Here is a 115,343-nt window from a genome sequence, read left to right on the forward strand (position 1 = left end):
TCGCTTGCCCGTGGAAAGCGCGCATGCGGATTGGGGACAACCGCGATATAGCGCACCCGTTGATCGTCGAGCTGTGTATCTGCCGTCAGCACGGACGCGTTGGGGCTGTCCTTGCCAGCATGCCCTGCCAATGCCTGAAACCACGTTCTCCCCCTGCTGTTTACAACATCGCCAGCTACAGCTGTACGAGTTGCCTGCGGTTTGGTTGCCAGCTCGCCTTCCAGCGCTTTTGCCCACAGCTCGCGGAAACCATCCGGATTGAGCGACGTTTGCGGATCGATGGACCGCAACAGCGCCGTATATCGCTCAACCTCTTGGGTGCGGTGCGTCACCGGGATGCCTTTCTCAAAAGCTGCTTGCACCCTTGCCCGGATCACTGCCTCGCTGTCTTCCACCATCTCATCGACAAAGCCAGTCGCTTGACGCTGGGCGCCACCGATCGTCTGCCAGATGAGCATCCGGTCGCTCGCATCAAATTCTTCAATCCCCGCCTCCTGCTCAATCACCTCCGGCCCGTTCAGGCCAAAGCGCCCTTCTTTGGTCATCAGCAGGTGGCTGAACAGCGCCGCCGTGATGCCCATTCCGCCAAAGCAGCCAATTTTGCCCGGGATCACTCCTACAACAGGCGTATGCTGGCGCAGCGCGACGACTGCAGCACCGATCTCGGCAATCGATAATAGACCATAGTTCGCCTCTTGCAAACGCACGCCTCCCGTATCAAACAAGACGACAGGTCGGGTCGGGATGCCTTTTTTCCAGTCAACCAGCGCGAGCTCAAGCGCTCCGGCGATCTTGGCTCCGGACACCTCACCGATCCCGCCGCCTTGAAACGCTCCCTCAATCGAGATGACAACGGCCGGAACACCTGCGATCAAGCCGCGTCCGACCACTACGCCATCATCGCTCTGCGGCACGATGCCCTGCGGTGCCAAATGGGGCGACTCCATCCTGTCAAATGGCCCGAGCAGCTCGCGAAACGTACCTGCATCCAAAATAGCTTTGGCCCGATCCCGCGCATTCAGCTCGACAAAGCTCATGTCTCTAGTTTCCCTCATACCAGCCCACCTCCAACGCTTGTGCCAGGCGCATCGAGACAACGCCCGGCGTCGCGCCAAAATCATTGATCGTCACCTTCGCCGCCACATCGTTCACGGTGAAAAAACGATCCAGCACCGCCTTCCACGTCTCGCCGAAGCCAATGGCTCCCGTCCGCACCACAACATGCGCCTGCTGTTCTTCAGAAGGCTCGAACAAAACCTCCAGGTCCCCTGATCCGACCACACCTACGTGTGCGCACCGCGTCATCGGTTTGGTCGCTTTATACAAAAAGGTCAATGTCTCCACCTCAAACCCCTCCAGTCAAATTATGCAAGCGATCGAGAAATAAAGTGGCTGCAAGCAAATCAGCGCTCCCCCCCGGGGATGCGTTGCGGCTTGTCAGCAGTCCATCCAAGCGTACGAGGGCACGCCGCCCTGCTTCTGTTGAAGTGCCGCCAGCCTGCATCACCGCGTCGGCGCCTTTTTTCGCCTCACGCAGCGCCTCCTCGCCGCCCCGATGCAAAATGCACGTGTCGTCGACAGATGCGATCAAGGCGACCAGCGCATCAAGTCTCGCCTCCACCTCCGATGCCCCTCGCGCGCGAGCTTCCTGCAATGCCGGTAAGCCGAGCGAAATCACGTGCGGAAACCCTTGCTTCGCTTCTTCTGCGGCTCCCCGCACTCCGTAACGCTGCCGGACCCGCGCTCCGTTTGTCATGCCGACTGGGGCCCAACGATCGGGAAAGCATGCGATCTCTCCCGCTGTTTTGGCAATCAGTGCGGGAGCGGCATCCTCTCCTTCAATTGCGGCGCCAGCCGTCAGTAAGCCGAGCGCCCAGATCGCCCCTTTGTGCGTATTGACGCCGCCTGTCGCCTGCAACATCATGCTCTCCCCAGCTCGCCCGATTGCCGCGAGCCGCTCACGAAGCCACTGGCTCGGCGCTTGCGAAAAGGCGACCTCCGCCATCTCTCGAAAGGTCTGGGTCAATGACTGGGCGGAACGCCGCATCAATTCGATGTCCATGTCCGCATGAGAGCCGTTGCTCGCCAGATCGACGAGGCCGGGCTTCGGCGTCAGCTCCGCTTCTTCGATCAAGGCGCATATCGCCGCTTGCGATAACCTTTCACCACTGCGCTCTGCTGGTAGCGATACGTTTATCCGACTCATCCTGCTCACCAGCTGCGGAATTTGGCTGGGGGCTGGTACAAGCCTCCCGACCATTCCACTAAATCATCCACACTCTTGGCCGCAAGCAAGGAACGCCTGGCTTCCGTCCGGCGAATGCCCAAATCTTCCGGCAGCGCGACCAGCCCATCTCGTCGCAGCGATTCGGTCAGACGCGGATCATGCTGCAAGCCGATCGGGGTTACCCCGGCGATCGCCGCAATCGCCTGTCTGCGCTCCTCCAGGCTTTGCGCTTTATAGAGATACGCGATCCCTTCTTCCGTCACCACGTGTGTCACATCGTCTCCATAGATCATCACGGGCGTCGTCGCCAGCTTGGCATCGCGGCCTACCTGGATCGCGTCGAGCGACTCCACGAACACGGGCGCATTGCCAGCTTGGAACGTTTCCACCATCTGCACCACCAGCTTTTTGCCGCGTGCGAGCGGATCGTCCGCCGTCATCATGTCAAGCCATGCCGGCGTGGAATGGCGGCGGCCGCGCGGATCATGTCCCATATTCGGCGCCCCGCCAAAACCGGATAGACGCCCTGCCGTTACGGTGGACGAATTGCCGTCTCCATCCATTTGCAGCGTCGAGCCGATGAACAGGTCCACCGCATATTGGCCAGCTACCTGTGATAGAGCCCGATTGGAACGAAGGCTCCCATCCCTCCCCGTGAAGAAAACATCCGGCCGGGCTGCCACATACTGCTCCATGCCAACCTCGCCGCCAAAGCAGTGCACGCTTTCCACCCACCCGCTTTCAATCGCAGGAATTAAGGTCGGATGCGGATTGAGCGCCCAATACTTACAAATTTTCCCTCTGAGACCAAGCTGCTCTCCGTATGTCGGCAGCAAAAGCTCGATTGCGGACGTGTTGTAGCCGATCCCGTGGTTCAGCGATTGGACGTTATGTCGCTCGTAAATGCCCCGGATCGTCATCATCGCCATCAAAATCTGCAGCTCGGTGATGTGACGCGGGTCTCTTGTAAAGAGAGCTTCGAGCTGATAGGGCTTGTCGGCAACCACGACGAAATCGATCCAAGAACCCGGAATGTCAACGCGCGGCAGCTCATCCGTCAGTTCATTAACCTGCGCGATGACGATTCCGTCTTTAAACGCCGTCGCCTCGACGATTGCAGGCGTCTCCTCCGTATTGGGACCGGTGTACAGATTGCCTGCGTCATCGGCCTTATCCGCCGCGATCAGCGCCACATTGGGGATCAGGTCGATAAACAGCCGACCGAACAATTCCAGATACGTGTGGATTTCTCCCATTTTCAAGATGCCGTCCTCTAGCATTTGCGCCACCCGTAAGCTTTGCGTTCCCGCATAGGAGAAATCGATTTTCTCGGCGATCCCTTTTTCAAAAATGTCGAGATGCTCCCGTCGGGAAATGCTGGACATGATCATGTGCAGCTTATTTACTTTTCCTGCATCAACTTGCGAAAGCGCCATCGATAAAAAAGAGGCTTGCTTTTGATTATTACCTTCCAAAACGACCCGATCGCCGGGTGCCAGCAGCACCTCGAGCGCCTCCACAATTCGGTTAGTCGGGATGCGATTCCCCACCGTGAAGCGCTGTGCGTTCTGTAACCTCCGCGCCTTCTCATCACGGCGGCGCGTCCAGCTTCGCCCGGCTGACATGCTTTCCTTGCTACTCTGCATCATGCGGATTTCTCCCTTCCAATCGTTGTAGCGTTTCTATCCGTTTTCACTCATTTTCCTTGTTAACAAGACGGCTGCCTTGACACCGCGCTCCGCGATGGCGACACAGCGAGCATCTTGGAACGCATGCGCGGCCAAATCCGTCAATACGTGCCCTGGCGGCATCTCCACAAAAAGCCGGGCGCCCAACTCGTACAATAAGGAAGTGGCGTCATGCCAACGGACTGTTGCTGCCACGCTCGCCGCCAAATCCTCGCGAATCGCTTCCGCTGTGCGTAAAAGCCTCGCCGTACGGTTGCCTGCATAAGGAATACGTGGCATATGTAAGTGAACCCGTTCCAAAGCCGATTCCAGCTGTCGGGCGACACCTTCCATCAGAACGCAGTGAGAAGGCACGCTCACATGCAAAAGCTGCGCCTTGCGTGCTCCTGCCACCCGCGTATGCGCAAGCACGCTTTTCAATCCTGCAAGCGCACCGGAAACCGTAATTTGGTCAGGTGCGTTGAGGTTGGCAACATAGACCGGCGACTCGGCTGTATAAAAGCGTTCGAGCTGTGCGCGTACACGCCGCTCGCTCATTCCCAAAATGACACCCATTCCATACCCATTCGGATAAGCCTGCTCCATCAGCTCCCCACGCAGCTTGACCAGCGAGATCGCATCCTGAAATGACAATGATCCGGCCGCAACCGCAGCCCCAAATGCCCCCACAGAATGTCCGGCGACCATGTCGGGGATCGTCCCCTCCGCTTGCATGGCATGGAAGACTGCGACACCGGCTACGAGCAGGCTGAGCTGAACAAACCGGGTGGATTGTAACTTCTCTGCCGTATCATAGGTGAGAATATCCTCGCCCAACACCTCGCTCGCTTCTTGAATCGTCCGAAAAACATCTGAATGTTCGGGCAAATCATGGAGCATGTTGGGACGCTGTGAACCTTGTCCGGGAAAAAGGAATGCCGTGTTCATCGGATTCTCCTTTGGTTTTCATCGTTTACCCTCGTCCGAAATGTCGATTGTCGACAATTTTACATTACAATATGTTTGGGTAATTTTCAAGGGGATCCTCTCTTTTTGGAGGACGTTGATTTTGGTGGAGGCGAGGGGGTTTTTGAAAGAAAGTTCCGCGCAAGCGGTGACAATGCCCACTGGGGGTTGGGGAGACCGGCGCGACAGAAAAAATGGAAACAGGGCCCCAAAGCCACACGCTGCGCGGCGGGTGCCTCTCAAGGAAGTAGATGTGGCCCAAAGCGTTTCCATTTTTTCTGCCGCACCTGGCAGGCATCGTCAATGCTTCTGCTCCACTTTCTTTCAAAAACCCCTTGCTGCGGATGAATGATCATAAAAGAAATCTGATAGATAGGTTTGAGGGTTCATTCAATGGAGAAAAACCCCAGTCGATCGAGAGACTGGGGTTTCTTCGTTACGTACTTATATTTTTTTGCTCCTTCTCACCCCGCCTTGGCCTCTTCTCCGGCATCTTCATCGAATACCATTTCCGGCGGGCGTTTTTTGAAGCCTTTCGTCAAGTAAAGCAGGTAGATGATGCCGAGTGCTCCCCAGATAAGGCCGAGCATGAGCGAGTGTTTGTCCAAGCCGGTAATGAGCCAGATGTTGAAGGCTGCCCCGATCAACGGCAGAAGCAAGTAACGGACGGTTCCTCCGAAGGAGCGCTTCCGTTCTTTTACGAAATAGTGGGCGATTACCGAGACATTGACCAGACAGAATGCCAACAAGGCCCCGAAATTGATAAAGGATGCGACCGTCCCCAAGTCCATAAACAGCGCGAGTAGGGAGAATGCGCTGACCAGAAGAATATTGATGGTCGGCGTTTTGTACGTCGGGTGCAGGTAGCCAAACACCTTTTTCGGCAAAACGCGATCTCGGCCCATCGCATACAGCAAGCGGGAGGCGCCCATATGCGCGGCGGAGCCGGAGCCCAACGTGCCCATGACCGTTTTCCCCAGGACAAATGCGACGAACAAGTCGCCCCCGACGCTAGCGGCGATTTCCAAAGCAGCCGAATCCGGATTTTTAAACGATAGATAGTCAGGATGAGCGATCTGCATCGCGTAGGAGACAAGGACGAACAGCACGCCAACCAAAAGAACGACGATCATCATGGCTTTGGGAATCGTGTTTTTGGCATCGACGGTCTCCTCCGTCAGCGTGGCGATCGAATCGAAGCCGAGGAACGAAAAGCAAAGCAGGGATGCGCCTGCCACGACAATCGACAGCGAAACGTCAGGATTGAAAAATGGAAGCAACGTGATCGCCTGAACCGTTCCCACCCCGCTGAGCGCGCTTTTAAAAGAAAGAATCGTGAAGAAAATGACCGTGAGCACTCCATAGATGCTGGTGATCATATTCACACTGGTCGCCAGCTTAACGCCCCTGATGTTAATGAACGTCACCAGGATGATCAGGGCAAGTGTCCACACATAAAATGGGATCGATGGGAACCGCGCGGAAAGAAAGATGCCAAAAATCAGATAGTTCACCATCGGCATGAACAAATAATCGGATAAAAGTCCCCAGCCCACGATAAAGCCGAGATGAGGGCTGAGCGCCTTTTGCGTGTACGTGTAGGCTGAGCCTGCCGCCGGATACACCTTGACCATCCGGCCGTAGCTGTAAGCCGTAAACAATAGGCCCGCCAGCGCGATCAGATAGGATGCTGGAACCATGCCATGCGAAGTTTGTGCGGCTATGCCGAATGTGGTTAAAACCGTTCCCGGAGAAATCGCGGCAAGACCAAAGAAAATCAGAGGCCATAAGGTGAACCGTCGCTGCAAAGTCGTGTTTTCGCTGTTCATGAAATCCTCCTCGCAAATCGAAAAAGTGAAGTGTGGACATGCTGGTTTCTTTGGTAGGTGCAAAACAATAGAAGAAAGGGCTTTCATAAAGGAACGTTGTATCTGTCTTTATTACTATAATATGTCGATTGTCGACATTAATTGGAAAAAGAAAGGTTACAGCACTTACCGGAACAGATAGGCAAGAGACGTTTGTCTCTTTGCCTATCATCCTCATGTTGCACAAGTATGTTGACATCGGGTTACTTCGCGCCGCTCCCCTTTTTCTCCAGGTACTTTTCAATTCGGGGAAACACGGCTTTGTTATGCGTATCAAGCAGTTGCTTTGCCTCCGCGAAATTTTTCTCCCGCAGCAAATGGACAATCTGCTTATGCTCAGCCAAAGACTGCTCCATGTTTTGTCCCTCCATGAACGCGATCGTTTGCACGGAGAGCAAGGGCACGCCTAGCTTGGCATACATATTTTCCAGCACGTCACTGCGGCTTGCTGTCACCAGCTGGGAATGGAAATCGTAGTTCAGCTTGGCATATTCCTTCTCGCTGCCCTTCGCCTCCATTGCGGTAAGAAGCTGCTCCATTTTGACCAAGTCTTGCGAAATGTCCTGATGCTCCAGCTTCTCGATCGCTAGGTTTTCCAAATAGCAGCGGATCATCAGCAAGTCCTTGATCTCTTCAGCGGAGTATCCTCTGACCACCGTTCCTTTGCGCGGGATCTTCTCCACGAAGCCTTCCAGCGACAGCAGGTAAAACGCTTCGCGAATCGGCGCCCTGCTCGTACCGAACTCTTCCGCATACTTGGTTTCTATGAGCTTCTCGCCGGGCAAGATTTTGCCCATGATGATATCTTCCGTGATGTTGTTTTTAATGAGGTTCGACAACGCATTATTATCAATCAAAGCTCTATTCATTTGCTCTATTCTCCTGCATAAAAATAGGTATCGTTTAGTAGAAACAACCCTATTATATCATTTGCCGGTTCCACGCACGACGCGCGCAGATCAGATGAACGAAAGATCCTTCTCCCCGTTCGCCGTAACAATCGCCTTGACGATGCGCAATACTTGCGCGGCATCGTTTAGGTTGACCAGCTCCACCGGCGAATGCGAGTAGCGTCGCGGCGTGGCGATGATACCGACAGGAAGACCGCCGTTCGCCAAGGCAAAGCCAGCCGCATCTGTCGTGTAATAGTTTCCGACCAGCGTCAAATACTGCAAAGGGACGCCAGCTGCTTCCGACTGCTCTTCAATGATCTCCCTCACCTTCGGATGGATAAAGGTGAAAAAGCCTTCCGGCGTGCCGTCCGCGATCGGACAAGCCGGCCCCTTGCCCAAGTAGACAGGCAGCATCCGCTCCGTATCGATGTCAGGGACATCTCCCGCCGGAATCGTATCGAGTACGATCGCATAGTCCGGATCAATGGCATTGCGCAGTATCGCGGCACCATGCAGCCCCACTTCCTCGCGAACCGTTACGACGCCATATAACGTGCCGGCGAAATCCGCGTCTTTAAGCTGATGGAACAGCTCAATAAGAATCGCGCAGCTGATCCGGTTGTCTACCGATTTGGTCGAGATCAGGTCTGGATTGAACATCTCGGTGAAATCGCTTTGGAACACGATCGTATCACCGATGCGAATGCCCATCTCCTCCGCTTCCTGTCTCGACGATGCACCTACATCAAGGTAAGCATCGCGGATCGTCAGCGTCTTTTGCGCTTCTTCTGCCGTCTGCATATGCCCTGCCTTGACGCCGATGATACCGGTGATTTTGCGACCGTTTCGAGTACTGATCCATACCTTGCGACCCGGAAGCAGCGCGTCCGACCCGTCGCCGATCCGGTCAAACGCCAAAAAACCGTTCGTCAGGATGTTTTTTACGCAAAAACCGACCTCATCCGCATGAGCAGCTACCATCAGCTTCGGGCCCGGCTTCGTCCCGCGCTTGATCGCCGTCACATTGCCGTTGCGGTCGACCTTCACCTCATCCGCAACCGCTGCGAGCTGATCGCGCAAATACTTCACGACTTCCTGCTCAGAACCCGACACGCCGATCAGTCCGGTCAACTCTCGAAAAAACGACTTGATCCGCTCTTTTGCGTATGTAAGCTCTTTCAATAAATTGTCAGTTGTCATGATTTTCCCTCCTTGTTAGACTGTTCGAAAGCTATTCGGACTTGCTCTTTTCACCAATCGATTTTTGTCGATTGTCGACATTTTGTATTATACTGATTATTTCAATTATCGTAAACATTTATTTTTTGCTTCCCTCTCCCCGAGACTTATGTACGGATCAGCCCTTAGACGGATCATCTCTTGCCATTCATGTGGTAGATTTATACAGAAATGATGAATTGGATTGAAGGGAGAACCATTCAATGCGACAACTTTTGGGCTATATTCTCACCGGAATCGGCATACTCTTCGTGCTCGCCACTTACAGCGGGATGGAGTTTGGCATCGACAAGCTCTGGCCTGCCTTCCTCTTGATTCCGGCCATCGGTTTCCATTTGTTTTATTTTTTGAAACCAAGCCCTGCACGCTCCGGTGTCCTTGTTCCCGGCGGCATTTTGCTTGTATACGCCCTGCTCTTCTTCTTCAGCGAGATCGTCCTTGACGGCGACATGAGCAAAACGTGGCCGATTTTCCTGCTCGGCCCAGCGTTCGGATTGTGGGAGCTGTACTTTTTCGGTTTCCGCAAAATCGGGCTTTTGATCCCAATCATGCTGCTCACCGCCATCGCTTTCATTTTCCTCGCTTGCTCCTTTTTATCCACGCAGATCGGTGGCATTTTCGGAGTTGTCCTGGTTGCAATCGGCGGCTCGATCCTGTCGCGGAAGAAAAAACACGATTATACGTTTTGAAAAAAGTGGCAGTCTTGGATGAGAACCTATCGTCCTCGACTGCCACTTCACTTATTCGCCTCATTGAATAGAATTCATTAACTCATAAAAATGCTCAGGTTCACGCGTCCGATAAAGATTGTACCAGGCATCTACTGTTTTGGAAGAAAACACATCCAAAGCTCTCAAGACATGCATGGAGAATTCCAATGGCGCTATGCCGGAAGCAGTTATCAGTTTTCCATCCGTTACGGCTGGCTCCTTCTTATAATATTCTTCTCCCGCATAGGTAGGGCAGATCATTTTAAGAAATTCCAAGTCATTGCTTGTATGCGGCCTCGAATCCAGCCATCCTTTTTGAGCAAGGGCGATTGTCGCACCACAAATCGCTGCTACAAGAATTCCTTCCGCTAAACACTGCTCTACTTTTGTTAAAATCGATTCATGAATGATTTCTGTCCACGTGTCCCCGCCGGGTAGAATCAAAGCATCTGCGTTTATCATGTTGCACTCAGCCAATTCCATATCCGGAACTATTTTTAGGCCTCCTTTCGTCGTGATCGGAGTCTTATCGATTCCCACAGTAACGATTTTTGATGCGGGTACTCCTTTCTTATAATATCTCCCGGAGTTTAGTTCAGCGGTTACATAACCTACTTCCCAATCCGCCATCGTATCAAATACATAAAGATATACCGTATGATTCATTTGCAAGTCCTCCAATGGTTACTCAATGTGTATCTCCATAATAAAACGACTTCACTGACAACTGCTGTCAGTGAGGATAACGTACCTAATGAAAAAGGAACAAGCAAAGATAAATGATGATAATCACCGCTCTCGGTACTTTCACATAAATTAGTTCAGAAGTATGGGCTAGGCGGAACCAATAACAATGGGTCCACCCTCTGCCTTTACGCAATGGAGGTATATGTATGATTAATTTCTATGCTTTTCAGGGGACCGTTACGATGATAAGCGATTTTGATACCGGGCAAAGTGGTGAAGGGGAAGGCTGCTATAAATTATTTTCTGTAGAAAACGGTTTAGGAGCAGTAGTTAATTTCGTCGTATCGCCTACAACTTACTTTGTAGACCATGTCATGGTGGAAATAGGCGATCGCGTAACTGGTTATTATGATGGGAATGCGCCTGTTCCTTTTATTTACCCTCCACAATATCAAGCGATTGTCATGGTAAAGGATAACCCAGTCCAGAATGTAAAAGTAAGTTATTTTAATAATCAGCTGGTGAGTAGCGACGGGCAATTACAAGTAAACATTTCTCCCTTTACCCAAATTGTGTTAACAAATGGACAATTCTTTTCCAATAGCCCCGCGAACCGAGATCTGATTGTTATTTATGGACCTTCCACAAGAAGCATCCCCGCCCAAACCACACCCTATCGAATCATCGTTTTGTGTTAGCGGTTATTCTCATTTGCCTTTAATGGGCTAGTAACAAAGGCTGCCGTATTCGTATCGGCAGCCTTGCTTTGTGTTTGTTCATTTTTTTCTCTTTTTTTATGTCCTACATTTTGCACACAACAATTGTAACTTTTTGTAAATTCCTCCGTCTATAATATGTCTCCTGTTTCTGCAGCCTGGTTCATGACTCACGCACCGATCATTTACGCACTCGAGGAGGGTTTCGTTTTATGTCCAGCATTGGGATTCCCGGTCTTATTTTATTACTTCTTACGGCTACACCGATCTTGCTCGTGTTTTACTTTTTGCTGAACCGAAAAATGGATTAACTGTCGGCAGCACAGTACACATCGAACGGCTAACTATCCCGCTGCCTCTCCCACGCTTTTTCGGCGGCTTGCTTGATCACGTGATTGCGCTGGACGAGGAATTTTTTCATATATGCCTCCAAAAACAGCCAGTCCGCCAGTTTGCCCAGCCAGCCGAGCGGTGACGTGTAGCGAAACGTGTCCTTCATCCAGGTGCCATCTGCAGTGGCCGTGAAATCGTGGGTGTGATGAAAGCTTTGGAAAGCCCCTTGGACCATCTCATCCACGAATCGCGCCGGTCGGTCAAACTCTGTGATTTTTGCCGTCAATCGCTGCTTGATCCCGAAATGGACCGCTTCCCAGGTGACGGTTTCACCAAGCTCGATCAGACCGGACGTGCGCCCTGCGATCGCCCGCTCCCCCGTTTGCGCCGTCGATTCCATATGCAGCTCAATGCTGCGAGAACAGTCAAAACAGATTTCGGGCGGCGCTTGAATAAACAGGTCGGTTTCAATCATCGGCATGTTCTCTCCTCCTTTCTCCCAAAGCCGGAAATCCCGCCCGGCTCCATAGCCACAGCGGGGTATGAATGTCAATCGGCGCCCATCCGCTGCCAGAAAGCGCCTGCTCCCATGCATCCGCAGCCGCCTGCCTGTCCTCCGCAGCGCCGCGCAAAATGTCCGGGGAACACAGCCCCAGTTGGACGGTCGCCTTTAAAATATGCGTATCGGGCGCGACCGTGATCAATTCCCGTGACTTCCAGCAAACGCCGGCATATGTCTCCAACACATATAGCCAATAATTGAAAATTTTCGGTCCCGACAAATACGGAAAGTCACGCTTTCGCTCTTTTTGCATAATCGTTTTCAACCGATCAATATCGCAGCCTGCGAATTCAATCAGCCCCGCCACGTTCCCCTGTGCAGATGACTGTACGATTCCTTGCGCCACACGCTGCCAAATCTCCGGGTGGCGGTTGGGCTGCAGTGCTACCCGATTGCGGAGCAGCGCTTTGCACAATACATCCCACTCGGCTTTCGCAGCTTTTTTCGGGACAAACACCCAGCGCGAGCCCTCGTCGCGATACGTATCCGCAATCGACTGCCACAGCGCATAGGCGTTTCTTTGGTAGTTCAATGACATGCCCAACGTCAATACATCAGGTAGCTCGTCTTGGGAAACCAAGCCGCAAAGCACATCCTCAGGCATGACCTCACCGCCGAGCGCCCCGTCTTCATGCGCCTGGATGAGCGCCTTAATCCGATGCAAAAATATATCCTGCTCCATGCGTTCCTCCCGACATGTTTTGGTAGTAACATACCGAATTTTTCTTGAAGTTTCAATTCTTCCATACAGAAATGCATACAATATGCACCAATTCATACATGCTGGCAAAATGCGGCGGCATATTTCATCTGACTCGCTTACATGCGGAAATGGCATACATTTTGCTTCCAATGAATGACTGGGAAAAAGGCTGCTGCTGCAAACCTATTCCCCTACCGGTCAGACCGGTCTTATCGGTTAAACCCAACTGTTTTTCGAATCCGGCAAAACGACGCCATCGGAGGAAACAATCATGAAATTTCGTTCAGTCAAAATGCGTATCATCGGCCTTATTCTGCCTCTTATCGTCCTTACGCTTCTGGCTGTGCTTATCTCGTCCTACCAGTACGCCCAATCGCTCCTGATCGCGCAGATCAATGAAAAAATGGACAACCAGCTACGGGCATCGCTGCACAAAATGGAAAAAGAGATGACGGCACATGCCAAAATACCGGAGGTGCTTGCCCGCACCGTCGAGCAATACAGCGGGAACGTGACACCTGCCCAATACGGTGCTATTACCTCCGGCTTGCTTGCGACCAATCCGTCGACATACGGGACAGGCATCTACTTTGAAGCTGGACGCTATCGGCCCGAGCTTCGTCTGTTCGGCGTCTACAGCTATCGCACGAACGGCAGCATCACCACGCTGATCAATGACAAGCAGGATTTGGACTACCTTGCCCTAGACTGGTACGAGACGGCAGCCGAATCAAACGCGAAAGCCATTTACACCGCTCCTTACTATGATCCGACGGTCAAAGCCTCGATGGTCACGGTCTCGGTCCCGATGCATGACGCACAGAAAAAGCTACTTGGTGTGGCGCTTGCCGATATTGATTTATCCTCGATCCAGCAGTTCGTCTTGCAAGAAAAGGTCGGCAAGACGGGATGGGCCTTCCTCATCGATCCGAAAGGCACTTATATTTTTCATCCGGATGCGAACAAAATGATGAAAACCGCGATCACAGGTGAAACAAATCCTGCCCTCGCCCGATTGGGCACCGCCATGCTAGCAGCCGACAGCGGCAGCGGCGTGTTTGCCGATGAGCATGGGGATGAGCGGGTGTTTTATCGCAAAATGGCCGATACCGGCTGGGTCATGGGCATGGTGATCCCACAAAGCGAGCTGTCAGCTCCGCTTACCTCCCTGCTCTCGATCCAAAGCGTTATCAGCTTGGCGGGAATCGCCGTGATTTTGGCCGCGATGTTGTTGTTTAGCCGCAGCCTGGTCCGCCAGCTTGCTTTAATGGGCCAACAGGTACAACGGTTGGCGATCGGCGATTTCACTCAACTAGTGGCTGTGAAGACTCGGGATGAATTCGGGCAAATGACCGAACGATTCCATGAAATGATCGAACGGCTGCGTGGCATGCTGGGCAAAGTGTCCGAAAGTGCCGTGCAGGTGGCCGCCACATCGGAGCAGCTAACCGCAAGCGCAGAGCAGACCACGCACGCGACTGACCAGATCGCCGCATCGATCCACGAGGTGGCGTCTGAAGTCGACAGGCAGCTCACAAGCATTCGCGATACACGCAAGCAAGTCGTCAGCGCCGCCCACCGCATGGAGAACATGGAGATCGTCATGAAACAGACAGCGCAATCATCGTTGGAGGCAAGCCGGAAAGCGAAAGACGGCGCCTTAGTCGTGGAACAGACGACCGGTCAGATGGACCGGATTGATGAAAAAGTCCAAGCAGTAGCTGGCCTGATCCACTCCCTCGGCATCAAGTCGGATGAAATCGGCAGCATCAGCGCGATGATTACGACCATTTCCGAACAAACCAATCTGCTCGCGCTCAATGCCGCGATTGAGGCGGCCCGTGCAGGCGAGCAAGGAAAAGGCTTCGCGGTGGTTGCCAATGAGGTGCGCAAATTGGCGGAACAATCGAGCAGAGCTGCCGGACACATCGCCCAAATCCTGGAGCTTGTTCAGCAGGAGACAGCGCAAGCGGTTGCTGCTGCCGAGGACGGAACCGCCGCTTTACAGGAAGGACGGCTGCTGATTCACCAGACCGGAACCGCATTTGGCGCGATTCGCGTCGCCATCGAGTCGTTTCACCAGCAGACGGGTGAAATCAGCTCCGATATCCACGCGATGAACAGCAGCATTCGCCTGATCGCCCAGGCGGTAGAAGGCATCTCTGGAGCGGCGGAAGTCTCCGCCGAAAATGCGCAGCAGGTGGCAGCTGCCGCCGAAGAGCAAAACGCCTCCATGCAGGAGGTCGCTTCGGCATCGCGGATGCTCGCCCAAATGGCAGAACAGCTTCAAGGCTCGATCGGCATGTTTCGGATTTGAATGGTCATTCAAAGCATTGACACGTTTCCAGCCTCTGGGTAAGGTAAAGCTATCTTGGGAAATGGGCGGTGGAAAAATGGGAGAAACATCCGGAACGGTCGTGGCGGTTAGCGTGAGCGAAACGCATACGTTCAGCAAGCACAATCAGGAAAGCATCCGGCTTGTGTCGGGACTTGGGGTCGAAGGCGATGCGCATGCCGGCGCAACGGTCAAGCATCGCTCGCGGGTCGCTCAGGACCCGACGCAGCCGAACTTGCGACAGGTTCATCTGATCCATGCCGAGCTGCTGGATGGATTGCAAGCGGCAGGCTTTCACGTCTATGCAGGCCAATTGGGGGAAAATGTGACGACCCGTGGTATCGATCTACTCGGACTGCCGGCCGGAGCACGGCTGTATTTGGGCGATGAAGCTGTCGTGGAAATCACCGGCCTGCGCAATCCTTGTCCGCAGATCGACAACTTCCAGCCGGGCCTCTTGGCTGAGGTCTTGAGTCGCAAAGAAGATGGCACCCTCAACCGCAAAGCCGGAATCATGGGAATCGTTCTGGCCAGCGGCGACATCCGCCCAGGTGATTCCATCCGCGTCGAGCTTCCCCCATTGCCGCACAAACCGCTGGAACGGGTTTAACATCACATCGTTTTATTACATAGCCGAGTTCCTTGCTTCGCGGGGAATTCGGCTTTTTTCAGATCCGAAACCATTGCCTTTTTCGCTCGTATATGTGGAAAGGAACCATTTTTTCTACGAGATACTTACTGTGCTCACATTTTGTTCTGCATGAAGGAGCTTTGCAATGAATTGGTACGAGCTGCAAAAGAGAAATGCCAAAGTCACCGGTTGGGTGGCAGTCTTCATCCTATTGCTCGGCTTCGGGACAGCTGGCTATGAGCTGTGGAAAAACCAGGCCGACCTGACACGCTCCATTCTATTGGCCACAGAATTCCTGGTGCTTTCGCTCATCTTGTTTGCAACAGCATGGCGCTTCAACCAAAAAGCGAAATGGAAGGAAAACGCGCGCACTCGGCAGGAAAGAGTCTCTTTCTTCTGCGACGATCAGGAGCTGATGCTGAAAAAGGCAGCCGGCATCGACCTGTGCTATCAGTACTATACCGTGGATGGAATACCGCTACTCACCTTTGCCGAAGAGAGAAAGCCGCTCAACAAAACCTTTGACCTCCTTTTGAACCTTGGCCCTTTTCTGAATCGGTCTTTTTCGGTGAAGGATAGTGACGGCAATGTGCGTTTGATACTCAGGCAGCGCTATGGGCTCAACTCGCCCGTCGATGTCTTTATGCCTGATGGCGAAAGGCTCGCACGCTATCACATGAGCCTGAAAAAATTTCAACTTGTTGTCGAGAATGAAGGCGGCGCCACGATCGCTGTGGCCCAAAGTGAATTCATGTCCCCTACGTTCACCACGTGTACGTCCGACGGGGCGCCACTATTTGCGGTCTTCAAGCGGGGAATGCCCGCGAGAAATCAAGAATATTTTTCATCAAGCGATGATTTGATTCACTTCACCTGGCAAAACCAGCCGGATAAGCGGCTCTACCTACAAATCATCATGGTGCCTGCCTTGTTGAAAATGATGTATTGGGATCATGCCTGATGCCATTGGAAGCCGAGAAGCTGTTTGCACAAAAAAGTAAAGGCGGAGAGCTGCGCTCATGCAGCCTCCGCCTTTTCTCATCCCTGCTACAAAAACCGCCGGTGCACTTTTTTTCCATCAAACGTAAACAGCACCGCCCGATCCTCGATCATCGTTTCCAGATGGACCGACTTGCCCCACAGCTGCTGCAGGTAAGGCATCGTCTTTTCGATGTATTTCACGTCCAGCTCCATGCCGTCGTACCAATGCTTGATATACAGCTCGCCGGTGCGCAAATAATCGCCGTCCATGACCGTCATGTAGGGGAATCCACCGTTCACCCGCGTGTTGGCCAAACCGTCCCGCACCTGCTCCCAAGCCTTTTCCTGTACGACCCAATCGTTCCCCTGCTTGCCGAACATGTACATGTCGAGATCATTGACCAAATCCTTGGTCAAATAGTTGCGGATAAACGAAATATCGGATTCGATCTCCCGTACCTCAAATAGTTTCTCGCGACCTTTTCCCGGCTTGCGTCCAAAGCGCTCTTGCTCTTCTTTTGTCGGCTTGTCATAGCGTCGCTCAATATCTTCAAAAATTTTCAACCCCAAATGGTACGGGTTGATGCTGGTCGGAGATGGCTGGATGACGGACGCGTGCAGCTTGGCGAAATCGATCGTTTCATCCTCCGTCAAATCCATCTCGCGCAAGATGCGGCTGTGCCAGTAGGAAGCCCAGCCTTCGTTCATGATCTTGGTCTCAATCTGCGGCCAAAAATACAGCATCTCCTCGCGCAAGATCGTCATGATGTCACGCTGCCACTCTTCGAGCTGCGGGCTGAACTGCTGAATGAACAGCATAATGTCCTTCTCCGGCTGCGGCGGGAATTTGCGGGCCTGCTGTTTGGGCTCCTCGGCGTTCCCCGTTTCATCCAGCTTCCACAAATCGTCGTACCGGCCCGGTTTCTTCGACGTTCCTTGGGTAGAGTCGCCCTGCTCATCCACGGCCTTCTTCCAGCTCAGCTTAGGACGCATCAGGCTCGGATCAATGTGCTCCTGAATCGCCAGGCACGCATCCAGCAGGTTTTCCACCGCCTCCTTACCGTGGGCGATTTCATACTGGCGGATGCGTTCCGAGCTGGCCGCCATGCTCTCCACCATGTCCCGCTTCGTATTGGAAAAGCGGACGTTGTTTTTGAAAAAGTCGCAGTGCCCGAGCACGTGCGCGACGATTAGCTTGTTTTGGATCAGGCTGTTGCCGTCCAGCAAAAAGGCATAGCACGGGTCGGAGTTGATGACCAGCTCATAGATTTTGCTCAGGCCCAGCTCATATTGCAGCCGCATCCGGTAAAAGCTTTTGCCGAAGCTCCAGTGCGAAAACCGCGTCGGCATCCCGTAAGCACCAAACGTATAAATGATGTCTGAGGGACAAATCTCATAGCGCATTGGATAAAAATCAAGGCCGAACCCTTTCGCGATCTCCGTTATTTCGTCAATGGCATATTCCAGCGCCTTCTGCTCGTCGATTCTCATGTCTTCCCCCTCGCTTTCCCACTCGCTTACTTTATGTATATGGAAGTCAGAGCCCGATTGAGCACTATTTCTTGCAGTTCGGTAATCCTCACTTGACAAGTCGGAATAATCCGCCGGAAAATGGAAGAAATCAAGAAAAGGGCTGGTGAACGCAGAATGGCGAAAAAACGGCTTGACCACGTTGGGCTTGCAGTCAAAGATTTCGATAAAGCGATTGAATTTTACCAAAAGATCGTCGGCTTCGAGCTGAAAGGCACGCTGACGCACACGAATGGCGTCATTCGCTTGGCATTCCTCGGATTCAACAATTCGGACGAGACGGAGCTGGAGATCATCCACGGCTACAACGATCACCTGCCGACTGAAGGCAAGGTGCACCATTTTGCAATCAATGTGGACAATCTGGAGGAAGAATACGAGCGGGTTAAGCAGCTGGGCGCGCAGTTCGTCGATCCCGAGATCGTCACGCTGCCCAATGGCTTCCGCTACTTTTTCATCTATGGGCCAGAAGGCGAATGGGTGGAATTTTTCCAGCGGTAACCTTTTTGCCGCCTGGACAACAAGAAAAAACGGCGTCCTACCTTCGTCAGGTACGGTGCCGTTTTCTTCTATCTACAAAGTATAAGTGCGAATCATTCAAACTCCAGCAAACCCTTTTTGGCTGCATAGCGAACCAGCTCCGGCCGCGTTTTGAGATGCAGCTTCTCCATGATCTTCGTTTTGTGCGTTTCGATCGTTTTCACCGACAGAATCAGCTGCTCGGCGATTTCTTTGTTGGAATAGCCCCGCGCGATCAGCGACAGGATCTCCCGCTCTCGATCGGTCAACACATCGAATTTGCCTTGGTCTTCCCCGTTTTGCACGCGTTGCAAAAATTCCTGAATCAATGATTTGGTTGCCGACGGATACAGGTATGCGGCTCCGCTGTGCACCTGGCGAATCGCGGTGATCAGGTCGAAATCAGGAGCGCTTTTCAAAATATAGCCGGAAGCCCCTGCTTGCAGCACACGGAACAAATACTCCTCGTCATCATGCATCGTGAGGATCAGGATGTGGACATCCGGCGCGGCATCCTTGATGCGGGCGGTAGCGGACAGCCCGCTTTCTCCAGGCGGCATGCTGATGTCCATCACAACGATATCCGGTTTGATGGCGAGGGTCTTGTCGAACGCCTCCCTACCGTCTGCCGCCGACTCGACGACCTCCATGTCCGGCTGCGCGTTAATCAGCATGGAGAGGCCGGAGCGAACCACGGCGTGGTCATCAGCGATTAGTACGCGGATCGACATGAATGTGCTCTCCTTTCTCATCCAGCGGAATGCTGACCAGTATCGTGGTTCCTTTTGCCAGCTCGGATGTGATTGTGAGCTGACCGCCCAAGAGGCTAGCCCGCTCCTGCATACCGTACAACCCGAGGCCGGTGCCGGCAGCCTCCACTTGATCGAGGCGGAATCCTTTGCCTTGGTCGGCGATGCACATCTCGATCTTGTCGCCTGAATCATGGATGGATACCGTCAGCTTATCGGTATCAGCATATTTGGCAGCATTGGTCATCGCTTCCTGACAGATCCGATACAGCGTCGTCTCCACCACCGGTGCATAGCGGCGGCGCGTTCCTTTGCTGTCCAGTTGAAGCTCGATGCCGAAAATCTGCTCGAACCGCTTCATGTACGAACGGATCGCCGGAACGAGGCCAAGGTCATCCAATGCAGACGGCCGCAGCTCGACGGCAAGGCTTTTCACTTCCTCCAACGCGCGTGCCGTCATTTGCTGCACAGTCGCGAGATGGTTCGTCATTTGCTCATCCATCTTAACTTGGTTGATTACGTTCAATCCAACGAGGATGCTGTACAGCGCCTGCCCCACACCATCGTGCAGCTCGCGCGATAGGCGTTTGCGCTCTTCCTCCTGCGCCTGAATCACATAGTTGGTCATCAAAAGCAGATTGCGCTCGCGCTCCGCTTTCTGCTGTTCTGACATATCGCGCAGCACGACTACCAACGCCGCGGATGAGCGGTGCGGCAGCTGCGTCGAGCTCGCTGCAACGGGAAATTCTTTTCCGGATTTGGTCAACACCTTCATTTCGAACGAAGGCGCCATCATTTTTTTCGTAAAGCAATCCATGCAGGTAGCTTCTGCCGTGCAAGTCGCAACTCCCCTGCAAATCTGGCAAAAGTGAATTTTGCCCACCATTTCTTGGCTGCTCCATTCTGTTAGCTGTTCGGCTGCGGGATTGGCCCCGATCACGAATCCATCTTGATCCAACACCAGAATCGCATCGGTGAGATGCTGGAAAATAGACCGGAGAAGCGAGGAAGTCTCCTTGTCCGCATCAATGTTCTCCAACCATGTCATCAGCCCGTTCCCTCCTCTACACACTGTTCCTTCTATGATAACCCATCCACTGGAAGGAAAACAGCGTAACCGGCAACAGGATTATGAACGAAGCGTGTCACCTAACCACTCTGCAGCGCTAACAATTTTGGATAATTCTTCTGTGAAAACCCTGATTTGGCGACACCCGACCAACAGCACGCCGCAAATCGACTCTTCATGCATGACAGGCACCGCTACGGCTGACTTCAACCCTTCTGCCAAGAGTATCGCGTATTCGCTCGGATCATCGCCACTTTTTGGAAAAAACGACGGGATCATCATCAGGCGACCGGAGCGCAGGACGTTGCCGATCATACCTTTGCGACTGAAGATGATTTTTTTGTAGCGCTCATTCCGATTGCCTGACGCATATTGCCAGCGCATCCGCTGTTCATGCTCTTCCATCAAAGCGATTGCAGCAAAATCCGCATTCGTTTCATCCCGCAGCCAGCTGAGCATTCCGCTGATAGACCATGCACCGTTCTCCATGCTTTCCCCTCCCCTGCAACGAATCTGATACGTCAGAAAAGAGAGGACATCTCCTCTCTTTTCTCTCGCGCTAGCGTATGTCAACCATCCAAACCGATACCGATCCTGCTTTTACCAAGTACGAATCGGCGGCGAACCTGGAGGTGCATTCACCAGCAGCTCATAAATCGGATACCCGTAAGCGAGCACGAGCAAGAGGACAGTCAGCGTCAACCAGATGCTCCAACGCTCCAAAATCGCAGGCGCAACCTCCTTCGGATCAGCCGTTTCGGCGATCGGATATGCAGTTTCGCCTTTTGGCGCAAAGAATACCAGATTGATCACGATGCCGATCATCAGGACTGCCGCAAAGAACAGCAGGTAGCCACCGACTGCGGCGATTTTGTTATACGACAGCCATTCCAGCGGCACTTGGCTCGTGCCGTACTCGGCGAATGCCGTTCGGCGCGGAGCGCCTAGCAGCCCGACATGGTGCATCGCGCCGGACATCAGGAGCATCCCCACCGTCCACAGTCCGGTTTGGAACATACCGATGCGATTGACCTTCGGCGTCAGTACGCGTCCGGTCAGCTGCGGAATCAACCAGTAGCTCACCCCGAAAAACGTAAGTGCAACGGTCGTCGCAACGGTCAAGTGGAAGTGACCGGTAACCCAGATGGTGTTATGCACGATGGCATTGAGTTGGTTACTAGCGTTAATGATCCCGCCCGCACCACCAGGTATGAAAGCAGCCATCCCGATAAACGGAGCCACAAAGCGGACATCTTTCCACGGCAGCTTGGTAAACCACCCAAACAGCGCTTTGCCGCCAAGTTCGCGGCCGCGGCGCTCAAACACGGCAAACATCGAAAACGCGGTCATCATCGATGGCAATGCAACCGTCAAGGTCAAGATGACATGGATAAATTTCCAGTGTGCCGAAATCCCTGGCTCCATCAGCTGATGGTGGAAGCCGACCGGCGTGGAGAACAGCAGGAACAAGATAAAGGAGAGACGTGCCAGCGTATCGCTGAATACCTTGCCCCCGATGATTTTCGGAATGCACACGTACCAAACGACATAAGCAGGCATCAGCCAGAAGTACACCAGCGGATGGCCGAAATACCAGAACAGCGTGCGGCTCAGGACGACGTCGATCGTCGGCACCCAGCCAAGCGACCAAGGGATCAGCTGGAACAGAACTTCAGCCGCTACGCCAAGCGTCGCGATTTGCCAAAGCGCCATCGTGGTGACCGCCATGAATGCGAGCAGCGGGGAACGCTGTCCTTTGTTCGCTTTGCACCATCTCGCATACGCGGCGAACATCGCATAGCCGCCAAACCAGGAGCCGACCACGATCAACGCAGCCGCGATGTAGAAGAACGGAGATGCTTTCAACGGTGCATAAAAGGTATAGAGTACGGTTGCATTGTTTTGCAAAATGGTGATCGTTCCCATTACGGTCCCGATCGTCATCAAAATCCAGCAAATCCAGGCCAGCTTCCGTTCAAGTGCAGTCAAGCCGCCTGTCGTTTTCGCCACGCCGGAAAGCAGGAATCCGACGATGAAATAAGTGGTGAACACCAACCCCATCAGCACGCCATGTGCCGTCAGGATTTGGTAATAGTTAATCCCGCTGGGCAGCGTCAGCATGCCGGCGCGCACCAGCCCTTGTATCACACCAGCCAGGGCAGCGATTCCAAAGGCGACGAACGCCACCAGAATGTGGTACAGGCTGACGCGGGCAGTCGCCGGGTCCAAACGCCCTTCTTGCTGCAAGCCGGGGAAGAACTGAGTCATCATGGTATGTCACATCCTTTCACTACTTCACGATAATCTGCGTACCCATCTTTTCATGCGCGATCCCACAATACTCGTTGCAAAGGATCAGGTACTCGCCCGGTTTGTCAAAGGTGTGTGTCACCGTACTGATATGCCCCGGCAAAATCATCATGTTGACCGCCGTTCCCGGAATCTCGAATCCGTGCACAACATCCTTGCTGGTCACGTGAAAGTTAATCTTGGCGCCCGCCGGTATTTCCACATTGGCGGGTGCATAACCGAAGGCAAACGAGGTCATGTTCAAGTCGTACTCGTTGTCGCCTACTTTCACCAAACCTGGTTTATCAAAAGGTGGCGTCTGATCCACCTTTGTTGGATCAATCGTATTCAGATCACTCGGTGGCATCATTCCGGAGTGATATGCGTTGATACCTAGCAAAACAATGAACAGAATAAGGACACCGCCGCCGAAGAGCAGCCAAATCTTTTCAAAACGATGCAAATGCATTCCTAACCCTCCAATCGCACTCTACCTGCCAAATCTTTCGCGCTATGACCTCTCCAGGAAGAGATAAAAAACCGCCAGCCAGGTTACCACGATAAAAGCTCCCAATAAAAGAACCGACACCAGCGTTCCTTTGAGAGAGTCCGTTTCGTTCTCATTGCGCTTCGGCGCCCCTGGTCTTCCCATCCCGATCCCCTCCTTTTTCCTTCGATGACGACTTAGGTTACGTGTGTCGTAACCAGGCAGCAAATTTACAGTTTCATTGTAAGGCGGGCTGAGTAGCTGCGTATGTAGGGGAACTCCCTGAACCTCAGGCAGGAAATCCCTGAATTTCGCTCCTCCATCCCCTGACAGATCTGCCAGACGCGCAAAAACCGCATGGAATAGGCTGGATGGGAAATGCTAGGAAACAGGAAAAACTGACGAAGCCCGCTTGCGGGGACCTGGGGGATATGGAATGGAGCACCTTTCAACCAAACGAAAAGTAACGATTATGATCGCGGTGATGGCCGCCATGCTGTTTGCCTCCATCAACCAGACGATCGTCGGAACGGCGCTGCCGCGCATCATTGCCAAGCTAGGAGGGATGGAGTACTACAGCTGGGTGTTCACGATTTACATGCTGACCTCCAGCGTGACGACCATTCTGGCGGGACGCCTCTCTGATTTGTACGGCCGCAAGCCCTTTCTGCTCTTCGGCGTAGGGATTTTCCTGATCGGGGCCTTCCTGTCGGGCACCTCAACCACCATCATTCAGCTGATTTTATACCGGGGCATTCAGGGGATCGGAAGCGGTCTCATCATGTCTGCCGCCTTTTCAGCGGTCGGTGACCTTTTCTCGCCACGCGAACGCGGGCGCTGGACAGGCTACATGAGCGCGATCTTCGGCTTTTCGAGCGTGCTCGGCCCGGTCATGGGCGGTTATATCGTAGACAGACTCGACTGGCATTGGATCTTCTGGATTTTCCTGCCGCTCGGCATCGTGGCATTAGTGATGATCTGGATGATGTTTCCGTCAGTTCCGCACAGCGAATCCGAGCACGTCGATTATTGGGGCTCGCTCCTGCTGACTGTCACCGTCGTGCCGCTTTTGCTCGTACTCAGCTGGGGCGGTTCACAGTATGCGTGGAGCTCCCCGCCGATCCTCGGCTTGATCGCCATCGCGCTGATCGCGCTGATTTTGTTTCTGTTCGTCGAAAAACGGGCCGAAAATCCCGTCATCCCTTTGCAGCTGTTCAAAAGCAGCGTATTCACCATATCCAACCTGTCTGCCTTCACCATGAGCGTCGGGATGTTCGGTGCGATCATGTACATGCCGTTTTTCGTGCAAGGGGTGCTGGGACAGACGGCAACCCACTCCAGCTTTATCATGATTCCGCTCACGCTGTCGCTGGTCATCGGCAGCATGGTGAGCGGCCAGCTCATCACCCGCACCGGCTCGTACAAATGGCTCGCTTTGACCGGGTTGTTTTTGACCGTCGCCGGCATCTGGCTGATGTCACGGATGACGCCGGAAACACCGACAGCGCACATCGTCTGGAACAACATCATCACCGGCGTTGGGTTGGGGCTTGGGATTCCGGTGTTTTCCCTCACCGTCCAAAATGCGGTCAAGCAAAACCTGCTTGGTGTTGCCACCGCTTCCACACAGTTTTTCCGCTCGCTAGGCGGTACCGTCGGCGTGTCGGTAATGGGCACCGTGATGGCCCACCGGATGTCTTCGAAGGCGATGGAGCTGTTTGCCGGGCTGGGTGACTTACGGACGTCCCAAGTGATGCACACGGCGCAGGTACGCTTGATGGGTGTCAATCCCGAGCTGGACAAATACATGAAGCAGCTGGAAAATCCGCAGGTGCTGCTCGACGCCGCCAAGCTGGAGCAGCTGCGCAGCTCGCTGCCGCCTGAGCTACAAGGCATGTTTTCCGATTTGATTGCGATCTTGCGCGAATCGCTCAGTTACTCACTTTCCGGCGTCTTTTTGACCGGAGCGCTGGTTGTTTTCTTTGCCTTCCTGCTGACGTTTTTCTTGAAAGAAGTGCCGCTCAGGGGGAGCGCGACGAAATAGCGGTGAACGCAAAAAAGAGGCAAACAGGGCTGGACGTGTTTGCCTCTTTTTTTGTGACATCATTTTCGTGGTAATATTCAAAAAATTACATTTTACACTTGATCCTTACGTAACGTAATGATTTATGATGTAGATACCGGTAAAAACCTCGCGCGAAAAAAAGGGGATGATCATGAAACGGGAGTGGAAAGTTGGAGAACTTCGTTACTTTATTTACTATGAATCGCATGGATTAAGCCAGTTAAGATAAACGCGGAAAACGTACGCTAAGCTTAAAAATGAGAGGGAGTGGAAGAGAATGACGAAACAAACACGAATTGGTAAAACAGATTTAGTTGTCAATCCAATCGGACTTGGAACAAGCGCTGTAGGTGGGCACAATATTTTCCCTGATTTAAATGAAGAAGTAGGAAAAGATTTGGTGCGGGCTGCGATCAACCATGGAGTGAATTTTTTTGATACAGCGTTTTTTTATGGAACAGGACGTTCAGAGGAGCTAGTAGGTGAAGTGATAAAAGAAGCAGGAAAGCGTCATGAACTCATCCTTGCAACAAAAGCCGGCCTTACACTTGTCGGCAATGATATTGCCATGGATAATTCGCCTGCTTTTTTAAAACAAGCCGTTGAAGATAGTTTGAAAAAGCTACAAACAGATTACATAGATTTATTTTATATTCATGTTCCAGATCAGGATACACCAAAAGATGAGGCGGTTGGAGTCCTAAAACAGCTAAAGGACGAAGGTAAAATTAGAGCAATTGGCGTTTCTAACTTCTCACTTGAACAATTGAAAGAAGCGAATAAGGATGGTTATGTCGATGTATTACAGGGAAACTACAATTTGCTGCAGCGTGAAGCGGAACAAGAATTCTTTCCATATACGACAGAGAATACTATCTCGTTTATTCCATACTTTCCACTAGCATCTGGCTTGCTGGCCGGTACATACAATAAGGATATGACATTCAATGATCTACGCAAAGATATGCCTCACTTCCAGGGCGATACATTTAAAAAAAATCTAGAAAAGGTAGAGCAGCTCCGTAAAATTGCAAATGAAAAAAATGCCGAAGTTGCTCATGTAGTCCTTGCTTGGTATTTAGCGCATGATTCAATTGATGTTGTCATTCCCGGAGCAAAAAGAGCAGAGCAAGTGCTGGATAATTTAAAAACATTTGACGTCCACCTGACAGAAGAAGAAATCGATGAAATTGATCGTATTTTTAAATAGGTTCTCTGTGGCGAACCTTCGTACTACTGCCCTCCCCTCACTATCTGTAACGGCAAGTTTTTGAAATTTTACGTCCCCACTTATAGTGTGAAATTCGCAAACAAAAAGCTCCCATCTCCACTTTAGCAGTGGTTCTGGAAGCTTATTTGTTTACATTTGGGACAGCCCCCCCGGGCTAAAACCAACTGTTTTCAGCTTTGTTGACCGATCGCTTCGAGACTAATATCGATACTTTCTCCATATGCAGCTATTTTCATGGCTTAAGAACGTAGGAATTGCGTTACGATTTTTTTATGATGTAATATCATCGAAATTCTGCAAAAGGCGCAGCTCCAGCCCTTTTTCATTTGTTGTTAGTTCTTGCATGATCGGAATAGTCATATCGGTATTGGGATTGTATTTCAGGCCCCAGTGCATAATGGCAAAAACGACCGGAAACAGGTCAAGTGCCTTTTGTGTTGGTCGGTACATAGTTTGTGCGCGGTTTGATTCTCCTTCTATCTTGACGAGCAGGCCTGCTTCAACGAGTGATTGGAGCCGTGCGCTCAAAATATTAGTTGAGATGTGCTCGCGTGAAGCAAGAAACTCGCGGTAATACCGCTTGTTATGGATAAGGACGTCACGAAGTATGACTAGGCTCCAGGGATCGCCCCATATGTCGAGCGCATATACAATTGGACAAACTGTGGAAGATCGCTTTTTCATGAGAATGATTATACAATTCGTGCTTGCATTTTGCAAGTTCGTACTTGCGTTTTGCAAGTACAGGATTTATACTCGGTGTGTAGTCAACAATTAACGAGGGGAGATAACTTGCATGAATCAAAGTTACAGTACTTTTTTTAAGGTAGACCAAAGCCCCGAAGAAGTCTTCGCCGCCATCAATAACGTCCGCGGATGGTGGTCAGAGGAAATTGAGGGCACTACCGACGAACTCGGTGAATTTAAGCACCACTACCAAGATATTCACCGCTGCACCATCCAAATCACCGAGCTTGTTCCAGGTAAAAAGGTTGTTTGGCACATTACAGATAACTACTTTAACTTCGTAAAGGACAAGAGCGAGTGGAAGGATACCGACATTGTTTTTGAAATCGCCAGGAAGGACGGCAAAACAGAAGTTCGATTTACACACGTAGGCCTCGTTCCCGCGTATGAGTGCTACACCGTCTGTACGGACTCCTGGGGCATCTACATAAACGGCAGCCTTCGCGACTTGATCACCAAGGGCAAGGGCCAGCCCAACCAAAGCGAGCAAATTGCAAACAAACACGGCATAGAGAACTCTTAGAAACCCCATGCCATAGACCGAAGCTCGGCGCTTAGCAACCGAGGCTTTGCCAAGAGATTGCGCTGCCTCTTCTGAAAGCGTCGAGCAAAGTATTAGCAATAGTCAATGCAGACTCCTGCGGGTTTCTCCCCCCAAAAAACGTTACCGTTACTTATGGTACGGTTCACAGTACATCATCTTAACCTATCGAACCCGTCAGCGTAATCGTTCCTCACAGCTTCATCCAGAGTAATTAACGAACACCTGTGTCTTTCTCCCAATTTCTATTCGCTCCGTAAATTTGCCTCCGGTGTATTCATCTATTGTTTTTTTCCAAAAATGTTGCGCAGGCTTGTTATTATCTATTTGGTATACTTCCCATTGCCCCTTATGCATTTGAAATATTTCTTTTGCTACTTGTTTACCTAACCCTGTTCTCCGATATCTTTTCAGAATAAAAAACTCAGCAATCGAAAAGTAGGAGTCATCTTCTTCTCTACTTATCGATTTGACTAGGACGAATCCAGCAATTTTCCCATCAAGCCATATTAAATATGGAAACCTAGCGTCATCTGTCCAGTATTCGTTTATTGGATATTCACCATATCTCCCGTTATCTTCAATTTGTAGCTCCATAAACTCAGAGAAATCATAAATATAGAATTGCATAAGGTTGCTGAGTGTTTCCTTTTCATCCACGGTCGCTCTCTTAATTTCATAGTTCTTCAAAAAAACACCCCTTTACCGCATATAGGTTAACTGCAAAGAAAAAACAACGCTGCAGGTCTCATCATAGCTGCCACAGCGTTGTTTTCGTCTTATTCCTCTACGATTGCCACGGGACGAGCCCAACCTGCACTCGCTTTTTCCACTTTGACCGGAAAGCAGCAGACCTTGAAGCCGAACGGTTTCGGAATAAGCTCCAAATTGGCCAGCTTCTCGATCTGGCAATATTCCCGGTCCTTGCCAATATAGTGTGCCGCCCAAAGGACGCCGTCCTTCGGCTGCTGCTTGTAGGCTTCTGCCTGTAGGTTGAGCGGGATGTCCCAGCCCCAGCCGTCGGTGCCAACTACCTTGATGCCTTGATCCAGCAGCCACAATGTGGCTTCTGCTGATACGCCGGCGTGAAGGAACGCATAATGCTCGTGATACAGACGCTTATCCGCATCGCATCGGATGAGCACGATATCAAGCGGCTTGAGCCTATATCCGATGCGGTTCAACTCCGCGGCAAGATCGTCCGATGTTATCTCATAGCCGGGTGGCTTCGAACTGAAGTCGAGCAGTATGCCGTCGGAATAAAACCAATCTAACGGTAGCTCGTCAATCGTTCTAGCAGGTTTCCCTTCCGAGGTCGGCCAGTAGTGCCAAGGTGCGTCAATATGTGTGCCCGAATGCGTGTTGAGCGTCACGGTTTCCGTTGCCCATGCCTTGCTTTCAGGAAAATCGTCCGGTTTCAGACCAAGCACCGCAGCCGCTTGTAGAGCACCATCGCTATGGCTCGAATACTCGATCTTCGCAGCTAGCGGCTCGCGGATGGATGGGCTTATCGGCACGCTCAAATCGATGAGTTTCATCGCTTACCCCCTTTCACCTACGTTTCTCGTTTTAAAATATTTTCTTTCGATCATTATACTATATTGCACCAACCGGATAGCGGTCGATTATCCTAACCTGGCACGTTCGATCGGGATGAATCTACCGAGCAAACTGGGTAAAACTCCTCGAACAGCAAGTCCTAGTCACCTAGAAAACCTGGCTACGTCATGCTTTTGGCGGAGCCGCGGTTGCACTAATACTGGATAAGAATTTTATAAATTCTTATCTGTACAAACAAAAAAACGGGCAACCGCCACTATGGCGGTCCACCCGTCTCTGCTTCTTTTTTCTGGTTTATGATCTTCCTGTTTGCTCTTCCACTTGCTCCTCAGTCGCCTGTTCCTCCTGCAGTGTATGGTGCACCAGACTGAGCAGCAGCTTACCTGCGATCAGCATCGCGCGTTCATCGAAATCGAACTTCGGATGATGGTGCGGGAAGTTGGCAGCAGGGTCCTCCATTCCTGCTCCGGTGAAGAAAAAGGCGCCGGGCACATGCTGCAAATAATACGCGAAATCTTCTCCACCCATCATCGGCGGTGATTCTAAAACCTTGTCAGCGCCGAGGTCACGTCGTGCAATATCCATAAACAGCTCGGTTTCGACAGCATGGTTGACGACGGACGGATAGCCACGCACATACGTAAACTCCGCTTCCGCATGGTGCGCTTTGCAGACACCTTCGATGACGGCGCGCATCTCGGCCTCCATCAAATCTCTGACTTCCGCATCCAAGGTGCGCACCGTACCGGTGAACACCGCCTTGTCGGCGATCACGTTGCCTGCCTGCCCGGCGTGGAAGGAGCCGACCGATAAGACGGCGGGCTGCAGCGGATCGACTCTGCGGCTGACCAGCAGCTGGAGCTGGTTAATCACCTGCGTGGCGACGATGATCGAGTCGACGGTCTCATGCGGTGATGCCCCGTGTCCGCCTTTTCCGTGAATCGTCACCTCGAATCCGTCTGCCGCCGCCATGAGCGCGCCTTTGCGGCTACTCACCAAGCCAAGCGGCAGCATCGAGCCGACATGCGTGCCATAAATAACGTCGACGCCATCGAGGCAGCCGTCCTCGATCATGCCGATCGCTCCGCCCGGGTCCACTTCTTCCGCATGCTGATGAATCAGTACGACCGTGCCAGCCAGCTGTTCGCGCACCTCGGCAAGCACTTTCGCGACGCCCAGCAATGTCGCCGTATGGCCGTCGTGCCCGCACGCATGCATGATGCCCGGCACCTTCGACGCATAGGGGGCTTCTTTTTCATCCTGGATCGGCAGCGCATCAAAGTCCGCACGCAAGGCGACCGTTTTGCCGGGCTTTCCACCGCGGATGATCCCGACGACACCGCGTCCGCCGACGCCCGTCCGCACCTCGATGCCAAGCTCGGTCAATGTCTCCGCAATTTTTTTCGGTGTCTCCACTTCTTCGAAAGAAAGCTCTGGATATTGATGAAAATGCCTTCTCCATGTCACCATCTGCCCGTACTGCTCCTCTAGCTTCTGATGCCAGCTTGTCACCATCTAACCTCATCCTCCTTCGTATTTTTTCAACCTTGCGTGCTTATTGCTCAATATCCCACTCGTGGATGTTATACAGCATGCCATGCAATTTCGGCACTGCCCCTTTCACCTTTTTCGAGATGGCAAGTAGCGGTCTCTCCCCGTACAAGGTGAAGATCGGCAAGTCCTGTTGCAAAATTTCGCTGAGCTGGTTGTAGATCACATGCCGTCTACCTGGGCTCGCTTCTTTTTTCCCGCTCTCGATCAAGGAGTCCACCGTCGGATTGCTGTAGTTGGAAAAGTTGTAAGGCCCGCCAGTCTTATAATAGTTACTGACGTCTGGGTCCAAATAGAATGGCAGCCCGAGCAAAAGCAAATCGAATTCATGCTTTATCCCCTTTTGGATCAGCGTAGGCAAATCGTATTTGTTGATTTTCACTTTGAACCCCACCGCTTGCAGGTTTTCGGAAATGATGACTGCAAATTGCTCACGCGCTTTATTTCCGACCGGTACCGCTAGGTCAATCGGTTTATTCGCGTCCCAACCTGATTCACTGAGGAGCTGCTTGGCTTTTTGCGTGTCGTACGGGTAGTGCTTCACATCTTTGTTGTAATAAGGATGGACGGTGGTGTACGGGCCGTCCAGAACTTCCCCTGCGCCCTTCAGCAAATTGTCCACGATCATCTGGCGATTGATAGCATACGCGATCGCTTGGCGAACCTTGCGATCCGTTAGCGTCGACGAGTTGATGAACATCATTTGGGAATCGAACGGTTCGGCTGAGACTGTAGTGACATTGGACATGTTTTTCACTTTTTCATAATCTTCAATCGGAATGAAGCTGGTCTCCGGTTCATTCATCTGGATTTCTCCCGTTTGCAGCTGTGCGACAATATTTGTCGCAGGCATGATTTTAAAGATCAGCTTGTTCACCTTGGGTGCGCCGCGGTAATACGACTTGTTGGCTGCGAACTCCACGTACTGGTCTTTGACGAACTGAACGAGCGTAAACGCACCATCTGTCACATTCGGTTTTTGCATAAACGGATGCTGATGCAATTTTTCCGGCTCGACGTCTTTTAGCACATGCTTCGGCAAAAATCGGACCTCGGTGCCCAGCTTCTCTTTCATATAGTTCAAGTCAACTGGTTCTTTCGTGTGAACGCTCAATGTATGGGGATCAACGATTTTGATCCCTTTGATCTCGGCTTGCCCTTCCGGTAACTGGCCTGCATCGTTCAACCCGTCGATGACCGAGAGCGTCTGAATGCCGGTGCTGATGACTTTTGGATTGGCCATCAGCTGCAGCGTGAAGACCACATCATCGGCGGTAAACGGCTGACCGTCCGTCCAATTTGCCTTTGGATTCAGCTTGATTACGAAATTTTGGTTGTCAGTGGTCTCCATGCTGTCCGCTAGCTTGGGCAAAAACTTCATGTCTTCGTCCAGGTCCAGCAGCGTTTCGAACAGGATGGAGGAGAGCCGCATGGACGCCAGCTCCTTGCCATTGATCGGGTTCAGCGTTGCGGGCGGATTGTTGATACCCACAAAGATGGTTTTGTCCCCTCCGGCTGGGCTTGGCGTATTTGCAGGCGCACTATCTGTCGGCTGGGCCGCGTTGCTGCAAGCTGAAAGGGCAAATAGAGAGAGCAGGCTAATCGTCAGGAATCGTTTCTTGAATCGTCCTTTCATTCAGTACCTCCGTTGGATGTTATGAGAGACTTTTCGGGTCCATCGCGTCGCGCAACCCGTCGCCGATGAAGTTGATCGACAAGACGGCCAGCACGATCATCACGCCGGGTGGAACCCAAAGCCACGGCTGTGATGTCAAAACGGTCAGTGATTGCGCGTCTGTTAGCATGTTCCCCCAACTTGCCGTCGGCGGCTGCACGCCCAATCCGAGGAAGCTGAGCGCTGCTTCCGTCACAATCGCTCCGGCCATACCGAAGGTGGCATGAACCAAAATGGGTGCGAGAGCATTCGGCAAGATATGGCCAAACAAGATGCGTGGCGTGCTGAGCCCCAACACGACGCTTGCTTTGACGTAATCCATCTGCTTGAGAGAAAGGACGCTGCCGCGGACGAGGCGCGCGACAGACGGCCAGCCGAGAAAACCGAGGATCAAAATAACATTGGTCAGACTCGGTCCCAGCACGCTAACGGTGACGAGCATCACCATCAAGCTAGGAAACGACATGAACACATCGGTGACCCGCATGAACAGCATGTCGATCCACCCTCCAAAATAAGCGGAAACCGCTCCGAGCACCGTGCCGATCGCCACATAAATCAATACGGTGCCGATCCCGACCATAAGCGATACCCGTGCCGCGTAAACCAGGCGGCTGAGCACATCACGCCCCACTTGGTCTGTCCCCAACAAATGATCAGACGAGGGCGGTGCCGAAAACGAATCCGTCACATCATACGGGCTTTGCGGCACAATCCACGGGGCGAAAATGGCCACAAGCGCCAGCAAAAATAGGACGACTAGACCGGCTACCGCCATTTTGTGCCTGACGAAGCGCTTGACGATCATGCGAAAGTAGCTTTGATCGTGTCCCTTTTCAGGCAAAGCCGCTTCTGCCGGCTCATCGATTGGCGCCGATGCTTTGGGTGCGTGTAACTCTGCCATCGACAAGGTGATTCCTCCTTTTCCTATTGATACTTAATCCGTGGGTCTGCAATCGAATAGAAAATATCCGTCAACAGATTGGTAACCAAAACCATTATGGCAGCGATGAGATTGATTGCCATGAGAATCGGATAGTCGCGGGACATGATCGACTGAATCGTCAGCTGCCCCATCCCCGGCCATTGAAAAATCTGTTCGGTAATCACCGCACCGCCTAGCAGCATCGGTACTTCCAGCCCAATCACCGTGATGATCGGAATCAGTGCGTTCCGCAGGGCATGCTTGTTGGTCACGACGAATTCGCGCAGCCCTTTTGCCCGCGCCGTCCGCAAATAATCTTGTCCCAAAATCTCCAGCATGCTGGCCCGAACATAACGAATCATCTTCCCCGCAATCCCGATGGCAAGCACCACCACAGGTAAAATCAAATGCTGCACCCGATCGAGAAAGCCGCCGTCACTGCCCAAGGTCTTCATTCCGCCTGTCGGCAAAAGGGGGAATTGCAGCGAAAATACATAAATGAGACCGAGCCCCAGAAAAAAATTCGGGATGGAAATGCCGAGAAAGGAGAAGCCAGTTGTCGCATAATCGAGCGTGCTGTATTGTTTGGTTGCGCTTACAATCCCGAGCGGAATCATGATGAGGATCCCGACCAAGAGGGATAGTCCCATCAACAGCAAGGTCGGTCCCAACCGTTCTGCCAATATTTGCGAGACAGGTTCGAAGGAATTGTATGAAAACCCAAGATTGCCTTGCAGCAGGTTGCCGAGCCAATGGAGGTATTGCAGCCACAGTGGATCATTCAGCCCAAGCTGCTCTTTTCTCAGCTCGATCTGGTCAGCGGAGGTGTTCGGATCAATGAACATCTCCACCGGATTGCCCGGGGCCAAATAGATAATGAGGAAATTAAAAATAGTCACGCCAAACAAGACAGGGATGGCGATCAGAAGCCTTCGCACAATGTATGAAAACACGCTTTCACCTTCCTTTTCCGAAAGCTAATCATGGGCAAAGCACGCGACCGAATGGCCCGCTCCTTTTAAGAGCGGCTCCTGCTCACGACAGATCGCTTTGGCAATCGGGCATCGCGTATGGAATCTGCATCCGTTTGGCGGATTCGCAGGGCTGGGCACATCCCCCTGGATCACTATCCGATCCGTAGATCGCAGGTGTGGATTCGGAATCGGGTACGCACCGAGCAGCGCTTTCGTATACGGATGCCGGGGATTGCGAAAAATCTCTTCCGCTTTGGCAATCTCGACGATTTTACCAAGGTACATCACAGCGATCCGGTCGCAAATGTACTTGATTGCGCCTAAGCCGTGCGCAATGAACAAATACGTGAGCTGGAACTCCTTTTGCAAGTCCTTCAACAGATTCAAAATCTGCGCCTGGATCGAAACATCCAGTGCCGATACCGGCTCGTCGCAGATCACCAGCTTCGGGTTGAGTGAGAGTGCCCGGGCAATGCCGATTCGCTGTCGCTGCCCACCGGAAAATTCATGTGGATAGCGGTTCTTGTAGAAGGACGGTAGCCCGACGATCTCCATCAGCTGGTCCACCCGCTTTTGCACTTCTTCTCCCGTAAAAATACCGTGGACGACGAGCGGTTCACCCAATATATCTCGAATGCGCTTCCGTGGATTTAGAGAGGAGTACGGATCTTGGAAAATGATTTGCAAATCCCGCCGCATCTTTTTCATGTCCCGGGAGGAGTATTGGGAGATTTCTTCCCCCTGGAAAAAAAACTGCCCTTCCGTCGGCGTTTCCAGGCCGATCAACGTTTTGCCGATCGTCGATTTCCCGCATCCCGATTCCCCGACAAGCCCCAGCGTTTCTCCCGGATAAATCGAAAAGCTGACGCCATCGACCGCCTTCACATGGCCGACCGTGCGCTGGATGATCCCTTTTTTGATCGGATAATACGTTTTCAGATGCTCTACCTGCAAAAGAGGACTAGGTGCCCGCATTTCGGAATTTCTCATTCGCGCCTCCATTTCCCATGCCGATTTCTTCCTTTGCTCCATCCATCAGCCAGCACCGCACCTGATGGCCTTCCCCACTTGCAAATAACGGCGGCTGTTCGCTCTTGCATCGCTCGCTCACATGCTCACATCGCGTGTGAAAACGGCACCCTTTTGGCATGCGGTGAAGAGATGGCACCGTGCCCGGTATCGAGGCCAGCCTCTGGTCCTCTTCATATTCCAAATGAGGAATCGATTCCATCAGCCCGATCGTGTACGGATGCTTCGGATGGTCGAATAGCGTAAAGACATCCGCTTCCTCGACGACCTGTCCGGCATACATCACGATCACTTTGTCCGCCATCTCCGCAATCACGCCCAAGTCATGTGTGATCAGCATGATGGCTGTTCCTGAGTCTTGCCGCATTTTTTTCATCAGCTCAAGGATTTGCGCCTGGATCGTCACATCCAAAGCGGTCGTTGGCTCATCGGCAATGAGCAGCTTCGGCTTGCACGAGAGCGCCATTGCGATCATGACGCGCTGTCTCATCCCTCCTGATAAAGCGTGGGGATACTCCTCCATGATCGATTCTGCACGCGGGATGCCTACTTTTTTCAGCATCTCGATCGCATATTGCTTGGCTTCCTTGTTCGTCAGCTTCAGGTGGAGCTTGATTCCTTCGATCAGCTGGTCGCCGATGGTGAACACGGGATTGAGCGAGGTCATCGGCTCCTGAAAAATCATTGAGATTTCATTCCCGCGAATCGCACGCAGCCGGTCATCCGGCAATTGAGTCAGGTCGAGACCGTTAAAGTGAATTTCGCCCCGTTTAATTCTGCCGTTTTTGCCGAGAAGGCGCATGATGGACAAGGACGTTACGCTTTTACCGCAGCCCGATTCGCCGACGATGCCGATCGTCTCTCCACTTTTCAGCTCGAAGCTGATATTGTCGACAGAGACAACCTCACCGTGATCGGTGCGAAAAGCGGTTTGCAGGTTAACGATTTCTAGCATAGTTACTTCCATCACCGCCATTTTGTTTTTTGGTAAATTCCCTATTTTCTGATATTACTTTCATGAATGCCCCCTTACATCTCTTTGGTTTCTTACATTTAACTATAAACAGGGGGATGCGGGTAGGCATGCCCCTTTACATTTGGTATCCTCCCTTGTGCTCTTTTGGGGCGCCTTCTGCCAAAAGGTATCATTTTTTAAGAAACAGGTCATTATTCGAGAAAAAACGGCTTTCGGCGCAGGTTTCAGCCTCAATTTGTAGACAGGTGAAAAACGCGGGTATTATAATGTGTAAAAAAATTCTCATAATTACACGCGAGGGAGACGGCACATGTATAAACTGTTAATCGCTGATGATGAGGATGAAATCAGAAACGGCCTTAGCCACTACTTCCCTTGGAATGAAGTTGGTTTCGAGGTTTTTGGACAAGCCGCCAATGGCCGCGACGCCCTCCAGTTCATGGCCCAGCACCCGGTCGATGTCCTTCTTTGCGACATCCGCATGCCAATCATGACCGGCATCGAGGTCGCCCGCGAGCTGAGCCAGCAAAAATCGCCGACCACCATCATTTTTTTGAGCGGGTTCAAAGAGTTCGACTATGCCCAGCAAGCGCTCATCTATGGCGTGAAAAATTATATCCTCAAGCCGACCAAATACAGCGAGCTGCTGAACGTTTTTACGACCGTAAAGGAGCAGCTGGATGAGCGGCAGGCAACATCCATGCGCTTCCCCCCGTCACCACCTGCCGCGGGGGCTGGCTTGGATGAGGATAGCGCCCTGCTTTCCGACAAAATCATCGCCCGGATCAAACGGTATGTAGCGGAGCATTACAAAGACGCGAGCTTGGAAGGCGCGTCCCAGCTGGTGCATATGAATCCGCACTACATCAGCAAATATTTCAAAGAAAAAACAGGGGAAAACTTCTCCGATTTTTTGCTCAAGGTGAAAATGAACAAGGCAGCCGAACTGCTGCAGGAGATGAATTACAAGTTTTATGAGATAAGCGAACTGGTAGGCTACAGCAACGCCAAAAACTTTACGAGAGCATTCCGGAAATTCTACGGCAAAAGCCCGCGCGAATACCGGAACACAGAATGAAGGAAACCGGATGAAATCAATTTACCGCGCGTTTTTTGTGAAAAACCTGATGACGTTCCTACTGCCCATGCTGATCCCCATTATCGTCCTGGGTGCGCTGTCCACCTATCTGATCCATCAGCACATCAAGGAAGAGATCAACCATAACCATATGGATCTCTTGAAGCAGACAGAAGAGAACATGGAGCTGATGCTCAACGAGCTGGATTCGCTGAACTTGCAAATCGTTGCGAGCGCCACCCAGTTTGTCCACCTGCGGACGATGATGACGAAGCGCTGGCTCGACCATAACGATTTTGTGGAGCTGGCCGCGCTGAAAAACTTCATCGATTCGCCCGCGATCGCACGCTCCTACATCGATTCCATCTACATTTATATCGAAAACGACCGCCACCGTTTTTTGACCTCCACCACCGGGGGACTGATGGAGCTAGGCGATTTTTACGACCGCTCCTGGTATGAAAGCTTTGTCAGCCATCCGGACAAGGAGCAGGTCTGGACGGAAGCGCGGACGATCGAGAAAGTATTCGACCGCTATTCGCCCAAGCCGACCCACCTGATTACGATGTACCGCAAAATCTCGGTAGCCGCTGACAATGACGGCGTCATCGTGCTCAACATCAACACCGACTACATCAAAAACTATTTGGCCAGCCTCTCCTCCATGAAAGGGCAGCAGGTGCTGATCGTGGACAAAAACAATGACGTCCTGTTCAGCGATGACAAAATCGATTTGGGCCGCGATGTCATCCAGCAAATCGTGTCGCAGCGCAGCTCGTTTTTTCCGCTAGACTTGGGCGATAAATCGTTCATCATCTCCAAGCTACCGTCCGACAAATACGGCTGGACCTTCATTTCCATTACGCCCAAGGATGCGTTATACGAAGTGCCGACCCGACTCAGCATGGTTGCGCTACAGCTTTTAGGTGTCTCCATCGTAATCGGCATGCTGCTTGCCTACTATTTGACGCAAAAAAACTATGCCGATGTGAAGGCGATCATCACGACCTTGCACTCTGCCGAAAATGGTAAGGCGCTACCGCCGCTGCCGTCCCGGGTAAAAAACGTGTACAGCTACATCATCCACCGGATTTTGCAAAATTTCATGGAGCACAATTATGTCAAAGTCCAGCTGTCCGAACGCAAATACAAGGCGCAGGCCATGGAGTTCGCAGCACTGCAGTCGCAGCTGAACCCGCACTTTTTGTTCAACACGCTAGAAACGATCAACTGGAAGGCGATCAGCATGACGGGACGCCCCAATGAGCTGAACCATATGGTCGAAAACCTTGCCGACATTTTGCGCTACTCGCTCGATGACCAGAACAAGATGGTGATTTTGCAAAAAGAATTGATTTACACCGAAAGCTATCTCAAAATCCAGAAGGTGCGGTATCGGGACAAATTCGACGTGATCTGGGCGTATGACGACGAGGTCAAGAAATACCACGTCATGAAGCTAATTTTGCAGCCGATCTTGGAAAATTGCTTGTATCACGGCATCAAAGAAAATGAAAGATGCCTGATCAAGATCAAAATCAGGACGACACCCGCCTTTTTGCACATCTCGGTCATCGACAACGGGATCGGGATCAAGCCTGAGAAACTGGCGGAGATTCGCGAGCGGCTGGAATCCAACGTCGATCAAACGCGCCACATCGGTCTGCACAACACGCACAAGCGACTGAAGCTGACTTACGGGGAGCCTTACAGGTTGGCGATGCGCAGCAAATACGGATGGGGGACGGCGGTTCATCTGTCGATCCCGATCGACTAAGCATTAACAACAAAAGCAGTCTGCGACGAGTTGATGTCGTCACGGACTGCTTTCTTTTTATTCAATGATACTGGCCGGAAATGTGTTCATCCGTATCTTTCAGCATTTTGGAGAAGATGACGATTTGCCCCGCATGATAAGCGTAATGAGCCGCGACTTGCACGAGCAGCTGGCTGATTTCCCGCACGTCATGCGTTTCACCCTCTGCCGCCGTCACCCTGTGCATCCTGTTCCAATCCTCAAGCGCGAAATGGATGCGCACTTCCCTTTGCAGATCCTCGGTGGACAGAGCGCTCAGCACCCGTTCCGACTCCGCTCGCGTGTCGGTTAAAAGCCCGATCAATTCATCTTTTGTCGTGCCGCCTACGGAAGCGAACTCTTGCGTGCGTTCCCGGATGAATGGATTGCCGCCGATCGCGCTGACGAAGTTCTGGTATTCATTTCCCGCCAGGTGCAAACAAAGATTGCCGATGCTATTCATGGAAGCTTTCGGTTTCGCCCAAACCAGCTCATCATCAAGTGGCTCGATGCTTTTGACGATGCGGGCGAGCGATTTATTCATGTCATCCAGCACATGCTTGATCAATTTTGCCACAGCGAACATCCCCTCTCATTTTTCCAAACGCTCGTAGACGCGGAACACATAGGCATACGGGTTCTCTTCGTCGGTGATCCCCTCTACAGCTGAAACCTCTTTCCACGCTTCCAGATCATACTCGGGAAAATGCGTATCGCCCTCGAACTCATGATCGATCGTCGTGATGTAGAGCTTGTCGGCAAGCGGCAAAAACAAGCGGTAAATCTCTTCCCCGCCGATCACGAAAGCCTCCTGCTCGCCCCACACGAGCGCCAGCGCTTCCTGCGCAGTATGTACGACGTCGCAACCAGTAGCTTCATAGCTTTCATCCCGGGTCAAGACGATATTTCGTCTGCCTGGCAGCGGCCTGCCGATCGACTCATAGTTTTTTCTACCCATGATAATGGGGTGCCCCATGGTGACCTCCCGAAAATACGCTTGGTCTCGCGGCAGCTTCCAGGGAATATCGTTGTCCTTGCCGATTACACGGTTCTTGTCGAATGCGACAATCATTGATAGTTTCATAGGCTATCCTCCTCTCACATGACGTACGTCCCGCTGCAGTTTCTTTTGATTTGATTGTACACGGTTTGGGGCTGGCAAGAAATGCAGAATTCGGATTATTGCTTGTCACGGCCGATAAACGCATAAGAGAGCAGTCCGCCCGCCAGCAGGATGAGGCTAGTAGCGAACAGCGCAGCATGGAATCCGGCAAGGAAAGAACCAGTTGCCTCAAGAAGCGCACCTGTTAGCGCAACGCCAAGCACAGCGCCCAGCTGCCTACTCGAATTGAGCGCACCGGAAGCGGTCCCGGCCAGTTCTTTAGACACGGCCGAAATAACGGCTGCCATCAGCGCCGGAATGGTGAATGAAACGCCGAACCCGATGAAGAGCAGCGCGGGAATCAAAACGGGATAGATCGTGTCAGTTCCGTGCCCTTTACGGCAAATTCGTCGGCGACGCCTGGTGGATGGCACTCATCGATGAATTGCATGAATGCAGCGCAGAATTCAGGGAATGGTGGCCGCGACACGATGTGTTGGATGGCCCCGAAGGCCGGAAGATCAATTACGATCCGACCGCCGGGATACTCGTATTTGAACAGCTTTCGTTTCACGTCGCAGGCTCAACCGATCTTACTGTCACGATCAATATGCCGACCAACGAATTCGATACCAAATCCAAGCTGGCCGTGCTTCTCGCGCAAACCTCGCCGTAAAACACGGGCTCGAATCATTCCGCTTTCTTTTTCACAACCGGAATCCAAATCTCGCTTTTGAACACGGGCGAGGTTACGTCTTTTCCCTCATTCCACAATAGTTCCGGTCCTTGTGCCACCTCATAGCCTGACGTAGGGAACCATTCGGCGTAGATGCGTCCCCACACGTTTTGCAGCGTCTCGGGAAACGGCCCGATCGATTCAAATACCGCCCAGGTGCCGGCAGCAACTTCCAGCTGGGCCAGATGCTCCGGGCACGCTTTGGTTGTGGCAGCACCGATATAATGGTCGAATTCACCCTTTTCCTCCATGCGGCCCTCCGCAAAATTCGTCGAGGCGCTGATCAGGCCCGATGGCTCGATGTCGGACAGCTGCTTCAGCTGCGCGATCGCTGCCTCGTCGAGCGATTGCCACATCGCGGCGATGTCCGGGTTGACCCCGTGGAAGATGATCGGCACTCTTTTTTTGATTCCAACGATACGAAATGCGTCTTTTTCAACAATCCGATAGTTCATTTCACTGCCTCCTTTGATTGCGAGCTGAAAGGTCATGGGCGGATACGCTTTGAGCGGGCGGCCACTTGCCCTTGCCATCGCTGGCGTCACGTTGTGCAGCTGTTGAAAGGCCCGGGCAAACGAATCAGCGGAGTTGTAGCCGTATTTAACGGCGATATCAATAACCCGCAGGTCGGTATGCTGCAGGTCGAACGCCGCCAGCGTCAACCGTCTGCGGCGGACGTACTCCCCGAGCGTGATGCCTGCCAAAAAGGAAAACATCCGGTTGAAATGATGCTCGGAGCACTGAGCGAGCCTCGCGAGCACTTTCCCCTCGATCTCCCCCGCAAAATTTTCTTCAATATAACGCATGGCCCGATTCATATTTGATAGCGAATCCATTTCCATCCCCCTTTCCTCATCCATAGCGTAGCAGAAGTGAAAAGAACCGATCTGACAGTTCCCGCACCATTTTTGCAGGGTCATCTATCAACGAAAAAAAAGCATCGGGAGGCGATTCTTCCGATGCTCTTTTCATTTGTTGCTATTCGGTCAGCTGCAGGAACTCTTCAACATCCTGAACCGTCAGCTTGACGGCTGCGCGCCAAAAATCTGGCTTGGTGATGTCGACATCCAGATGCTTCTGCGCCAGCTCTTCTACCGTCATGCGGGCTGTGTCGCGCAGCAGGTCGATGTATTTTTGCTCGAAGGAAGCCCCTTCGGACAGCGCGCGGGCATAAATACTCAGGCTGAACAAATAGCCGAACGTGTACGGGAAGTTGTAGAACGGGTACGTCGTAATGTAGAAATGCAGCTTGGAAGCCCAGAAATGCGGATGGTACTCGGACAGAGAGTCGTTGAACGCTTCCTTCTGCGCATCTTCCATCAGCTGGTTGAGCTTGGCTTTGCTGACGAGGCCTTTTTTGCGCTCGGCATAAAAGTTCTTTTCAAAAATCACCCGCGCCTGGATGTTCATGAAGAAAGCGACGGTTTGCTGAATTTTGTCCTCGAGGAGCGCGATCTTCTCTTCACGGCTTTCCGCACGCTTCACGGCCGCATCGGAGACGATCATTTCCGCGAAGGTCGAAGCGGTTTCCGCGACGTTCATCGCATAACCTTGCACCATTTGCGGCAAGTCGTTCATCACGTGCTGATGGTAGGCATGGCCGAGCTCGTGCGCCAATGTCGACACGTTGGAAGCGTTGCCTGCATAGGTCATGAAAATGCGCGATTGCTTGCTCACCGGGAAGCTGGTGCAGAATCCACCCGGGCGTTTGCCTGCGCGGTCCTCCGCTTCAATCCAGCGCTGCTCGAATGCTTTGCGGGCGAAATCCGCCATTTTCGGGCTGAATCGGCCGAACTGCTCGATGATGAAAGCGGCGCCTTCATCATAGGTGACCGTTTTGGTGACTTTGCCGACAGGCGCGGCGACGTCCACCCAGCCAAGCTTAGCCATGCCCAGCAGCTTCGCCTTGCGATTGAGGTATTGGACCAGCTTTTCCTTGCTTTCATTGATGGCGCTCCACATGGCATCCAGCGTCTGCTCGCTCATCCGATTGATGTCAAGCGGCTCCTTCATGATCGAATCCCAGCCGCGGTGACGGTACAGATTGAGGCGGAAGCCGCCGAGGTGGTTGAGCGCATGGGCGCACAGATCAGCTTCCTTGCCCCACGCCGCTTCCCATTTCGCGAACATCTCCTGGCGCACCGACATATCAGGCGAATGCATGACGTTGTCCGCTTGACCGACCGACAGCTGCTTCACTTTGCCGTCCGCTTCATGCGGGATGGCGATGCGTCCCACCACGGTGTTGTACAGATCCTGCCACGCATGATAGCCGTCGATAGCCAGATCGTTTGCCAAAATCTCCTGCTCAACCGGCAGCTTTTCCTTCGCGCGGCGGCGGCGTTCATTCAGCGGGAATGCGAGCGGCTTGATCGCTTCGTCTGCCACCAGCTTGTTCCATGCGTCTTCCGGCAATGCGAGCAGCTGCTCTTCCCAGATATTGATCACTGCGCCAAGCGCAGCCGACAGATTTTTGACCTGTCCAGAAAGCAGCTTGGCGGTCTCGTCATGCACGTTTTGCGCTGTCAGGCAGCTGACATACGCACCTGCCTCGCGCAATTGCGCCGAGGTGTTTTGGATCGAGGCCAACAGCTCACGCCAAACCGGCAACCGGTCTTGTTCCGTTGCTTCTTTTGCTTTATGTACTTGATCGCCCAACAGGCCGATGTTTTTTTCCAGCTGCGTTAAAAAAGCGGCGAATTCGGCTGATTCACTGCCCCCCGGGAAAATGGAATCCATGTTCCAGACGGGATTGTAGTGCGCTTGCATGAGCATTCCTCCTTTTGGTATCTCTTAGATTTTAAACCGATCGACCACCTCGCGTAAATCCAAAGCCATCTGGTTCAGCGATTCCGCCGATGCGGAGATCTCATCCATCGACAGACTCAGCATTTTTCCGGCATCGTCCACCTGTCCGGCATATGCGGAGGCGTTTTGGGCGATCCCCTCCATCTCTTGGATGCATGCCGCCACCTCCGACGAGCCATCCGATAAGCGGGCGGTTACGGCGGTCACTTCCTCGATCTGCCGTCTCACCTGCCGCGATGCCTGCACGATGCTGGAAAAAGCCCCACCTGCCTCATTCACAGCCAGCTTGCCCAAATGGATTTCCTGCGATACGAACTCCATTTCTTCGCTGGCACTGTAAGCGGTCTCATTCATTTCAAGCATCAAACGCGAGATTTGAGCGGAAAACAGCTTTGATTGCTCCGCCAGCTTTCGCACCTCATCCGCAACGACAGCAAAGCCCCGGCCGTGCTCGCCTGCCCGCACTGCTTCAATCGCCGCATTCAAGGCAAGCATGTTGGTTTGTGCCGCAATCCCGGCGATTCGCTCCAAAAACTGCGTGATCTCCTGCGAGCGCGCATGCAGCTGTGCAATGACCTGCGCGGTACGCGTTGCCGATTGGCCAATCGACTCCATCTGCTGCGCTGCTTTGTCGACAGACTCCGCCCCTCGCTCCGCTTCTTGCGCTGACTGCCGCGAGCTGGTCAGCACGAGTCTTGTCTGTGCATCGATAAGCGTGATTCCGTCCACCAGCTGCGTGATGAAGCGGCTGCTCTCTTCTGCCATCTGCACCTGCTGCTTGGCCCCTTCCGCCATCGATTCGATCATCATCGCGACTTCTGCGGACGCCTCTGCGGATTGTTCGACGGTCGTCTCCAGCTCCTGGGAAGCACCTGACACTTGCAGGGCGCTGTCGTTTACCTGGTGGACGATCTCGCGCAGGTTGGCGATCATATCACCATAATGGCGGGTCAACTCGCCGATCTCATCGTTCGATTTGGCGATGAGCTGCTCACGCAAATCGCCGGTTGCTACAGTTCGGGTGGACTGGCTCAATCGTTTTAGCGGATTGGTTACGGATCGGATGATCAAATAGAGGATAACGGTAAACAAGAGTAGCAGCAAGATGGCGAGTATGAGAATCGAAGGCATTTGCTCCTGTGTTACAGCCGACACGATCTCCTGAATCTTGTCCGCAGGCATATCGATACAGAAGACGCCAATCACTTTCCCTTCCTTATTGATGATTGGAGAGCCTGCTGTCAGGAAGTCGCCGTATTTTTCATCATGCATGATTTCCGTACTTTCGCTGTTTCCCTGGAGGATGGAATTGACGAAGGAAACGGGTGTGACTTCGGTTGTCTCCCCGATCGGCGAGGCGACATCCGAACCATTGGGCTGCCCATCGACGAGCAAAACCGGCTTTCCTTCCGTATTGAGCCCCATCGTATACACATAAAGTGCACCCGTTTGCTGGCGGAATTGGTTCAGCTGATTGCGTAGCTGCCAATAGTTTTGGCTTTCACTCATTTCCTGCAAAAACGTCGCATACGTGTCAGCATCGAACTGTTTGGCCAAATGTGCACTCAAATCCTTGCTGTAATTTTCCACGGTACGTTGTGCTGCATTGGCGTTGCTTTTCATGATGGCATACACGTTAACCGCCATCAGAATGGTCATCATCGTTAGAATGGATACGATCAATTTCATCGCCAAACTTTTTCTCTTCACGAACAAACCCCCGCCATATGATTTTTTGGTAGTAAGCAAACGCGGCCCCACCATACATGTAAATAGAAAAAAAGCCAAAGGGGAAGGGCAATCCCGCTTTGGTTCTCACAGTCACTGCTATTCTTTTCTAGCAATTCACATGCCAATCGAATATTTCGCAAAAAGATCCGAAATTCGCTTTTTTCCAAATTAACATTATGCAAAATTGGATAATTTGTGCATTCCTGCATACTCACATTCATTTTTTGCCAGCAAGAGTCCTCCACTCCATTTTGCAAATTTGCAGCTTGCAACTTTCGCACTAGTTGCGAGATTGCCTCGGACGAGTCAGTGCCCAATATACGAGTGCGATACCGCTGACCGCTGCGCCCAGCAACGAAACTCCACCCCAGCCGAAATGTTCATAGGCCATGGTGGACGCGATCGATCCGGTCGCGCTACCAATGGAATAAAAAATCATGTAGCAGGCGGTCAGGCGACTGCGGGCTTCCGGCCGCACTGCCAAAATCATGCTTTGGTTGGTAACATGGACGGCTTGCACCGCCAGATCGAGGAGGATGACACCAACAGTCAATGAAAAAAGAGATTGCACCGCAAAGCTGATCGGCAGCCATGATACCAGCAGAAGAGCAAGAGCGATGCCCGTCGTCCGCTGACCCAGCCCGCGATCGGCAAGCCATCCCGCACGCGCCGCTCCTAGCGCCCCTGCAACACCGGCAAGCCCGAAAGCGCCAATTGTGGTATGCGAAAGCGACAGCGGTGGTGTGGACAACGGCAGCACAAGCGATGTCCATAAAATGCTGAATGCCGTGAAAATCAGCAAGGCGAGCACTGCGCGGATGCGGAGCACCGGTTCCTGCAAAAACAGCGTCCCGACTGAGCGCAGCAGCTGTGGGTAAGAGACCGCTGCCCGTTTCAAGTCATGTCGCGGCAAAGCTCGAAACAAGGCGATCGCCATCATAAGCGTCAATCCCGCGGAAACGAGGTAAACCAAACGCCAGCCACCTAGATCGGTGAGCACGCCCGCAACGGTTCGCGCCAACAAGATCCCAATGACGACGCCGCTTGTGACCATCCCCACCACGCTGCCACGATCAGCTGGCGATGCAAGCGACGCTGCATACGCCACAAGCGTCTGTGTGACGACGGCAAGCAAACCGATCGCGCCCATCCCGATCAGCAGAACGGAGCTGTCGGGTGCCATACCGACACTGATCAACGCCCCCACGGACAGGAGAAGCTGGCTTGCGATCAGGTGACGGCGGTTCAGCAGGTCGCCGAGCGGAACCAATAGCAGCAGGCCTGTTGCATAGCAAATTTGCGTGACGGTAATGACGACGCCGATCGAGGAGCGGCTCATCCCGAACTCATGCGTCAGCGCGTCGAGCAGTGGCTGGGCATAATAAATGTTGGAGACGGCGAGGCCGCAAGCGATGGCGAACAGTAGAACGGTATAGCGAGACAGCGATGAGCTCGGTGCAGACTCCCTGTTTGCCAACGCCGCTCCTTGTGCCTGCGTCACTCTCCCGCACACTGTCCCATTTTCCACACTCTTTTCCATCCTTCGCACCCCTATCCTGTTTTTCCGATCTTAATAATTTACCGATCGGTATGAAATGATGTTTGTAAATGTACCGCACACAAAACGTACCTGTCAATATCATTTTTTTGCTTATGGTCAGGTGCTTTCGCTTGATATTTGACAACAGATCATCATGCACACTACAATCATATCATACTGATCGTTACAAAAAGGGGTGCAATCTCAAATGGCCCGACCACGTGAGTTCGATGAAGAAAGCGCATTGCGCGCTGCGATGCACTTGTTTTGGGAAAAAGGATACGAGGCTACCTCGCTCGGTGAGTTGACGGCGCGAATGGGCATCCAGAAGCCGAGCATTTACGCCGCATTCGGCGACAAAAAGGAACTGTTCGAAGCGGCCCTCCGCCATTATACGCAATCCCACGCCTCCTACGTCCGCGCCAAGCTGCAAGCTAGTGCATCGGTAAAAGAAGCGTTTCGCTCCTATTTTGCGGGCGTCGCTGCGGATGAATATGGGCAAGGCACAAATCTGGGCTGTTTTTGCATCAACACCATGGTGGAGCTCGCTCCCCACGACGTGAAGTTCGAGGTTTTGACGCGGGAGCACCAGCTGTATTTGGCCGCATTGTTTCAAGAAACGATCGAGCGGGGCATCCGAACCGGCGAGTTGAAGGGTACGCTGAATGCCAAATCATTGGCTCAGGCGCTGGTGGTTTCGCTGATCGGCCTGACCGTCATGCTGAAATCGCGACCCGACCGGGCTTTCATCGAGCATTCGATAGATGTCATCCTCACCTTGCTCGACTAAACGGAACGTTGGTACAAAAAGCTGCCATGGACGATTGCACTCCATAGCAGCTATATGAAATTATGCCCCCGGCAAAAACGCATGGACAACACCCGCGAATTTGGCCGACACCGTGGAGTAGCCGATCCAGCATCCGTACCCGATCAAGACGATGCCGGATGCCACGGAGATGAGCCTTAGTCCGGCTGGCTTCACGAATGATTTGCCCAGTGACGACAGACCGGCGACGAACAGGTTCGCAAGCGCGATCCCGATGAAAATGAAGACGAGTAACACGGAAGGCGTCATCGCGTGCGACTGACCACCGCTGGGCAGCGAGCTATAAATGCCGGCCCAGAACACAAGGTTCAGCGGATTGGCAATCGCCAGGAGAAAGCCTGTCACGAAGGATCGCTTCTCCTTCCGTTGACTCGCCCCACTTACCGCAGAGACCGTATCTATCCGCGGCGGTTTGGTGCGGGCATTTTGGATACCGATCATAATCAGCATCAGCGCGCCGATGACCCCAAACACAAGCTGGGCAAGATCGGCGGCGAGGTACGTGCCCACGCCCACGTAAACGATGCTGAGGATGAGGAAATCCGCTGTCATGCCGCCAATCCCGACCAGCCATGAAGACAAGAATCCTTTCGTCACGCCTCGCTTAATCAGCTCGATGTTCACCGGTCCGATCGAGATCGCTAGGGTGACCCCAAAAATCAAATATTGCAATAACAGCCCCATGACGTTACCCTTCCAGCAATTCCAGAATGCCTTTCGTATCGATAACAGTAGCGAATTCCTCATGCAGGCTGACCAGTGCTAAACGATGGATGTCTTCAGCCGTATACTGTTTTCCGTCAAAGCTGACTCGCTCAAAGGTGGCCGTCGCATCAGACACGATGTATGGGGTGAAGCCGAGATTTTTCGCCATCCGAGTTGTCGTAGAAACGCAATGGTCGGTCGTCAGCCCGACAATGACCAGTGTCTCGATCCCCGCTTCCCGCAGGTGGCGTTCAAGGTCGGTCCCGATAAAGGCGCTGTTCACATTTTTCACCATGACCGGCTCACCGGGGAGCGGCGCGACGATGTCTTTGATATCGCGACCGGGATGATGCGGCAAGGAAGGGTTGCTGATATGCTGAATGTGAATGATCGGACGATTCGTCTCTCTCCATCTGTGCAGCAATGCCGCCATATTTTCTTCCGCGTGCGGATTGTTTCTGTTACCCAACGAAGGATCGTCGAAATGGTTTTGCACATCGATCAGCAGCAATCCAGTATTGGCTGAGAGTTTCATATGTATTCCTCCTGTTTGTGGTGAAGGTGGCTTGCGTCGCGCTACCTCCTTGCTACGATCATATGGTAGAATAAAGCATTAGTAAAATTGAATTAACTAAAACTAACATTCAGTTTTTCTGAAGAACCTACCGAACGGGGTGAGTCCTATCGAAATCCGTCAATTTCAATCGTTCAAAGCGGTTGTCGACCTGAACAGCTTCACAAAGGCAGCCAATGCCCTTCAATACTCGCAGGCTTCAATCACCTCGCATATTCAGCAGCTAGAAGATGAGCTGGGCGTTCCCTTGTTTGATCGCTTGGGCAAACAGATTCAGCTGACGGCGGCCGGTCAAGAGCTGTACCAGTACGTCGTCGAGCTCTTGACGTCCTATGCTAAAATCAAGCATATTTCCGCCACAGACGAGACGCTGAAAGGCGAGATTCGCATCGGGGCGTCCGAAACGATGACCGTCTACAAGCTAGGGACCGTGCTCGCTACCTATAAAAAACGGTACCCTGATGTCACCTTTTCTTTGATCGACGACTACTGCCAACAGCTTCGTGAACGGCTTCATACCGGCGAGCTGGACTTTGCGATCACGCTGGAGCCGAAAGTAAGCGACCCTCAGCTCACGACAGAAGTGATCGCCGAGGTACCGCTGGTCTTCATTGGTGAAAAGAACCATTCGTTTCAATCGATCGATGACATCAAGGACGAGTGCATCATTTTCAGCGAAGGAAACTGTGCGCTGCGGCGATTTTTTCAAGGGTATTTGACGGAGAAAGGCATTCCAACCGGCAACTACCTGGAGTTCAGCAGCATGGAGGCGATGAAGCGATGCGTGGCCAGCGGCTTGGGGATCAGCCTAATGCCTTCCATCAGCGTGAATGCGCTTGTTCAAGATCAACAGCTGAAGGTCATCGAGCCCGCTGCTGCTGACGAGCTGTTGTTTTTTGGGCAAATTTCTTATCATAAAAACAAGTGGCTGTCGAAGGCTCATTTGAAGTTTTTGGAGATGGTGTTGGAAGGGGCATAATTTTTGAAAGCGCGTTGCCCGCTGCTGCTGGGGAGGATTTTTGCAAGAAAGTTCCACGAAAGGCATGACTATGCCTGCTGGGGGTCGGGGTGAACGGCTTTCGCCCAAAAATGAAAACTGCGCCCCAAAGCCACACGCTGCGCGGCGGGTGTATCTCAGGGAGGATATGTGGCGCAAGGGCGTTTTCATTTTTGGGCGAAAGCCTGGATGGCATTGTCAGAGCCTTTCGTTACACTTTCTTGCAAAAATCTGGCGTGGCTGCTTTGGCAAAGCGCTTTTCATTGTTTATTTGGGATGGGGATGGAAAAGATATTTGAAAGAAAAAGCAGGATGCCTTTTTGGGTAGCCTGCTTTTTCTTTCGCTTTTTACTCTTCTTGCTTAATCACTAGCTCGGCTTTCCGTTCATACGGAAAGCTGAGCGACCAGAGTAGGGTGTATTCGGTTGGTTCTGTTACATCTGGGAGGTCGTACTGGTATTCGGTCCAGTTGTCTGCCTGCTTCACTGAATCTATTTTTTCTCCGTCTTTTTGCAGTTGGATGCGCGGATAAATGTCGTTGAACTCGATTGTCTGATAAGCCCCTGCTTGCCGGTCATAGCGCAGGATGACGGTCTTGCCGTTCTCGTCTTTCACCATTCGCTGGCGCACGATTTGGCCCCGGCTTGTTTTTTCGCTTTTCTTGCTTTGACTGGCTTCTGGAGAGTTGAACATGTAAGTGATCTTGTTGCCGTGGTTGTCGGTCACATCGATGGACACATCGAGCGTATCTCCGTTATGGTACGTCTCTTTGTCTGCTGCCAGCGAAAGCGTTGGATCGGTTGTTTTGTCAAACTTGATCACATATCCGTCATCCGTCGGCGCCAACGCTGGACTCCATTGAATCGAGAGTCTGTGGCCATCGATTTGTTCAGAGCGCACAATGTCCATCGAAAGTGCCTTTCTCAGCTCATCGGACATGTACATCTCTGCGTCGCCTTTCATTAGAACGAGGATCGACCCCGTTCCGACACCGAACGTCTCTTTTATATTGTAGATAAGTCCAAGCGTGTATTCTTCTTTTTGGCTCGGCATGTCGATCTTGATTTTTTTCAGCTGGCTGTAGTCCGGCTCAGCATCGATCTGATACTCGTCGCCGTCCACCTCGATCGTATCCTCGAAAAAGTAGGGCTTGTCCACATCCAAATTGCCCAGTGACACCTGATAGGTTCCCGGCTGCAGCCAGAAGTAGCCGTTTGCTCCCGCTTCTTCCATGAACGGCAGCGCTTCCTCTCCCTGCTTGATGCCAAGGATAAAGTCCGAATCAGACCCGAGCGATACTTTGGTCATTGCCGCTTCTTTGCTCGATAGATCGATGCTGACAGCGGAATCCGTGACGCGAATCGTCTGCTCAGAATACAGCGGGATATGCTCCTTAGTCAGCGCGGCAAGTTGGAAACGGTACGTTTTGCCGGTTGCCACATCATCGAGCTTGAAATGAAGCGGCTCGCCTTCCTTTGTTCCATTCCCACCGAACAGATCGCCATAATAAGGCTCTTCCGCTACCAGGTTACCCGTCTTGTCGTCATACACGCGCAGCAGCGCTTGCGAAAAGCCGACGCCCTCGGGATCGGTGTAGCTCACGTCCACCATGCTGCTGACACGCTTCAGTAAAATGTCCCGCACATCGAGCGTTTGCGGCCTGACCGCAAACGGGAACCCGGCGAAATCGAGGCTAAGCTTGTAACGACCGCTGGTGAGCGCAGGATCGTCCGGCACGATGAACGGCCGCGATTGTGCCCCCGTCCAAACTTCCTTGCCCTCTTGATCCGTGATTTTCACCTGTGGCGTGACTGCCTGTGCGGCAGGCTGCTCGCCTGTCGCAGCAGCCCTTGGCAGCAAAAGCTGACCAGACACGCCGTTTGGCTTCACTGGGGCATTCGCTGCATTTTGCTCCGCGAGGCCGAGCACGCTTAGCATATGCTCGTCATTGTAGCGAAGCGTATAGTTGAGATCCAGCCAGTCACCGGGCTTCACGGTCTCGATATCAGCATCTTGATCATCCGTCTGTGCTTTTGCCCGGGCAAGCAGCGAAATGCTTTTCGTTTCCGTCCAGTCAAGCGGCTTGTCCGCTTTCAGCTCGTAAACGTAACGCTTCTTGCCTACGGTTTGCCCAAAGCTGACACTATAGTTCGCGAGCTCCTCGGCTGGCGTGACCAAAATCGGCTGCTTTGCCTTGAAGTACACGCCATATTGATCCAGCGTAAGCTTGCTCTCCGGCGTCCAGATCCCGCCGCTCACTCCTTTTGGAAGGGTAAAGCGGACAGGAACCGCCTTGTCCAGATCGAACGTCAGCTTCTGTGCCTCATCAGCAACGGTGACATCTTGCTCGACAAAGTAGTTTTGGCCAGAAGCGGCATGGCGCAATGCGTATGCCGTATACGTCCCATCCGGCAGATTGATATCGAACTGCCCTTTTTGATTGGGATCGAACAGCAATTCAATCGGTTCCGCCTCCATCCCAACCGCGTGCGGCACAAGCACGAGGGATGTATCTGCTAACGGCTGGGCCTTGCCGTTTGACAGTACGTTGACCGAAAGCGGGTGGGTTTCGCCGAATGCGAGCGTCACGTCATTTTGACTGCCCACATCAGACAACCGCTGGTAAAATGTAAACGGATTGCCAGTATCCCAATCAAAGTAATTGGCTACAACCACGTACTGCTCGTCTGGGTTGCGCACCGATTTGGGCAAATAGCAATATCCTTGTTCGTTTGCAAAATAGCGAGCGACCTCTTCATAGCCTTTGCCCGGTCCATCCGTGCTGTAGAGCACAACTTGTGCACCGTCAGCCGGTCTACCTTCCGCATCGGTAACGGTCACACGCAGGCCGCCGTCTGCACCCTGATGGATAGTAATCGGCCAACTGATCTCCTCGCCGACCGTACGACCATGCGCATCATACGCCTGCAGTCGCAACGACTGCTTCCCTGTGCCAAGCGTACCGCTATCGATGCGACCGCTGATTTTGCCGCCTTCAACCGGCAAGGTGACTAGCTCATTGCCAGCATTGTCGGCAATCCGCACCGATACCGCCTCCTGGTTGATAACCGCCGCCTCGATGGCGAACGTTCCCCACAGATCGCTGCTGCGGCTAGGTGACACAACTCGCATCACAGGTGTGGCGTCATAAGTGAGCGCTTTGTCCACCTGCAGCAGCCCATGTCCGGTGGCCGAATCGATGCCCGGCTTGCCGAGATCCACTGCCGTTTGCTCCAAGGCGGCCCTGATTTCCTCCGGTCCCCAGCTCGGATGGGTCATCTTGACCAATGCGGCTGCAGCGGTCACATGCGGCGTCGCCATCGAGGTGCCGTTATACGAATCGTATTCCCCGCCTGGCACCGTGCTCAAAATGTTTTCACCCGGCGCAGCCATATCAATCGGGCTGCCGTAATTACTGAAATAAGAGGGCATATTCTCCTTGTCCACGGATGCAACCGTCACAACGTCCGCAAACGATGCCGGCGCATAGCCTTCCGCATCGTCGGTTTCATTGCCCGCTGCTACGACGACAAGCACGCCTTTTTGCGTCGCGTTGTGAATCGATTCTTCCAGCAGACGGCTTCTTCCCAAGCCGCCGAGGCTCATATTGATGATATCGGCGCCCAGCTCGACCGCCTTGTCTACACCTTGGGCGATTTGCAGTGCCGTACCTTCTCCATTGTCATCGAGCACCTTGATCGGCAGGATGCGAACGTTCGCCGATCCGGCTACTCCCGTGACGCCTATGCCATTGTTGGCAACTGCGGCGATCGTACCGGAAACGTGTGTGCCGTGTCCGTCGTCATCAAACGTGTTGGTGTTGCCTGCGACGGTATTGTAGCCGGTGGCAAGCACGCGCCCCGCCAGATCGGGATGGCTCGCGTCCACCCCTGTGTCGACGACCGCAACCGTCACCTGCTCCGTTTGCCGCCCTTTCCAAGATGCGAGAGTATCCCAGGCTTGCGGCGCATCGATTGCCCGAAGCCCCCACAAGTCGTCATAGTGCGGATCGTCGACAGCTGATGAGCCTACACGGCTGCTGGATGATTCGGATGCATGGTAAATATAGTTGGGTTCCACGAACGCGACGTCCGGCTCTTTAGCGAGCGTCGCTGCCGTCTCTTCCATCGTGTCTGCATCCGTTTTCAGTAAAACGGTCTTTCCATCGATGCTCGTGGCGCGGGATGATGCGTGCAGCGCGTGAATTTGCTGCTTCTTTTGCTGCTTATATCGTACGATCAGCTCTCCGTCTGCCACCTTCGGAGAAGCCGCCTTCCTCGGAGCCGCCTGCGCGGTGGGTACCGGTGAAATGCCGGTCACCAGCAGTGCGGTGATCAGGGATCCAAGAAAAAAGGAATGACCTCGCTTCATCATGCTGCCACACACCTTACCAAAATTTTTATTCCATTCTGGTATGGTATCGAATTTGGAATAGTCTGTCCATCACCGTTCTGGCAAGGTGGCCTGGCTGCGCGAAATCGCCATAAAGCTCTCGGGCTTTGCCAACGGCTCGAAGCCGTATTGGGCGTACAGCCCGTGTGCATCGCGCGTCGCCAGAAGGAAACGCCGCACGCCGCTAATCGGCGGAAACTGCGTGATCACTTCCATCAGCCATTTGCCCAAACCAACGCCGCTATGCTCCGGCAAAATGAATACATCGCACAAGTAGGCGAACGTGGCGCAATCGGAAATCACCCGGGCAAAGCCGACCTGTCTGCAGTCGGCCGATCCCGGCTCCCCCTGAAAGACGCCGAAGCAAAACGCCGATTGCTCGATGGATCGACGGACCACTTCCCGATCGATCCCTTTGCTCCAATACGACTTTTCATGCAAATAGCCGTAAATCACGTCCTCCTGCAAAAATCGCTTGTCAGTCGAGATCGCATAATTACCTTTCCTCCACATGTCCTTGCTGGTCGTCATCGTATTCGTTCCCCTTTCCCCTTGTCTTTCTGCCATTGTAGCAAGCGATTTTTTTGGCGCGCACAACCAATTGGTGACTTTTTTGTCCAGCCAATTTATCATGAAGAAAAACTTCTTTCAGAAGTCCTTTCAAGAAGCAGTTCCCTCGATCTATGGAAGTTTTTACCGACGCCTATGCTGGAAGTGACGCTGAGGTACTCCGTCTTCCGCTCCAGAATTTATAAGCGCGAGCACTTATAAATTCTTATACGATTAGAAAACCTGGCTACGTCAAGCTTTTGGCTTAAGCCGCGGTTGCACTTATACTGGATAAGAATTTTATAAATTCTTATCTGTATGAAGAAAAATGATCGCAAGGGGGATTTCGATGGACTGGATGCTCGATCCGGCGAGCGAGGAGCCGCTGTTTCGCCAAATCGCCCGCCATTTTGAGGAATGCATTTTTACCGGCACGTACCCGCCCGGCTCCCCGCTTCCAACCGAACGGCTACTCGCGGCGCAGCTGCAAGTGAACCGCAGCACGATCACCGAGGCATACGCAGAGCTACGCGCCTCGGGATTGATCCATTCCCGCCAAGGTAGCGGCACACGGGTCAGCGAGCATCTGTGGGGCGTAGCTCAGCGGCAGCCCAACTGGTTTGCCTACACGAACGGCGGAACCTTCATCCCGACACAGCCGCTGGTCAAGCGGATTCGTGAGGCGACCGCCCGTCCCGGTATCATCGCTTTCAATGGCGGTGAAATGAATCCTGAGCTGTTTCCCCATCACGAGCTGCAAGAGACGATGCATACGCTGCCGCTTACCCGCCTGCTCGGCTACCTTCCGCCAGAGGGCGATCCTGCGCTGCGCCTCTCCCTCTGCGACTATATGCGCGAGGAGCACGGGATTGTCGCCACTCCGGATCAAATCTTGATCACATCCGGCGCCCAGCAAGCGCTGCACCTGATTACGCAGTGCCTGCTCAGCCCTGGAGACGCGATCGCGCTGGAGGGTCCTTCCTATATGTATTCACTGGGAGTCTTCCCCTCCGCCGGGCTACGCCTGTTCCGCCTGCCGGTTGATGCCGACGGGCTTGAACCAGAGCAGGTCATCCAACTGTATCGCAAGCACAAGATCAAGCTCGTCATCACCAATCCGACCTACCAAAATCCGACCGGGACCGTCCTGTCTCTGAAGCGGCGGAAGCGACTATTGGCCGTTTGTGAGGAAATCCGCATCCCGGTCATCGAGGATGAAGCTTACGGCGCGCTCCGTCTGGATGATGCGCCGCCACCATTGCCGACACTGGTCAGCCTGAACAAAGGAAACGGGCTTGTCGTGCACATCGGCAGCTTTTCCAAAACCGTCGCACCGGGCCTGCGGATCGGTTGGGTCGTCGCGCCTCCTTCCGTCATCTCGCGGATGGCCGATGCAAAAAAAGAGATCGATCACGGCACAAGCACGCTCTCCCAGCAGCTGCTGACCGCCTTTTTGCAGAAAGCCGACTGGCGTGGACACGTGCAGCAGTTGAAGACCGCGCTAACAAGACGACGCGATCTCATGAGACAGGCGCTTAGCGATCATGTCGGCGACAAAGCCACCTGGAATCATCCCAAAGGCGGCTATTCCATCTGGTGCCAGCTGAAAAAGACGATTGCGGATCAAGATTTAATCGAAAAAGCGATTGCCCACGGTGTGCTGTTCATGCCCGGAACCATTTACGGAGCAGAGCCCGGGTTCATCCGGCTGTCTTATGCGTGTCCGGCGGAGAGCGAAATTGTCGAGGGGATCAGGCGGTTGGGGCGGATGCTGTAAAAGCTGCGCCTGAAAGCAAAACACAGTAGACGGGGAGCGGAACGCGAATGCCTGTAAAGAACGAAACCAAACGCAACTTTGACGGACAAAACCTGACGGAAACGCCAGAGGAGATTTTCGCACTGGACAATTTGATCGAGCTGAGCCTGTACAACAACCGGATCAAACAAATCCCGGAGGATGTTTACCGCCTTTCCGAATTGCAGGTGTTGAATTATGCCGGAAATGAAATCGAGACACTTTCGCCAAGCATTCAACACTTGCAAAACTTGCGGATGCTCGACCTGGGGCACAACCGGATGCGGGAGCTGCCGAAAGAAATCGGCGCCTTGCAAAAGCTCGATTCCTTCCTTTACCTGAGCAACAATCAGTTCGAGCGAATCCCAGCGGAACTATGCCAGCTCCGTCGCCTCAAATATTTGAACGTTACAGACAACAAGCTGGCAGAACTGCCCGCCAATCTGGGCGATTTGCAAAGCCTCGTTGAGCTGCGCCTCTACAACAACCAGATTGAGGCCTTGCCCGAGTCGATCTCGTCGATCCGCTGCCTGCGGGAGATTCATGTGTACGGCAATCGCCTGACACGTTTGCCTGAAACGATTGGCGATGTATCCGATCTGCGCATTCTCGATGTGAGCAACAACCGGATCGAGGAACTGCCGCAATCGATTGGAGGCTTGAAAAAGCTGCATCGACTCAACCTGCGCACCAACCGGTTGAAAGAGCTGCCAGAGCAAATCGGCGATGTGACCAATCTCATTGAGCTGGATTTGCGCGACAACGATTTGAAGGTGATCCCAGATGCCATCCTCAAGCTGGAACGGCTCGAAAAGCTAGACCTACGCTGGAATCATCACCTGCAGGTTACGCCATGCCTGTTCGAGCTGGAAAAGAGAGGTTGCCTGATTTACCGGTAGAAAAGCAACAAAAAAGAGAGACGGTTTCCATGCGAAACCGCCTCCCTTTTGCATTAGAACAAAAACCCCATCGCCTGCTATAAGGTGATAGCTTCTACCTTGCTCCATAAATTCCCTGTAAAATCGCTTTCCCCTGATTTACGCACAGGTCAGTCATTGTTATACCAGCCCATCGGCCCCACCTGCAAATTCATGTTGATCTGTTTCACTTCTTGATAAGCCTCAAGCCCAAACGTGCCCAGCTCCCGACCAATCCCGCTCTGCTTGTAACCGCCCCAAGGCGCTTCATTGTAGGTCGGATGGTACGTATTAATCCAGGTGATGCCTGCGCGCAGCTTTTTGATCACGCGCATCGCTTTGGCCCCATCCTGGGAAAAGACGCCACCTGCCAGCCCGTACATCGAATCGTTCGCGAGCCTAATCGCCTCTTCCTCTGTTTTAAAACGTTGCACGGTCAAAACCGGACCGAATATTTCCTCCTGCACGATGCGCATTTCCGGTTTGCAGTCCACAAAGATCGTCGGTTCCACAAAGTTGCCGTTGGCATAGTCTCCCTCGATTAATGGATTGCCGCCGAGCACAAGCCGTGCCCCTTCCACTTTTCCGATTTCAATATAGCCGAGCACTTTTTCCATATGCGCCTTCGAGATCAAGGGCCCCATTTCCGTCAGCTCATCGATGCCATTGCCGACGCGAATTTTGCGGCTTCGTTCCACCAGCGCTTCGATGAACCGGTCAAAGAGCGCGTCTTCGACCAAAAGCCGCGAGCCTGCTGAGCAGACTTGGCCCTGGTTGGCAAAAATGCCGAACATCGCATATTCGAGCGCCGCCTCGAAATCGGCATCGGCGAAGATAATATGAGGGGATTTGCCGCCAAGCTCCAGCGAAATATTTTTCAGGTTCCCTGTCGCCGTCTGCATGATGCTCCGCCCGGTGGCAGTTCCCCCGGTAAAGGCCACTTTGTCGATCTGGTCGCTTGCCGCCAGCTCGTGGCCAACCACATTGCCCGCACCCATGACCAAGTTGGCGACGCCTTTCGGGAATCCGACCTCATCGATCAGTTCAAACAGCTTGACCGCAGTGAGCGGCGTCAGTTCGGACGGCTTGAAAACGGTCGTATTCCCCGCCGCCAAGCAAGGCGCTAGCTTCCACGCCGCCATCAATAGCGGATAATTCCATGGCACAATCTGTCCGCAGACACCGATCGGCTCGCGCACGACCATCGTCATCATCGGGTCGGCCACTTGATAGGTTTGCCCGAGCGGTTTGTTGATCAATCCGGCGTAATAGCGAAAGCAGTTGGCCGCATCCGCCACGTCGGGCAGGCTTTCGCGCAGCGGCTTGCCGTTATTTTCCGTTTCCAGTCTGGCGAACTCATCGGCGCGCTCATCGAGCTTGTCTGCAAGTGCGTTCAGCAGTCTCGCCCGCTCGTGCGGAGGCGTATCTTGCCAATCCGTCTCATCAAAAACGCGGCGCGCCTCTGCGATCGCCCGTCGAACATCCTCAAGTCCCGCCTCGGCCACGACAGCGATGACCTCACCTGTTGCCGGATTGAACACATCGCGGACATTCCCATCCGCTGCATCCACCCATTCCCCTGCGATGTACAATTTCAACGATTCTTTTGCCTGCGTCGTCAACTGAGCTCCTCCTCTACTGCTTGTTTCCTTTCTTCACACGGCAAGCTGTGCCCCCTGGTCAGCACCGCGGTTGCATCTGTATGAGAAAAGCCGAAGCCCTTTTTTTGCAAAAAGCCCCGGCTCTTTCTTCACGGAACCCCCGCTTCCTACGAAAAGAAAGTCCCGTACAATAAATATGCATTCAATACCGCAATGATGACCGCGACGATCCAGGAGAGGACAGCCACCCATTTCGGTGCGACGAGCGCGCCCATCTTACGCTTATCGGTGGTGAACATCACGAGCGGAATGACGGCAAACGAAAGCTGCAACGACAGAACCACCTGGCTTAAAATCAGCAGATCGCCGGTCCCTTTCTCACCAGTGACGGCAATGACGATGACAGCCGGCACGATGGCGATCAGCCGGGTGATGAGTCGGCGAATCCACGGCTTCAGCCGGATGTTCAAGAAGCCTTCCATCACGATTTGACCTGCCAGCGTCCCGGTTAAGGTCGAGTTCTGACCAGCAGCCAGCAGCGCTACGGCAAACAGAATGCTGGCCAAACCCGTTCCCAGCAAAGGCGTAAGCAATTGGTAGGCATCCTGGATTTCGGCGACTTCCGTATGACCCGTCGTATGGAATGCGGCCGCCGACAAAATGAGGATCGCCGCATTGATGAACAAGGCAAGCGTCAGCGCGACTGTGGAATCGATAGTCGCGAATTTGATCGCGGAACGCTTCCCTTCCTCGGTCTCCTCATAATTGCGGGTCTGCACGATCGAGGAATGCAGGTAGAGATTATGCGGCATGACAGTGGCGCCGAGAATGCCCAAGGCGATGTAAAGCATTTCCGGGTTTTGCAAAATTTCTGCTCGCGGAACGAAACCACCAAAGATCCCGCCAATATCGGGCTTCGAGAAGATCATTTCCGCACCGAAGCAGATCAAGATGACGACAATCAGCGAGATTACGATCGACTCGATGTAGCGGAAGCCTTTGTTCTGCAAAAACAGCACGAGCATGACATCAAGCGAGGTAAGTAGCACGCCGTAAATCAGCGGTAACCCGAACAACAGCTGCAGTGCAATCGCCGAACCGATCACTTCCGCCAGGTCGCATGCCGCAATCGCCAGCTCGCACAGCAGCCAGAGGACGAAATTGACCGGCTTGCTGTAGTGGTCACGGCACGCCTGTGCCAGATCGCGCCCAGTTGCAATGCCGAGGCGCGCCGTGAGCGACTGAAGCAAAATCGCCATAATATTCGAAATTAAAATGACGGAGAGCAAGGAATAATTGAACATCGCCCCTCCAGCCAAATCCGTCGCCCAGTTCCCCGGGTCCATGTACCCGACCGCCACCAAATAGCCCGGCCCCGCAAAAGCGAGGAACTTGCGAAATGAGCTGCCACGCTTTGGAACAGCCATCGATTTGTACACTTCCTGCAAGCTCGGCGTGCTTCTTTCCCGTTTCCAGCCTTCTTTTGTTTTCACCGCTTCCATGTTTACCACCCTTCTTTCATTCGGACAATTATGTTTCCCTAGGGAAACTTTTTGACTAAAAAAAATAACGGCCTCTCCGTATATGCTATTAGCCTACTACAAAAAAGATGCATGAACAACATATTTTTGCCCAAGGGAAACTTTTCGTTATTGGGTCAACCTTATGAACGCGTGTTACGCAAACTTGCAATTTCCTTATCGGCATGGAGGAATCGTGCACATGCGGATGGAATGTTACCGTGTTCGGAAATCGCTACTTCGTGGAGGTGCACGTTTTGATGCAAACGCAAGGAATCAAAGTGATCAAACTCGAGATGAACATAGGTGCAGACTCTCCATTCATCGTCCATACGGCTTCGCTGTGGGATGAACAGGAGACGGTGCTGGTGGATACCGGTGTCGCCGGACAGCTGGAGCTCATCCGCTCCGTACTCGCTGATGAGTCTCTCCCTTTTGAAAAGCTGACCAAGATCATCATTACCCATCAAGACCGCGACCATATCGGCAGCTTGCCTGACCTCGTCGCAGCCTCCGAAGGAGGGGTGCAAGTCCTTGCTCATGAAGTGGCCATCCCTTACCTCGCAGGCGAAATTCCGCTGATCAAAAGCGGAGCCATCGCACCAACCGTGAAAGTGGACAAAGCCCTCCAAGACGGTGACATCCTGCCATACGCCGGGGGAATTCAGGTCATTTATACGCCTGGCCATACCCCGGATCATATTTCGCTATACCATATCCCGAGCAAAACACTGATCTCGGGCGATGCCCTGACAGCGCAAGATGGCGTCCTGATGCCTTTCGATCCTCAATTTACTTTGGATCAAGCGACAGCCCTGCAATCGATCATCAAGCTGCTTGATCTCGACATCGAAACGGTGGTTGCGTATCATGGCGGCGTCTGTACGGGTGACATCAAGGCGCGTCTGAAGGAAATCGTCGAAAACCTTTCCGTCTAGGCAGCGTCACGACACACAAAAAAACAGCCGAAAAAATACGGCTGTTTTTTTTCTATTTATACATGGAACCGGGCCACAATCGCTTTCAGCTGCTCTGCCCTGGCACCGATCGATTGAGCGACATCGCTCACCTGTGTGGATGCGGCGAGCTGTCCCTCGGCGTGCATAGCCACCTCCTGGCTGTGCTGCGATACGGTTTGTGCCGCTTGCGTCAGCTGCTGGACGGAAGCCGCCGTCTCCTGTGCGCCAGCGCTCACTTGGGTAGAAACGGCTGAAATTTCCTGCAGCTGCCCAGTTACCTCCGTGATCAGCGCCATGATTTTTCCGAACGCCTGTCCCGTATCATGCGCCGCCCCTAGGCCCGACTCCACCTCCGCAATCATGCCTTCCATCGCCGCTACGGCGTTTTGTGAACCGTCCTGAATGTCGGCGATCAGCCGTTCGATCCGTGCGGCGGATTGATGCGACTCTTCGGCCAGCTTGCGCACTTCATCGGCAACGACGGCAAAGCCCCGTCCATGCTCGTTCGCCCGCGCCGCCTCGATCGCGGCATTCAGCGCAAGCAGCGAGGTTTGCTGCGAAATGGCTGTGATAACGCCAAGCGCCTTGACGATCTGCTGTGATTTTTCTCCCAGCTTGTGTATGATCAACGCCGTCGCTTTGACTTTATCGTCCATGAACGTAATTTGTTCTACCACGGCGCGCAGCAAGCGATCTCCTTGGAGCGCCTCGCCTGTCATCACGGCGGATGAATCCGCGATCTGTGCCGTCCGATCTGCTATCGTCTGCACGCCTGTGCTGACCTCGACGACCACCGCTGCTACGTCCTCGGTGCTTTTTAACTGCTCGGTGGACAGCACTGAGACTTCCTGCATCGCGGTCTGGGCGCTCGCCGATGCCGTCTGCGATTGCGCCGCGCACACGAGCAAGCCTTCCGCCGAAACGAACAGCTCGTCAACGCTCTCTTTAGTCGTATGGACGATTTCCTGCACTTTCTCGATAAACAGGTTAAAGGACGCGATCAAGGTCCCGATTTCGCCAGCCGCCTTCACCGCAACACGCTCACTCAAATCTGATTCGCCTCTCGCGGTCTGCTCGGCGAAACGGGTAATCCACTCGGTCACATTCCGCACCGGCTGCGATACGGAACGGGCGATCCCGATGCCAAAGAGCGTGGAAACCACAGCCGCAATCGCCAAAATCGTAATCATGATTTGATTGGCGCGCACCCCTTCCGCCGCTGTCGCCTGGTAGCTGGCGAGCGCTTCCGCTTCCTTTTTGCTCATCAATTCCTGAAAGCCAGCATTGATCTCTTGCAGAAGAGGCGCTAACGCCTGATACTGGCTCAGGGCCGATGCGCTCTCCTCGTGTAGCACCAATTGGATCAGCTCCGACCGTTTCGACTGGTACTCCTTGAGCTTTACCATTAGTTCATCCAGCATTTGCTTGTCCGTGGGTGCAGTCAACGTCTTGGCAAAGGAAGCGAGTAGCTTGTTGTTTTCACCGATCAGCTCCATCATCTGCCCAATCAGGGCGTTGTGCTTGCTCTTGTCCGTTTCAAGCGTTAATTGGTAAAAAATCGTTTCAACCGTGCGCAGGTTGGTTCGCACCTTGCCGATATCCACGATCGGCGCCACATTTTTTTCCTGCATCGCCTGCATGTTTACATTCGCTTTGCCCAAATAATGAAAGCCGGAAAACCAAATCCCGATCATGGTGAGCATCATGATCGCCAGTACGAGCATGATTCGCGGAAAAATCCGCATCCGATCAAACAAGTTCATTCCTTCTTCTCCCCTTCTTGGGCGACCACGCCAAAAGCGGATGGGCAACATACTCTCCCATCCGCTTTCACCACATCCCGTTTGCCTTAGCTATTGACGATCACGACACCGTTGCTGGAACCAATGCGGGTCGCGCCTGCCGCGATCATTTGTTGGGCCGTGGCAAGGTCGCGGATACCGCCGGACGCTTTCACTTCCAGACGATCGCCCACCGTTTCTTTCATCAGTGCTACATCCTCAACCGTCGCGCCACCCGTGGAAAAACCGGTGGATGTTTTGACGAATTGGGCGCCGGCTTTTTCGGACAATTGGCAGGCGAGAATTTTTTCCTCGCGGGTCAGCAGGCATGCCTCGATGATCACTTTGACCAGCTTGCCTTCCGCAGCTTCGACAACCGCGCTGATGTCATCTTCGACCTGCACGGCGTCACCTGCTTTTAAGGCGCCGATGTTGATTACCATGTCGATTTCTTCCGCACCTTCGCGGACCGCCTGCTTGGTTTCCGCCACTTTTATCGCAGTGGTGTTAGCCCCCAGCGGGAAGCCGACGACAGTGCACACCTTCACGTCGGAATCCTTGAGTAGGGAGTGGGCCAACTCTACGAACACAGGGTTGATGCACACCGAGAAGAAACCATGCTCGCGCGCTTCGGCGCACAGCTTGATAATTTGCTCTTTCGTCGTTTCCGGTTTCAATACCGTATGGTCAATGTACGATGCGATCGTCATGAGTGGTGAACCTCCTTATTTCATTTGGGCGAATACGTCTTTGTCGCTGTAAACATCTTTTGCGTTTGAAACGTCGATCAAGCCTGTGCCAGCGTCCACATACTCGGGAACTTGCTCGCCCTTCGCCACTTTCAGCGCGGTATCCACCACGATGGAACCCAGTTTCGCCGGATCGTTGAATACGGTTGCGCTGTATTTGCCGTCTATGATCGCTTTCACTGCTTCCGACAAGCCGTCGATGCCGACAATTTTGACTTTATCCAGCATTTTCGCTTGCTCCAGCACTTGCAGTGCGCCCAAAGCCATGTCGTCGTTGTGCGCATAGACGAGATTCACGTCCGGGTTGGCTTGCAGCAAGTCTTGGAATGCTTTGACCGCTTTGGAACGAACGTAGTCGGAATATGGCCCTTCGATGATTTTCACGCCAGACTCCTTGCCAACGATCTCATGGAAGCCGTCGTGGCGGTCCATCATAACTTTTCCGCCCGCGTCGCCTTGCAGCTCGATCACTTTTCCTGTCGCTTTGCCTTCGCCGCCCAAAAGGGAAACGGCTTGCTTGCCGGCGATTCGGCCCATTTCTTTGTTATCGCGTCCAACGAATGCCGCTACTTTTTCTTCTGTCGGACGGTCGACGGTGACGACCTGGATGTTCGCCTGCTTTGCCGCTTGCAGCGCTGGTGCTACCGCTGTCGGGTTGGTCGGGTTCAAAATCAGCACGTTGATTCCTTTGGTGATCATGTCTTGCACGTCGGCGTTTTGCTTTTCAATGTCATTCTGTGCATCCATGACGACGATGTCAGCGCCTTGTTTCTGCGCTTCCGCCTTCGCGCCGTCAACCAGTGCGGTATAGAACGGCGATTCGGACGTTACCTGGGAGAAGCCGATGACGACTTTTTTGTCACCGCCGGAAGCAGCGGCATTACCGCCGCCCCCATCTGCAGAAGGCTGCGACTGGGAGCATCCGGCGAACATCAGGCTGGTCAGGAGCGTGGAGACGACAAACAGTTTGTTTCTCTTCTTCATGTGTAGATCCCCCTTGATTTATGTGTAAAGAATAGAAGCCACAGGTTACGGTTACGACTTTTTGGTTTGCTTGGAAATGACAAACCGGTTCAGCACCAATGCGAGTACAATGATCACGCCCATGAAGATGGACTGGTAATATGACGATAGGCCGAGCAGGTTGAAAATGTTGGTGATAATGCTCATGAGCAGTACGCCGACGAACGTGCCGCCGACACCACCCACGCCACCGAACAGGCTCGTTCCGCCCAAAACCACCGCTGCGATCGCGTCGAGCTCGATGCTTTTGCCTGCGGTTGGCTGGCCGACGGTGAGCCATGAGGCGAGGACGATTCCCGCCAAAGCGGACAAGGCGCCGCAGATGACATAGGTATAGGTGATGTAGCGGTTGACCTCAATGCCGGATAGATGTGCGGATTGAGGGTTTCCGCCGATCGCGTACAGCTTGCGCCCGAAAGTGGTGTAGCGGAGTACGAGGACAGCCAGAATCGTCAGCACGATCCAGACGATGCCTGAGACCGGGATGCGATCGAACAAGTTCTGGCCGAAAAAGCGCATCGCTGGCGGCAGGTTGTAAACCGGCTTGCCGTCGGTGAACAGCAGGGCCAACCCGCGAGCCGCGACCATCATTGCCATCGTCGCGATGAACGCCGGCACTTTGAGCTTGGTGGTTACCCACCCGTTGATGAAGCCCATCGCGACGCCTGCAAGAATTCCCAAGAGAATGGCGACGAACACGCCGGTGTATGGAATCGCAAGCGCGGTGACCATGCCTGCCAGTGCGAGCACGGAGCCGACCGACAAATCGATTCCGGCCACGATGATGACAAAGGTCATCCCGATGCTGATGATTCCCACGACTGCGGACTGCTGCAGCAAGTTTAGGAAATTTTGCACGGAGAAAAATTTCGGCGACAGCGCTGAGCCAATCGCGATAAAGACGGCCAGCAAAAGAAAGAGATTGTACTTGCGCAAAAATTTGCCAAAGTCAAATGAGGGCGCTGTCTTTTTCGCAGCGGTGCTAGCTTCTCTTATGTGTTCCATAACGATGTCCCCCCTGTCACAGCATGATTGAGGATGTCTTCCTTCTGCCGCTGCGGATCGCGGAATTCGCCGACGATTTTGCCGCGGAACATGACGAGAATGCGGTTGCATATCTCCTGAAGCTCGCCGATTTCCGAAGAGGCGACGATTACGCTCGCTCCTTCTGCCACGAGCTTTTGAATAATTTTGTAAATTTCTTGCTTGGCCCCGATATCCACCCCTTGGGTCGGCTCGTCAAACAAGATAATTTTGGATTGGCGGATCAGCCATTTGGAGATGATCACCTTTTGCTGATTTCCGCCGCTCAGGTTGCCCATCAACGTCTGCGCATCCGGTGTTTTCACGTTCAGCTCGCGGATTTTTTCAGCGATTTCACTGCGAATGCGTCCCGGCTTGATCACGCCGCCGCTTGCAAACCGGTCGTAAGCGGGCAAGACCGCATTTTCTTCGACAGACAGGCCGAGGATCGCACCTTCGGTCTTGCGGTTTTCCGGCACCAGCCCCATCCCTAGGCGGATCGCCTTGCTTGGGCTGTCGATTTTGATTTGCTTGCCATCAAGTCGAATCTCTCCCGCTGTAAGCGAATCGACGCCGTACAGCGCTTTCAACAGTTCCGTTCGGCCAGCCCCGACCAGCCCGTACAGGCCGAGGATTTCTCCCTTCCCGAGCGAAAAGGAAACATCGGAAATGTGGCGGGTACATAGCGCTTCCGCTCGCAGCAGCTCAGGAAAGTGAAGCTGCTCGCTGGTGCGCTGCTGTTTTTCCACCTTGTAGCCGATGATCAGCTCGGTCAGGCTGGCTTGATCCAGCTCGCTCATCTCACGCGTCGCCACCCATTTGCCGTCGCGCAGGACGGTGACCCTATCGCCGATTGCGAACAGCTCCTCAAGCTTGTGGGAAATGTAGATGATCGTGATCCCCTGCTTGATCAGCTCTTCGATGATGGTAAACAGCGTGCGAATCTCGCGTTCCGACAAGGTGGTGGACGGTTCATCCATGATGATGATTTTGGCGTTTCCTTCGAGCGCTTTGGCCAGCTCCACAATCTGCTTGTGGCCCATGCTCAGCTCCGCAACCGGCGTGTCGACATCGATCGCGATGCCCAGCCGGTCGATCAATGCTTGTGCCTGCTGCCGCAAGCGCTTCCATGATACGAAGCCAAACCGCGGATTGGCGTAGGAGCCGAGGTAAATGTTTTCTGCCACGGTCAAATGCTCAACCAGCGACAGCTCCTGATGGATCGTGATGACGCCGAGCCGTTTGGCGTCTGCAGGGTTGGTGATTTGCACCTTCTCCCCTTGCAGATAAATCTCGCCGTCGTCTTTCGGGTAGACGCCCGCCAAAATTTTCATCAAGGTCGATTTCCCGGCCCCGTTCGCGCCGATCAAGCAGTGGATTTCGCCTTTTTTTACGGAGAAATCAACGTTTTGCAGCGCTTTCACACCTGGAAACGACTTGTTTATGTTTTGCATGCTCAGTATCTCGCTCATCGCATCTCCATCCCCCTTTCTCAGGTGACGATTAACTCCTTCATGATTGGAAAGAGCGCTTTATGCAAGTCCAGATAGGTTGTAAAGTAGCGATCATACGCGCGGTGCGCATCCGGCTGAGGCGTATAAACATGGCCTTTTTCAGCCAGCGCCTTGGCTGCATCCGCAAGCGTCAGATAGTGGCCCAAGCCGTAGGAAGCGAGAATGGCGGCTCCCTTGCTGCCTGCCTCCGTCTCCTCCAGCGTCTCGATGACAAGTCCGGTCACATCGCTTAAAATTTGCATCCACAAGGCGTTTTTGGTTCCGCCGCCGCACGCGATGATCCGCGTAATCGGCACATCGGTCTCTTCAAACGTCGAAATGATATTTCGTGTTCCATACGCCGTCGCTTCCAAAATCGCGCGAAAAATATGATAGCGGGTATGCGCCAGTGTCAAGCCCACGAGCGAGCCTGTCGCGTGCGGGTTGCGGTAGGGCGTCCGATTTCCTTGCCAGCTGTCCATCATGACAAGCCCCTCGCTGCCCGGTGCGATCCGTGCAGCTTCCGCCAGCAGCTCGTCATACACCCGGTAGAGCTGCTCGGCAGGTACATGCGGGTAAAACTGCTGCAAAAACCACGTCGTCAATGATCCGCAGGAAAGCTGTCCGCCTTCGATCAGCCATTTGTCAGGGAGAATCGGATTTTCATACGGCCCCCATAGCCCTTCATGGAAAACCGGCTCTTCCGCATGAACCAGATGAACAAAGCTCGTGCCCATCACAAGGCTCATGATGCCCGAATCGACGGCACCGACTCCCAGCATGCCGATATGCGCATCGATCCCTCCCTGGAAGACGGGAATGCCTGCACTAAGTCCCAGCTCCACAGCAGCTCCCTCCGTGACCACACCGACCTGACTGCCGACGGGAATCACTTCTTCCGGCCAAAACTCGCGGTACTCCGGCAAGTCGATCGCCTTAAAAAATGCGGGCGAAAATCCTTCGCCATCCCGATAGTTCCATTTGCAGACGGCATTGCATTGCGATGCTACCCAACGGTTTGTCAGCTTGAAATTGATCCAGTCCAGCTGCTCCACCACTTTTCGCCCTGGAAGCAAATACCCGTTTTCCTTGAGATAAAGCGCTTTGGCGACCATCCATTCTTCTGAAACCTTACCACCCGAGTAGCGGAGAATGTCCTTGACGATCGGTTCTTCTTTTTCGTTGATCGTTTGCGCCTGTGCCACCGCACGTTTATCCATCCACATCAGAGCGGGCGTTTGCGGCGTGCCTGCTTCATCTACCACCAGCACGGTGGAAGAAGTGGCGCATACGCCGATTCCCTCAATTTGCGAAAGAGGAAGAACGCTCGCTGCCTCTGCCAGCACCTCGCGCAGCGCCTTCCACCAATGCTGCGGGTTCTGCTCTGCTTGCCCAGCATGCGGATAAACGGTGGGATAGGAGCGTTCGCCCTTCCAGACGAGTTTGCCCGCTACCGTAAACAGGCCAACCTTCAAGCCTTGCGTGCCAAAATCAATCCCTGCAACAATCGCTTGCTTCATGGTCATGTTCCCCCCTCCCTTACTCATTTGGGGAAAAACATGATTTTATTGAAAATAAGCTCTCGATTCTTAATCTTCTGAAAAACATCCGGCGCTTGTTCCAATGCGTAGCGATGGGAGATCAGTGGCTCCGCCTTTAGCTTGCCCGCTGCCATCAGCTCCGCCGTGAACGACCATTCGCGGCCCGGGAACGGATTGGAGAACGAGTTCCATGATCCGTACAGCGCCAGCTCGTAACGCAATACATTGTTGACCGCTTCCTTACTCAAGGTCAGCTCACTGTTGGAGATGCCGAGGAAGACGATGCGCCCTTGCTTCGCCGCTGCGCACACCGCTTGGTTTTGCGCGATCGGCGATCCCGACGTATCGAGAATGAAATCGGCTCCGCCCACCTGTGCGTTGATTTCTTTGGCCGGATCACACTTCATCGAGTTCACCACGATATCTGCGCCCAGCTCTTTGGCCAGCTCCAGCTTCTCCTCATGAATATCGACTGCGATCACTTGCTTGGCACCCAGCACTTTGGCGAATTGGATCGCGAACAAACCGATTGCGCCGAGTCCAAACACGGCTACCGTATCGCCTTCTTTGCAATCACCGCGCCACAGGCCGTGAATGGCGTTAGCTGCCGGATCGATCATCGCCCCTGCCTCATAAGAGACTTGATCGCCGAGACGAACCAGATTGTCCGGCGTCACTTTGATGAAGTGCGCCATCGCGCCATCCGTGCGTGAGCCGTAGTAGCTGTAATCCTCGCAGAGTGAGTAGTCACCCTGGCGGCAATATGTGCAGCTGTTGCATGGGATCAGAGGTGCGACTGAAACCCGGTCGCCCGCTTGCCAGCCTGTCACATTCACACCGACCTTGGCGATTTGTCCGGAAAACTCATGTCCCAGCGTCAGCCCTTGGTAGTATGCGCCTTTATACAAGGCGCGCGGAATGTCGGAACCGCACACCCCGACCGCCTTTACTTCGACCAGCACCTCGTCCGCGCCGATTTCGGGTACCTCGATTTCTTCCACTTGCAAATTACCAGGCTCATACAATTTAACCGCTTTCATTTCTGCTGCACCTCCGCTGTTTTCGCGATGTCGTGTTGCTTGATCAATTCTCGCGCTGTGACTTCATCTGTGAATAAGGTGTTGAAATAGTTGCCACGCACCGCCCCAAGTATGGCCGGCACTTTATCCTCGCCGCAGGCGATGGCAATCGTATGCTTCTTTCGGCGTAAATCATCGAGGTGAAGCCCGATGGTCCGGTCGTTCAGCTGTTCATCGCTGACATTGCCATCGATCGAGTAAAACCGGGAGCAAATGTCTCCGACCGCCCCTTTTTGCAAGAGCTTGTCGTACTCGTCCTGCTTGAAATAGCCAGCCAGGTTGAGCACCGATTGATAAGACGTTCTGCCGATCCCGAAGACAGCAATGTTGGCTTCCCTCCCGAGCGATACGATCTCGCGAATGCCGGAGTCACGCAGGAGCGCGGAGGCGATTTCGGCGGAATCGAGTATCGTCGGCACGGACAGCGCGTACGGTTGCGCATCGAACGCTTTGGCGAACTGATCAAGGATGTTCATTGCCCCAGTCGAAAAAGCCGTTGTTGCCACACCCCCGTTAAGCTGTACCACACGCACGTTTTTGCGCTTCAGTTGCTTCAGCTGCTTGGCCGCATAGGTGAGGCTGTTCCCCCAGGAGATCCCGATCGTATCTCCATCGGCAACCAGGTCGTGCAGGTAATCGCCAAGCAGCTTCCCCACATCCGTCAAAATGAAGGATGGCTCAGGTATGATGACAGGGGCGACAATCACTTTCATCAGATCAAACCGCTTTTTCAACTCATCTTCGAGATCATCGACCGATTCGATCGGATATTGAATGGAGAAGGTGACAATCCCCTCCTGGAGCGCTGCATCCAGAATGCGGCTGACGGTCGGGCGCGAGATATTTTCCAGTGCGGCGATCTCCTGCTGTGTCAGCCCTTTTTCGTAGTACAGTTTGGCGACTCGGATCATTTCCCTTTGGGTGTACATCTTGCCCCTCCTCTCGTGAAATTTCGTTCAAGTACTAGCACGTAATTTCATTACTTGGCTTTATTATAGCGAGAGAAAAAACACGATGCTACAAAATTTTATTATTTGTGAATAAATTGAACAAAGGTTCAATTTTGACTATAGGCAACTTTCCACAATAAAAAAAGAACGCTATTTCTAGCGCTCTCCGCTTGGCATCACATTTTCCATGTTTTCTTTATCCGCGATCACCGTTCGGTTTCTTCCCGTTTCTTTTGCTCGATATAAGGCTTGATCCGCCATATGGATCAATTCTTGGACTGTCCCGGCGTGTTCAGGGAAATGCGCGATGCCCGCTGAAACGGTAATTGTTCGCCCGATCGGATTTTCGCTATTTTCCAGCTCCAACCGAATCCGTTCGGCAATCCGATACGTTTCCTCGATCGTCGCATGGGGAATCAACGCAATGAATTCCTCGCCTCCAAAGCGGCAGCACGTATCCCCCGGCCTTACCGTTGATGCGAGCAGCGTCGCAAAATGCCGCAGCACCGCATCACCGACAGGATGCCCAAATGTATCATTGATGGTTTTAAAACGATCGATATCCATCACGATGAGGGAAAACGGCGCTTCCTCCACGATCCGCTTGCTCATGATCGTTTCAAGTGTTCGTCGATTGGCTAATCCGGTTAGCGGGTCTGTCGACGCATCGAGTGTCAGTTGATCCGTTTGCCTTTTGATCTCAACCAGTGCATAGCAAATCGCCTCGGTCAATAAACTGGCCTCCCGATTCCAATCCAGTCTTTTTTCAGGCAACTCAATGTTTGCCGTCCCGACTTTGCTTACGCAATTTGCGAGCTCTGTAAATGGTTCCGCGAGCTTGCGGGCAAGGATGATCGCGAGGAGCGCCACAACCAGGAATGGCGGCAGCATATAAAGCAGCATGGTGTTGATATGTTGCTTCAGTTGTTCATTCACAAAATCTGTCGGCGATACGACAGCGACACCCCAGCCGTTCTCCCGTACTTTAACGTATCCTGCCAGCATTTCCTCACCATGCAAATTGACCATCCGTTCACTTCCGCTTTGTCCTGCAATGAGCTTGTGGACAACCGTGTTGGCGCTTATATCCTCACCGATTCGTTTTTTGTCGCGGTGGAACAGCAGCCTGCCATCGGACGCGACGATGTAAAAATAAGACCCCCATTTATCGGTCGGATTACTGTCAAAAATCATATTCAAGATGTTTTTTTCGTTTAGGTAAATCGTTCCTCCGATAAACCCGCGATAGTTCCCATTCCCATCAAAAATAGGCTGACTCATGAAGAGGATCAGACGCTTGCTTTTCGTCGTGATGTATGGCTTGGACAAATACGGTTTTTTCGCAGCCAAGGCCGCTTTCGCTTCCTCCGCCACAATCGGATTTCCTATCGTTCCTGCCGTAATGGGTGAGGCGTTCTGTACGATCCCATTCTCATTCACCAATACAAGGGAATTAAAATAATTGCTGCTATGGCGCATCAGCTCTAGCTGGGCGGTCACATCGGCCGTATCCATCGTTTTCACCTTAGACAGCACCTCTGCAGAATAAAGCAGGCTGCTCCGCATCGATTTGAATAGGGAATCGATCGTTTGCCCCATCTTGACGGCGCTTGAATAATTTAAGGTCAGTGTCGTGTCAATCAGGGTACGTTTTTTAGACTGGTACGATGCAGCAATCAAAATGGTTACCGTCAATACGACGGAAAGGGAGACAAGCGTCGTCATCAGTGTAGCCAAGCTGATCTTTTTTTGACTGGATACTGTAAATTTAAAGACAGGCATACAATAGCTCCTTCACACAAACTCTGACAAAAAGTGTAGTCCCAAAGTCACAAAATGAATTATACGTGATGATAATTACGATTCGCTATCATAAAAATATTTTTTATTATTTAAATTTATTCTTTTGAACACTATTAAAAAGAAAGAGCTTCCTTTCATTTTTCAATGCACAAAAAAAGGTGCCAAGCATAGGAATTCACCTTTGCTTGGCACCTTTTGAATATGCATGCAATTACAGCTTGATCGCGATCAATTTCAATTCTGTCATTTCTTCAACCGCGTATTTGATACCCTCTTTGCCCACACCGCTGTCTTTCACGCCGCCATATGGCATGTGGTCAACGCGGAATGTTGGCACGTCATTGATCATGACGCCGCCTGCTTCGAGCTCATCCGCAGCTTTCATCGCTTTGGTGATATCGTTGGTGTAGATACCTGCTTGCAAGCCGTAACGGGAATCGTTGACTTGTGCAATCCCCTCTTCGACCGAGGAAATTTTGGTTACCACAACGATTGGACCGAATATTTCCTGGCAGGAGCACTTCACGGTGCTCGCTACGTTTGTCAGGATGGTTGGTGCAAACAGACGGTCGCTGACCGCTTTGCCGCCTGTAACGATGTTGGCGCCATTTGCTACCGCATCTGCTACCCACTCGCCCATACGTGCATGGTCTTTCGGGGAGATGACGGAAGACATGTCTGTCGCTTCGTCCATTGGGTTGCCCAAAACAAGCTTCTCAGTAGCTGCCTTGAACTTCTCGAGGAACTCCTCGTATTTGCTTTCATGCACATAAACACGTTGCAGGGAGATGCACACCTGTCCAGAGAAGGAGAATGCACCCATGACGCAACGGTCGATCAGCGCTTGGCTGATTTCCACGTTTTCATCGATGATCAGGCCCGCGTTGGAACCGAGCTCCAGTGTTACGCGTTTCAGACCTGCTTTATTACGCATTGCGATACCGACTTCAGGACTACCGGTGAAGGTGATTTTCGCTACGCGATCGTCTTTCACCAGTTTTTCTCCAACGACGGAGCCTTTGCCTGGCAAGATGTTCAGCGCACCCGCTGGCAAGCCAGCTTCTGCGAAAATTTCAGCCAGAACCAAAGACGACAACGGTGTTTGGCTCGCTGGCTTCAACACAACGGTGTTACCTGCAGCGAATGCAGGTCCCAGTTTGTGTGCAACCAGGTTGAACGGGAAGTTGAACGGCGTGATTGCGCCGACTACGCCGATCGGTTTGCGAACGGTGAAGGCAAGGCGGCCTTCGCCACCTGGCGCCGCATCGAGCGGAACGGTTTCGCCGTGGATGCGTTTTGCTTCCTCAGCCGCGAATTTGTAGGTTTGGATCGTACGGGCAACTTCGCCACGACCGGTTTTGATCGGTTTTGCTGCTTCTGTAGCGAGGATTTGCGCCAGCTCTTCCTTGCGCGCTTCCATGATCGCTACGACTTTTTCCAGAATGGCTGCGCGTTGGCTTGCCGGATATTTGCTGAATGCTTTCCCTGCGTCTTTCGCAGCTTGGATCGCTTCATCTACATCCGCTTCGTCCGCTTGGCCGATTTCTGCGATGAGTTCGCCGGAGAAAGGGGAGTACAGCGGTGTGTACTCCTTAGCCTCTTTCCATTGACCGTTGATATAAAGATGTTTTTTCATGAAAGAGTCCCTCCTGCTAAAATTAGTTGGTTACGTAGACGCTTTTCAGCACGTCGGTCATGATGTCCAGACCTTCTTGCAATTGTTCGTCAGTGATTACCAGTGGAGACAAGAAACGGATGATGTTTCCGTTCACACCAGCGGACAAGCAGATTACGCCAGACTCGTAGCAGCCTTTGATGAGTTTGCCTACCAGCTCTTTCGCAGGTGCGCCTGTTGCAGGATCTACAAACTCTACTGCGCACATAGCGCCCAATCCGCGAACATCGCCGATAACAGGGAACTCAGCTTGCAGAGCGGAGAAGTGGTTGCGGATGGTTTCGCCGATTTTTTGGGAACGGCCAGCCAGATCTTCGCGCTCCATTTTTTCGATAACAGCCAGTGCTGCCACGCAAGCGAGCGGGGAACCGTTGTACGTACCGCCGATTTCGCCCGGGTTTGGTGCATCCATAACTTCTGCACGGCCAGTTACCGCACTGATTGGCATACCTGCTGCGATCGATTTGGACATGGTCATGATGTCAGGTACAACGTCGAATTGAGAGATTGCGAACATAGAACCTGTACGGCAGAAACCGGTTTGGATCTCGTCTGCGATGAACAGGATGCCGTTCTTTTTGCAGAATTCGACAACGCCTTGGACGAATTTTTTCGGAGGAACGATGAATCCGCCTTCGCCTTGTACTGGCTCCATGATGACAGCCGCAACTTCTTCAGCAGCAACTTCAGTCAAGAAGAATTCTTCGAACTGCTTCAGGCAGAAATCTACGTACTCATCATCTGTCATGGAAGCTGGTTTGTGGAACGGATATGGGAATGGAGCTTTGTATGTCGCTGGTGCGAATGGCCCCATTTGGAATTTGTAAGGTTTTACTTTGCTTGTCAAGGACATACCGAGCAAGGTACGGCCATGGAACGCGCGGGTAAAGGAAACGATACCAGGGCGGCCTGTAAATTTACGAGCGATTTTAACTGCATTCTCAACCGCTTCCGCACCGGAGTTAGCGAACATGGTTTTCTTTTCATGTGTACCAGGCGTGATTTGGTTCAGCTTTTCAGCCAGTTGGATGTAAGATTCGTACATAGCAACGTTGAAGCCTGGGTGGATCAATTTCTCAGCTTGTGCTTTCACTGCTGCCACAACTTCCTCTGGGCAATGACCTGCGTTCACAGTACCGATAGCAGCTGCAAAATCGATGAAGGTGTTGCCGTCAACGTCAGTCAGCAGCGCGCCTTTACCGGATTCAGCGACAACTGGAGTCAGGTTGCTGATCCCTTTTGCTACGCTTTGTTGTCTTCTTTCGGTGATAGCTTTTGCTTTTGGTCCTGGTACGCCAGCGGATACGTTCACGAATTTACGTTGTTTCGACATGTTAACTTTCCTCTCCTCTATGGCAAAGTGTTTTAAAAACGAATGAAAGATGGTTGGTGCGACCTCACTCTTTTATATTAGCAAAAAGCGTGCCAAACTAACCAAGCCTAGTTTTACGCATTTTTGCATAACGCTTTCATTGATATTATTCAAAAATGAATTAAAACCCGATAGATGCTCGATTCATTTTTGAATTAACGTTTCACTTTTGAATTATTGCCTCACGCGGTACTTTTGCAGCTTGCGTACGACCGATGGCTGGCTGATTCCAAGCAGATCCGCCATCTCCGCTGTCGTGCGGCACCGTTCTGCTGCATAGCGCACCCATTTTTCCTCGACCTGCTCGATCGCTTCCTTCAACGACACGCCCGAAACGCTCGGATCGATGTTGACCTGATGATCGGACACGGCGCGAATTTCTAGTGGCAGATGGGCCACCGCGATGACATCTTCATCGGCTGTAACCACCATCCGCTCTAGCACGTTTTCCAGCTCGCGCACATTGCCCGGCCAGTCATAATGCAAAAGTGCCGCTGTCGTTTGCGCATCGAGCCGCTTGTTCATCCCGTACCGCTCATTCAGCGTGCGGATGACCACCTTCAAGAGAGCCGCGATATCTTCCGGGCGATTGCGCAAAGGCGGGACTTGGATCGGAACGACATTCAAGCGGAAGTACAAATCTTGTCGGAACTTCCCTTCCTTCACCATCTTGCCAAGGTCGCGGTTGGTCGCCGCGATCAGACGGAAATCAACATCGCGGTACGTGGTGCTGCCGATCCGCTGCAGCCGTTTTTCCTGAATGACCTTGAGCAGCTTGGCCTGCAGCGTCAAGGGCAGCTCGCCGAGCTCATCCAAAAAGAGCGTGCCTTCATTGGCAAGCTCGATAATGCCCGGTTTGCCCGATTTGCCCGCACCTGTGAATGCACCCGCCTCATACCCGAACAGCTCCGACTCCAAAAGCCCTTCCGGAATCGAGCCGCAGTTGATCTCAACGAACTGCCCGGCCTGCCGTCGGCTGTTCCGGTGAATCTCCTTGGCGATGACGTTTTTGCCGACGCCCGACTCGCCCAGAACAAGCACATTGGAATCGACCACCGCCACTTTCTTGATCAGGCGGTCGATCGCCTTCATCGGTTCGCTTACGGCGACAAAGCCCTCATTGTTCTTTTCACGCAGCTCCTCGATCTCGCTCTCGAACTGCTTCAGCTGCTCGGTCATGCTCTCATACCGCCGCTTCAGCTCGAGAATTTCAGTCAAATCATGCGAATAGTTCACAACGGCTTCAAGCGTGCCATCCGGCGCAAAAATCGGATGGGCGGATACCATCAGCTTTTGCCCCTTGTTCGTTTCCTGCAAAATCGTTCGCGGCTCGCCGTCATCGATCACCATCCGGGTGACAGAAGGGGAGAAAATCTTTTCCCGCTCCATCTCGATGACGTTTTTGCCCAATAAATCTTCTTTATCCATGCCGTACATCTCTTTGCAGGATTCGCCGATCAGGCGGATGTAGCCCTCGCCGTCTGTGATCAGCAAATGGTCGCGGGACGTGTCCACAATTCCTTCGAGGACGAACCGCCCCCAACGCCCAGCCAACTCAATCTCTTTATCTTTCACTCGCAACACCACCTTCGATGCGCTGCGCACGCGATCCTTTTTCTTCATTATAACGCATAATCGGCATCGCTTCTGAACTCTCTTTTGGAAAAGTGACAGCCGTTCCCATTGCAAACAGGAACGGCTGCGGTTCTTGGTCATGACCTTGACGTGTACCCTATACTTTGAATTTTCCTACAAGCTCTTGAAGCTCTTCGGCCATTTTGGCAAGTGCTTCGGCGGATGACGTAATTTCTTCCATCGAAGCCAACTGCTCCTGTGAGGCTGCGGAAACGTTTTGTGTTCCCGATGCGGCAGCTTCTGCAACACCTTGAATCTGCGCAATCGATTGTACAACCTGATCCGTGCCAGTCGATACCCCCTTCGATAAGGTTGACACATGGCTGCTTTTTTCAGCGACGAAACGGACCGAACTTTGAATATGTGCGAAAGATTGACCTGCGGCGTTCACCACCTTGATTCCTTCCGCCACTTCCTTGGTCCCTTTCTCCATGGCATGAACCACTTTAGCCGTTTCGGTTTGGATGGTTGTAATCAAAGCAGAAATTTGCTGTGACGAGCTTGAAGATTGCTCTGCCAGCTTGCGTACCTCATTGGCAACGACAGCGAATCCTCTTCCGTGTTCACCAGCACGCGCAGCCTCAATCGCAGCATTCAAGGCCAAAAGATTTGTCTCAGCAGCGATGCTCGTAATGACATTAATGATGTTTCCGATTTCCCCGGATTTTTCTCCGAGACCTGTTACCACAGCCGCCAATCCCTGAATCGTCGTATGAATCTCATTCATTTGGGTAACCGCTTGTCCGATCGACTGGTTTCCTGCTATCGAAGCGTTGGTTGTCTCTCGTGCTAATTCGGATACGTCCTCAGCCAAGTGAGAGATTTCCTTGACGCCGCCTGCCATCTCCCTGATTGTGCTTGCGCCTCGATGGACACTTTCTGCCTGCTGTTCTGAACCAGACGCCATTTCCTGAATTGTGGTGCTGATTTCTTCGGTCGCCTGACTGGTTTGTTCTGCGCTTGCTGTCAACTGTTCCGCGGAAGAAGCGATTTGGAAAACTGCCGCATTTATTTTTTGAATAATCAATTGGAGATTTTGCAAAAATGAATTGAACCCTTTTGCCAGTTGTGCGATTTCATCCTTGCCTTGCACATGCAGTCGAGCTGTTAAATCCCCTTCATTGCTGGATAGCTCTTCCATGCGTTTTGCCACAACCAGAAGAGGTTTCAATTTTTTAAAGAGCACGGCGATTGAAACGAACAGAGTCACGGCGATTACTCCAACCAGGACGCTCAGTACGATGAGATACATGCCCGTTTGTTGTCTCGCTTGATCCGCTTCTGCTTGCGCACGGCTGTTCATCTTTTGCTGAAACTCTTCGATCGGCTTCATGATGATGCTTTTTTTCTGGTCGTACTGATCGTCAAACATCAATTCCCGGGCTTTGTCCAGATCGTTCTGTTCGACAGCCTTCATCGCAGCATCTTCAATGGACACGAGACTATCGGAATTTTGTTTTGCCTGTTCAATCAAGTCAAGCTCATTCTGAGGGGTTTGCAACTCTTTCAGCCTTTCCACGATCCGGTCTCGTGTTTTTGTTTCATTTACCTCCCGCCAATAGTTGTCCACGTACTGTTTTTTCCCGGACACGGCATATCTTCGCGCCTGTTCTGTCAGATAATCGGAAGCATTGGCTAGATCAATGCCAAGCTGCTTCAATTCCGACTGTCGTGATAGTGTGGCACGCTCCTTTTCATAACTGGAATTCAACAGTAACACACAAGCTACGATGATGATAATGACGGAAACAAACACGCAGGCAATTGCTTTTAACATAGCTGAAATTCTCATCGTTTTTCCCCCAGCGAACTGACATTATGTAGATAGGATATATTTTCCCGCTGGTGTCGAATTTGAAACAGGGGGAAATGTAAATGTTTTGCGAACTGATGAACCGTCTGAAACCAAGCAGCGTACAGAAAAAAACCACCGCGTGGGTGGTTTTCATCCTTTGTCAAAACTACAATTTCTCGTGCAGCTGTTCGACGAACGCGACGATCAGCTGAATGGTCAGCTCCATGTCGTCTGTGCGCACGCAGCTGATGGCGGAGTGGATGTAACGTGTCGGAATCGAAATGATGCCGGTCACCGCTCCTTTTCCGGTCAGACTGATCGTCCAGGCGTCGGTTCCTCCGTTCAGCACAACCTCGCGTTGGTACGGGATTTGGCTTGCTTCCGCCACTTGGGCAAGCTTACGCGTCAGTTTTTTCGGCACATTGTTGCCGTGCGAAGTGCTCGGCGTCCAGTCATAATAGACGAGCGCTGGCCCTTTGCCCAGCTCGACATCGACGACTTTTTCATCCATGCCCGGTGTGCCTCCTGCGAACGTCACATCGATCGCCAACGCGACGTCCGGTTCGATGGCGAAAGCGGCGGGACCTGCGCCGCGCAAACCGACCTCCTCTTGGACCGAAGCGACGCCATAGACCGTCGGACTGATGTTTTTGTCCGCGAGCCGCTTCATCACCTCGATCAAGACTGCGCAGCCAGAGCGGTTGTCCACCGCTTTTCCGGTAAACAGGTTGCTGCCGTTGAGGAACTGCCCGTCTCTATCAAACGTGATATAGTCCCCGATCTGTACACCAAGCGCTAGCGTTTCTTCCTTGCTGCCTGTTCCCAAGTCGAGATACAGCTCCTCGATTGGAATTGATTGCTTGGCTTCCTCCGGAGTCACGATATGCGCCGGTTTGCCGCCCGTCAAGCCTTTCACCGGGCCTTTTTCCGTCTGGATCACCAGCACCTGGTTGAGCACCATCCGATCATCGTGGTAGCCTACGGGATAAAACCAGACGAAGCCCTTCTTGTCGATATGACGGACGATGAAACCGATCTCGTCCATATGTGCAGCGAGCATCAGCTTCAAGTCGGGATGGCTGCCGTTCTTCACGAAAATCTGGTTACCGAGCGCATCCTCATAATGCTCGTCTACATAAGGTGCGATCTGCTCTTTCATGTAAGCAGCCACTCTCTCCTCATCACCCGATACGCCGTGTATCGCATCGAGCTGAATCAGGTATTCCTGAATCGTTGGCATGTTCAATCCTCCTCGGTTTATCAAACGGTCTGATTTTTTCGTCTATTTATATTATAAAGAACAAACCGGGGTCAGATTTTCGTTTTCCCAGCACAAAATCTGCACGATTCTATCGTTTTTGATTGTTTGCATGAATGGTTTTCTTATTCGATAATTGCTGAGGGAGGGTACGCCATGTCGGAAAAAATAATCATTGTGCCATATGATGAAAGCTGGCCGGAGCTTTTTCAGGAGGTTGGTCAGCGCTTGCGGCAAGCTTTACAGGAAAAAGCGTTGCGTATCGACCATATCGGCTCGACCTCGATTCCTGGACTAGCGGCAAAACCGATCATCGATATTCAAATTTCCGTCACCGATCTCGAAGAGGTGGAATCTTACAAAGGGCCATTGGTGCAAGCTGGCTTCGTCCATCGTTCCGACAATCCGGAGCTGACCAAACGGTATTTCCGTGAAACGCCGGGTGCGCGACGGACCCATATCCATATGAGGCGAGCCGGTAGTTGGCCAGAGCAGTTCGCGCTGCTTTTCCGCGACTATTTGCGGCTGCATCCGGAAGATTGCCTTGCCTATGCCGAACTGAAATACCAGCTTGCGGCTATGTATATGAAGCCACATGAGCGCTCGCTGTATGTAGAAGCCAAAGAACCATTCATTTGGGGTGTGATGAAAAAGGCGGATAAGTGGAGCCAGGAGGTTGGGTGGCAACAGGGGAAGTCGGATGCGTGATAAATGAAAAAAGCGCCGGCGCTTTCCAGAAGCGCAGACGCTTTTTTCCGTTGTTGTTGTCTTTTGGGTATCGATCAGGTACTTGGCTGGCTGGCTGAAGGCTGATCGCCAGATGGCGGATTGCCGCCTCCTCTACCGCCGCGCTGACCCATTTTTCCTTCCACCATGTTTTTCACGGAGATTTCGAGCTGCTCGCTCATCTTGTCCGATTGCTCCTGTGTCATTTTGCCGTCGGTGACTTCTTTTTTCAGCTGCTCCTTGCGCTGCTCGACCAGCAGCTTGATCACATCGTCTTCCGACACACCTTGGTCCTTGGCGATATCGGCAATCGTTTTGCCTGCCTTCAAGGCATCCTGTAGCTTGGTTTCATCCAGCTTCAACAGCGAGAGCAGCTCGGTGTTGTTTTGGAACGACATCATGCCGAATCCGCCACGGCCCATTCCGCCCCGATCCATTTTGTTTTCAATCATGCTTTTTACGCGGTCGCTTGCGTTTTCTTTCATTTTGTCCGCCTGATCCTGCGTCAGCTTACCGTCTTCCACCTGCTTTTTCAGCTGGGCTTCCTCCTGGCTGACCAGCAGAGACACAACTGCGTCCTCCGCGACACCTTGCTCTTTGGCGATATCCGCAATCGTCTTGCCCGCTTTCAGCTCATCTTGGAGCTTGGTTTCGTCCACCTTCAAAAGCGAGAGCAGGTCGGCGTTGTTTTGCAGTAAAATGCGGCTAAAACCACCGCGCTGGCCCCGTTCGCCCTTGCCACTGCCGTCTTGCGCGTGCTGCGCTGATGTATCTGCACCACCTGCAGTCTGATCGGGATTCGCGGCACAGCCTGTACCGAGTGCGACGACAACAGCCATTGATCCCAAGAGCAATCCGATTTTCCGTTTGCTAAGCAACGTGCATTCCTTCCTTTCAACCACTTGCTTCATCACAGGTTCAGTCTACTGAGACTCTTTTTGAAATTTCTTTTAAACCGGTGGAAAAGTTGTGGAAATGTGGGGGAAAAATGAGGGTTGCGCAAACAAAAAAACCCCCGAAAGCGATTCATCCGGGGGTTGCCGTTCTTTCTCATTTCGTTTCCTTCTGCTCTGCCTTGATCTGCTCGTATTCCGCTTGCATCTGCCGCGTTTCACGCTTGCGGAGAACCAAGTTATGAAACTGCTTGGCGGTCCCCGCATCGTCGAGAGAAATGACGCGCAGCGGGATCAGCTGTTCTTTCATCGCTTGCACGGCGACAAGCTGGGCTTCGGTCAATTGCGGCTTCACATGCTCCGCCAAAATCAAAGTTAGTTCCGTCACCAAATCCAATTGAGTTTCGATAGCATCCAATATTGCAGCCTGCCGCGCCGGAATTGTGGCAAGCTCGGCATAAAACTGGTAGAGCTCCTCGCCCGTTTTCAGCTGTTTTCGCAGCTCCTTCTCTACTGCTGCACCGTTCAGCCTTTTTTGCAGCAGCTCTTGACGTTTTGCCTCTTTTTCAGCGATCCGTGTTTCCTCCCGCAATGTTGCGAGATCGGTCACTTTCAGAGATTTCATGTCACCCACTCCTATTCGAATGAAAATCCAAAGCCATCCACTTCGACAGGGCTATAGGTTCCGGTGGCGGAAATCACCATCCGGACATTGATCCCCCACTTGGACGCTGTTTTCCGCTTATTCGCAAATGTATGCGCGGTGCTGTGCAGCAGCGAATGGGTGAGATCTTCCCACGTTGGCTTTTGATCATAGCCGTTGTTGCACGCTACCAGGGCAATCGTTGCCGGGGGTTCATCGAGCAAGATGTCAAAGGAACGGATATGCGTGCGATAGACGGGTTGCTCGCAGCGCGGATTCGCCAGCTGTGTCGTGAGAATCGTAATGGAATGCGATCCGTACGGAAGGTCCGCTTTTTCAAAAAGGACCGCGTCTTCCTCCGACTCCGCAAATTGATCGATCTCGGCCAGAAACACATCGTCAATCAACACATAGGCAATAAACGAATGCGGCGTTTTCTTCCCGTGCCAGCGGATGCCAGTTCCCCGGAATGGCAGATGGACGCTGCCCATACCGGTTGTTATCGTTTTCGCATCGCTAACCGTCATCCACTCTCCGCCTGCGCTTTCATAGATGACCTGGCCCATGTCAAACGGGACGGACATCCGTCTGCTCTCAGCGGAAGGGTGCTTCCAGACGGCATTCAACGTGAGGTAATGGGCCGCTTGGGATGTTTGAACGGGTGTCTTGAGATGAAAGGAAAGTTCGTCTGAAGTTGATACTGACCGGGCTTGCGCCAAATTGACCGTTCCTTGAATGTGCGGATACCGCAGCAAAAGATTATCGCCGCTCCAGCCCGGGTCCACATCGATTCGTTCAAATTCAGCTTGGCTGATCTCGTAGATACAAATCTGGGACAACCGGGTTACCTGATCGCTTGCTGTTTGCAGTGCGGGTATTGTGAATTCAAGCAGGTTTCCCCCACCTTGGATTTTCATGTGAAGCGTCTGCCATGTATTGATTTGTGTGGTTGACGGTCCTTTCAGAGTGTTGATCATCAACGGAATGTCAGGGTAATTCGACATGACTTTGATCATCACCAAGTAGTATTTGCCCGCCTCGCCAGTAAAATATTTGGTCAATTGTAGCTGCGTGTCAGGGGAAGCAGCACGCGCTTCAATGATGTAGCTCCCATCAGGATAAGCGTCGGGATAGAGCTCGATGTCATAGTCATATTGATAGGAAGAGGCATCCAGCCCAAAATGCCAAGAGCCCATCGGGTCCTTGGATGTATCGCTTGAAACAATAAAGTAATTTTGCAAGCGCCGCTGTTCCGTCGAATCACTGATCGTCCCTTGCTCGTTGCTGATGGCATTCATTCTCCACCAGTACCGATCAGCTGGCAGTGGTGTAATAGGCGTAAACCGGACTTCCTGGTACCCGACGACATATAGCACCTCTGCGGTTATGGAGCGAATCAAGCACTCGCTGCCTGTCGTTTGGTTGCCATCAAACCGAATATACAGATACAAGACGTCCAACGACTGGCCATCGGGCAGAACCAGTTCAGCCACGTACGTCTGGAACTGTTCCGATCGTTCTGTCAGGGATAGCACCGTCTCATTCAAGCGCATTCCATCCGTACTTTGCATTAGCACCTTTAATACGGCAGCCGAACCGAATCGGATCATATGGGCATCCAGCGTGATTTTTAGTTTATCCCCCGCTTTCCACCCTTTCAACAGCTGCCGCATCCCCCAATCGTTTCTACCTGAGCCATTCACGACACGCAACGCTTTGGTTCCTTCTGTCAGGTCGATCACTTCAAGGCGATCTTCATAACTCCAATGATTTTGTGGGGACCAACAAGGAATTGATGTTGCGCTGTCACCGTGTATGGCAAAATCAGCGTTTTGCACCAGTTGACGCTGCCGTCTTACTCCGCCCATAGGGAAAGAGTGCCACTCTTCGCCGTCGAATACTTCCCATCCTGCAGGATCGTCCTGGGTTGAATAGGTAGCGACAATGCCCGAATACGATTCATCCGATGCCAATTGCAGACGAAAATGCTGATGGTCACCGATCGGATCATGAACAATCGAAGCTTGAAATGAGGGTGATGGTCCAGTTCGGATGCCATTTGGTGGTGATAGCAAAAAGGGAGCTGAAAGCCTTGAGGTCGTCCGAAAATATGCGCTCTGCAGGTTGCTTACAACGCCGAACCGATCTTTGGCCACCGCCTCCCAGCTGTAAATGCAGTCTGCTTGCAACAGACCTTCAGGGACATCATACCAAGGGTTGGCCGTTTCGATAAATCGATAGGTCAAAACATCTCTTGGCGTAGGACTCGTTTCCTTTATGCTGATATAGAAACCTTGGATCGGGTATGTATCCTGATCGACTACCTTGAAGGATAAACGAGGCGTAAGGCCAACCGTAACCTGATCATAATAGTGACTGCCAGTTAGGTCGTATATCTTGGGTTGCTGATTTGGAATAAAATATTGATCAATTGACCACAGAGACTCCAATTGATTTTCGTCCCAAACCTTCACACGCCAGCAGTACAATCGATTCCACGAAAGGGCTGGTCCCTTATAGAAATATCGTAAACTCCGCGAAAACACTTTCCCCGTGTCATGAATCACAGCCCCTGTGTTTCCATCCTGAATGATAACCTGATATGCTGTTGCCTGATCTCCCGGATCCGCATCAGTGAAAGTCCAGCTAAATGAAGGTTCATTTGAGCCGTTGGCATAGGGAGCTTCTTTTGTCCCTTTATATGAAAGTGGAACAGGCTGGTTAGGAGCTTTCCCCAGATCCATCTTGAATATCTGATAATTGGCCCCTTTAAAGTCACACAGTGTAAAATAAACTTTCCCATACAACACCTGTTCGGGATGATAGGTTAGAAGCGGAAAAAGAAAGGATTGCCCAGTTACCCCGGTAAAAATGGTCCGTGTCGTTAATGGATTGGGTATGGATATTTCCACCAGGTTCCCTAATCCGTTCAGCACGTAAAGATTCTCATGATGGAAAAAACCGCCTAACGCCCATGTGGCTATGTAGGATCCTTTTGGGATTGATCCGATTAATGTGGGCGAGCCGACAAAATTCCGGCTGATCTTATACAGCTCGCCCGTCCCTTTTATCAGGTAATAAAAGAACGACTCTCCACCGATCCCGATCAAAATCGCATTTTGTTGGTCATATCCACTGAGATTGCTGACGGAAATGGAATTGATTTTTTTGTTTGTTTTGTAATCGATTTCGACGATCGACGTTCCTTCATTACGAATGAACGTATCTGTATAAGGATCATATTGAACGCCGCTTGTATAGGGAACAAGGGGAAAGCTTGTGGGATTCGGCTCGCTCCAGCTTTGCGCTTTGGTCAAATTGTTCTCGGTTGAGAATGAGGTTTGATTTATGTCTGAGGTGTAATACGACAACTTTCTGGTAGCGCCATACAGCGTAAGCATCCCTTTTGTATTCAGGGCAGCCAACCGACCTACTGACGATCCGCTAATTGACATGGTTTCTCCTCCTCTCTTCATCAAGTTGAACGGTAATCAAATAGAAGGGAAAAATCCCTTGAACATCGACATGCGAGTCACAAGGGATTCGATTTGCCACCTCATTTATTCTACTCGAACGAAAATCCGAACCCATCCAACATGGCAGGCGAGAATGTGCCGTTCGCCAAAATCGTCAATCGTGTGCTGACTCCCCATTGAGCGGCCGTTTTGTTCTGGTTGGCGAATACATGCTTCCCGCCGTTCGTGACGATCGCCGTGACATCTTCCCAAGCAGGTTGTTCATCAAACCCATTGTTGCACGCCTCGACGATAAATTTGCCCGGCTTTTGATCAACGATGGTTTCGAAAGAAGACACGGTGAGCATTTTGGTCCCGGTGCTGGCCGGATTCGAAAACTGGCTCGCTTTGACGGTAATCGTATGGAGACCGTACGGGAGGTTCAGGCATTCGTACAGCATTTCTTGCCTGCTCGAATCTGCATAGAGGTCGACTTGCCCTGCAATCCTGTCGTCAATGAGTACGCTTGCGATGCATGAATCTGCATTTTTTATGCCGTGCCAGCGTATGCCGGTGCCGGTAAATTGCAGCTTTACGTACGCATTCGGATCATTCATGAAGGTGATCACACCATCCTTATAAACCGGTGTCCCTGCATACCGGAGATTGCCGCTGATCCCTGGTACATGCTCGCTTACACGGGAGGAAGGAATGGTACAGACGGCATTCATGGTAAAAGTATTTGCTGGTGCTGTGGTTTGAATAGGCTTTTTCAGCGCTACGGATACCACATCGCCGCTGCGAAAACTGCTGCTCTGGGATGGGTACGCAGTTCCATCAACAAAGGGATATTTCGTATTGAGATTGAAGCCAGACCAAAGCGGATCCACCCCAATTTTCGCATACTCCATTTCTGAAATCTCATAAACTCGCGGGTTCGCGATATAGGTGTGCTGTCCTATTTCCTTTGGGGAAATATGGAACTTGAGATAATCTAAAACGGCGGTTTTCCCCGGCATTTTAAACCAGAGCGTCTCCCACAGATCCGGTTTTTGCAATGTTGCGCTCTTGTATTCGCCGAATTCGATGTAACAATCAGCATACGTCGATTTCATGTCCGCAAGAAAAAGATAGTATTTGCCCGATTCAAAGTCGGAATCATACTCGCGGATTAGGGAGAGGTTGGCATTAGGTTTTTGGTTGACTGCGTGGATGGCCCGTTTATCTTCTGGATGCTGAGGGTATTCAACCATCAGTGAGGTTTCACTCGCATCCCCTTCCAGCTCTAGATCCCAGACAGAATAATCGGACTTCCCGCTACCCCCATCCGTATAATTGAGCGGCAGCAGGTTGCTCAGCTGCCGGTCCGTGGAATAGCGAAGCGGTTCTCCCTTTGTCAGGTTGTTGTAGCTGGCGATCCGCCAATACCATACTTTTGGCGCGAGCGGCTCAGGTGGTTGGAACCGGACGAATTGATACGAAGGGACATCCGCCGCTTCAACGGTCAGGGCATCGAGCCAGCACTCGGTATATCCGGCTCCCTTGATCGCAAAATCAATCTGCATGGAAGACCAGTAATTGGACGGTACGACGATTTCAAATGAATAACTCTTGTAAGCGGAGCTGCGTTCGGTAATGACAATTCCTTTATGCGTAAAATTAGTGCCGGAGAGCTGCACGCTGACCTCGGCTCCAGGGGCGATGCGAACCACGTTAACCGTGGCATTCACTCTAAGGCGCTCGCCGGGACGGATTCCGCTCAGTCCTTGCGAGAGCTTCAACTGAGATAGCACTGGCCTTTGCTGGATTAATCGCACGGCTCGCGAACCGGTGTGCGGCGGTGCGTTCAGGTCAAAGATATCGTCTACCGTGATGCCATCCGTACCCCAATCATTGTACAATTTCCCTATCGTATCAGATTGTTCGAAGGATGCGTTTTGGACATACTGCGTGCGCTTTTTTACACCCTTTGCAGGAAACGGCACCCATTCTTTTCCGTTATGCGCTTCCCATCCCGCCTGGCTTTCGTCTGTCCGATAGGTTCGAACCACGCTGAAATTGGGCAGTTCGGAAAGGTCGAGCTGAAAATGTTGAGACAACCCGCTCTGCTCGATCGCAAGCTCTGCTACCAAAGACGGTTGGAGCGTCGTCCTCTCTTGATGAACAGGGCTTAGTGGCATGGGAGGAGCTGCACTCGCCGTCGTAATAAAAAATGTCCAGTTGGTATAGAAGGCTGCGCCATACGCGTCAAACCCATTCAATGTCCAATAATAGGTAGTGCCGCGCTCCAAAATATTTGCGGGCACATCAAAATACTGGTCTTGCGGATCGGGTGTAAATCGCCGATTCAGCACCTCCTTGAAATCGCTCAATCGGTTTATTTTGATATAGATTTCCCGGATGGGATCATTGTCGGGATCGGTGAATCGGAAATGCAGCCGAGGAGTAAGTCCTAAAATGGGTTGATGAAATGTTACATGGGAAACTCCTGTTAAGGGAAATACGGTGGGCCGCTGGTTTGTCTTGAAATACGCGTACCGGCTCCACTGACTTTCGGCATCATAATAATCCCATGCCCGTACTCTCCATTTATATAGCTCATGAATCTTGAGGGATATCGTGTATGTATAAAAGAAATTGCTGAGTCCCTTCACTTTTCCGCTATCATAGATAATCGTGTCTGTCGCTACCTCGGTGATTTCCAGCTGGTAGGCTGATTGCAGATCGCGTTCGTCCAAATCAAAGAATGACCATCGTATGGCTGTTTGGACGTCATGGATGCCAGGCGACGTACTCGTACCGTCAGGGGTAACGATATTCGGCGTTTGCGGGTTTCGATTTTTCAGGGTGATTTCATAATGGATGAAATCAGTACCGTTCAGATCTGACAGGGTAAAGAAGTGAGTCGTTCCGATCACTTGGCTTGCGGCAAAAGAAACCATCGGGTATGAGCATTTCAGACCGGACACTGTGGTCGCGGCAACGCGCGTCGGTTGACCCGTCTGAATGGAAATTTCCTGCAGCTCTGTTCCCGTCCTGTTAATCATGTACAGGAAGTCTTGATGATAGAATCCCCCTAGCGCATGTTGCGACTGGTAGTATACGGGTGAAATCGTGGTGACAAAAACAGGCGTGCCTATCAAGTTTCGATTCAGTTGATACAACTCTCCGGTCGCTTTCACTAGGTAATAAATGAATTTTTCACCAGTAAGGGATGTGATGACACCATCGTGGGAGTTGTATTGCGGAATGTTGGTGATGCTCATCGAGCGAATCAGCGTGTTGTTTGTGTCGTATTCCGATATTTGCCCGTTATTGTTTCGCAGGTACGTGTCCGTCGAAGGATCATATTGCGAGCTTTGCGTGTGGCTAAGGAGCGGAAAGGTCGTCGCATTTGCGCTGCTCCATGTATGAGGGCCGGTAAGAACATTTGAATTGGAGCTGTAGCAGAAAACCTTATCAGTGGTATAAAAGCTTTTGGTTTTGCTTGCGCCGACAAGACCAATGTTGCCGCTGGCTCCTTGCAGCGTATATGTGCCGGCATTTCTTATCCATAAAGCCATGCAGCCGGTCCCTCCTATTTCAGTTCAATCTTTCCTTGCGTTGCATTAAAAAATCCTCCCGTTACAGTAATGGCACTCAAATCACGGAAGGTTTCGATAAAAATGTTGGCTGTTACCCCGTTCAGCTCTGCCTGTTTGATCGTTTCCAGCTCAATCAAGGCATCGATCATGTTGCGCTCCGTATGGGTAAGCCTGCGCTGCAGCTGGTCGATTTCTGCCTGTTTTCGCTCCAGCTCAGCATCGATCAGTGTAAAATTTTCATTTATTTTCAACGCACCCGCACGCAGGCTGTCAGGTGCGTTTTGGTCTACCGAAATTCGTTCATTCAGCAATGCCATGTCGTTCCCTCCGATCAGGATGTGTGGACCATCAGGTTACGCGCTCGCGGCGTGAGCATCGGTTCCGAGCTGCTTAGTTTGATCCGCACACGGAAGCTTTTCGCCGGGGTGTCCAGCCGTATCTGAAATTTCACGCGCATGAATTCTTCATCAATCTTGCCTTGTGGGCTTGCAGACCCGGATGAACGCCAGTTTTTCCCGTTGTCCACGGTATATTCGACGAACTGGGTCGTTCCTGAGGGCGAACTCATATCGAGATAGATGGCGATGTCCGAAAAGTTTTCTTCACTGGTGATCAGGCGACTCACATACATGCCGTCGTTTTTGTATTTCATCGCCACGGCGTTCACCTGTTTTTGCAACACAGGCGAAGAGCCCTTAACTCCACCCACTTCCTCTGACCGCATCAAGGCTCGAATATACACATCTGTAGCTACCTGCACCAATTGCGTCACATCCTGGCCTGCCAGCGGATACCACGTGATGCTGTCGAGAGAGTATTCCCAGCGAATGTCCGAGCGTTGAGGGACTACCTGGCTTGCTGCCAAGATGAGATGAGTCATTTTGTTTACGCTGATCTTATTGAAATAAAGCTCCGATTTTCCCGCGAATTTGGCGCCATACAGCTTGAACTTCAAGTCCATATCCTGATGGGCAGTCCACGCCGACCCATTGGACGAGGAAAACAAGAGGCCGATGTCGTACGGCTGGCGGGACACGATTTTTTGTGTCGTCAAATCCTTGTTACCCATCCGGGCCACATAGGCACGGTAGTTGGCAGAGGTCGTCAAAATCACGATGGCATACTCCACATTCGCCTGCAGCAAAACGGGATCGGGGAACGTGACGCGGGTCGGCACCGTTCCGTTGTTGGAGGTCTTCACTTCCCAGCCTTTCAAGACTCGTGAGGTCATCACATTCATAGACGGATAACCATTGGATACCTGGCGGATTTGCACGGTCAAATCTTCCTCGTCGTCCCGGGTGGCGAAAAAGAGGTCGATGCTCGTAATGTAGCGCTCATCGGTGAGCAGAAAGGTTTGCGCCAAAGGATCGATGTGGCGCCACCATGGGATTTGCCAAAAGGTTTGTTCGACGATCTGCTTTCTACCGATTCCGATATAGGAGGCTTTGGCTTCGTTTTGGATGGTCACTGGATATCCCCTCTCTTTTAGTCCGTGTTATTCCAGAAACGAACTTCTCTCGTCCCGGTTCGGATCTGGGCAGGAATGACGAACGTGCACGAGAATCGTCCGTTCGCATCGGCTTTCATCGTGCCGGACAGCGCTCCCGCTTGCGATCCTGCGGACGGCACGAGATTGACCGGCACACCGTCAAACGTAGCCTGAATATTGGTCGCATTCTTCGTGAATCCTTCCGCTTGTACCTGCACGGCGCGAACTCGGATAAACGGCACGTACTCATCGAGAATGACCCGCGTTTCCGTCCGGCCCTGGTTCCACCAATCCCACCACCAGCCCCAAATATAGCGGGTTATGACCGTCTGCTCTAACCAGATGTCATGGGAAGGCGTCAAGCGGACCGTCGCCATATTGCCAAACACCTGGTACGGATTGACGTTCATCGTTTCCGTCGCATTCGACTGGTCAATCAGCACTTCTTCGGTGTAATTGATCGTGAGCAGCCGCTCGTGCATGCGGACGCTCGATTTCTCCGTGTTGATTTGCAGATCAAAGAAGGCATCTTCGATGGGAAGCTGCAGGCTTTTGCTGCGCGGATCGATCATCGCATCGAATTGCGTGCCGTCCCCCATGTCCGCTCTCGCGAAATTGGTGAAATTGTCCGTGAAGATTCCTTTTTTCGTGACCGCCGGATCGGCATATTGGGCAGCGCGATCCAAATCATTGATCGCTTGGTTGTATTCGGCACGCTCCAGCCGGTCTAGCAACGAGCGCAGCTCTAGCATCGTCAATCGTTTCGGTTTGCGATTGGTAACGATGGCTTGCACACTATTGGCTGGAAAGCTGATTTCCCCCAGCTCCAAAACGTCAGGCGGAGATGTAGGCGTAGGCGGCTGCATCGCGCTTTGCCCCCGAACCACCTTGATTTTGCCGTCTGCCGTCAAATAGTAGACATCGATTCGCGGCAAATAAAAGGTGTATTCGACCTGAACCTGTGTTTGGTTGACCGGTTTGGCTCCTCCGTTCTTGAAAACCAGATATCCGTTTTCCAAGGCGATATCCTCACCCAGCACCAGCTTCTTATTGTAGGTATACGTAACCGTATAGTTTGTTCCCCCTTCCGGCTCTTTACCGGACGGCTTCCAACTGATCCAATCCCCATCCTGCTCAAAATCGACCTGCGGATCATACGTGATTTTATTGTCGGCTGGACCGCGGGTGACGCTGATGATATCGACGACAGGACGGTTGACCAACGAATCAGCTGTACCCGGCATGTTACCGCGTGTCACGGTTTGGCTGACTTGGACGACTGCAGAGACGTTGACCAGCTCTTTCACCGGCTGGGAATGAAGCTTGTAGCTTGCCTCCGTGGTAACGTACCGCTTCAGCTCATTCTTCACGGTTTGGTACTCTTTCGCCCGCGGCACGCGGATTCGTTCAGGGATCAGCTTGTTGATTTCATAGCCCTGGACGTAGGCTTTGCCCGCATCGATGACCAGATTGAGGTTATCCTCGTCTCCCGGAATCACCTCGATGAAACCATCCATGCCCGACACCAAAAAATTCCCGCTCGTATCATGGGTGCGCCGTGCAAGAACCGGGGTTAGCCCCTCCAGCTCCTGAGGAATTTTGGGAGTAGCCAGCACGCCGTCGATCAGCCGATACATCTGGATGGCAACGGGATTGTTCACGACCCATGTCGGTTTGGCGACCAAGCGGTCAGCACCGGGCATGCCGTGATTGGAGTAGCCGACAGCCGGGTCCAACAGCTCGGTATCGTGTTCATAGGTGATCACCTGATAATCGACCTTGAGTCCGATCAGCTCCTCCCCTTCCGCCGTTATCGTAAGGGTCTGTTCCTCCACCAGTAGAATCATTCCATCCACATAGACGCGTGCGGGCGAAATGACCAACTCTTTGGTCGTCTGATTAATCCAGAGCTGACCGCCTTCCAGCACGTTGCCCGTTCCAAAAATGAAATCGCCAAACTGTTTATCGCGATGCAAAGCGAGAGATTGCATCTCGTTCAACTCGGCAGTTTGTAGCCGTCTCCCGCCTACTGACAGGACAGATACCCATGAGTGCTTTGCCGGATCAAAACGGTTGTAGTGTTTCGTGGTCGACATGAGGCCACCTCCCTAAAACTCTATGATAAAATCGATCGATTCTTTTTGATTGGCTTCCCGGGTGATCGGGGAACGGTTGTTGAGCACCAGCAGGTAGCCGGGATCGACAACATCTGCCGGATAAACAACCTGCTGGTTCGGCAGCACATGGTCTTTTGGCTGAAGGCCGGCCCATACGCCGGTTTGCCGGAACGTTTTCAATGCGAATTCGTCATAGGACAACCACCCCTGGACGTAGACCCAACGGGCATCCAGACTTTTTCCTTCCTCGATGCTGACGGTTCTCCAGTTTTGGTTCATCTGTTCGATGGTTCCGGCACTATCAGGAACGACTAATGTGAGTTGGTCGGAGCGTTTGTAGCCGATCGTTTCCACCATGGCGGATTGATAGGAAACGGGCGGAACGGTCTCGGCCGCATCCCACGGCTGCTCTTTTCCCACTCCGATCCATACGCTGCCGTTTTTCACTAACTGGATGGCTTCAAAGGTCCGTAGTCCTTTGACATCACTCGTAAAGCTGGCCATCTATGGGGCACCTCCTGACCGTTTAATGGTAGATTGCTGAACGGAGAATTCTTCTGTCACAAACGTGTGCGGGTCTGTAAAAAATACATTGGGAGACCACCATGCCTGCCTTTTCAAACGCGCGGATTGATAGCAGTGAACGGCATGCGCAGCTTGACGGGTAACCGCTGGGCCGCTTAACTCCTCATCCAATCTAGAAGGGAATTCGAATCCGACATGCACTCGGTTGGATTGATGCACCTGTCCCCGTGGCGCATAGGCCTTCATCTTCAGGGCGAGGGCAAATAAATATTGAAAGCCGGCAAGACCCATCAGCTTCACCAATCCTTTGGCAAACGAATGGGTATCCACAGCTCTTTCGTGGGCAAAATCGGGTTGATCCTCCAACACCGTCTTGATGATGGTTGTGAGCGGCATGTATTCCTTTCCATCTGCCAGTACACCTGATTCCGACAAGGTTACTCCGTCCTCTGGCATCGCGCGAAAGGTCTCAAAAACAGAAAGACCCTTCAATTGAAGGGACTCGACGCTCAGCGTGCCGGATGAACTGAGGAGTGCCAAAAGCTCCTCCTCCGTCTTCACGCCATATTCTGTTTTCCACAAATCAATCGATTTCGAGCTCAGCATCTTCACAAAAAAAGCTTTCCACAAATCGCGGTCGACATCCGGCATGTGGCTAGCGACGAGGTCCATAATCGCATTCATTTGCCGGCTTTCTTGATAATAGGAGGGCAAATAGCTTTTCAGTATTTCATTCAAAGGATCGTCACCACCGGCTTGATGGAGCTGTCTCCATCCAGATGGACAGTTCCCATAGGCTTGAGGACGCTCGCATCGGCAGCTCCCGCGTTGATGAGCGCAGCGATCATTTTAGACGGATAAATGCTGCCGCCGACGCCGATCGTCCGCGTATAAGCGAGAATTGTGGATAAAGCCAATTCTTTTGCAATGCCTTCGACCTTTACCGTAATGTCCACTTCTTGCTGATTCAGCTTGCGCACGCGCACATCGACGCCGCTTGGCTTTTTCTTATCGAGAAAGCTTTGCGTCTCTTTAATCAGCTGATCGATCTGTGACTCGTTCCCTCCGATCACAACATCTACCGAGCCGATGCCACGCGCTTTGTCGATTGATTTCGCATAGGTGACCCCTGTAACCGTCAGCGCCCAGCGGACATAATCGGAAGTGGTCCCGCCATGCTCCGGATTGCGCTTTTGATACAAGATCCGGTTGCGCAAATCTTCATCCGTTTCCAAATCCATTCCGAACTTGGCCGGCTCTGGATTCGTCACCCGCTTAATATCGCTGTTTACATCAAACAACAAGGTGATGGTGTTCGCAGCAACATTGCCGCCAACGCCAGTCTGCTTGCAGGTAGCCATGACCAGCCCCCGGCCGACGGTGACTTTCTTAGTCTGCATGAAAGAGGAAGCATACTCACCAGCTACAGGCGGCTGCGGGGGGCGCACAATGACCGAGGTGGTCGTCACCGGTTCGGGCGGACCCGTTTCCTCGATTTCGGTCGATACCAGTAAAACTTCCGTATCTGTTGTGAATGAGATATCCGCATTCAAGATGCCGAAGGTCGTTTTCGCGGGAATCACCTTGTTGGGAGTCCCGTCGATTTGCAGCATTACTTTTGCCGGAGCTGCGGGGATGCGCTTCAAGCCATGGTCGTCCGCGATATAATCCAAGTAAATTCCTTCTGCTTTCACCGCAAATGCCTGCTCCAAGATTTGGCGGAGCTTCATTTCTTCGATCCAGAGCTGCAAGGCGATCGGAGCCAACGCATCGTAGATGATGGAGCCCTCGCGTTTGTCCAGCCCGGCTGGAACACGGTCGAGCATCTCCTGAAGCTTTTGCTCGAATGTTTCCGGACTGCTTACCGTCGTCATGTCAAATCACCCCCTTGTAGCTGATGATTCCTTCCACCGTCTCTGCCTGGAAGGAAATATAAACTTCATCCCCCACTGCAGACATTTCGAAATCGGAGACGCGCTCGATTCGGTCATCGTAAAGGATCGCCTCCTGGATCATCCGCACGATTTCGGAACGGATCATCCGTTCATGAAAGCCGCGGCCGAACAAGGACTGGATTTCACAGCCATAATCGGCTGAATAAATCGGGAAATGGTAGCGGATGGTTAGGATTGCCTTGGTGATGAACTGTTCAATCGCGGCCTTGCCGTCGATCTGCTCGCTGATTTCTCCCGTTTCCATGTCGAGGCGGTACGTCCGGGATGGTTGCCGTGTGTTCTGGGTGAGCTTGGGAAAGGAGATTGTCGGTTCCAGCCCCATCTTATTCCCCCTTGGCGTATGATACGATTCGATCCATGATAAAAAACTTTTGCCCGCCCTCAAAACTGATCACCATGACTTTATCCCCCGCTTTCAGCTCGCTCGCGTATTCCATCTTGGCTTCCCCTTGCTTCAAGGAAAAGTCTCCGGCTGACACGCTCAGCGCTGTGGCGGCGTGCGTATGGGAAATAGGCGAGGGGATCGGCGTCAAGGTGACGGAAGGCATCCCGCCTTGCAAATCCGCTTTTCCTTTCGTCTCTACCTTCAACTCACGCTTGTATTCCTTCGTCAAATGTTCAGCCACGACGAGCAGCTCCTTGGGAATGATCAGCTTGTCGTTTCCTTTCAGCTTGACCTTCAGCTCGGGAGGAGCGGACACCACTTCCCCCTCCATCAAGGACGTTAATTTCATTGATTGAATCGTTTGCAGGCAAAATTGTTTGATCAACTGACCAATGGATGACAAAGAGCTCCCTCCTGTTGCCGCGGACCTTACGCAAATCATCACATATCGGCCGTTTCGGATAATGTGAGCGACATGGAATGCTTTTGCCCGTTAAAGGAATGGCGATCTTCTTCCACAAAATATGCTTTGCTAATGGCAAGCTCTGGCACACTGACGAATATAACCGTTCCTGAAATCACATTGGGTGAACCGGCCAGATTATCGACGGAAAACGTTCGCTTCTCCTTGCCTTGCGTCTCGAGGATCGTGATCGCGCGTTCCATCAGCAGCGCGCGATTCACCTTGTCCTTGACTTTCTCGAAATGCTGCAAAACGCCGTATTTTTGTTGGGAGACCGGATCGTCCGCAATTGCGGTAAACGACTTTTGCTCCTCTCCCGCCTGCAGCTTCACCTTGTTGACCATTTCCTCGATCGAGGCGGAAAACGAATAGTTGACCAGATTGATCCCGCTCTCTACGACCCACTCGATCACATTTTCTTCACGCGGAATCAGGTGGACCTTCCCTTCCCGCGAGAAAAAAGCGTAGCGTTTTCCGGTATGGGTTAACGTTTGTTTTAGAGCATCCATGGCCATGTCAAAGAGAGAATCGCCATCGAATACAAGATTTTTGATGGTATGCTTCGTATCAGCAATGGTGCCGACGGGAATGGAAAAATCGCCACAAAGCTTTTTGATGATGTCTGACGCCTTCTTGCCCGTGAAAACCAGTGAATCCTTGTTTTTCAGCAGGTAGATCATCTGGTCGTAAGCCGTGATGGACAGCTTGCCTGGAGCATAGTCGCATTGAAATACGATTCCGCGAAACACTTCCTTCTCTTCCAAAAACAGCATCATGCCATTGCCGTTTTCCGCGGCGATTTTCTCATGCATGCCCCGGTCTGTGTTGGCCAGCTGAACCTCCAGGGTGCGAGGAGCTTGCGCGCGGCTCCCTGACCACTCCACGCTTTCAACCAGATTGGTGATGTCCAAGGTGTTGCTGTTTTGGATCAGCAATACCTTCAGCGTTTCTTTTCGTTCGGTCATGGGATCACCAGCACCTGATTCGGATAAAGGGCGTAGGGCGATTTGATCTGATTGGCTTTCGCGATTTTCATATGATCAACCCCCAGCTTACGCCCGATTACCCAGAGATTGTCCCCTTTTTTCACGGTGTAGGAACCGGGTTTCGGCTTTTCATCAGGGCGAATCCCTTTGTCGCTGAGTACGGCGGTTGTCTCCCCATCCTCTGTCTTGGTTTCCACCTTGCGCACCTTCATTTGACGATATTGGCGGAGCGAGATGTCGTAATAAAGGCTGCCCACATCGCCCGCCACCTCCCGAATGTCAAACGCTTCAATGGTGACGGAAAAATTCAAATCCATCCCATCATTATTGCTGACGATGAACCGAGCAGGAAACAGACTATTCTTCCACTTCATGATAGTCCGCACAGCAGCCTCCGGATCAGGAATCTCGATGTACTCGCAAAACGGAGCATAATGCCTAGGGAAATGCGAGGAAAAGTCAAAGGTCGTCAGCACAGGGTCCTGGATGATGGACACCTCACCCAGTTTTTGCACCGAGACCGTCTCATTCGCAGAACCTGTCTTGATGGAGAGCTCCGCGGGATTCACGGGAAATTGAATCCATTCATCGTTATTGTTGTAGGTCAGCCACATCTTAACCGACACCGACACCATTCCCTTCCAGGCCCAATCCGATTTCGAGATGGCGCTGCAGCTTTTTCATAAAGCGTTCTTCGTCCGCTTCATTGTGGATATGGACTTCTCCGACCAATTGGGCGATGTGCACCTGATTGCCACCGCTCGCTTGAGCCGCTGGCCCTTGCGAACCGCTGGAGAAGATCGCCGTTTTCTGGGCTGGCGTGAGACTTGGGTTTCCGCTCTGATTGGCGCCGCCTTGCAAAAGTGTCGGAAAAGGAGACCCACCGCTTTTTGGCTGAATGGAAAAGGGCGATGAAGTCGATTGGCCCGCAGGCGTGGAAGGAAGCCAAGGAATTGTTCCTGCTTTGGATGCCCCTTGCTCCTGGGGACTAAACAGCGTGTTCGGCTGCGGATTCAACAACGATTTTAGCGCGGGAGAGGTGGGCGTAGGCTCCGCTAATTTTGACAGCTTCTCCTTCGCCTTTTGATCCTCTTCTACACTCACTTTCATGAGTGTGGTGACGCCACCGGAGAACCTGTTTTTCAAATTTTCGAGAAAGGTACCCAACCCTTTCATCAAGTCTTCTCCAAGCGAGACGATGTCCTTGAGGAAGCCAGTGAAGGTTTCTCGCAAGGTCTGCATGGCCTTCTCCGTATCGCCCGAGGCCCATTCCAGGAGCGCTTTGAAGAGTCCACCGAGAACTTCGAGAATACTTGTCACGGTGTTCCACATCAGCGTGACCCACGTTTTGAGCAGATCAAAAATACCGCCGAAGATTAATTTGAACGACTCCCATAAAGCGGTAAGAGCAACCATGACGGTCGGCATCGCTTTGGTGATCAAGACCTCCAGCGGCGGCCAGATGCTCGCGAAATAGTCCGAAATTTTTGTGAAAATACCTTGGATAAACGCAACCGTTTGCGCCAAAAACGGCTTCATCCACTCGATGACTTCAGCTACCTTTTCGCGTATGCCGCCCCAATTTTTTTGCCAGGCGACTGCCAGCAAGCCGATTGCGATTGCGATCCAGCCGATCGGGTTCGTCAGTGCCATGATCGCAGCTCCCCCGGCGGAGAATGCGCTAATCAGACCCGACACCAAGGTGACCACCTTCGTGATGACCATGAAGGCGGAAAAAGCTGCTACAATGCCAATCAGGTAAGGCTTCAGCTCATCGAAATTGTCGATCAGCCACTTGATCCCTCCGCCAATGGCATCGAAGGCCGGGCTGACGTAGGTCGCCCACATCTCTTGAAAAATAGGGAACAGTTTTTCCGCTTTATCCAGCAAAAATAAGAAGCCGTCCGTGATTTTGCCCAATGCGACAATGGCAAACTCCTTCAGCTTGTCAAAACCGCCGCCGCTTTCGGTCAGCCACCCTTGCAATCGTTTCAGCTGCGGTTTCAAGCGATCCAGCGCCTCTACGCCGGAATCCTGCATGGATACGGCGAAGCCTTCCTGGATAGATTCCCACAGCCCCAAAGCTGTTCCGCCCATTTTGGCCGAGCCTCCTGCGAATTGTTTGTCGACTTTAGCGAGCATTCGGTCGAAGCCTTTCTTACCGTTCACATCTTTTTTGGTGAAGTCGAAGCCGAATTCATTGAGCTTATTCATCTTGCCTTCCTTGGCTTCCGAAAACGCCTCAATGACGGTTTCCAGCTTTTCTCCCTTCAACGCGGCCACATTTTCCGCAATCGCCATATAGTTCATCGCTTTGGTCGTGTCGCCCTTGGCCAGTTCCAGCGTCTTCATCCCGCCTGTTGTGACCTCATCGACGCTGAAGGGATTGAGCACCGCATTTTTCCGCAAGGCGCTCATGTAATCCTTCGTCGCTTGCGTCACTTGTTCAGGCGTGAATTTTTTCTTGTTTTCTTTCACCACTTGACCCATCAAGACCATCTGCTTTTCCAGATCAGCCGCTGCCCCTACTGTCTTCGCGAATATTTGCTGCGGCGCCAGGCCGAACTGTTCCAGCCAGGTTGAAAAGGCCGAGAGCTTTTCGGAGATTTGGCTCATCAAGCTTTTCGGTTTTTCCGCCTCCTGTGCCTCTCCCCCGCTCGCTTGCGCTCCCTGTTGCTGTGGCGGGGTCCGCATTTTTTGGATGAATGCGCGAGTCTTTTGAAACCCGCTAGCCCAGGAGCTCGGTGAAACCAAGCTGCGGAAAAATCCCTTTTTCGCCGGCTGAGCCGCCGCTTGCGCCTGCTGCGCTTGCATCTGCGCTTTGGTCTTGCGCATCAACGCATGGAACTTGCGATTCACGCTCTGCTTTTGAATGGCTTCTTGCAGCTTGGTCATTTGCGCTTTCGGTGCGTTTTGGGCCTGCACCGTTTGCGCTGCTTGCTGGATCTGCTGCCCCTGGGTGTGCGCTTTCGGCTTTTTCAAGAGGACACCGAAATGGCGGTAAGGAATTTGCTTTTTGGCGTTCTGCTGGGCTTGAGCGGCTTGATGCGCCTGCATCTGGGCCGCCGTTTGCTTCATCAACGCGTTGAACTTACGGTTGACCTGATAGCTTTGGTAGGCCGCCCGTATGTTCTCCCGCGCGTTTTTTCCAGCCGTGCTGATCCGTTCACCAGTTGTTTTCCTCCACCCAGAAAATTGGGTCGCCTTTTGGCCAGCCCAGCCTTGAAACGCTTTACTGGCTCGCTGGTAGCGTGCCGTGGGACTATTCGTTCCCGTAAGAGAGGCTTTCGCTCCCGAGCGAACCTTGCGGCCGAGGTGGATCGCTCCGCCCAACTGTCGTCCGATGCTGGCTGCCATCGTACCGGAATTGCGTTTGGCGCTTCGGGACAGGGAGTTCCCCCTTTTCCCTGCTAGTTGGTCTGCGGTGCGGATCGCATGCTCTTTCATGGTTTTAATGCCTTTTCCCAGATCCGTTCGCTGAAAAGATTTTTTCAGCCTCTCCAAACTGCCAGAGATGCCTCCGATTTGCTTGGCGAGATTCCCTCCCGCAGTCGCGGTCATTTTCGCCATTGATTCACCACCTATTACCGTACGTCAGGAGCGGCTTCTAGCAGCTGCGCGTTCCGCACGTTGTTCCGATTCGAGTTCAAGGAATTCTGACGCATAGAGAAAAGCCTTGTGGTAGCTATCCATGGTCCACAAATCTTGTGGCAGCACGTGGTGCTTTTGCCATATACGATGGGAGATCATCGCGTGATAGTCACCACTCTTGATCAGTTTTTTGCGTCTTCGACGAGTTCTTCAAAATCAGTGTCAAAACCGTTTACGCGCTGGACCGCTTGGATCAGTTCTGCATATTCGCCGCCAACGCTGAGGATTTCCTTGAGCAGGTCGCACGGATCAACTAGATTGTAGCTTCGGAGCAGCTCTGCATCCTTGAAATCTGGGTAGACGGTCGACTCAATCGCGAGGCGTGCGGCAAAACGCTTCCAGTCTACGGCTTCCCCCACTTTTTTCCCTTTTTTGATCTGTGGAACCGTGCACTCGTCCTGCAGCTCCTCGATGCGGCGCGTATCGATGGCTTTCAGTACAAACGGGACTGGATTCCCTACCTCGTCCACGTAGCGGCGGGATACCACCACTTCCTCCGTGATCACCTGCTTCGCTTTCCCTTTCATGAAAATGTCCATGGTTCTCGTAGCCGTCATGTGACACATCCTCCTTTGCAAGTTAGGGTTTTTGAAAAAAACAGACACCACACGAGGAAGGCTCCTCCTACGTGGTGTCAGTCATTTGGCTGCGATTTTAGAAATCTTCTTTCAACGCCTCAGGGATTTCCGCCCCTTCAAACGTAAACGGCACTTCTTCTTCCAGCGCTTCCGCTTCCACATCGAACTGACCGATTTTTACGGAGTCGATGTTGCAATTGAGGAGAGTAACGCGTTCCGTACCTCGTCCGCTTCCCGGATCATCCAGAACCCCCTGCAGCGTGAAGTATACCTCTTTGCCGCTGTCAGCGTACTCCAGAATCATCTTGGTGAAACGAGAAGTCACTTTGTACAAGGTGACAGTACCCGTTCCGCTCAGGCCGGTTGTTTTCTTTCCTGTCCAGCGGTTGCCCAAAATGTTGACATCCGCTTTGTTTTTTTCAATCGTCGCTTCAAAGCTTTTGGCGTAGGCAATCTCCTCCCCATTGAGGAAAAGGCGCGCCTCTCTGCCGTTGATCGTATTTTCTGCGCGGAATTTTGCCATCGTTTATCGCACCTCCACATTGAAGAAGAATTTTTCCATGCTGTCGACGGGTTGCACGCCTAGTGTGGCATACACTTCGTCTCCTTGCGATTTGACCGGATCGATCGTAAAGTCTTTGACGAAATCGACATTTTGGATCGCACCGGCGTCCTGCAGGCTGCGGAGATAACCGTTCGCCGCTTCCTTCAGCAGCGCCTGGCCATCGCGGTTGTTATCCAGTTTCCCGATGTAGTTTTGATTGACGACACGGCTGAAATCGTTGGCGATGGCATCGAGGACGCGCAAGACACGGTTCTTGCTGAAACGGCTGTTTTTCGTCTGACCGTATGTAACGAGCGAATTGATATCCTTCTCGACCTTCACTTTCACGCCGTCGTGCATAAACAGGAAGCGCCCGCGCTTCAATGCCGCGACAATTTCGCTGTTCTTCAAGCGCGGATTGGCATCCACAGCCCCCTCGTATTCACTGTAGGTATTGGAATGAATGATCGAAGCACCTGCTGTTGCGCCCGCTACCCAAGCGATCGCGTCCTTTGCGTTCAGACTGGTACCGTCGCTGAGGACGACGCCATTGACCACATTGATGATGCCTTCGTAGTCCGCGTCACAATCGGAGACGACGCCCTGTATTTTTTTGCCCTCTTCTTCCCGCATGCGCTTGATGAACGCAACAAACGATTCCTTCAAACCGCTGCTCTCGACAGGAAAGGCGATCACATCGAAATGCTGGGTTTCCGTCGCCCCCAAATAAGTGGTGTAATCGCTGTTGATCACAGAATTGTTTTTGCCGTTTGCTAGAGGCACCGATGCGTCGATCTCAGGAATCGCACCCGTACCCGAAAACGATACCCACGCATTTGGTTTCAGCTCTACAATCTGTTTGGCCACCTGAGCATCTACTTCTCGGCCCTTGACCAACGTAGTGACGATTTGAAGAGGTTCTGCCTCTGTCGCGTCAGGATGGTTTTCGGTTCGGATCGCAATATCGTTTCCGCGCGTGCCGCCAAATACCGCTGTCGCTGTCAATGCTCCCTGTGTGACCGTCGCCTTTGTGCCCGTGTTAATGCGATAGACCAGCAATGCTTTTGCCCGTTTTTTCGCTTCTCGGATAAAAATCATTTCAGGATCGTTGATATCATAGCCCAGTTTGTCTTTCACATCGGCATCCGTATCGATGCGAATGAAGCTTTGGCTTGGGCCCCAATTCAATTCAAGCGGGACCGTCACCGTACCTCGCTCGCCAGACTGGATGCGTTCCAATGCCGACGCGCGAAAATTCATGTAAAGTCCCGCGCGTACTTTTTCTACCCCTTCAATCCATGTTCCACCTGCCATATTCCTCTAGACCTCCTTGGAAAGAAATTCGCGAATTCGCTCGGTTGCCTCTACCTTCGTGATTTTTGCTTTGGATAACCCATGCATTGCTCCGTCAAACACCTCAACCGGCACATCGAACAAGTCCTTGGCGTTTGCGCGAAGGCGTTCGACCCGGAAGGTTAATTCCTCCACTTGCACGGGTGGGTTTTCCGCCGAGGCCTGGTTCGCTCCCTCCACCTGTGGCTGGGGTTGGCTGTTTGTTTGCTCCTGCGATTTACGTGGCATGATCCTTCACCTGCTCTTCTAATGTAAATTTGCTAACCTTTGGGGAAACGGCACGTTCGTATGAATACCGCTGCCGCCATTTCAGCATCAGCTGGGCGATTCCGTCCTCCGTCACCTGAAACTCGGTTCCATCCAGTCGCAAATACTCACCGGTAGGTATGCCATCACCATCTGCGAGCGGGATCAAATATCGCGCATTCGCAATCGCGAAGGCAAGCGCGTCAGCAAGCGCGAATGCTTGGAGACTGTCCTCGTGATACACTTTTACGGATAGGCTCAACATTCTGACATACGTGCTGGTTGTATCCGGACGATCCGAAATGACGGGCGTCGGCACATAAAGAAAAGGCGGCGTTTTTGTTTCCGGAAGAGGATCCTGGTAAACGGCCGCATCGACGTGCTGTTGGCAAAACTGAATAATCGATGAGATAGCCTGCACGACATGTTCCTCCCGTATCGGATGTGTCCATGCTTTTTTGGCATCACGCCGCTCACAGCTTTCCCGCAAGAAAGGGCGCGGCTTCGTTTGCGAAGATGATCAGGCATCACCCCCTCTCCAGAATAAAAAAGCCTTCCCTACGTCGAGGAAAGGCTAATCAAAGGATCGTTCTCGTATTCCCTTTTTTCCAATGCTACCATCTTACAGAGGGGGCGGATTGAATTCGGTTTGAAAAACACGCAAGTTGTACCTATATATCGCACAAAAAACGCCTAATCAATGCCCAACCAATTTGAAGGTCTTGGAAAGCTGCCACGTGGACGACCCTCCCGTCCGACAAACAAAAAAAGCTTTCCCTCTTTTGGAGAGAAAGCTTGCTTGCGAGTAATAAGGATCTTTTGCCTTGGCCGGTCAGATGATGTTTGCCGCTTTGAGAATACAGGTCACGCTCTCAACCGCATTTTTTTTATAGTAATCATACGTGCTTTTTGGTATATTCAGAATAATTTCATAAATATACTTGTCTTTCTTCTGCTCGACAAAACACTTCTTTAAGATGGTTCGCTTTTCTTCCGGCAACGCTTGAATCGCCATATCGATCGCCTTGCATTTTCGTTCATAATCGAGGATCATGACGGGGCGTTCCTCCCGAAGCAATACCGTGTTCCCGACGATATCACCGTACCTGCCACGGCCATTGATATCCCCACGCGTACCTCTTCCTTCCGTGTTTGCTAAATCGAATTCGTTGTACTGATCGCTCCCCGCCTTATGGTTCAAGGTAAAAATGTCTACTGCTGCTTTCATAAACGGGTAAGCCTTCAGCAGATTTTTGGTGATGGTACGCTCTTCCTCGTTTACGGCAAGGTTAATCAGGTGATTCATCGACTTCTCCCCTTATCACAAATAGAAAACCCGACTAAACAACTTATAATTTGGTAAAAATTGGTTTTTATTTTCATTCTAACCGCTTTCCCTCCATTCTTGCTAGTAAAAAAATATAAAGAAACGGTTATGTATTTGCGAAGCGGACAATACCAGCTTCGGGCATAGACAAAAAAAGACCAGCCGTAAAATGGCTGATCGAAAATGTAAAGTCATGCATTTGCTTCCTCATTGCTTTGATGAATCCGGGTAAGCAGCTGCCGGAACTGGCTCAGCATGCCCGCGAACTCGCCTTCGGATATGCCGCTTTTGGCGAGCAGCGATTCGGGTATGCAATAGGCGCGCTCTTTCAGCGCTTGGCCTTGCTCGGTTAATCGGACAAACACCACCCGCTCATCGGTCTGCGAACGTTGCCGAGTGATCAGACCTGCTGCTTCCATGCGCTTCAGCATCGGCGTCAGCGTACCGGAGTCCAAAAACAGCCGCTCCCCCAGCTCTTTTACATTGCATTCTTCCTGCTCCCAGAGAACGAGCAAAACCAAATACTGCGGATAAGTCAAGCCGAGTTCATCCAGAACCGGCCGGTACAGACGACTGATCTCCCGCGAGCAGGCGTAGATGGAAAAGCAGAGCTGATTGTCCAGCAAAAGCAGGTTTTCTTTCTCCATTACACCGCTTCACCAGCCAGCGTTTTCTCGATGTCCGGTGCGATCGCTTCCGGTTCGGTACGTGCGCCGTATTGCTTGACGATCTGTCCATTCCCGTCCACGAGGAACTTGACGAAATTCCATTCGATATCCCCTGTTTTGTACGGCTCCGGAGTATTTTCGACCAAATACTGATACAGCGGGTGGGCATTCTCGCCTTTGACATCTACTTTTGCAAAAAGTGGGAAGCTGACATTGTAGTTCAATTCGCAGAACGACTGAATTTCTTCTTCTGTTCCCGGCTCTTGGTTCATGAACTGGTTGCAAGGGAAGCCTAGAACGACCAAGCCTTTGTCATGGTACGTTTCGTACAGCTCCTGCAATCCTTTGTAGTGCGGTGTCAGCCCGCATTTGCTTGCGGTATTGACGATCAGCAGCGTTTTTCCTTTGTAGTCAGCCAGCGATTTTTCCTCGTTTTTGATGGTTTTTACGGTGAAATCATGAACGGACATGGTTATTCCTCCCTTTTTGAGTAACACATAATTAAATTGTACACAATTCATTTGTACATAAATATACCGCTAAACGCGGCACGCGTCAACCCGCGTGCTGCACGTCAAGCGGCACATAGAAGCTGCTCAACTTTTTTTCGCATCCACAAGCACATATTGCCGCTGCGGTCGGCCAATCGAGCCGTACTGCAGCGATTCTTGCAGCATGCCTTGCTGCACCATGTACTTTAAATAGTTGCGGACCGTGGACAGGCTTACCCCGGCATCTTGCGCAATCCCCTCCGATGTCATCGGTCCTCCATGCTGCGTGAAACAGGAGTGGATCAACGTCAACGTTTTTTCGTCGATGCCTTTTTGCATGGTGGTTGCCTGCGTTTTCGGGCTGCGCAGCTTCAGCAAATCGTTCAAGATGTCTTGGTTCAGCTCAGCCGTCGAATGGAGCCGTTTCTTGTATTGACTGAATTTGAGCAGCGTCTCTGCGAACCGGTTCAAGTCAAACGGCTTGATCAAATAATCGAATATGCCCAGGCGGAAGCCTTCCTCGACAATTTCGTGCTCCTTTGCCGCCGTAATCAGTACGACATCGCACGGCAGCTTTTGGCTACGGATCACGCGCAGCAGCTCAATTCCCGATTGGTCTGGCAAATAGACGTCCAGCAAAATCAGGTCGGGCAGCTCTTCGGCGATCATCGCCAGCATTTCCTCGCCATTGTGTGCGATGCCGGCCAATTGATATCCTTCCTGCATGTCGACCATCGCCCCATGCATCTTGGCAATTCTGAAATCGTCCTCTACGACCAGGACGCGTAATGGTGAACTCATGTTTCTCCTCCTCCCAGTGGCAATGTGAGCCGGAATGACGCACCATACGCGCTGTCGAGCAACTCCAGCTGCCCGCCGCCAAGCCGCGCCAGCCTCTCCACCAGCGCCAGCCCAAACCCGCGCCCCGTTCCTTTTGTCGTCACGCCATCACGGAAAATATTGTTTTGCAACTCATGCGGAACACCACTCCCATTGTCATGGACCGTAATCATCAGCTGCCCATCACCCGCCTGCATGTACACCTCGATTTGCCCCATCTCCGTACGGTCTGTTTCTTGGCCGATCGACTCGAACGCATTTTCAATCGTATTTCCTAGAAACGTCAATATCAGCTCACGGGCATCCTCCACCTCGGGAATCGCGGTTTTAGCCTCGACGCGCAAAGCAATCCCCAGCTCCCGCGCCCGATGGATTTTGCCAATCAGGACGCCCACGATTGCCGGATCATGGACTTTCGCCAGGAAAAAGTCGAGTAGCTCCTGCTGATCCTCATTGATCTCCTCGATCAGCTCATGAACCATCTCGTACTGTTTGAGTTGGATCAAGCCGGACAGCAAATGCAGCTTGTTCAAAAACTCGTGCCGCTGGCTGCGAATCGAATCGATGTACTGCCCAATATCGAGCAATCGCTCATCGATGCGGGACAGCTCCAGCTTATCCCGGAAGGTAGCTACCGCACCGATCGTTTTCCCGTTCATGGACAGGGGCAGGCAATTCATGACGATCATCGTTTGGCCGACGATCATCGGTTCGTCACGATGGACGATCCCGTCCGCGATAATCTCCGGCAGCCGTGTTGCGCCCAGAACTTCGCGAACGTTCATACCCCGCGGATTTTCACAGGCAAGCTCCAGCATTTTGAGCGCTTCCTTGTTGCAGGTGATGATGATCCCGTCCCGGTTCACCGCAAGTATGCCCTCTCGCGTGGAATTGAGTATCGCTGCCTGTTCATTGGCTAGAAAAGCGATCTCCTCCGGCTCCATGTTCAAGATTTGCTTTTTGATGTGGCCGGACAGCAAGTACGAGCCGCCGATCCCGAACAAGAATGCAAACAGCCCGATGACTGCAAACCAGATGAGAAAGTCGTAAATGTGGTTCCAGATCGTTTCGACCAGAAAGCCTACGGAGACAAGGCCGATCTGCCTGCCCGCCTCGTCGTAAACCGGCGTCTTGCTCCGGACAGAATAACCGAGACTGCCAGTGGACGTCGTCGTAATCTCATGTCCCTGCAGCACTTCCCGGTTCAAATCCTCATCATCGCCGCTAAGCGGGTTCCCGATTTTGGCCGGATTCGTGTGCGTGTAGCGAATGAGCCGCATATCGGTGACAACGATAAATTCTGCGCCGGACTTCTTGCGGATTTTTTCGATGACAGCCTGCAGATGCCCGTCGGCATCGGGGCGAGCAGATACCAGCTCTGCCTTCACCTCCGGCAGCTCGGACACTGACCGCGCCAACATGAGCGCCTGATTCCCGATCTCGGCGAATTTAACATGAATGAACATCCAGGTGACAGGAGCGATGACCAACAGCAGCGCGAACAGGATCGTCATCACGACCAGCACATTCATCTTGGTGCGGAGCTTTACGCCCTTTTTCAGTACGCTTGCCAGCAAGCCGAATTCCTCCGTTGCGTTTATTGTGGAAATGCGCGTAACCGTGTTTACGATTCTTTCTGTCGTAAACTTTTCGATTCTGAATAGCCTCACTATACTAAATTCTACAAGGGATCTGTCAAGTGGCTTCCACACAAAAGAAAGCGGTCACACACCGGTGCTTACGAGCAAGTCGGTGAAGCGAATTTTGGCACCGCTTGCATGAAGCGCCGCAAAAGGGGGAACAGCATCCGCTCTTATATTTTTACTTACACTAAAAACTACCATTTCACATGCGGCTTATTTTCGCCGCTTTGACTGTGCAGCAAAAGCAAACCCAACACCCGGTAATTCATACTTTTACATTGAGACAGGAGGCATCCGGATGTTAGCCATTTTAGGTTTTGTAATGATTGCCATCTTCATGTACTTGATCATGTCCAACCGTTTGTCAGCCTTGATCGCCTTGATCCTCATCCCGCTTTTGACCGCAATTGTAAGCGGATTCGGCGGAGATGTCGGCAAGATGATGATGGACGGCATCAAGTCAATCGCCCCGACCGGCGTCATGTTGATCTTCGGGATTCTGTATTTCGGGATTATGATCGATACGGGCCTGTTCGATCCGCTCGTGTCCAAAACGCTGAAAGTCGTAAAGGGCGATCCGCTCAAAATCGTCATCGGAACCGCACTTTTGGCGCTGTTCGTTTCTTTGGACGGCGATGGCACCACCACCTTTATGATTGTGGTCGCCGCACTCTTCCCGCTGTATCGCCAGCTCGGGATGAACCCGTTGATCCTGACCTGCGTGTCCATCATGGCAAGCGGTGTCATGAACATGCTGCCTTGGGGCGGACCGACTGCTCGTGTCTTGAGTGCGCTGCATCTGGACAGCTCGCAAGTGTTCGTCCCGCTCATTCCAGGCATGATCGTAACAGCGCTGTGGGTGATTTTCGTCGCCTACGTGTTGGGCAAAAAAGAGCGTAAGCGGCTGGGTCACATCAAGCTGCCTGAGAACTTGGACCAGGTCGGCCACGAACGCGAGACTGCCGCTTCTGCTGAAGCCGTAAGCAGGATCCGCCGCCCTAAGCTCCTCTGGTTCAACATGATATTGACTGTCGCTTTGATGATTTCATTAATCACGGACTTGTTACCGCTTACAGTCTTGTTCGTCATCGGGTTTGCCGTCGCGCTGCTCGTCAACTATCCGAACATGGCTGACCAGAAGGAACGGATTTCTACACATGCGGGCAACGCGCTATCAGTCGCTTCCATGGTGTTCGGCGCCGGTATCTTCACCGGCATCCTGACAGGCACCGGCATGGTAAACGCCATGGCCGACGCGCTCGTGCACGTCATCCCGCAATCGTGGGGACCGCATTTCCCTGTCATCACGGCGATCACCAGCGTGCCATTTACTTTCTTTATGTCCAATGACGCGTACTACTTTGGCATCTTGCCACTTTTGAACGAAGCCGCGCACGTCTATGGCATCAGCTCAATTGAAATGGGCCGCGCCTCGCTGATCGGTCAGCAGGTTCACCTGTTGAGCCCGCTCGTCCCGTCGACCTACCTGCTCGTCGGCATGGCCGGCGTCAATTTTGGCGACCATCAAAAATTCACGTTGAAATGGGCCCTCGGTTCCATGGTTGTCATGTTGATTACCTCTCTCGTGATCGGCGTCATCTCTCTCTAATTAGCGAAAAGGTTAAACCCTTCCAACGATGGGTTTAACCTTTTTCTTTGTCCAGCGTCAAGCCGAACCGCTTCAATTCGATGAATATGCCCTCAAGCTGCTTTCCTTTCGGCGTTATCGTGTACTCCACGCGCGGCGGCACTTCCGGATAAACCGTCCGTTCCACGATGCCGTGCTCCTCCAGCTCCCGCAGGCGCAACGACAGCGTTTTGGGGCTGATCCCCTCCATCGACCGCAACAAATCGCTGAATCGAAGCGTCCCTTCGATCAGCAAATCGCGAATGATTAAAAACGTCCATTTGGTGCCAATGACATCAATGGTTTTGGCAATGGGACATGGAACGCCGGGTTCTCCTTTTTCCAGCACGATAGGCTCTTCGTTGTGCATGGACAACCACTCCTTCCCGCTTTTCATCTGATTGGCTATAGCGTATCACATTCGTTCCGTTTCGGAAATGAGTGTACCGGATGATCATTGCTTCCCTTATGGAACAATAAATGCCAGGCGATTGTTAAAATATGTATTGACACGAAAGTAATTAGGAAACATACTATATCCATGACGAACCATACGAATGTATCGAAAAACAACAACTACGCGACCCCTTCGCTCGAGCAGTCCAAGACGCAGCTTGAGCGCTACAAGCTGGACAGTGACCCGCAAGCGGTCCTCGTCGCGGCGAGGCTTATGGCTACAGGCACGATGCTGGGACATGCCGCAGAAGTCCATTTTTCCCGATTCGGTTTATCGACAGGGCGCTATCGTCTATTGGCAGACCTTGAGGATAACGGCGGCGAAGCGCTTCCCTCGCAGCTGGCGGAGCATCTCGGCGTTACCCGTGCCACGGTGACGGGTCTTATTGATATCCTCGAGCGGGATGGGCTGGTAACCAGACGCCCCAGTGCGGAAGATGGCCGTCAAAAAGCCGTCATTTTGACTGCGAAAGGGGAAAAAAAGCTGCTGGACTTGGCCCCGGAGCATTTCGCCCGGCTTGAAGCCATGGTCGGATTGCTAACCATCGAGGAGCGAACCGTGTTTCTCGACCTGATTGACCGTGTGACACAACACATCTCCGCGCTTACCGATGAGAATTGGGAGCCCAAAAAGTAACCACATCAGTAAAGGGCAAAAACGGGCTAGTGAACCTAGCCCCTTTTCACTCACATATAATTAGCTGCCTAATTACATGAAGTTACTGACAAAACAAACCGAAAGGAGGAAATCACATGGGCAACATGAATTCGCTCGCAGCCAAAAGACCCGCCGCAAAGCCATTTGTCCTGTGGCGGGAAGTGGCGATGGCTTACGTCTCCCCCGCTGTCATGGCAGGGATCGGCGGGCTCATCACCGCCAATCGAGATCTGCAGATCGGGGCCTTGACCACGATCGGTGGGGCCTCAGCTCTAGTCGCCTTGCTGATCGGTCTATGGCTGCAAAACAATGGCCGCCGCATTCCGTGGCTCGTGAGCACCAACCGCTTTGCCGTCGTTGGAGCTTTCATGCTGATCGGGATCGTGGTCGGCCTATCCGCCGCGTGGGTCGCCAGCCTTTTGCTGTGGATGTCCCTTGCAGCTGACCAATTGCATTGGTTCGATCGGATCTGGTTGGATTTCCCGATGTCTGCGGCGATCGCCAGCACGCTTATCGCATGGCGGTGGCGTTTGACCAACAAATAAAAAGTGTTTTACACAAAGGAGAGAACCAAAATGATCGTGATCATGGGAGCAAGTGGAACAATTGGACAGGCGCTTTTACAGCGTTTGGGTGAGCTTGGCGTACCTGCAAGGGCGCTTGGCAGAGAACCGGAGAAGCTGCATGCACAAATCAAGTCATACGGATGGCCGCATATTGAAGCAGCGTATGCCGATGCAGCCGACAGCGAATCGCTGCACCGCGCGTTTGTCGGAGCAAGCCAGCTTTTCCTTGTGCTGTCCAACAGTCCGGCACAAATCAAGCTGGAGACTTCCGTCATTCACCAAGCAGTGGAGACCGGCATTGAGCACATCGTAAAAATATCCAGCCCTGCTTTCCATCCAAGCGCACCTGTGGCCGTAGCGGGCTGGCATCAAGAAATCGAGCGCAATCTGGCGGAATCCGGGATCACTCATACTGTCCTGCGCCCCTACGCGTTTATGCAAAACTTGCTGCGATTTGGGCCGACGATTGCGGCAGAAGAGGTCTTTTTCGGTGCGATGGGTCAGACTGCATGCAACTTCGTAGACTGCCGAGATATTGCGGATGTCGCCGCCGAAGCGCTAACGAATCGCGAAGCAACAGGCCGCGTCTACACGCTGACCGGTTCTGAAACGTTCAGTTATCCACAAATTGCCGACAAGCTGTCTGTCGTGCTTGCGCGGCCGATCCGCTACATCAATCTGTACACGGAAGTCTTGCGCCGCGATTTGATTGAGCGAGGAGGCATGCCGTCCTGGCTCGCCAATCACGTCGTAGAAATCCAGGCGATGGCGATAGCACTTCCGGAGACACCGACAGACGATGTTGCGCGACTTCTTGGCAGAGCTCCCCGCACCCTTGACGCATTTTTGCGCGAGCACGCTGGTCATTTCCGGTAATGCAAACAAAGACCATGCGCGTGTGCTGGTCTTTGTTTGTTTTCCTCACTCATTCTCACTTTGCCAAAGCATTTTCTTTTCTGGCCGAAACGATCAGAAACATCGGTCTACGCGCTTCATCTGCCATCAACGGGTCGCTCATCCACTCTTCCGGTGGCAGCGGCTCCTTGACCGCTTGGACGGCGAAGCCGGCTTCGATCAAGTCATTGAAATAGGTGGAGATCGTGCGATGATACTTCACCACGTTATCCGTCAAAAATGCCGTTTGCCTGATTCCCTCCGCCTGATAATGATCGACCGGCCAATGCAGGCGATTGCCGGCTTCATCCATATGCCAGCTCTGCTCTTGGCGTGACGTGAAGATCGGGTGCTCCACGGAAAAGATGAAATCCCCTCCTGGCGGCAAATAGCGGTGCACCTTTCGGCATATGTCCGCAAACGACTCGATGTAATGAAACGCCAGCGAGCTGATCACCACATCAAACTCTTCAGGCAAAAACACGATATCCTCGATCGGTATCCGTATATAGGTAATGGCGGAATCATCCGTCAGCTCGCGGGCCTTTTGCAGCATGTTTTCCGACAGATCGACGCCTACCACGGAGCGCGCATGATGTTCCCGAGCGTAGCGACAGTGCCAGCCATACCCGCATCCTAAATCAAGCACACGTTTGTCCCGTAAATCCGGCAGCAATGATTGCAGTACATGCCACTCACCCGCCGCTTCCAGGCCTTTGAGCGAACGCGGCATTTGCTGATAGGCGGCAAAAAATTGGACATCATCATATTTGTTTTGTTTCATCCGTCATGCATCTCCCCTGCTCGAGTGTGTCTTGATACACGTTAGCCTAGCCCAACACGCTCGCAAGTAAAAGCACACCTTTGATACAGAGGCAAAGTTGTACGCATGGCTGCAGGAAATGTGTGCAACCCTGAAGTTTTACGGTTTTTCCAGCATCGCCCGCGCCGGGGTCTCTTTTTTTACAGGACGGGGCAAAAATCGGTATGCGCAAAAAGCCCCCAGAAAGCAGCCCAACGCTGCGATAATCAAGCTGGTCTGCATACCGCGAAGAAACCCTTGGCTTGCGGCAAAATCCATCGCCGACACGAGCGGACTCTTCATGTGAAACTGGATCAGCGCCCCGGCAAGTGCCACGCTGAAGACGACGCCTACCTGCCGAAACGTGTTGGCCACGCCTGATGCTGTACCGACAAGCTGCGGCGGCACCGAACCCAGCAGCACAATTGCAGCGGGTGGACCCACCAGCGAAACACCGATGCCGACCAGAACTAGCGCCCACCAGTAAGAACCAAAAGCAGTGCCTGCCTGCAGGACAGTAAGCTCCAAAAACCCG

General features: G+C 52.4%; 105 protein-coding genes (2 of these 105 only partly in view). 23 read left to right on the forward strand and 82 right to left on the reverse strand.

Annotated features, from left to right (window positions below):
- The 8 genes from mdcD to EDM56_RS11605 form a co-directional block, all read right to left on the reverse strand.
- Positions 1-1,055 carry the 5' portion of a biotin-independent malonate decarboxylase subunit beta gene (mdcD, locus tag EDM56_RS11565; protein ID WP_122918050.1) on the reverse strand. 643 nt of this gene lie to the left of the window's left edge, so 1,055 of the gene's 1,698 nt are visible here — the first part of the coding sequence; the start codon lies at positions 1,053-1,055; its stop codon lies beyond the left edge, outside the window.
- Complete coding sequence (locus EDM56_RS11570; RefSeq protein WP_122918051.1) at positions 1,042-1,344, reverse strand: malonate decarboxylase subunit delta; 303 nt, start codon at positions 1,342-1,344, stop codon at positions 1,042-1,044. Before EDM56_RS11570 ends, mdcD begins: the two co-directional genes overlap by 14 nt.
- 1 nt (position 1,345) lies before the next feature.
- Positions 1,346-2,206 carry a triphosphoribosyl-dephospho-CoA synthase gene (locus EDM56_RS11575; protein WP_221175975.1) on the reverse strand — a complete coding sequence of 287 codons (861 nt, stop codon included), beginning with the start codon at positions 2,204-2,206 and terminating at the stop codon, positions 1,346-1,348.
- A 5-nt stretch (positions 2,207-2,211) separates the two neighbouring features.
- Positions 2,212-3,873 carry a malonate decarboxylase subunit alpha gene (mdcA, locus tag EDM56_RS11580; RefSeq protein WP_122918285.1) on the reverse strand — a complete coding sequence of 554 codons (1,662 nt, stop codon included), beginning with the start codon at positions 3,871-3,873 and terminating at the stop codon, positions 2,212-2,214.
- A gap of 36 nt (positions 3,874-3,909) precedes the next feature.
- Positions 3,910-4,842, reverse strand: a complete 933-nt coding sequence (mdcH, locus tag EDM56_RS11585) for a malonate decarboxylase subunit epsilon (RefSeq protein WP_122918053.1) — start codon at positions 4,840-4,842, stop codon at positions 3,910-3,912.
- 482 nt (positions 4,843-5,324) lie between these two features.
- Entirely contained in the window at positions 5,325-6,689 is a 1,365-nt protein-coding gene (locus EDM56_RS11595) for an APC family permease (RefSeq protein ID WP_122918055.1), read from the reverse strand.
- Between the two features lie 242 nt (positions 6,690-6,931).
- Entirely contained in the window at positions 6,932-7,597 is a 666-nt protein-coding gene (locus EDM56_RS11600) for a GntR family transcriptional regulator (RefSeq protein ID WP_122918056.1), read from the reverse strand.
- Positions 7,598-7,687: 90 nt separating this feature from the next.
- A complete protein-coding gene (locus EDM56_RS11605) occupies positions 7,688-8,821 on the reverse strand; it encodes a M42 family metallopeptidase (RefSeq protein ID WP_122918057.1) in 1,134 nt (377 codons plus the stop codon).
- A 242-nt stretch (positions 8,822-9,063) separates the two neighbouring features.
- Between EDM56_RS11605 and EDM56_RS11610 the strand changes: the two genes are divergently transcribed.
- Positions 9,064-9,549 (forward strand): hypothetical protein, encoded by a 486-nt coding sequence (locus EDM56_RS11610; RefSeq protein WP_122918058.1) that lies wholly within the window; start codon positions 9,064-9,066, stop codon positions 9,547-9,549.
- Positions 9,550-9,609: 60 nt separating this feature from the next.
- Here EDM56_RS11610 and EDM56_RS11615 read toward each other — a convergent pair whose 3' ends face one another.
- Positions 9,610-10,236 (reverse strand): type 1 glutamine amidotransferase family protein, encoded by a 627-nt coding sequence (locus EDM56_RS11615; protein WP_122918059.1) that lies wholly within the window; start codon positions 10,234-10,236, stop codon positions 9,610-9,612.
- Between the two features lie 227 nt (positions 10,237-10,463).
- On the opposite strand from EDM56_RS11615, the gene EDM56_RS11620 reads away from it, so the two are divergent.
- Positions 10,464-10,955: a hypothetical protein gene (locus tag EDM56_RS11620; RefSeq protein WP_122918060.1), complete on the forward strand. Its 492-nt coding sequence runs from the start codon at positions 10,464-10,466 to the stop codon at positions 10,953-10,955.
- A gap of 358 nt (positions 10,956-11,313) precedes the next feature.
- On the opposite strand, the gene EDM56_RS11625 is transcribed toward EDM56_RS11620, so the two are convergent.
- Both EDM56_RS11625 and EDM56_RS11630 read right to left on the reverse strand, forming a co-directional pair.
- The gene (locus EDM56_RS11625; protein WP_122918061.1) at positions 11,314-11,787 is read right to left on the reverse strand and encodes an SRPBCC family protein; all 474 of its coding nucleotides are present in this window, start codon (positions 11,785-11,787) and stop codon (positions 11,314-11,316) included.
- Positions 11,774-12,550 (reverse strand): hypothetical protein, encoded by a 777-nt coding sequence (locus EDM56_RS11630; protein WP_122918062.1) that lies wholly within the window; start codon positions 12,548-12,550, stop codon positions 11,774-11,776. The genes EDM56_RS11625 and EDM56_RS11630 overlap by 14 nt, the downstream gene beginning before the upstream one ends.
- A 292-nt stretch (positions 12,551-12,842) precedes the next feature.
- Here EDM56_RS11630 and EDM56_RS11635 point away from each other — a divergent pair, with 292 nt between their 5' ends.
- The 3 genes from EDM56_RS11635 (at position 12,843) to EDM56_RS11645 (ending at position 16,498) form a co-directional block, all read left to right on the forward strand.
- Positions 12,843-14,888 (forward strand): methyl-accepting chemotaxis protein, encoded by a 2,046-nt coding sequence (locus EDM56_RS11635; protein WP_122918063.1) that lies wholly within the window; start codon positions 12,843-12,845, stop codon positions 14,886-14,888.
- A 76-nt stretch (positions 14,889-14,964) separates the two neighbouring features.
- Positions 14,965-15,516, forward strand: coding sequence for an MOSC domain-containing protein (locus EDM56_RS11640; protein ID WP_183192394.1), 552 nt, complete (start codon positions 14,965-14,967; stop codon positions 15,514-15,516).
- 166 nt (positions 15,517-15,682) lie between these two features.
- Positions 15,683-16,498 carry a hypothetical protein gene (locus EDM56_RS11645; RefSeq protein ID WP_122918065.1) on the forward strand — a complete coding sequence of 272 codons (816 nt, stop codon included), beginning with the start codon at positions 15,683-15,685 and terminating at the stop codon, positions 16,496-16,498.
- A gap of 86 nt (positions 16,499-16,584) precedes the next feature.
- Here the strand turns inward: EDM56_RS11645 and EDM56_RS11650 are convergent, their stop codons facing one another.
- Positions 16,585-18,009: a SpoVR family protein gene (locus tag EDM56_RS11650; RefSeq protein ID WP_122918066.1), complete on the reverse strand. Its 1,425-nt coding sequence runs from the start codon at positions 18,007-18,009 to the stop codon at positions 16,585-16,587.
- A gap of 156 nt (positions 18,010-18,165) precedes the next feature.
- Here EDM56_RS11650 and EDM56_RS11655 point away from each other — a divergent pair, with 156 nt between their 5' ends.
- Positions 18,166-18,549 (forward strand): VOC family protein, encoded by a 384-nt coding sequence (locus EDM56_RS11655; protein WP_122918067.1) that lies wholly within the window; start codon positions 18,166-18,168, stop codon positions 18,547-18,549.
- 92 nt (positions 18,550-18,641) lie between these two features.
- On the opposite strand, the gene EDM56_RS11660 is transcribed toward EDM56_RS11655, so the two are convergent.
- The 6 genes from EDM56_RS11660 to EDM56_RS11685 all read right to left on the reverse strand — a co-directional run bounded on the left by EDM56_RS11660 (position 18,642) and on the right by EDM56_RS11685 (position 23,326).
- On the reverse strand, positions 18,642-19,298 hold the full coding sequence (locus EDM56_RS11660) for a response regulator (protein WP_122918068.1): 657 nt from the start codon (positions 19,296-19,298) through the stop codon (positions 18,642-18,644).
- Positions 19,273-20,364 carry a sensor histidine kinase gene (locus tag EDM56_RS11665; RefSeq protein WP_122918069.1) on the reverse strand — a complete coding sequence of 364 codons (1,092 nt, stop codon included), beginning with the start codon at positions 20,362-20,364 and terminating at the stop codon, positions 19,273-19,275. Before EDM56_RS11665 ends, EDM56_RS11660 begins: the two co-directional genes overlap by 26 nt.
- A gap of 81 nt (positions 20,365-20,445) precedes the next feature.
- Complete coding sequence (locus EDM56_RS11670) at positions 20,446-20,874, reverse strand: GAF domain-containing protein (RefSeq protein WP_122918070.1); 429 nt, start codon at positions 20,872-20,874, stop codon at positions 20,446-20,448.
- A 111-nt stretch (positions 20,875-20,985) separates the two neighbouring features.
- Positions 20,986-22,656, reverse strand: a complete 1,671-nt coding sequence (locus EDM56_RS11675) for a b(o/a)3-type cytochrome-c oxidase subunit 1 (protein ID WP_122918071.1) — start codon at positions 22,654-22,656, stop codon at positions 20,986-20,988.
- Positions 22,657-22,675: 19 nt separating this feature from the next.
- Positions 22,676-23,143 (reverse strand): cytochrome c oxidase subunit II, encoded by a 468-nt coding sequence (locus EDM56_RS11680; RefSeq protein ID WP_122918072.1) that lies wholly within the window; start codon positions 23,141-23,143, stop codon positions 22,676-22,678.
- 42 nt (positions 23,144-23,185) lie between these two features.
- Entirely contained in the window at positions 23,186-23,326 is a 141-nt protein-coding gene (locus tag EDM56_RS11685) for a cytochrome c oxidase subunit 2A (RefSeq protein ID WP_122918073.1), read from the reverse strand.
- Between the two features lie 271 nt (positions 23,327-23,597).
- Between EDM56_RS11685 and EDM56_RS11690 the strand changes: the two genes are divergently transcribed.
- Entirely contained in the window at positions 23,598-25,205 is a 1,608-nt protein-coding gene (locus EDM56_RS11690; protein WP_122918074.1) for an MDR family MFS transporter, read from the forward strand.
- Positions 25,206-25,503: 298 nt separating this feature from the next.
- A complete protein-coding gene (locus tag EDM56_RS11695) occupies positions 25,504-26,436 on the forward strand; it encodes an aldo/keto reductase (RefSeq protein WP_122918075.1) in 933 nt (310 codons plus the stop codon).
- A gap of 291 nt (positions 26,437-26,727) precedes the next feature.
- Here EDM56_RS11695 and EDM56_RS11700 read toward each other — a convergent pair whose 3' ends face one another.
- Positions 26,728-27,141, reverse strand: a complete 414-nt coding sequence (locus EDM56_RS11700; protein ID WP_122918076.1) for a winged helix-turn-helix transcriptional regulator — start codon at positions 27,139-27,141, stop codon at positions 26,728-26,730.
- 112 nt (positions 27,142-27,253) lie between these two features.
- Here EDM56_RS11700 and EDM56_RS11705 point away from each other — a divergent pair, with 112 nt between their 5' ends.
- The gene (locus tag EDM56_RS11705; protein WP_122918077.1) at positions 27,254-27,727 is read left to right on the forward strand and encodes an SRPBCC family protein; all 474 of its coding nucleotides are present in this window, start codon (positions 27,254-27,256) and stop codon (positions 27,725-27,727) included.
- 219 nt (positions 27,728-27,946) lie between these two features.
- Here EDM56_RS11705 and EDM56_RS11710 read toward each other — a convergent pair whose 3' ends face one another.
- From EDM56_RS11710 to EDM56_RS11745, 8 genes are all read right to left on the reverse strand, one after another.
- Positions 27,947-28,435, reverse strand: coding sequence for a GNAT family N-acetyltransferase (locus EDM56_RS11710; protein ID WP_246009351.1), 489 nt, complete (start codon positions 28,433-28,435; stop codon positions 27,947-27,949).
- Between the two features lie 89 nt (positions 28,436-28,524).
- Positions 28,525-29,283 (reverse strand): cyclase family protein, encoded by a 759-nt coding sequence (locus tag EDM56_RS11715; RefSeq protein ID WP_122918078.1) that lies wholly within the window; start codon positions 29,281-29,283, stop codon positions 28,525-28,527.
- Between the two features lie 316 nt (positions 29,284-29,599).
- Entirely contained in the window at positions 29,600-30,820 is a 1,221-nt protein-coding gene (locus tag EDM56_RS11720; RefSeq protein ID WP_122918079.1) for an amidohydrolase, read from the reverse strand.
- 40 nt (positions 30,821-30,860) lie between these two features.
- Positions 30,861-32,492, reverse strand: a complete 1,632-nt coding sequence (locus EDM56_RS11725) for an ABC transporter substrate-binding protein (RefSeq protein ID WP_122918080.1) — start codon at positions 32,490-32,492, stop codon at positions 30,861-30,863.
- Positions 32,493-32,511: 19 nt separating this feature from the next.
- Positions 32,512-33,435 carry an oligopeptide ABC transporter permease gene (gene opp4C / locus EDM56_RS11730; RefSeq protein ID WP_122918287.1) on the reverse strand — a complete coding sequence of 308 codons (924 nt, stop codon included), beginning with the start codon at positions 33,433-33,435 and terminating at the stop codon, positions 32,512-32,514.
- A gap of 23 nt (positions 33,436-33,458) precedes the next feature.
- Positions 33,459-34,409, reverse strand: a complete 951-nt coding sequence (locus EDM56_RS11735; protein ID WP_183192395.1) for an ABC transporter permease — start codon at positions 34,407-34,409, stop codon at positions 33,459-33,461.
- A gap of 24 nt (positions 34,410-34,433) precedes the next feature.
- Positions 34,434-35,420, reverse strand: coding sequence for an ABC transporter ATP-binding protein (locus tag EDM56_RS11740; protein ID WP_281274953.1), 987 nt, complete (start codon positions 35,418-35,420; stop codon positions 34,434-34,436).
- Positions 35,392-36,414 (reverse strand): ABC transporter ATP-binding protein, encoded by a 1,023-nt coding sequence (locus EDM56_RS11745; protein ID WP_425456297.1) that lies wholly within the window; start codon positions 36,412-36,414, stop codon positions 35,392-35,394. The genes EDM56_RS11740 and EDM56_RS11745 overlap by 29 nt, the downstream gene beginning before the upstream one ends.
- A 331-nt stretch (positions 36,415-36,745) precedes the next feature.
- Between EDM56_RS11745 and EDM56_RS11750 the strand changes: the two genes are divergently transcribed.
- On the forward strand, positions 36,746-37,513 hold the full coding sequence (locus tag EDM56_RS11750) for a response regulator transcription factor (protein ID WP_122918082.1): 768 nt from the start codon (positions 36,746-36,748) through the stop codon (positions 37,511-37,513).
- Between the two features lie 10 nt (positions 37,514-37,523).
- Positions 37,524-39,290 carry a cache domain-containing sensor histidine kinase gene (locus EDM56_RS11755; RefSeq protein ID WP_122918083.1) on the forward strand — a complete coding sequence of 589 codons (1,767 nt, stop codon included), beginning with the start codon at positions 37,524-37,526 and terminating at the stop codon, positions 39,288-39,290.
- Positions 39,291-39,351: 61 nt separating this feature from the next.
- Here the strand turns inward: EDM56_RS11755 and EDM56_RS11760 are convergent, their stop codons facing one another.
- The 3 genes from EDM56_RS11760 to EDM56_RS11770 all read right to left on the reverse strand — a co-directional run bounded on the left by EDM56_RS11760 (position 39,352) and on the right by EDM56_RS11770 (position 40,844).
- Positions 39,352-39,885 carry a DinB family protein gene (locus EDM56_RS11760; RefSeq protein ID WP_122918084.1) on the reverse strand — a complete coding sequence of 178 codons (534 nt, stop codon included), beginning with the start codon at positions 39,883-39,885 and terminating at the stop codon, positions 39,352-39,354.
- Positions 39,886-39,900: 15 nt separating this feature from the next.
- Complete coding sequence (locus EDM56_RS11765; protein ID WP_122918085.1) at positions 39,901-40,392, reverse strand: dihydrofolate reductase; 492 nt, start codon at positions 40,390-40,392, stop codon at positions 39,901-39,903.
- A 95-nt stretch (positions 40,393-40,487) separates the two neighbouring features.
- A complete protein-coding gene (locus EDM56_RS11770; RefSeq protein WP_148040380.1) occupies positions 40,488-40,844 on the reverse strand; it encodes an MFS transporter in 357 nt (118 codons plus the stop codon).
- Here EDM56_RS11770 and EDM56_RS11775 point away from each other — a divergent pair.
- Entirely contained in the window at positions 40,838-41,086 is a 249-nt protein-coding gene (locus EDM56_RS11775; protein WP_122918087.1) for an MmyB family transcriptional regulator, read from the forward strand. The two genes, EDM56_RS11770 and EDM56_RS11775, sit on opposite strands and share 7 nt — an antisense overlap.
- Before the next feature lie 14 nt (positions 41,087-41,100).
- Here the strand turns inward: EDM56_RS11775 and EDM56_RS11780 are convergent, their stop codons facing one another.
- From EDM56_RS11780 to EDM56_RS11795, 4 genes are all read right to left on the reverse strand, one after another.
- Positions 41,101-41,982, reverse strand: a complete 882-nt coding sequence (locus tag EDM56_RS11780; RefSeq protein WP_122918088.1) for an AraC family transcriptional regulator — start codon at positions 41,980-41,982, stop codon at positions 41,101-41,103.
- 142 nt (positions 41,983-42,124) lie between these two features.
- Positions 42,125-43,915, reverse strand: a complete 1,791-nt coding sequence (locus EDM56_RS11785; RefSeq protein ID WP_122918089.1) for a M3 family oligoendopeptidase — start codon at positions 43,913-43,915, stop codon at positions 42,125-42,127.
- 24 nt (positions 43,916-43,939) lie between these two features.
- Positions 43,940-45,664 (reverse strand): methyl-accepting chemotaxis protein, encoded by a 1,725-nt coding sequence (locus EDM56_RS11790; RefSeq protein WP_183192396.1) that lies wholly within the window; start codon positions 45,662-45,664, stop codon positions 43,940-43,942.
- A 301-nt stretch (positions 45,665-45,965) separates the two neighbouring features.
- Entirely contained in the window at positions 45,966-47,225 is a 1,260-nt protein-coding gene (locus EDM56_RS11795) for an MFS transporter (RefSeq protein ID WP_122918091.1), read from the reverse strand.
- A gap of 208 nt (positions 47,226-47,433) precedes the next feature.
- Here EDM56_RS11795 and EDM56_RS11800 point away from each other — a divergent pair, with 208 nt between their 5' ends.
- A complete protein-coding gene (locus tag EDM56_RS11800) occupies positions 47,434-48,015 on the forward strand; it encodes a TetR/AcrR family transcriptional regulator (RefSeq protein WP_122918092.1) in 582 nt (193 codons plus the stop codon).
- A 60-nt stretch (positions 48,016-48,075) separates the two neighbouring features.
- On the opposite strand, the gene EDM56_RS11805 is transcribed toward EDM56_RS11800, so the two are convergent.
- Positions 48,076-48,738 (reverse strand): LysE family translocator, encoded by a 663-nt coding sequence (locus tag EDM56_RS11805; RefSeq protein ID WP_183192397.1) that lies wholly within the window; start codon positions 48,736-48,738, stop codon positions 48,076-48,078.
- 4 nt (positions 48,739-48,742) lie between these two features.
- Complete coding sequence (locus tag EDM56_RS11810; protein ID WP_122918094.1) at positions 48,743-49,294, reverse strand: cysteine hydrolase family protein; 552 nt, start codon at positions 49,292-49,294, stop codon at positions 48,743-48,745.
- A gap of 139 nt (positions 49,295-49,433) precedes the next feature.
- Here EDM56_RS11810 and EDM56_RS11815 point away from each other — a divergent pair, with 139 nt between their 5' ends.
- Positions 49,434-50,312, forward strand: coding sequence for a LysR family transcriptional regulator (locus EDM56_RS11815; protein ID WP_246009352.1), 879 nt, complete (start codon positions 49,434-49,436; stop codon positions 50,310-50,312).
- Positions 50,313-50,401: 89 nt separating this feature from the next.
- Positions 50,402-50,629 (forward strand): hypothetical protein, encoded by a 228-nt coding sequence (locus EDM56_RS31170; protein WP_148040381.1) that lies wholly within the window; start codon positions 50,402-50,404, stop codon positions 50,627-50,629.
- A 49-nt stretch (positions 50,630-50,678) separates the two neighbouring features.
- Here the strand turns inward: EDM56_RS31170 and EDM56_RS11820 are convergent, their stop codons facing one another.
- Both EDM56_RS11820 and EDM56_RS11825 read right to left on the reverse strand, forming a co-directional pair.
- Positions 50,679-54,704: a S8 family peptidase gene (locus tag EDM56_RS11820; protein WP_122918095.1), complete on the reverse strand. Its 4,026-nt coding sequence runs from the start codon at positions 54,702-54,704 to the stop codon at positions 50,679-50,681.
- 69 nt (positions 54,705-54,773) lie between these two features.
- Positions 54,774-55,253 carry a GNAT family N-acetyltransferase gene (locus tag EDM56_RS11825; protein WP_122918291.1) on the reverse strand — a complete coding sequence of 160 codons (480 nt, stop codon included), beginning with the start codon at positions 55,251-55,253 and terminating at the stop codon, positions 54,774-54,776.
- A 367-nt stretch (positions 55,254-55,620) separates the two neighbouring features.
- On the opposite strand from EDM56_RS11825, the gene pdxR reads away from it, so the two are divergent.
- Positions 55,621-57,048 (forward strand): MocR-like pyridoxine biosynthesis transcription factor PdxR, encoded by a 1,428-nt coding sequence (pdxR, locus tag EDM56_RS11830; protein WP_122918096.1) that lies wholly within the window; start codon positions 55,621-55,623, stop codon positions 57,046-57,048.
- A gap of 47 nt (positions 57,049-57,095) precedes the next feature.
- The gene (locus EDM56_RS11835) at positions 57,096-57,965 is read left to right on the forward strand and encodes a leucine-rich repeat domain-containing protein (protein WP_122918097.1); all 870 of its coding nucleotides are present in this window, start codon (positions 57,096-57,098) and stop codon (positions 57,963-57,965) included.
- 149 nt (positions 57,966-58,114) lie between these two features.
- Here EDM56_RS11835 and EDM56_RS11840 read toward each other — a convergent pair whose 3' ends face one another.
- Entirely contained in the window at positions 58,115-59,605 is a 1,491-nt protein-coding gene (locus EDM56_RS11840) for an aldehyde dehydrogenase family protein (RefSeq protein ID WP_122918098.1), read from the reverse strand.
- A gap of 146 nt (positions 59,606-59,751) precedes the next feature.
- Positions 59,752-61,086, reverse strand: coding sequence for an Nramp family divalent metal transporter (locus EDM56_RS11845; RefSeq protein WP_122918099.1), 1,335 nt, complete (start codon positions 61,084-61,086; stop codon positions 59,752-59,754).
- Between the two features lie 278 nt (positions 61,087-61,364).
- On the opposite strand from EDM56_RS11845, the gene EDM56_RS11850 reads away from it, so the two are divergent.
- Positions 61,365-62,042: an MBL fold metallo-hydrolase gene (locus EDM56_RS11850; RefSeq protein WP_246009353.1), complete on the forward strand. Its 678-nt coding sequence runs from the start codon at positions 61,365-61,367 to the stop codon at positions 62,040-62,042.
- A gap of 56 nt (positions 62,043-62,098) precedes the next feature.
- Here the strand turns inward: EDM56_RS11850 and EDM56_RS11855 are convergent, their stop codons facing one another.
- The 14 genes from EDM56_RS11855 to EDM56_RS11920 form a co-directional block, all read right to left on the reverse strand.
- Positions 62,099-63,826 (reverse strand): methyl-accepting chemotaxis protein, encoded by a 1,728-nt coding sequence (locus EDM56_RS11855; protein ID WP_183192398.1) that lies wholly within the window; start codon positions 63,824-63,826, stop codon positions 62,099-62,101.
- 86 nt (positions 63,827-63,912) lie between these two features.
- Positions 63,913-64,554, reverse strand: a complete 642-nt coding sequence (gene deoC / locus EDM56_RS11860; RefSeq protein ID WP_122918101.1) for a deoxyribose-phosphate aldolase — start codon at positions 64,552-64,554, stop codon at positions 63,913-63,915.
- A gap of 15 nt (positions 64,555-64,569) precedes the next feature.
- Positions 64,570-65,577 carry a substrate-binding domain-containing protein gene (locus tag EDM56_RS11865; RefSeq protein WP_221175976.1) on the reverse strand — a complete coding sequence of 336 codons (1,008 nt, stop codon included), beginning with the start codon at positions 65,575-65,577 and terminating at the stop codon, positions 64,570-64,572.
- A gap of 51 nt (positions 65,578-65,628) precedes the next feature.
- Complete coding sequence (locus EDM56_RS11870; protein WP_122918102.1) at positions 65,629-66,621, reverse strand: ABC transporter permease; 993 nt, start codon at positions 66,619-66,621, stop codon at positions 65,629-65,631.
- On the reverse strand, positions 66,609-68,111 hold the full coding sequence (locus EDM56_RS11875; RefSeq protein ID WP_122918103.1) for a sugar ABC transporter ATP-binding protein: 1,503 nt from the start codon (positions 68,109-68,111) through the stop codon (positions 66,609-66,611). The genes EDM56_RS11870 and EDM56_RS11875 overlap by 13 nt, the downstream gene beginning before the upstream one ends.
- Before the next feature lie 20 nt (positions 68,112-68,131).
- A complete protein-coding gene (locus EDM56_RS11880) occupies positions 68,132-69,658 on the reverse strand; it encodes an FGGY-family carbohydrate kinase (protein ID WP_183192399.1) in 1,527 nt (508 codons plus the stop codon).
- A 17-nt stretch (positions 69,659-69,675) separates the two neighbouring features.
- On the reverse strand, positions 69,676-70,713 hold the full coding sequence (locus EDM56_RS11885) for a galactitol-1-phosphate 5-dehydrogenase (protein ID WP_122918105.1): 1,038 nt from the start codon (positions 70,711-70,713) through the stop codon (positions 69,676-69,678).
- Entirely contained in the window at positions 70,710-71,681 is a 972-nt protein-coding gene (locus tag EDM56_RS11890) for a sugar-binding transcriptional regulator (RefSeq protein ID WP_122918106.1), read from the reverse strand. The genes EDM56_RS11885 and EDM56_RS11890 overlap by 4 nt, the downstream gene beginning before the upstream one ends.
- Before the next feature lie 177 nt (positions 71,682-71,858).
- The gene (locus EDM56_RS11895) at positions 71,859-73,484 is read right to left on the reverse strand and encodes a sensor domain-containing diguanylate cyclase (RefSeq protein ID WP_122918107.1); all 1,626 of its coding nucleotides are present in this window, start codon (positions 73,482-73,484) and stop codon (positions 71,859-71,861) included.
- Between the two features lie 232 nt (positions 73,485-73,716).
- Positions 73,717-75,141: an aldehyde dehydrogenase family protein gene (locus tag EDM56_RS11900; protein WP_122918108.1), complete on the reverse strand. Its 1,425-nt coding sequence runs from the start codon at positions 75,139-75,141 to the stop codon at positions 73,717-73,719.
- 22 nt (positions 75,142-75,163) lie between these two features.
- Positions 75,164-76,513 (reverse strand): 4-aminobutyrate--2-oxoglutarate transaminase, encoded by a 1,350-nt coding sequence (gene gabT / locus EDM56_RS11905; RefSeq protein WP_122918109.1) that lies wholly within the window; start codon positions 76,511-76,513, stop codon positions 75,164-75,166.
- A 213-nt stretch (positions 76,514-76,726) separates the two neighbouring features.
- Positions 76,727-78,127, reverse strand: a complete 1,401-nt coding sequence (locus tag EDM56_RS11910; protein WP_246009354.1) for a sigma-54 interaction domain-containing protein — start codon at positions 78,125-78,127, stop codon at positions 76,727-76,729.
- A 157-nt stretch (positions 78,128-78,284) separates the two neighbouring features.
- On the reverse strand, positions 78,285-79,979 hold the full coding sequence (locus tag EDM56_RS11915) for a methyl-accepting chemotaxis protein (protein WP_122918111.1): 1,695 nt from the start codon (positions 79,977-79,979) through the stop codon (positions 78,285-78,287).
- A gap of 169 nt (positions 79,980-80,148) precedes the next feature.
- Positions 80,149-81,222: a M42 family metallopeptidase gene (locus EDM56_RS11920; protein ID WP_122918112.1), complete on the reverse strand. Its 1,074-nt coding sequence runs from the start codon at positions 81,220-81,222 to the stop codon at positions 80,149-80,151.
- A gap of 174 nt (positions 81,223-81,396) precedes the next feature.
- Between EDM56_RS11920 and EDM56_RS11925 the strand changes: the two genes are divergently transcribed.
- Positions 81,397-81,948: a GrpB family protein gene (locus EDM56_RS11925; RefSeq protein WP_122918113.1), complete on the forward strand. Its 552-nt coding sequence runs from the start codon at positions 81,397-81,399 to the stop codon at positions 81,946-81,948.
- A 74-nt stretch (positions 81,949-82,022) separates the two neighbouring features.
- Here EDM56_RS11925 and EDM56_RS11930 read toward each other — a convergent pair whose 3' ends face one another.
- The 25 genes from EDM56_RS11930 to EDM56_RS12050 all read right to left on the reverse strand — a co-directional run bounded on the left by EDM56_RS11930 (position 82,023) and on the right by EDM56_RS12050 (position 109,739).
- Positions 82,023-82,844, reverse strand: coding sequence for a hypothetical protein (locus tag EDM56_RS11930; protein WP_122918114.1), 822 nt, complete (start codon positions 82,842-82,844; stop codon positions 82,023-82,025).
- A gap of 172 nt (positions 82,845-83,016) precedes the next feature.
- Positions 83,017-83,484, reverse strand: a complete 468-nt coding sequence (locus EDM56_RS11935; protein WP_122918115.1) for a hypothetical protein — start codon at positions 83,482-83,484, stop codon at positions 83,017-83,019.
- Between the two features lie 11 nt (positions 83,485-83,495).
- On the reverse strand, positions 83,496-86,957 hold the full coding sequence (locus EDM56_RS11940; RefSeq protein ID WP_122918116.1) for a glycoside hydrolase family 78 protein: 3,462 nt from the start codon (positions 86,955-86,957) through the stop codon (positions 83,496-83,498).
- Between the two features lie 110 nt (positions 86,958-87,067).
- A complete protein-coding gene (locus EDM56_RS11945; protein ID WP_122918117.1) occupies positions 87,068-90,520 on the reverse strand; it encodes a glycoside hydrolase family 78 protein in 3,453 nt (1,150 codons plus the stop codon).
- Between the two features lie 14 nt (positions 90,521-90,534).
- Entirely contained in the window at positions 90,535-90,858 is a 324-nt protein-coding gene (locus EDM56_RS11950; RefSeq protein ID WP_122918118.1) for a hypothetical protein, read from the reverse strand.
- 14 nt (positions 90,859-90,872) lie between these two features.
- Positions 90,873-92,012, reverse strand: coding sequence for a hypothetical protein (locus tag EDM56_RS11955; RefSeq protein ID WP_122918119.1), 1,140 nt, complete (start codon positions 92,010-92,012; stop codon positions 90,873-90,875).
- A 17-nt stretch (positions 92,013-92,029) separates the two neighbouring features.
- Complete coding sequence (locus EDM56_RS11960; protein WP_122918120.1) at positions 92,030-94,129, reverse strand: DUF4815 domain-containing protein; 2,100 nt, start codon at positions 94,127-94,129, stop codon at positions 92,030-92,032.
- 12 nt (positions 94,130-94,141) lie between these two features.
- The gene (locus EDM56_RS11965; protein ID WP_122918121.1) at positions 94,142-94,654 is read right to left on the reverse strand and encodes a hypothetical protein; all 513 of its coding nucleotides are present in this window, start codon (positions 94,652-94,654) and stop codon (positions 94,142-94,144) included.
- Positions 94,655-95,413 (reverse strand): hypothetical protein, encoded by a 759-nt coding sequence (locus tag EDM56_RS11970; RefSeq protein ID WP_122918122.1) that lies wholly within the window; start codon positions 95,411-95,413, stop codon positions 94,655-94,657.
- Positions 95,410-96,549, reverse strand: coding sequence for a baseplate J/gp47 family protein (locus EDM56_RS11975; protein WP_122918123.1), 1,140 nt, complete (start codon positions 96,547-96,549; stop codon positions 95,410-95,412). Before EDM56_RS11975 ends, EDM56_RS11970 begins: the two co-directional genes overlap by 4 nt.
- Before the next feature lies 1 nt (position 96,550).
- Positions 96,551-96,952, reverse strand: a complete 402-nt coding sequence (locus tag EDM56_RS11980; RefSeq protein ID WP_122918124.1) for a DUF2634 domain-containing protein — start codon at positions 96,950-96,952, stop codon at positions 96,551-96,553.
- 1 nt (position 96,953) lies between these two features.
- A complete protein-coding gene (locus EDM56_RS11985) occupies positions 96,954-97,418 on the reverse strand; it encodes a DUF2577 domain-containing protein (protein ID WP_183192400.1) in 465 nt (154 codons plus the stop codon).
- A 38-nt stretch (positions 97,419-97,456) separates the two neighbouring features.
- Positions 97,457-98,443, reverse strand: a complete 987-nt coding sequence (locus EDM56_RS11990) for an XkdQ/YqbQ family protein (RefSeq protein ID WP_122918126.1) — start codon at positions 98,441-98,443, stop codon at positions 97,457-97,459.
- On the reverse strand, positions 98,440-99,090 hold the full coding sequence (locus EDM56_RS11995) for a LysM peptidoglycan-binding domain-containing protein (protein WP_122918294.1): 651 nt from the start codon (positions 99,088-99,090) through the stop codon (positions 98,440-98,442). Before EDM56_RS11995 ends, EDM56_RS11990 begins: the two co-directional genes overlap by 4 nt.
- Complete coding sequence (locus tag EDM56_RS12000) at positions 99,080-102,034, reverse strand: phage tail protein (protein WP_122918127.1); 2,955 nt, start codon at positions 102,032-102,034, stop codon at positions 99,080-99,082. The genes EDM56_RS11995 and EDM56_RS12000 overlap by 11 nt, the downstream gene beginning before the upstream one ends.
- 203 nt (positions 102,035-102,237) lie before the next feature.
- Entirely contained in the window at positions 102,238-102,672 is a 435-nt protein-coding gene (locus EDM56_RS12005) for a phage tail assembly chaperone (protein ID WP_122918128.1), read from the reverse strand.
- 97 nt (positions 102,673-102,769) lie between these two features.
- Complete coding sequence (locus tag EDM56_RS12010; RefSeq protein WP_122918129.1) at positions 102,770-103,216, reverse strand: phage tail tube protein; 447 nt, start codon at positions 103,214-103,216, stop codon at positions 102,770-102,772.
- A gap of 3 nt (positions 103,217-103,219) precedes the next feature.
- Positions 103,220-104,551, reverse strand: coding sequence for a phage tail sheath family protein (locus EDM56_RS12015; RefSeq protein WP_122918130.1), 1,332 nt, complete (start codon positions 104,549-104,551; stop codon positions 103,220-103,222).
- A 6-nt stretch (positions 104,552-104,557) separates the two neighbouring features.
- Positions 104,558-104,818, reverse strand: a complete 261-nt coding sequence (locus EDM56_RS12020) for a YqzN/YkzM domain-containing protein (protein WP_122918131.1) — start codon at positions 104,816-104,818, stop codon at positions 104,558-104,560.
- Entirely contained in the window at positions 104,808-105,257 is a 450-nt protein-coding gene (locus EDM56_RS12025; protein ID WP_122918132.1) for a hypothetical protein, read from the reverse strand. Before EDM56_RS12025 ends, EDM56_RS12020 begins: the two co-directional genes overlap by 11 nt.
- A 411-nt stretch (positions 105,258-105,668) precedes the next feature.
- The gene (locus EDM56_RS12030; protein ID WP_122918133.1) at positions 105,669-106,142 is read right to left on the reverse strand and encodes a hypothetical protein; all 474 of its coding nucleotides are present in this window, start codon (positions 106,140-106,142) and stop codon (positions 105,669-105,671) included.
- Positions 106,143-106,354: 212 nt separating this feature from the next.
- Positions 106,355-106,810: a MarR family winged helix-turn-helix transcriptional regulator gene (locus EDM56_RS12035; RefSeq protein WP_122918134.1), complete on the reverse strand. Its 456-nt coding sequence runs from the start codon at positions 106,808-106,810 to the stop codon at positions 106,355-106,357.
- A complete protein-coding gene (locus EDM56_RS12040) occupies positions 106,810-107,301 on the reverse strand; it encodes a glutathione peroxidase (RefSeq protein ID WP_122918135.1) in 492 nt (163 codons plus the stop codon). Before EDM56_RS12040 ends, EDM56_RS12035 begins: the two co-directional genes overlap by 1 nt.
- A 126-nt stretch (positions 107,302-107,427) precedes the next feature.
- Positions 107,428-108,123: a response regulator gene (locus tag EDM56_RS12045; protein ID WP_122918136.1), complete on the reverse strand. Its 696-nt coding sequence runs from the start codon at positions 108,121-108,123 to the stop codon at positions 107,428-107,430.
- On the reverse strand, positions 108,120-109,739 hold the full coding sequence (locus EDM56_RS12050) for an ATP-binding protein (RefSeq protein ID WP_148040382.1): 1,620 nt from the start codon (positions 109,737-109,739) through the stop codon (positions 108,120-108,122). Before EDM56_RS12050 ends, EDM56_RS12045 begins: the two co-directional genes overlap by 4 nt.
- Positions 109,740-110,103: 364 nt before the next feature.
- Here EDM56_RS12050 and EDM56_RS12055 point away from each other — a divergent pair, with 364 nt between their 5' ends.
- Positions 110,104-111,414: a CitMHS family transporter gene (locus EDM56_RS12055; RefSeq protein WP_122918138.1), complete on the forward strand. Its 1,311-nt coding sequence runs from the start codon at positions 110,104-110,106 to the stop codon at positions 111,412-111,414.
- 34 nt (positions 111,415-111,448) lie between these two features.
- On the opposite strand, the gene EDM56_RS12060 is transcribed toward EDM56_RS12055, so the two are convergent.
- Positions 111,449-111,802, reverse strand: a complete 354-nt coding sequence (locus tag EDM56_RS12060) for a winged helix-turn-helix transcriptional regulator (protein ID WP_122918139.1) — start codon at positions 111,800-111,802, stop codon at positions 111,449-111,451.
- 171 nt (positions 111,803-111,973) lie between these two features.
- Between EDM56_RS12060 and EDM56_RS12065 the strand changes: the two genes are divergently transcribed.
- The 3 genes from EDM56_RS12065 to EDM56_RS12075 all read left to right on the forward strand — a co-directional run bounded on the left by EDM56_RS12065 (position 111,974) and on the right by EDM56_RS12075 (position 113,988).
- Positions 111,974-112,525, forward strand: coding sequence for a MarR family winged helix-turn-helix transcriptional regulator (locus EDM56_RS12065; protein ID WP_122918140.1), 552 nt, complete (start codon positions 111,974-111,976; stop codon positions 112,523-112,525).
- Between the two features lie 116 nt (positions 112,526-112,641).
- Positions 112,642-113,091 (forward strand): hypothetical protein, encoded by a 450-nt coding sequence (locus EDM56_RS12070; RefSeq protein ID WP_122918141.1) that lies wholly within the window; start codon positions 112,642-112,644, stop codon positions 113,089-113,091.
- A 30-nt stretch (positions 113,092-113,121) separates the two neighbouring features.
- Entirely contained in the window at positions 113,122-113,988 is an 867-nt protein-coding gene (locus tag EDM56_RS12075; RefSeq protein ID WP_122918142.1) for an NmrA family NAD(P)-binding protein, read from the forward strand.
- A gap of 55 nt (positions 113,989-114,043) precedes the next feature.
- On the opposite strand, the gene EDM56_RS12080 is transcribed toward EDM56_RS12075, so the two are convergent.
- Both EDM56_RS12080 and EDM56_RS12085 read right to left on the reverse strand, forming a co-directional pair.
- On the reverse strand, positions 114,044-114,790 hold the full coding sequence (locus tag EDM56_RS12080; protein ID WP_122918143.1) for a class I SAM-dependent methyltransferase: 747 nt from the start codon (positions 114,788-114,790) through the stop codon (positions 114,044-114,046).
- A gap of 138 nt (positions 114,791-114,928) precedes the next feature.
- Positions 114,929-115,343: the 3' end of an MFS transporter gene (locus EDM56_RS12085; RefSeq protein WP_122918144.1), read on the reverse strand. 1,028 nt of this gene lie beyond the right edge of the window; only the last 415 of its 1,443 coding nucleotides appear in the window; the start codon falls outside the window, past its right edge; it ends in the stop codon at positions 114,929-114,931.

It is taken from the genome of Brevibacillus fluminis (assembly GCF_003710825.1).
In the GTDB taxonomy this organism is placed as follows: domain Bacteria; phylum Bacillota; class Bacilli; order Brevibacillales; family Brevibacillaceae; genus Brevibacillus_D; species Brevibacillus_D fluminis.

What these genes read in the sequence shown, in the direction of transcription:
- EDM56_RS11575 (WP_221175975.1), bottom strand. Translation starts at nt 2,206, where the DNA reads ATGAGTCGGATAAACGTATCGCTACCAGCAGAGCGCAGTGGTGAAAGG.
- mdcA (WP_122918285.1), bottom strand. Translation starts at nt 3,873, where the DNA reads ATGCAGAGTAGCAAGGAAAGCATGTCAGCCGGGCGAAGCTGGACGCGC.
- mdcH (WP_122918053.1), bottom strand. Translation starts at nt 4,842, where the DNA reads ATGAACACGGCATTCCTTTTTCCCGGACAAGGTTCACAGCGTCCCAAC.
- EDM56_RS11595 (WP_122918055.1), bottom strand. Translation starts at nt 6,689, where the DNA reads ATGAACAGCGAAAACACGACTTTGCAGCGACGGTTCACCTTATGGCCT.
- EDM56_RS11600 (WP_122918056.1), bottom strand. Translation starts at nt 7,597, where the DNA reads ATGAATAGAGCTTTGATTGATAATAATGCGTTGTCGAACCTCATTAAA.
- EDM56_RS11605 (WP_122918057.1), bottom strand. Translation starts at nt 8,821, where the DNA reads ATGACAACTGACAATTTATTGAAAGAGCTTACATACGCAAAAGAGCGG.
- EDM56_RS11610 (WP_122918058.1), top strand. Translation starts at nt 9,064, where the DNA reads ATGCGACAACTTTTGGGCTATATTCTCACCGGAATCGGCATACTCTTC.
- EDM56_RS11615 (WP_122918059.1), bottom strand. Translation starts at nt 10,236, where the DNA reads ATGAATCATACGGTATATCTTTATGTATTTGATACGATGGCGGATTGG.
- EDM56_RS11620 (WP_122918060.1), top strand. Translation starts at nt 10,464, where the DNA reads ATGATTAATTTCTATGCTTTTCAGGGGACCGTTACGATGATAAGCGAT.
- EDM56_RS11625 (WP_122918061.1), bottom strand. Translation starts at nt 11,787, where the DNA reads ATGCCGATGATTGAAACCGACCTGTTTATTCAAGCGCCGCCCGAAATC.
- EDM56_RS11630 (WP_122918062.1), bottom strand. Translation starts at nt 12,550, where the DNA reads ATGGAGCAGGATATATTTTTGCATCGGATTAAGGCGCTCATCCAGGCG.
- EDM56_RS11635 (WP_122918063.1), top strand. Translation starts at nt 12,843, where the DNA reads ATGAAATTTCGTTCAGTCAAAATGCGTATCATCGGCCTTATTCTGCCT.
- EDM56_RS11640 (WP_183192394.1), top strand. Translation starts at nt 14,965, where the DNA reads ATGGGAGAAACATCCGGAACGGTCGTGGCGGTTAGCGTGAGCGAAACG.
- EDM56_RS11645 (WP_122918065.1), top strand. Translation starts at nt 15,683, where the DNA reads ATGAATTGGTACGAGCTGCAAAAGAGAAATGCCAAAGTCACCGGTTGG.
- EDM56_RS11650 (WP_122918066.1), bottom strand. Translation starts at nt 18,009, where the DNA reads ATGAGAATCGACGAGCAGAAGGCGCTGGAATATGCCATTGACGAAATA.
- EDM56_RS11655 (WP_122918067.1), top strand. Translation starts at nt 18,166, where the DNA reads ATGGCGAAAAAACGGCTTGACCACGTTGGGCTTGCAGTCAAAGATTTC.
- EDM56_RS11660 (WP_122918068.1), bottom strand. Translation starts at nt 19,298, where the DNA reads ATGTCGATCCGCGTACTAATCGCTGATGACCACGCCGTGGTTCGCTCC.
- EDM56_RS11665 (WP_122918069.1), bottom strand. Translation starts at nt 20,364, where the DNA reads ATGACATGGTTGGAGAACATTGATGCGGACAAGGAGACTTCCTCGCTT.
- EDM56_RS11670 (WP_122918070.1), bottom strand. Translation starts at nt 20,874, where the DNA reads ATGGAGAACGGTGCATGGTCTATCAGCGGAATGCTCAGCTGGCTGCGG.
- EDM56_RS11675 (WP_122918071.1), bottom strand. Translation starts at nt 22,656, where the DNA reads ATGATGACTCAGTTCTTCCCCGGCTTGCAGCAAGAAGGGCGTTTGGAC.
- EDM56_RS11680 (WP_122918072.1), bottom strand. Translation starts at nt 23,143, where the DNA reads ATGCATTTGCATCGTTTTGAAAAGATTTGGCTGCTCTTCGGCGGCGGT.
- EDM56_RS11685 (WP_122918073.1), bottom strand. Translation starts at nt 23,326, where the DNA reads ATGGGAAGACCAGGGGCGCCGAAGCGCAATGAGAACGAAACGGACTCT.
- EDM56_RS11690 (WP_122918074.1), top strand. Translation starts at nt 23,598, where the DNA reads ATGGAGCACCTTTCAACCAAACGAAAAGTAACGATTATGATCGCGGTG.
- EDM56_RS11695 (WP_122918075.1), top strand. Translation starts at nt 25,504, where the DNA reads ATGACGAAACAAACACGAATTGGTAAAACAGATTTAGTTGTCAATCCA.
- EDM56_RS11700 (WP_122918076.1), bottom strand. Translation starts at nt 27,141, where the DNA reads ATGAAAAAGCGATCTTCCACAGTTTGTCCAATTGTATATGCGCTCGAC.
- EDM56_RS11705 (WP_122918077.1), top strand. Translation starts at nt 27,254, where the DNA reads ATGAATCAAAGTTACAGTACTTTTTTTAAGGTAGACCAAAGCCCCGAA.
- EDM56_RS11715 (WP_122918078.1), bottom strand. Translation starts at nt 29,283, where the DNA reads ATGAAACTCATCGATTTGAGCGTGCCGATAAGCCCATCCATCCGCGAG.
- EDM56_RS11720 (WP_122918079.1), bottom strand. Translation starts at nt 30,820, where the DNA reads ATGGTGACAAGCTGGCATCAGAAGCTAGAGGAGCAGTACGGGCAGATG.
- EDM56_RS11725 (WP_122918080.1), bottom strand. Translation starts at nt 32,492, where the DNA reads ATGAAAGGACGATTCAAGAAACGATTCCTGACGATTAGCCTGCTCTCT.
- opp4C (WP_122918287.1), bottom strand. Translation starts at nt 33,435, where the DNA reads ATGGCAGAGTTACACGCACCCAAAGCATCGGCGCCAATCGATGAGCCG.
- EDM56_RS11740 (WP_281274953.1), bottom strand. Translation starts at nt 35,420, where the DNA reads ATGAGAAATTCCGAAATGCGGGCACCTAGTCCTCTTTTGCAGGTAGAG.
- EDM56_RS11745 (WP_425456297.1), bottom strand. Translation starts at nt 36,414, where the DNA reads ATGCTAGAAATCGTTAACCTGCAAACCGCTTTTCGCACCGATCACGGT.
- EDM56_RS11750 (WP_122918082.1), top strand. Translation starts at nt 36,746, where the DNA reads ATGTATAAACTGTTAATCGCTGATGATGAGGATGAAATCAGAAACGGC.
- EDM56_RS11755 (WP_122918083.1), top strand. Translation starts at nt 37,524, where the DNA reads ATGAAATCAATTTACCGCGCGTTTTTTGTGAAAAACCTGATGACGTTC.
- EDM56_RS11765 (WP_122918085.1), bottom strand. Translation starts at nt 40,392, where the DNA reads ATGAAACTATCAATGATTGTCGCATTCGACAAGAACCGTGTAATCGGC.
- EDM56_RS11775 (WP_122918087.1), top strand. Translation starts at nt 40,838, where the DNA reads ATGGCACTCATCGATGAATTGCATGAATGCAGCGCAGAATTCAGGGAA.
- EDM56_RS11780 (WP_122918088.1), bottom strand. Translation starts at nt 41,982, where the DNA reads ATGGATTCGCTATCAAATATGAATCGGGCCATGCGTTATATTGAAGAA.
- EDM56_RS11785 (WP_122918089.1), bottom strand. Translation starts at nt 43,915, where the DNA reads ATGCAAGCGCACTACAATCCCGTCTGGAACATGGATTCCATTTTCCCG.
- EDM56_RS11795 (WP_122918091.1), bottom strand. Translation starts at nt 47,225, where the DNA reads ATGGAAAAGAGTGTGGAAAATGGGACAGTGTGCGGGAGAGTGACGCAG.
- EDM56_RS11800 (WP_122918092.1), top strand. Translation starts at nt 47,434, where the DNA reads ATGGCCCGACCACGTGAGTTCGATGAAGAAAGCGCATTGCGCGCTGCG.
- EDM56_RS11805 (WP_183192397.1), bottom strand. Translation starts at nt 48,738, where the DNA reads ATGGGGCTGTTATTGCAATATTTGATTTTTGGGGTCACCCTAGCGATC.
- EDM56_RS11810 (WP_122918094.1), bottom strand. Translation starts at nt 49,294, where the DNA reads ATGAAACTCTCAGCCAATACTGGATTGCTGCTGATCGATGTGCAAAAC.
- EDM56_RS11820 (WP_122918095.1), bottom strand. Translation starts at nt 54,704, where the DNA reads ATGATGAAGCGAGGTCATTCCTTTTTTCTTGGATCCCTGATCACCGCA.
- EDM56_RS11825 (WP_122918291.1), bottom strand. Translation starts at nt 55,253, where the DNA reads ATGACGACCAGCAAGGACATGTGGAGGAAAGGTAATTATGCGATCTCG.
- pdxR (WP_122918096.1), top strand. Translation starts at nt 55,621, where the DNA reads ATGGACTGGATGCTCGATCCGGCGAGCGAGGAGCCGCTGTTTCGCCAA.
- EDM56_RS11835 (WP_122918097.1), top strand. Translation starts at nt 57,096, where the DNA reads ATGCCTGTAAAGAACGAAACCAAACGCAACTTTGACGGACAAAACCTG.
- EDM56_RS11845 (WP_122918099.1), bottom strand. Translation starts at nt 61,086, where the DNA reads ATGGAAGCGGTGAAAACAAAAGAAGGCTGGAAACGGGAAAGAAGCACG.
- EDM56_RS11850 (WP_246009353.1), top strand. Translation starts at nt 61,365, where the DNA reads ATGCAAACGCAAGGAATCAAAGTGATCAAACTCGAGATGAACATAGGT.
- EDM56_RS11855 (WP_183192398.1), bottom strand. Translation starts at nt 63,826, where the DNA reads ATGAACTTGTTTGATCGGATGCGGATTTTTCCGCGAATCATGCTCGTA.
- deoC (WP_122918101.1), bottom strand. Translation starts at nt 64,554, where the DNA reads ATGACGATCGCATCGTACATTGACCATACGGTATTGAAACCGGAAACG.
- EDM56_RS11865 (WP_221175976.1), bottom strand. Translation starts at nt 65,577, where the DNA reads ATGAAGAAGAGAAACAAACTGTTTGTCGTCTCCACGCTCCTGACCAGC.
- EDM56_RS11870 (WP_122918102.1), bottom strand. Translation starts at nt 66,621, where the DNA reads ATGGAACACATAAGAGAAGCTAGCACCGCTGCGAAAAAGACAGCGCCC.
- EDM56_RS11875 (WP_122918103.1), bottom strand. Translation starts at nt 68,111, where the DNA reads ATGAGCGAGATACTGAGCATGCAAAACATAAACAAGTCGTTTCCAGGT.
- EDM56_RS11880 (WP_183192399.1), bottom strand. Translation starts at nt 69,658, where the DNA reads ATGACCATGAAGCAAGCGATTGTTGCAGGGATTGATTTTGGCACGCAA.
- EDM56_RS11885 (WP_122918105.1), bottom strand. Translation starts at nt 70,713, where the DNA reads ATGAAAGCGGTTAAATTGTATGAGCCTGGTAATTTGCAAGTGGAAGAA.
- EDM56_RS11890 (WP_122918106.1), bottom strand. Translation starts at nt 71,681, where the DNA reads ATGTACACCCAAAGGGAAATGATCCGAGTCGCCAAACTGTACTACGAA.
- EDM56_RS11895 (WP_122918107.1), bottom strand. Translation starts at nt 73,484, where the DNA reads ATGCCTGTCTTTAAATTTACAGTATCCAGTCAAAAAAAGATCAGCTTG.
- EDM56_RS11900 (WP_122918108.1), bottom strand. Translation starts at nt 75,141, where the DNA reads ATGAAAAAACATCTTTATATCAACGGTCAATGGAAAGAGGCTAAGGAG.
- gabT (WP_122918109.1), bottom strand. Translation starts at nt 76,513, where the DNA reads ATGTCGAAACAACGTAAATTCGTGAACGTATCCGCTGGCGTACCAGGA.
- EDM56_RS11915 (WP_122918111.1), bottom strand. Translation starts at nt 79,979, where the DNA reads ATGAGAATTTCAGCTATGTTAAAAGCAATTGCCTGCGTGTTTGTTTCC.
- EDM56_RS11920 (WP_122918112.1), bottom strand. Translation starts at nt 81,222, where the DNA reads ATGCCAACGATTCAGGAATACCTGATTCAGCTCGATGCGATACACGGC.
- EDM56_RS11925 (WP_122918113.1), top strand. Translation starts at nt 81,397, where the DNA reads ATGTCGGAAAAAATAATCATTGTGCCATATGATGAAAGCTGGCCGGAG.
- EDM56_RS11935 (WP_122918115.1), bottom strand. Translation starts at nt 83,484, where the DNA reads ATGAAATCTCTGAAAGTGACCGATCTCGCAACATTGCGGGAGGAAACA.
- EDM56_RS11940 (WP_122918116.1), bottom strand. Translation starts at nt 86,957, where the DNA reads ATGTCAATTAGCGGATCGTCAGTAGGTCGGTTGGCTGCCCTGAATACA.
- EDM56_RS11945 (WP_122918117.1), bottom strand. Translation starts at nt 90,520, where the DNA reads ATGGCTTTATGGATAAGAAATGCCGGCACATATACGCTGCAAGGAGCC.
- EDM56_RS11950 (WP_122918118.1), bottom strand. Translation starts at nt 90,858, where the DNA reads ATGGCATTGCTGAATGAACGAATTTCGGTAGACCAAAACGCACCTGAC.
- EDM56_RS11960 (WP_122918120.1), bottom strand. Translation starts at nt 94,129, where the DNA reads ATGTCGACCACGAAACACTACAACCGTTTTGATCCGGCAAAGCACTCA.
- EDM56_RS11965 (WP_122918121.1), bottom strand. Translation starts at nt 94,654, where the DNA reads ATGGCCAGCTTTACGAGTGATGTCAAAGGACTACGGACCTTTGAAGCC.
- EDM56_RS11975 (WP_122918123.1), bottom strand. Translation starts at nt 96,549, where the DNA reads ATGACGACGGTAAGCAGTCCGGAAACATTCGAGCAAAAGCTTCAGGAG.
- EDM56_RS11980 (WP_122918124.1), bottom strand. Translation starts at nt 96,952, where the DNA reads ATGGGGCTGGAACCGACAATCTCCTTTCCCAAGCTCACCCAGAACACA.
- EDM56_RS11990 (WP_122918126.1), bottom strand. Translation starts at nt 98,443, where the DNA reads ATGACCGAACGAAAAGAAACGCTGAAGGTATTGCTGATCCAAAACAGC.
- EDM56_RS12000 (WP_122918127.1), bottom strand. Translation starts at nt 102,034, where the DNA reads ATGGCGAAAATGACCGCGACTGCGGGAGGGAATCTCGCCAAGCAAATC.
- EDM56_RS12005 (WP_122918128.1), bottom strand. Translation starts at nt 102,672, where the DNA reads ATGACGGCTACGAGAACCATGGACATTTTCATGAAAGGGAAAGCGAAG.
- EDM56_RS12010 (WP_122918129.1), bottom strand. Translation starts at nt 103,216, where the DNA reads ATGGCAAAATTCCGCGCAGAAAATACGATCAACGGCAGAGAGGCGCGC.
- EDM56_RS12015 (WP_122918130.1), bottom strand. Translation starts at nt 104,551, where the DNA reads ATGGCAGGTGGAACATGGATTGAAGGGGTAGAAAAAGTACGCGCGGGA.
- EDM56_RS12020 (WP_122918131.1), bottom strand. Translation starts at nt 104,818, where the DNA reads ATGCCACGTAAATCGCAGGAGCAAACAAACAGCCAACCCCAGCCACAG.
- EDM56_RS12030 (WP_122918133.1), bottom strand. Translation starts at nt 106,142, where the DNA reads ATGAATCACCTGATTAACCTTGCCGTAAACGAGGAAGAGCGTACCATC.
- EDM56_RS12035 (WP_122918134.1), bottom strand. Translation starts at nt 106,810, where the DNA reads ATGGAGAAAGAAAACCTGCTTTTGCTGGACAATCAGCTCTGCTTTTCC.
- EDM56_RS12040 (WP_122918135.1), bottom strand. Translation starts at nt 107,301, where the DNA reads ATGTCCGTTCATGATTTCACCGTAAAAACCATCAAAAACGAGGAAAAA.
- EDM56_RS12045 (WP_122918136.1), bottom strand. Translation starts at nt 108,123, where the DNA reads ATGAGTTCACCATTACGCGTCCTGGTCGTAGAGGACGATTTCAGAATT.
- EDM56_RS12055 (WP_122918138.1), top strand. Translation starts at nt 110,104, where the DNA reads ATGTTAGCCATTTTAGGTTTTGTAATGATTGCCATCTTCATGTACTTG.
- EDM56_RS12060 (WP_122918139.1), bottom strand. Translation starts at nt 111,802, where the DNA reads ATGCACAACGAAGAGCCTATCGTGCTGGAAAAAGGAGAACCCGGCGTT.
- EDM56_RS12065 (WP_122918140.1), top strand. Translation starts at nt 111,974, where the DNA reads ATGACGAACCATACGAATGTATCGAAAAACAACAACTACGCGACCCCT.
- EDM56_RS12070 (WP_122918141.1), top strand. Translation starts at nt 112,642, where the DNA reads ATGGGCAACATGAATTCGCTCGCAGCCAAAAGACCCGCCGCAAAGCCA.
- EDM56_RS12075 (WP_122918142.1), top strand. Translation starts at nt 113,122, where the DNA reads ATGATCGTGATCATGGGAGCAAGTGGAACAATTGGACAGGCGCTTTTA.
- EDM56_RS12080 (WP_122918143.1), bottom strand. Translation starts at nt 114,790, where the DNA reads ATGAAACAAAACAAATATGATGATGTCCAATTTTTTGCCGCCTATCAG.